The sequence below is a fragment of the Cupriavidus sp. USMAHM13 genome (genome assembly GCF_001854285.1).
Taxonomy (GTDB): domain Bacteria; phylum Pseudomonadota; class Gammaproteobacteria; order Burkholderiales; family Burkholderiaceae; genus Cupriavidus; species Cupriavidus malaysiensis.
On sequence record NZ_CP017751.1, the window covers coordinates 624,944 to 735,972 of the forward strand.

General features: G+C 70.0%; 105 protein-coding genes and 1 pseudogene (1 of these 106 cut by a window edge). 70 read left to right on the forward strand and 36 right to left on the reverse strand.

The genetic code is table 11. The annotated features are described in order from the left end of the window. Window positions 1-506: 506 nt before the first annotated feature. The 3 genes from hydA to BKK81_RS02765 all read right to left on the reverse strand — a co-directional run bounded on the left by hydA (window position 507) and on the right by BKK81_RS02765 (window position 4,114). A complete protein-coding gene (gene hydA / locus BKK81_RS02755) occupies window positions 507-1,928 on the reverse strand; it encodes a dihydropyrimidinase (protein ID WP_071010654.1) in 1,422 nt (473 codons plus the stop codon). Between the two features lie 44 nt (window positions 1,929-1,972). Then, complete coding sequence (locus BKK81_RS02760) at window positions 1,973-2,701, reverse strand: maleate cis-trans isomerase family protein (RefSeq protein WP_071010655.1); 729 nt, start codon at window positions 2,699-2,701, stop codon at window positions 1,973-1,975. Between the two features lie 114 nt (window positions 2,702-2,815). After that, entirely contained in the window at window positions 2,816-4,114 is a 1,299-nt protein-coding gene (locus BKK81_RS02765) for an MFS transporter (RefSeq protein WP_071010656.1), read from the reverse strand. 197 nt (window positions 4,115-4,311) lie between these two features. Here BKK81_RS02765 and BKK81_RS02770 point away from each other — a divergent pair, with 197 nt between their 5' ends. From BKK81_RS02770 to BKK81_RS02780, 3 genes are all read left to right on the forward strand, one after another. After that, a complete protein-coding gene (locus BKK81_RS02770) occupies window positions 4,312-5,040 on the forward strand; it encodes a GntR family transcriptional regulator (RefSeq protein WP_071010657.1) in 729 nt (242 codons plus the stop codon). Further along, entirely contained in the window at window positions 5,037-5,885 is an 849-nt protein-coding gene (locus BKK81_RS02775) for a fumarylacetoacetate hydrolase family protein (RefSeq protein WP_071010658.1), read from the forward strand. The genes BKK81_RS02770 and BKK81_RS02775 overlap by 4 nt, the downstream gene beginning before the upstream one ends. A 223-nt stretch (window positions 5,886-6,108) precedes the next feature. Then, entirely contained in the window at window positions 6,109-7,395 is a 1,287-nt protein-coding gene (locus BKK81_RS02780) for a M20 aminoacylase family protein (protein ID WP_071010659.1), read from the forward strand. A 956-nt stretch (window positions 7,396-8,351) separates the two neighbouring features. Here BKK81_RS02780 and BKK81_RS02785 read toward each other — a convergent pair. Beyond that, window positions 8,352-9,191, reverse strand: a complete 840-nt coding sequence (locus tag BKK81_RS02785; protein ID WP_071010660.1) for an AraC family transcriptional regulator — start codon at window positions 9,189-9,191, stop codon at window positions 8,352-8,354. 106 nt (window positions 9,192-9,297) lie between these two features. Between BKK81_RS02785 and BKK81_RS02790 the strand changes: the two genes are divergently transcribed. Then, a complete protein-coding gene (locus BKK81_RS02790; protein WP_071010661.1) occupies window positions 9,298-10,575 on the forward strand; it encodes an MFS transporter in 1,278 nt (425 codons plus the stop codon). Window positions 10,576-10,670: 95 nt separating this feature from the next. Here BKK81_RS02790 and BKK81_RS02795 read toward each other — a convergent pair whose 3' ends face one another. Then, a complete protein-coding gene (locus tag BKK81_RS02795) occupies window positions 10,671-11,981 on the reverse strand; it encodes a M20/M25/M40 family metallo-hydrolase (protein ID WP_071010662.1) in 1,311 nt (436 codons plus the stop codon). Window positions 11,982-12,088: 107 nt separating this feature from the next. Then, window positions 12,089-12,727, reverse strand: coding sequence for a MarR family winged helix-turn-helix transcriptional regulator (locus BKK81_RS02800; RefSeq protein ID WP_269466458.1), 639 nt, complete (start codon window positions 12,725-12,727; stop codon window positions 12,089-12,091). 112 nt (window positions 12,728-12,839) lie between these two features. Here BKK81_RS02800 and BKK81_RS02805 point away from each other — a divergent pair, with 112 nt between their 5' ends. After that, entirely contained in the window at window positions 12,840-13,763 is a 924-nt protein-coding gene (locus BKK81_RS02805) for an EamA family transporter (protein ID WP_071015969.1), read from the forward strand. Here BKK81_RS02805 and BKK81_RS02810 read toward each other — a convergent pair. After that, window positions 13,746-14,483, reverse strand: coding sequence for an NAD(P)H-binding protein (locus BKK81_RS02810; protein ID WP_071010663.1), 738 nt, complete (start codon window positions 14,481-14,483; stop codon window positions 13,746-13,748). The two genes, BKK81_RS02805 and BKK81_RS02810, sit on opposite strands and share 18 nt — an antisense overlap. Window positions 14,484-14,681: 198 nt before the next feature. Here BKK81_RS02810 and BKK81_RS02815 point away from each other — a divergent pair, with 198 nt between their 5' ends. Together BKK81_RS02815 and BKK81_RS02820 are read left to right on the forward strand one after the other, a co-directional pair. Next, window positions 14,682-14,951 (forward strand): hypothetical protein, encoded by a 270-nt coding sequence (locus BKK81_RS02815; RefSeq protein ID WP_071010664.1) that lies wholly within the window; start codon window positions 14,682-14,684, stop codon window positions 14,949-14,951. A 173-nt stretch (window positions 14,952-15,124) separates the two neighbouring features. Continuing rightward, window positions 15,125-16,105, forward strand: coding sequence for a Bug family tripartite tricarboxylate transporter substrate binding protein (locus tag BKK81_RS02820; protein WP_071010665.1), 981 nt, complete (start codon window positions 15,125-15,127; stop codon window positions 16,103-16,105). On the opposite strand, the gene BKK81_RS02825 is transcribed toward BKK81_RS02820, so the two are convergent. Then, the gene (locus tag BKK81_RS02825) at window positions 16,092-16,814 is read right to left on the reverse strand and encodes a response regulator transcription factor (RefSeq protein ID WP_071010666.1); all 723 of its coding nucleotides are present in this window, start codon (window positions 16,812-16,814) and stop codon (window positions 16,092-16,094) included. The two genes, BKK81_RS02820 and BKK81_RS02825, sit on opposite strands and share 14 nt — an antisense overlap. Window positions 16,815-17,083: 269 nt before the next feature. Here BKK81_RS02825 and BKK81_RS02830 point away from each other — a divergent pair, with 269 nt between their 5' ends. Beyond that, entirely contained in the window at window positions 17,084-17,818 is a 735-nt protein-coding gene (locus BKK81_RS02830) for a response regulator transcription factor (RefSeq protein ID WP_071010667.1), read from the forward strand. Between the two features lie 92 nt (window positions 17,819-17,910). Here the strand turns inward: BKK81_RS02830 and BKK81_RS02835 are convergent, their stop codons facing one another. The 4 genes from BKK81_RS02835 to minC all read right to left on the reverse strand — a co-directional run bounded on the left by BKK81_RS02835 (window position 17,911) and on the right by minC (window position 21,361). Beyond that, entirely contained in the window at window positions 17,911-18,996 is a 1,086-nt protein-coding gene (locus BKK81_RS02835) for a porin (RefSeq protein WP_071010668.1), read from the reverse strand. Between the two features lie 445 nt (window positions 18,997-19,441). Next, entirely contained in the window at window positions 19,442-19,696 is a 255-nt protein-coding gene (minE, locus tag BKK81_RS02840; RefSeq protein ID WP_071010669.1) for a cell division topological specificity factor MinE, read from the reverse strand. A gap of 19 nt (window positions 19,697-19,715) precedes the next feature. Next, window positions 19,716-20,531 (reverse strand): septum site-determining protein MinD, encoded by an 816-nt coding sequence (minD, locus tag BKK81_RS02845; protein ID WP_071010670.1) that lies wholly within the window; start codon window positions 20,529-20,531, stop codon window positions 19,716-19,718. 56 nt (window positions 20,532-20,587) lie between these two features. After that, complete coding sequence (gene minC, locus BKK81_RS02850) at window positions 20,588-21,361, reverse strand: septum site-determining protein MinC (RefSeq protein WP_071010671.1); 774 nt, start codon at window positions 21,359-21,361, stop codon at window positions 20,588-20,590. Window positions 21,362-21,715: 354 nt separating this feature from the next. Between minC and BKK81_RS35945 the strand changes: the two genes are divergently transcribed. The 7 genes from BKK81_RS35945 (at window position 21,716) to kdpE (ending at window position 30,642) form a co-directional block, all read left to right on the forward strand. Next, window positions 21,716-21,886, forward strand: coding sequence for a hypothetical protein (locus tag BKK81_RS35945; protein WP_167366666.1), 171 nt, complete (start codon window positions 21,716-21,718; stop codon window positions 21,884-21,886). Continuing rightward, window positions 21,886-21,975 (forward strand): K(+)-transporting ATPase subunit F, encoded by a 90-nt coding sequence (kdpF, locus tag BKK81_RS02860; RefSeq protein ID WP_071010673.1) that lies wholly within the window; start codon window positions 21,886-21,888, stop codon window positions 21,973-21,975. The genes BKK81_RS35945 and kdpF overlap by 1 nt, the downstream gene beginning before the upstream one ends. Further along, entirely contained in the window at window positions 21,975-23,792 is a 1,818-nt protein-coding gene (gene kdpA / locus BKK81_RS02865; RefSeq protein WP_071010674.1) for a potassium-transporting ATPase subunit KdpA, read from the forward strand. Before kdpF ends, kdpA begins: the two co-directional genes overlap by 1 nt. A 142-nt stretch (window positions 23,793-23,934) precedes the next feature. Continuing rightward, window positions 23,935-26,196, forward strand: coding sequence for a potassium-transporting ATPase subunit KdpB (gene kdpB / locus BKK81_RS02870; protein ID WP_071015971.1), 2,262 nt, complete (start codon window positions 23,935-23,937; stop codon window positions 26,194-26,196). A 55-nt stretch (window positions 26,197-26,251) separates the two neighbouring features. Then, entirely contained in the window at window positions 26,252-26,905 is a 654-nt protein-coding gene (kdpC, locus tag BKK81_RS02875) for a potassium-transporting ATPase subunit KdpC (protein ID WP_083383908.1), read from the forward strand. A 104-nt stretch (window positions 26,906-27,009) separates the two neighbouring features. Next, window positions 27,010-29,910: a sensor histidine kinase gene (locus BKK81_RS02880; protein WP_071010675.1), complete on the forward strand. Its 2,901-nt coding sequence runs from the start codon at window positions 27,010-27,012 to the stop codon at window positions 29,908-29,910. Window positions 29,911-29,946: 36 nt separating this feature from the next. Next, window positions 29,947-30,642: a two-component system response regulator KdpE gene (gene kdpE, locus BKK81_RS02885; RefSeq protein WP_071010676.1), complete on the forward strand. Its 696-nt coding sequence runs from the start codon at window positions 29,947-29,949 to the stop codon at window positions 30,640-30,642. A 2,122-nt stretch (window positions 30,643-32,764) separates the two neighbouring features. On the opposite strand, the gene BKK81_RS02890 is transcribed toward kdpE, so the two are convergent. Beyond that, window positions 32,765-34,330, reverse strand: a complete 1,566-nt coding sequence (locus BKK81_RS02890; protein WP_071010677.1) for a sulfatase-like hydrolase/transferase — start codon at window positions 34,328-34,330, stop codon at window positions 32,765-32,767. A 64-nt stretch (window positions 34,331-34,394) separates the two neighbouring features. Continuing rightward, the gene (locus BKK81_RS02895; protein ID WP_083383909.1) at window positions 34,395-35,441 is read right to left on the reverse strand and encodes a Bug family tripartite tricarboxylate transporter substrate binding protein; all 1,047 of its coding nucleotides are present in this window, start codon (window positions 35,439-35,441) and stop codon (window positions 34,395-34,397) included. 231 nt (window positions 35,442-35,672) lie between these two features. On the opposite strand from BKK81_RS02895, the pseudogene BKK81_RS02900 reads away from it, so the two are divergent. After that, a pseudogene (locus tag BKK81_RS02900) lies at window positions 35,673-36,286 on the forward strand (MarR family winged helix-turn-helix transcriptional regulator). A 148-nt stretch (window positions 36,287-36,434) separates the two neighbouring features. Continuing rightward, on the forward strand, window positions 36,435-37,259 hold the full coding sequence (locus BKK81_RS02905; protein ID WP_231907967.1) for a tetratricopeptide repeat protein: 825 nt from the start codon (window positions 36,435-36,437) through the stop codon (window positions 37,257-37,259). A 12-nt stretch (window positions 37,260-37,271) separates the two neighbouring features. On the opposite strand, the gene rodA is transcribed toward BKK81_RS02905, so the two are convergent. The 5 genes from rodA to BKK81_RS02930 all read right to left on the reverse strand — a co-directional run bounded on the left by rodA (window position 37,272) and on the right by BKK81_RS02930 (window position 43,611). Further along, window positions 37,272-38,414, reverse strand: coding sequence for a rod shape-determining protein RodA (gene rodA / locus BKK81_RS02910; protein WP_071010678.1), 1,143 nt, complete (start codon window positions 38,412-38,414; stop codon window positions 37,272-37,274). Between the two features lie 11 nt (window positions 38,415-38,425). Beyond that, entirely contained in the window at window positions 38,426-40,789 is a 2,364-nt protein-coding gene (mrdA, locus tag BKK81_RS02915) for a penicillin-binding protein 2 (RefSeq protein ID WP_071010679.1), read from the reverse strand. Between the two features lie 75 nt (window positions 40,790-40,864). Then, a complete protein-coding gene (gene mreD, locus BKK81_RS02920; protein WP_071010680.1) occupies window positions 40,865-41,377 on the reverse strand; it encodes a rod shape-determining protein MreD in 513 nt (170 codons plus the stop codon). After that, complete coding sequence (mreC, locus tag BKK81_RS02925; RefSeq protein WP_071010681.1) at window positions 41,374-42,429, reverse strand: rod shape-determining protein MreC; 1,056 nt, start codon at window positions 42,427-42,429, stop codon at window positions 41,374-41,376. The genes mreD and mreC overlap by 4 nt, the downstream gene beginning before the upstream one ends. A 138-nt stretch (window positions 42,430-42,567) precedes the next feature. Continuing rightward, complete coding sequence (locus BKK81_RS02930; protein WP_071010682.1) at window positions 42,568-43,611, reverse strand: rod shape-determining protein; 1,044 nt, start codon at window positions 43,609-43,611, stop codon at window positions 42,568-42,570. 577 nt (window positions 43,612-44,188) lie between these two features. Here BKK81_RS02930 and gatC point away from each other — a divergent pair. From gatC to BKK81_RS02965, 7 genes are all read left to right on the forward strand, one after another. Then, the gene (gatC, locus tag BKK81_RS02935) at window positions 44,189-44,488 is read left to right on the forward strand and encodes an Asp-tRNA(Asn)/Glu-tRNA(Gln) amidotransferase subunit GatC (RefSeq protein ID WP_071010683.1); all 300 of its coding nucleotides are present in this window, start codon (window positions 44,189-44,191) and stop codon (window positions 44,486-44,488) included. A gap of 117 nt (window positions 44,489-44,605) precedes the next feature. Next, window positions 44,606-46,111: an Asp-tRNA(Asn)/Glu-tRNA(Gln) amidotransferase subunit GatA gene (gene gatA, locus BKK81_RS02940; protein WP_071010684.1), complete on the forward strand. Its 1,506-nt coding sequence runs from the start codon at window positions 44,606-44,608 to the stop codon at window positions 46,109-46,111. Then, entirely contained in the window at window positions 46,111-46,584 is a 474-nt protein-coding gene (locus BKK81_RS02945) for a hypothetical protein (protein WP_071015979.1), read from the forward strand. Before gatA ends, BKK81_RS02945 begins: the two co-directional genes overlap by 1 nt. Before the next feature lie 5 nt (window positions 46,585-46,589). Beyond that, window positions 46,590-47,558 carry a dienelactone hydrolase family protein gene (locus BKK81_RS02950; protein ID WP_071010685.1) on the forward strand — a complete coding sequence of 323 codons (969 nt, stop codon included), beginning with the start codon at window positions 46,590-46,592 and terminating at the stop codon, window positions 47,556-47,558. 107 nt (window positions 47,559-47,665) lie between these two features. Continuing rightward, complete coding sequence (gene gatB / locus BKK81_RS02955; RefSeq protein ID WP_071010686.1) at window positions 47,666-49,123, forward strand: Asp-tRNA(Asn)/Glu-tRNA(Gln) amidotransferase subunit GatB; 1,458 nt, start codon at window positions 47,666-47,668, stop codon at window positions 49,121-49,123. A 78-nt stretch (window positions 49,124-49,201) separates the two neighbouring features. After that, complete coding sequence (locus BKK81_RS02960) at window positions 49,202-49,867, forward strand: DUF484 family protein (protein WP_071010687.1); 666 nt, start codon at window positions 49,202-49,204, stop codon at window positions 49,865-49,867. A gap of 66 nt (window positions 49,868-49,933) precedes the next feature. Then, entirely contained in the window at window positions 49,934-50,989 is a 1,056-nt protein-coding gene (locus tag BKK81_RS02965) for a tyrosine recombinase XerC (protein WP_071010688.1), read from the forward strand. A 1,368-nt stretch (window positions 50,990-52,357) separates the two neighbouring features. Here the strand turns inward: BKK81_RS02965 and BKK81_RS02970 are convergent. Then, entirely contained in the window at window positions 52,358-53,317 is a 960-nt protein-coding gene (locus BKK81_RS02970; protein ID WP_071010689.1) for a transcriptional regulator GcvA, read from the reverse strand. Window positions 53,318-53,501: 184 nt separating this feature from the next. Between BKK81_RS02970 and BKK81_RS02975 the strand changes: the two genes are divergently transcribed. The 9 genes from BKK81_RS02975 to pcp all read left to right on the forward strand — a co-directional run bounded on the left by BKK81_RS02975 (window position 53,502) and on the right by pcp (window position 61,605). Next, window positions 53,502-53,870: a DUF2917 domain-containing protein gene (locus BKK81_RS02975; protein WP_071010690.1), complete on the forward strand. Its 369-nt coding sequence runs from the start codon at window positions 53,502-53,504 to the stop codon at window positions 53,868-53,870. Window positions 53,871-54,001: 131 nt separating this feature from the next. Continuing rightward, the gene (gene lipB, locus BKK81_RS02980; protein WP_071010691.1) at window positions 54,002-54,718 is read left to right on the forward strand and encodes a lipoyl(octanoyl) transferase LipB; all 717 of its coding nucleotides are present in this window, start codon (window positions 54,002-54,004) and stop codon (window positions 54,716-54,718) included. A gap of 99 nt (window positions 54,719-54,817) precedes the next feature. Continuing rightward, complete coding sequence (lipA, locus tag BKK81_RS02985; RefSeq protein WP_071015981.1) at window positions 54,818-55,834, forward strand: lipoyl synthase; 1,017 nt, start codon at window positions 54,818-54,820, stop codon at window positions 55,832-55,834. A 611-nt stretch (window positions 55,835-56,445) separates the two neighbouring features. Then, window positions 56,446-57,096: a 5-oxoprolinase subunit PxpB gene (pxpB, locus tag BKK81_RS02990; RefSeq protein ID WP_071010692.1), complete on the forward strand. Its 651-nt coding sequence runs from the start codon at window positions 56,446-56,448 to the stop codon at window positions 57,094-57,096. Further along, window positions 57,093-58,109 (forward strand): biotin-dependent carboxyltransferase family protein, encoded by a 1,017-nt coding sequence (locus tag BKK81_RS02995; protein ID WP_071010693.1) that lies wholly within the window; start codon window positions 57,093-57,095, stop codon window positions 58,107-58,109. The genes pxpB and BKK81_RS02995 overlap by 4 nt, the downstream gene beginning before the upstream one ends. 74 nt (window positions 58,110-58,183) lie before the next feature. Further along, complete coding sequence (pxpA, locus tag BKK81_RS03000; RefSeq protein ID WP_071010694.1) at window positions 58,184-58,924, forward strand: 5-oxoprolinase subunit PxpA; 741 nt, start codon at window positions 58,184-58,186, stop codon at window positions 58,922-58,924. Between the two features lie 128 nt (window positions 58,925-59,052). Beyond that, window positions 59,053-59,820, forward strand: a complete 768-nt coding sequence (locus tag BKK81_RS03005) for a DUF969 domain-containing protein (protein ID WP_071010695.1) — start codon at window positions 59,053-59,055, stop codon at window positions 59,818-59,820. Between the two features lie 6 nt (window positions 59,821-59,826). Beyond that, window positions 59,827-60,777, forward strand: a complete 951-nt coding sequence (locus BKK81_RS03010; RefSeq protein WP_071010696.1) for a DUF979 domain-containing protein — start codon at window positions 59,827-59,829, stop codon at window positions 60,775-60,777. 144 nt (window positions 60,778-60,921) lie between these two features. Beyond that, complete coding sequence (gene pcp / locus BKK81_RS03015; protein WP_071010697.1) at window positions 60,922-61,605, forward strand: pyroglutamyl-peptidase I; 684 nt, start codon at window positions 60,922-60,924, stop codon at window positions 61,603-61,605. Here pcp and BKK81_RS03020 read toward each other — a convergent pair. The 5 genes from BKK81_RS03020 to BKK81_RS03040 are packed head-to-tail and all read right to left on the reverse strand — an operon-like array spanning window position 61,599 to window position 66,575. Continuing rightward, the gene (locus tag BKK81_RS03020) at window positions 61,599-62,912 is read right to left on the reverse strand and encodes a VanZ family protein (protein ID WP_071010698.1); all 1,314 of its coding nucleotides are present in this window, start codon (window positions 62,910-62,912) and stop codon (window positions 61,599-61,601) included. The two genes, pcp and BKK81_RS03020, sit on opposite strands and share 7 nt — an antisense overlap. Before the next feature lie 28 nt (window positions 62,913-62,940). After that, window positions 62,941-63,585, reverse strand: a complete 645-nt coding sequence (locus BKK81_RS03025) for an ABC-type transport auxiliary lipoprotein family protein (protein ID WP_071010699.1) — start codon at window positions 63,583-63,585, stop codon at window positions 62,941-62,943. Window positions 63,586-63,640: 55 nt separating this feature from the next. Further along, the gene (locus BKK81_RS03030; RefSeq protein ID WP_071010700.1) at window positions 63,641-64,585 is read right to left on the reverse strand and encodes an MlaD family protein; all 945 of its coding nucleotides are present in this window, start codon (window positions 64,583-64,585) and stop codon (window positions 63,641-63,643) included. Further along, the gene (locus BKK81_RS03035) at window positions 64,582-65,433 is read right to left on the reverse strand and encodes an ABC transporter ATP-binding protein (RefSeq protein ID WP_071010701.1); all 852 of its coding nucleotides are present in this window, start codon (window positions 65,431-65,433) and stop codon (window positions 64,582-64,584) included. Before BKK81_RS03035 ends, BKK81_RS03030 begins: the two co-directional genes overlap by 4 nt. Beyond that, window positions 65,430-66,575, reverse strand: a complete 1,146-nt coding sequence (locus BKK81_RS03040) for an MlaE family ABC transporter permease (protein ID WP_083383911.1) — start codon at window positions 66,573-66,575, stop codon at window positions 65,430-65,432. Before BKK81_RS03040 ends, BKK81_RS03035 begins: the two co-directional genes overlap by 4 nt. Before the next feature lie 232 nt (window positions 66,576-66,807). On the opposite strand from BKK81_RS03040, the gene BKK81_RS03045 reads away from it, so the two are divergent. From BKK81_RS03045 to BKK81_RS03055, 3 genes are read left to right on the forward strand one after another with little or no spacing between them, the layout of a single operon-like run. Then, window positions 66,808-67,713 (forward strand): biotin--[acetyl-CoA-carboxylase] ligase, encoded by a 906-nt coding sequence (locus BKK81_RS03045; RefSeq protein ID WP_071010702.1) that lies wholly within the window; start codon window positions 66,808-66,810, stop codon window positions 67,711-67,713. Further along, the gene (locus tag BKK81_RS03050; RefSeq protein WP_071010703.1) at window positions 67,710-68,582 is read left to right on the forward strand and encodes a type III pantothenate kinase; all 873 of its coding nucleotides are present in this window, start codon (window positions 67,710-67,712) and stop codon (window positions 68,580-68,582) included. Before BKK81_RS03045 ends, BKK81_RS03050 begins: the two co-directional genes overlap by 4 nt. 48 nt (window positions 68,583-68,630) lie before the next feature. Next, window positions 68,631-69,458: a hypothetical protein gene (locus BKK81_RS03055; RefSeq protein WP_071010704.1), complete on the forward strand. Its 828-nt coding sequence runs from the start codon at window positions 68,631-68,633 to the stop codon at window positions 69,456-69,458. Window positions 69,459-69,480: 22 nt separating this feature from the next. Here the strand turns inward: BKK81_RS03055 and rfaE2 are convergent, their stop codons facing one another. The 7 genes from rfaE2 to BKK81_RS03090 form a co-directional block, all read right to left on the reverse strand. Then, a complete protein-coding gene (rfaE2, locus tag BKK81_RS03060) occupies window positions 69,481-69,975 on the reverse strand; it encodes a D-glycero-beta-D-manno-heptose 1-phosphate adenylyltransferase (RefSeq protein WP_071015985.1) in 495 nt (164 codons plus the stop codon). A 90-nt stretch (window positions 69,976-70,065) separates the two neighbouring features. Next, window positions 70,066-70,911 carry a ferritin gene (locus BKK81_RS03065; RefSeq protein ID WP_071010705.1) on the reverse strand — a complete coding sequence of 282 codons (846 nt, stop codon included), beginning with the start codon at window positions 70,909-70,911 and terminating at the stop codon, window positions 70,066-70,068. A gap of 189 nt (window positions 70,912-71,100) precedes the next feature. After that, window positions 71,101-72,345: a patatin-like phospholipase family protein gene (locus BKK81_RS03070; RefSeq protein WP_071010706.1), complete on the reverse strand. Its 1,245-nt coding sequence runs from the start codon at window positions 72,343-72,345 to the stop codon at window positions 71,101-71,103. Window positions 72,346-72,350: 5 nt separating this feature from the next. Beyond that, window positions 72,351-73,157 (reverse strand): PhaM family polyhydroxyalkanoate granule multifunctional regulatory protein, encoded by an 807-nt coding sequence (locus BKK81_RS03075; protein WP_071010707.1) that lies wholly within the window; start codon window positions 73,155-73,157, stop codon window positions 72,351-72,353. A gap of 69 nt (window positions 73,158-73,226) precedes the next feature. Beyond that, a complete protein-coding gene (locus BKK81_RS03080; RefSeq protein WP_071010708.1) occupies window positions 73,227-74,066 on the reverse strand; it encodes an enoyl-CoA hydratase/isomerase family protein in 840 nt (279 codons plus the stop codon). Between the two features lie 168 nt (window positions 74,067-74,234). Then, complete coding sequence (locus tag BKK81_RS03085; RefSeq protein WP_071010709.1) at window positions 74,235-75,215, reverse strand: fumarylacetoacetate hydrolase family protein; 981 nt, start codon at window positions 75,213-75,215, stop codon at window positions 74,235-74,237. 55 nt (window positions 75,216-75,270) lie between these two features. Further along, window positions 75,271-76,329, reverse strand: a complete 1,059-nt coding sequence (locus BKK81_RS03090) for a Bug family tripartite tricarboxylate transporter substrate binding protein (RefSeq protein WP_083383912.1) — start codon at window positions 76,327-76,329, stop codon at window positions 75,271-75,273. 247 nt (window positions 76,330-76,576) lie between these two features. Between BKK81_RS03090 and BKK81_RS03095 the strand changes: the two genes are divergently transcribed. The 4 genes from BKK81_RS03095 to BKK81_RS03110 all read left to right on the forward strand — a co-directional run bounded on the left by BKK81_RS03095 (window position 76,577) and on the right by BKK81_RS03110 (window position 79,862). Beyond that, window positions 76,577-77,410, forward strand: a complete 834-nt coding sequence (locus tag BKK81_RS03095) for an IclR family transcriptional regulator (RefSeq protein WP_071010710.1) — start codon at window positions 76,577-76,579, stop codon at window positions 77,408-77,410. Continuing rightward, window positions 77,370-78,479, forward strand: a complete 1,110-nt coding sequence (locus BKK81_RS03100; RefSeq protein ID WP_335582870.1) for a DUF3108 domain-containing protein — start codon at window positions 77,370-77,372, stop codon at window positions 78,477-78,479. The genes BKK81_RS03095 and BKK81_RS03100 overlap by 41 nt, the downstream gene beginning before the upstream one ends. A gap of 64 nt (window positions 78,480-78,543) precedes the next feature. Then, a complete protein-coding gene (locus tag BKK81_RS03105) occupies window positions 78,544-79,386 on the forward strand; it encodes an alpha/beta fold hydrolase (protein ID WP_071010712.1) in 843 nt (280 codons plus the stop codon). A gap of 218 nt (window positions 79,387-79,604) precedes the next feature. Continuing rightward, complete coding sequence (locus tag BKK81_RS03110) at window positions 79,605-79,862, forward strand: BTH_I0359 family protein (protein ID WP_071010713.1); 258 nt, start codon at window positions 79,605-79,607, stop codon at window positions 79,860-79,862. A gap of 132 nt (window positions 79,863-79,994) precedes the next feature. On the opposite strand, the gene BKK81_RS03115 is transcribed toward BKK81_RS03110, so the two are convergent. Next, the gene (locus BKK81_RS03115) at window positions 79,995-80,387 is read right to left on the reverse strand and encodes a rhodanese-like domain-containing protein (RefSeq protein ID WP_071010714.1); all 393 of its coding nucleotides are present in this window, start codon (window positions 80,385-80,387) and stop codon (window positions 79,995-79,997) included. Window positions 80,388-80,536: 149 nt separating this feature from the next. On the opposite strand from BKK81_RS03115, the gene BKK81_RS03120 reads away from it, so the two are divergent. From BKK81_RS03120 to BKK81_RS03145, 6 genes are all read left to right on the forward strand, one after another. Continuing rightward, window positions 80,537-81,634, forward strand: coding sequence for a homocysteine S-methyltransferase family protein (locus tag BKK81_RS03120; protein ID WP_071010715.1), 1,098 nt, complete (start codon window positions 80,537-80,539; stop codon window positions 81,632-81,634). Between the two features lie 76 nt (window positions 81,635-81,710). After that, window positions 81,711-84,458: a methionine synthase gene (gene metH, locus BKK81_RS03125; protein ID WP_083383913.1), complete on the forward strand. Its 2,748-nt coding sequence runs from the start codon at window positions 81,711-81,713 to the stop codon at window positions 84,456-84,458. 227 nt (window positions 84,459-84,685) lie between these two features. Then, complete coding sequence (locus BKK81_RS03130) at window positions 84,686-84,994, forward strand: hypothetical protein (RefSeq protein ID WP_071010716.1); 309 nt, start codon at window positions 84,686-84,688, stop codon at window positions 84,992-84,994. Window positions 84,995-85,260: 266 nt separating this feature from the next. Continuing rightward, on the forward strand, window positions 85,261-85,893 hold the full coding sequence (locus tag BKK81_RS03135; RefSeq protein ID WP_071010717.1) for a response regulator: 633 nt from the start codon (window positions 85,261-85,263) through the stop codon (window positions 85,891-85,893). A gap of 84 nt (window positions 85,894-85,977) precedes the next feature. Then, window positions 85,978-86,400, forward strand: a complete 423-nt coding sequence (locus BKK81_RS03140; RefSeq protein WP_071010718.1) for a response regulator — start codon at window positions 85,978-85,980, stop codon at window positions 86,398-86,400. Window positions 86,401-86,475: 75 nt separating this feature from the next. Beyond that, the gene (locus BKK81_RS03145; protein WP_071010719.1) at window positions 86,476-86,619 is read left to right on the forward strand and encodes an entericidin A/B family lipoprotein; all 144 of its coding nucleotides are present in this window, start codon (window positions 86,476-86,478) and stop codon (window positions 86,617-86,619) included. 76 nt (window positions 86,620-86,695) lie between these two features. Here BKK81_RS03145 and BKK81_RS03150 read toward each other — a convergent pair whose 3' ends face one another. Beyond that, window positions 86,696-88,165: a CHASE3 domain-containing protein gene (locus tag BKK81_RS03150; RefSeq protein WP_083383914.1), complete on the reverse strand. Its 1,470-nt coding sequence runs from the start codon at window positions 88,163-88,165 to the stop codon at window positions 86,696-86,698. A gap of 301 nt (window positions 88,166-88,466) precedes the next feature. Between BKK81_RS03150 and BKK81_RS03155 the strand changes: the two genes are divergently transcribed. The 3 genes from BKK81_RS03155 to BKK81_RS03165 are packed head-to-tail and all read left to right on the forward strand — an operon-like array spanning window position 88,467 to window position 89,363. Beyond that, complete coding sequence (locus BKK81_RS03155; RefSeq protein WP_418235877.1) at window positions 88,467-88,685, forward strand: DUF1328 family protein; 219 nt, start codon at window positions 88,467-88,469, stop codon at window positions 88,683-88,685. Window positions 88,686-88,730: 45 nt separating this feature from the next. Then, window positions 88,731-88,892 (forward strand): DUF1328 domain-containing protein, encoded by a 162-nt coding sequence (locus tag BKK81_RS03160; protein WP_071010720.1) that lies wholly within the window; start codon window positions 88,731-88,733, stop codon window positions 88,890-88,892. A 54-nt stretch (window positions 88,893-88,946) separates the two neighbouring features. After that, on the forward strand, window positions 88,947-89,363 hold the full coding sequence (locus tag BKK81_RS03165; protein ID WP_071010721.1) for a hypothetical protein: 417 nt from the start codon (window positions 88,947-88,949) through the stop codon (window positions 89,361-89,363). Window positions 89,364-89,385: 22 nt separating this feature from the next. On the opposite strand, the gene BKK81_RS03170 is transcribed toward BKK81_RS03165, so the two are convergent. Continuing rightward, a complete protein-coding gene (locus BKK81_RS03170; RefSeq protein ID WP_071010722.1) occupies window positions 89,386-89,703 on the reverse strand; it encodes a DUF1840 domain-containing protein in 318 nt (105 codons plus the stop codon). Window positions 89,704-89,874: 171 nt separating this feature from the next. On the opposite strand from BKK81_RS03170, the gene argS reads away from it, so the two are divergent. From argS to BKK81_RS03195, 5 genes are all read left to right on the forward strand, one after another. Then, a complete protein-coding gene (gene argS, locus BKK81_RS03175) occupies window positions 89,875-91,671 on the forward strand; it encodes an arginine--tRNA ligase (protein WP_071010723.1) in 1,797 nt (598 codons plus the stop codon). 98 nt (window positions 91,672-91,769) lie between these two features. After that, on the forward strand, window positions 91,770-92,591 hold the full coding sequence (locus BKK81_RS03180; RefSeq protein WP_071015991.1) for an SPOR domain-containing protein: 822 nt from the start codon (window positions 91,770-91,772) through the stop codon (window positions 92,589-92,591). An 85-nt stretch (window positions 92,592-92,676) separates the two neighbouring features. Further along, window positions 92,677-93,312, forward strand: coding sequence for a thiol:disulfide interchange protein DsbA/DsbL (locus BKK81_RS03185; protein WP_071010724.1), 636 nt, complete (start codon window positions 92,677-92,679; stop codon window positions 93,310-93,312). 92 nt (window positions 93,313-93,404) lie between these two features. Continuing rightward, entirely contained in the window at window positions 93,405-94,229 is an 825-nt protein-coding gene (locus tag BKK81_RS03190; RefSeq protein ID WP_071010725.1) for an SDR family oxidoreductase, read from the forward strand. Continuing rightward, entirely contained in the window at window positions 94,229-95,071 is an 843-nt protein-coding gene (locus BKK81_RS03195) for a helical backbone metal receptor (RefSeq protein ID WP_071010726.1), read from the forward strand. The genes BKK81_RS03190 and BKK81_RS03195 overlap by 1 nt, the downstream gene beginning before the upstream one ends. Window positions 95,072-95,115: 44 nt before the next feature. Here BKK81_RS03195 and BKK81_RS03200 read toward each other — a convergent pair whose 3' ends face one another. After that, complete coding sequence (locus tag BKK81_RS03200) at window positions 95,116-96,192, reverse strand: MBL fold metallo-hydrolase (RefSeq protein ID WP_071010727.1); 1,077 nt, start codon at window positions 96,190-96,192, stop codon at window positions 95,116-95,118. A gap of 231 nt (window positions 96,193-96,423) precedes the next feature. On the opposite strand from BKK81_RS03200, the gene BKK81_RS03205 reads away from it, so the two are divergent. The 16 genes from BKK81_RS03205 to BKK81_RS03280 all read left to right on the forward strand — a co-directional run. Continuing rightward, complete coding sequence (locus BKK81_RS03205; RefSeq protein WP_071010728.1) at window positions 96,424-96,846, forward strand: MerR family transcriptional regulator; 423 nt, start codon at window positions 96,424-96,426, stop codon at window positions 96,844-96,846. A 156-nt stretch (window positions 96,847-97,002) separates the two neighbouring features. Then, window positions 97,003-97,479: a PaaI family thioesterase gene (locus tag BKK81_RS03210; RefSeq protein WP_071010729.1), complete on the forward strand. Its 477-nt coding sequence runs from the start codon at window positions 97,003-97,005 to the stop codon at window positions 97,477-97,479. Window positions 97,480-97,606: 127 nt separating this feature from the next. Next, window positions 97,607-99,433: a bifunctional isocitrate dehydrogenase kinase/phosphatase gene (gene aceK, locus BKK81_RS03215; protein WP_071010730.1), complete on the forward strand. Its 1,827-nt coding sequence runs from the start codon at window positions 97,607-97,609 to the stop codon at window positions 99,431-99,433. Then, window positions 99,430-100,101 (forward strand): carbonate dehydratase, encoded by a 672-nt coding sequence (gene can / locus BKK81_RS03220; RefSeq protein ID WP_071010731.1) that lies wholly within the window; start codon window positions 99,430-99,432, stop codon window positions 100,099-100,101. Before aceK ends, can begins: the two co-directional genes overlap by 4 nt. A 67-nt stretch (window positions 100,102-100,168) precedes the next feature. After that, on the forward strand, window positions 100,169-101,350 hold the full coding sequence (locus BKK81_RS03225; RefSeq protein WP_071010732.1) for an acetyl-CoA C-acetyltransferase: 1,182 nt from the start codon (window positions 100,169-100,171) through the stop codon (window positions 101,348-101,350). 107 nt (window positions 101,351-101,457) lie between these two features. After that, the gene (locus BKK81_RS03230; RefSeq protein ID WP_071010733.1) at window positions 101,458-102,138 is read left to right on the forward strand and encodes an SDR family oxidoreductase; all 681 of its coding nucleotides are present in this window, start codon (window positions 101,458-101,460) and stop codon (window positions 102,136-102,138) included. Between the two features lie 92 nt (window positions 102,139-102,230). After that, window positions 102,231-103,361 (forward strand): acyl-CoA dehydrogenase family protein, encoded by a 1,131-nt coding sequence (locus tag BKK81_RS03235; RefSeq protein WP_071010734.1) that lies wholly within the window; start codon window positions 102,231-102,233, stop codon window positions 103,359-103,361. Window positions 103,362-103,414: 53 nt separating this feature from the next. Then, window positions 103,415-104,074 carry a 2-hydroxychromene-2-carboxylate isomerase gene (locus BKK81_RS03240; RefSeq protein WP_071010735.1) on the forward strand — a complete coding sequence of 220 codons (660 nt, stop codon included), beginning with the start codon at window positions 103,415-103,417 and terminating at the stop codon, window positions 104,072-104,074. Beyond that, window positions 104,071-104,757: an HAD family hydrolase gene (locus tag BKK81_RS03245; RefSeq protein ID WP_071010736.1), complete on the forward strand. Its 687-nt coding sequence runs from the start codon at window positions 104,071-104,073 to the stop codon at window positions 104,755-104,757. The genes BKK81_RS03240 and BKK81_RS03245 overlap by 4 nt, the downstream gene beginning before the upstream one ends. Before the next feature lie 8 nt (window positions 104,758-104,765). Next, window positions 104,766-105,194: a YchJ family metal-binding protein gene (locus BKK81_RS03250; RefSeq protein WP_071010737.1), complete on the forward strand. Its 429-nt coding sequence runs from the start codon at window positions 104,766-104,768 to the stop codon at window positions 105,192-105,194. A 57-nt stretch (window positions 105,195-105,251) separates the two neighbouring features. Further along, window positions 105,252-106,121, forward strand: coding sequence for a dienelactone hydrolase family protein (locus tag BKK81_RS03255; RefSeq protein ID WP_083383915.1), 870 nt, complete (start codon window positions 105,252-105,254; stop codon window positions 106,119-106,121). A 216-nt stretch (window positions 106,122-106,337) separates the two neighbouring features. After that, a complete protein-coding gene (bioA, locus tag BKK81_RS03260) occupies window positions 106,338-107,813 on the forward strand; it encodes an adenosylmethionine--8-amino-7-oxononanoate transaminase (protein ID WP_083383916.1) in 1,476 nt (491 codons plus the stop codon). After that, window positions 107,803-109,068 (forward strand): 8-amino-7-oxononanoate synthase, encoded by a 1,266-nt coding sequence (gene bioF, locus BKK81_RS03265; protein ID WP_071010738.1) that lies wholly within the window; start codon window positions 107,803-107,805, stop codon window positions 109,066-109,068. Before bioA ends, bioF begins: the two co-directional genes overlap by 11 nt. Beyond that, window positions 109,065-109,838, forward strand: coding sequence for a dethiobiotin synthase (gene bioD, locus BKK81_RS03270; protein ID WP_071010739.1), 774 nt, complete (start codon window positions 109,065-109,067; stop codon window positions 109,836-109,838). Before bioF ends, bioD begins: the two co-directional genes overlap by 4 nt. A 70-nt stretch (window positions 109,839-109,908) precedes the next feature. Further along, window positions 109,909-110,943, forward strand: coding sequence for a biotin synthase BioB (gene bioB, locus BKK81_RS03275; RefSeq protein WP_071010740.1), 1,035 nt, complete (start codon window positions 109,909-109,911; stop codon window positions 110,941-110,943). A gap of 84 nt (window positions 110,944-111,027) precedes the next feature. After that, a protein-coding gene (locus BKK81_RS03280) for an acetyl/propionyl/methylcrotonyl-CoA carboxylase subunit alpha (protein WP_071010741.1) crosses the window boundary here: on the forward strand, window positions 111,028-111,029 show a 2-nt sliver of it. The gene runs 2,035 nt beyond the window's last position; just 2 of its 2,037 coding nucleotides fall inside the window; only part of the start codon is in view: it crosses the right edge, with 2 bases visible at window positions 111,028-111,029; the stop codon falls past the right edge of the window.

Sequence of the window (111,029 nt, forward strand, 5' to 3'; positions counted from 1 at the left end):
CCTCTAATCCGCTCTTTGCCCCAGCCCGCGAGGCGCCGCACACGGCAGGGAAAAGATGCCACGCCTCGCTTCGCTTCGGGTGGGCTGTGTTCGGCCAGCTGCTGGCCGAACACAAAGGCTTAGCAAACCTGGCCGTTATGCAAAAGTGAGCCCGCTCGCATACCAACGGTTGGCCTTTCCCTCCCGTGTGCGGCGCCTCGCGAATTGGCCCCGGCCGCCGATGAAGCCCGTCCGCTGTCTGAGCGGCCGCAGGCCGCGAGTTCGGACGGGCGCGGCGGCCGGGGCCAATTCGCGAGGGGGTTTCGCCGCACCCGGGTCGCCTTTCTTTGCTTACTTTCTTTGGCGAGACAAAGAAAGTGAGTCGGCTCCCCGCAGGGGAGTCGAAACAGGCCGTTGCCTCGCATACCAACACCGCCCAAACCCACACGACAAGCACCAAGTCACGAGAACCGAAACAGGCCGTTGCCCCGCAAACCGACACCGCTCGAACCAAGCATCGAACCCCCTCAATCCATCACCGGCACCCCCGCCGCCAAAAACCTCCCCCGCCCCGCCAGGGGCTCCAGATACCTCCCCCCCTCCACCAGCATCTCGCCCCGCGAGAAACAGTGCACCGGCCACCCGGTCACCTCGATCCCCTCATAAGGCGTGTAGTCCACCGCATGATGCAGCTCCGCATTGGCGATGCGCACCTTGCGCGCCGGGTCCCACAGCACGATGTCGGCATCGGCGCCGACCGCGATGGTGCCCTTGCGCGGGTACAGGCCGTACAGCCGCGCCGGCCGGTAGGAGGTCAGGGCGACGAACTGGTGCAGTGTCAGCTTGCCGCGCGCGATGCCGTCGAACAGCAGAGGCAGCCGCGTCTCGATGCCGGGCACGCCGTTGGGGATATGGTCGAAGGACGGGCGTTCGCCGCCAGGCTGCTTGCCGGCCGGGTCGTCGTAGTTGAAGGGCGCGTGGTCGGAGGAGAACACGCTGAACACGCCGCCGGCCAGCGCGCGCCAGACCGCGGCCTGGTTCTCGAAGTCGCGCGGCGGCGGGCTGCACACGCACTTGGCACCTTCATAGCCATGGTCGCCGGACAGGCCCATGTCATCTGCGGTCAGGTAGAGGTATTGCGGGCAGGTCTCGGCGAGGATGCGCAGGCCGCGGCCCTGGGCCCAGCGGATCTGTTCGATGGCTTCCTGGCCGGAGACGTGCACGATCAGGATGGGCACGTCGACCAGTTCGGCGAAGGTGATGGCGCGGTGGGTGGCTTCGCGCTCGACCGCGGCCGGGCGGGCCAGGCCGTGGAAGCGCGGGGCGATGCGTCCTTCGCCGATCAGCTTGTCGGTGAGCCAGGAGATGCAGTCGGCGTTTTCCGCGTGCACCATCACCAGCGCGCCGTTCTCCTTGGCCACCTCGAGCACCGACAGCATCTCGCGGTCGGACAGCTTGAGGTCGTCGTAGGTCATGTAGACCTTGAACGAGGTGTAGCCGCGGCGGATCAGCGCGGGCAGTTCCTCGCGCAGCACCTTCGGCGTGGGGTCGGCGACGATCAGGTGGAAGCCGTAGTCGGCCACGGCGCGTCCTTCGGCGCGGCGGTGGTAGTCGTCCACCGCGGCCTGCAGCGAGCCGCCTTTCTCCTGCGCGGCGAAGGGGATCACGGTGGTGGTGCCGCCGCACACGGCGGCGCGCGTGCCGGTGAAGAAATCGTCGGCCATGCGCAGGCCGTCGGGCATCGGCTGGTCGAGGTGGCAGTGGCCGTCGACGCCGCCGGGCAGCGCGAGCAGGCCGGTGGCATCCACTTCGCGCGCGCCGCGCGGCAGGTCGTGGCCGAGCACCGCGATGCGGCCGTCGCGTACGCCGATGTCGCACTGGAAGCGGTCCGATGCGGTCACCACGTCGGCGTTGCGGATGACGAGATCGAGGGTGTCGTGGGCGGGCATGGTCTGGTCTCCTGTTGCTGTCGTTGCCTGTCTGCGGCGCGGGCCTATTCGACTTCGCGGAAGAGCCGGCCCCAGCCGGCCAGCGCGCGCGTGTCCACGCCGGCCAGGCGCAGCGATTTCCACACCACGGTGGCGATGGTGTCGTACACCGGGATGCCGGTCTCCGCCTCGAGCGCTTCCACCAGGTGGGCCGCGCGCAGGTTGGTGCAGAAGGTGGTGATGGCCTGCGGGCGCGTCTGCGCCAGCTCGCGCACCATGCGCGCGATGGTGGCTTCCTCGACCTCGGCGAAGCTGTAGTTGACGTGCAGGTCGAGGTGGCGCTCGGCCACGCAGTCGAAGCCGCTGCGCGCGTAGTTGGCGACGATGCGCTGCTGCACGTCGGCCAGGTAGGGCGTGGCCAGGCCGAAGCGGCGTGCCCCGGTCTTGTCGAGGATCTCGTTGAGCGCCAGCACCGAGGTGGTGGCGGGGATGCCGGTGGCCTCGGTGATCTGGCGGCACAGCGCTTCGTCGCGCTCGAAGCCGAGCCAGCCGGACGAGGTGCCGTTCCAGCCGATCACGTCGACGCGCGCATCGGCCAGCAGTTGCGCCGCGCCCAGGATCTTGTCGAGGTCGAACTGTCCCAGGGCCTGGTCGCGCAGCGAGATCTCGGTGACGGTGAAGCGCGAGAAATGCGCGCTGACACCCGGCAGGCCGCTCACCATGGCGCTGGTGATCGGTTCCAGCGCGGTGTTGGAGGACGGCGTCAGCATGCCGAGGCGGATGGGTTTGCTCATGGTTCTGCTCTCAGGAGGTGGCGCGCGGTCGCGGCCGGGAGGGCCGCGCCGCCGCGTTTGTCGTTGTCTCTGTCGTGGAGGTGCCGGGGGGCGCCGGCCGTGGCCGTCGCGGCGTCACACCGGCAGCTTCTTCTCGTAGTCGATGGCGGTCGAGGCGATCAGCAGGCCCACGCCGGCGGCGGCGAAGAACATCAGCGCCAGGAAGTAGGAGCCGGTGTACTGCACGATCATGCCGACGATGATGGGCACCGAGATGCCGCCGATATTGCCGCCCAGGTTCATCACGCCGCCGAGGAAGCCCACCTTGTCGCGGGTGCCGAGGATGGACGGGATGCACCAGAACAGGCCGCACCAGCGCAGGAAGAACAGCGTGGACGACAACAGCGCCACCACCACCACCGCGTCCTTGACATAGGCGACCGAGAAGATCGACACGGTGGCCACCACCGCGGCGATGCCGAACAGGGTGCGCATCACGCGGTTGGGCGAGCCGCCGGCGGCCTTCCACTTGTCGGCGATCCAGCCGCCGATCAGTTCGCCGACGAAGCCGGAGAAGAAGATGATGAAGCTGGCGCCGCCCATGGCCTTGATGTCGAAGCCGTGCACCTTGTTCAGGTAGTTCGGCATCCAGGTCAGCAGGCCGTAGAACACGGTGTTGAAGCACATCCAGCCGAGCGCCATGCACCACACCGAGCGGTACTTGAAGAAGTCGAGCGAGCGGCCCGACAGGTTGGCGGGTTCGGCGCGGTGCTCGCTGGCCTGGGCCTCCTCGATGTACTTCGCCTCGATCTCGTTGACGCCCTTGTGTTCGCGCGGATGGTTGCGGATGTAGTACCAGGCCCACATCCCGGCCAGCACCGTGCCGCCGCCGGCCACCACGAAGGACAGCCGCCACGAGCCCAGCGCGGTGATCAGCCAGGTGATGAGGATGGCGCCCAGCGCCGCGCCCAGCGGCGCGCCGCCGTCGAGCAGGGTGGCGCCGCGGCCGCGCTCGTTCTGCGTCATCCAGATCGCGTTGAGCTTGCCGCCGGCCGGGTAGATCGGCGCTTCCGCCGCGCCCAGTCCCAGGCGCGTCAGCAGCAGCGCGGTGGAACTGGTGCAGACCGCGGCCAGGGCCTGGAAGGCACCCCAGAACACGGTGGCGGTGGCGATCACGATGCGCGGCTTGTACTTGTCGGCCAGCATGCCGCCGGGCACCTGCATCAGGGCATAGGTCCAGAAGAAGGCGCTGAGGATCAGGCCCTGCATGGTCGGGCTGAGGTCGAATTCCTTGGCGATCAGCGGCATCGCCACCGAGAGCGAGGCCCGGTCGATGTAGTTGATCGCGATGAGGAACAGCATCATCAGGAAGATCTTCCAGCGCACGGAGCTCCTGGTCTCCGCGAGCGCGCCGGCCCGGCTGGTGGTTTGCATGACGTTTGTCTCCTAGGTTCCTGGGGTGGAAGGGGGCTGTTATGGAATGGGTGTCGCGCAACAGGCCGGAGTATAGGATACGTAATCTGTAATTACAATCTATGTAAGTTACTGATTTTATTATGATGCAAGCGCACATTTTTGGTGTGTGATAGCCTTGCGCTGGTGCATTCGCCCCGTCTGTCCCCCTTTTGGTGATGTCTGTGACACAAACGCTTGCTTCCACCCCGCGCCTGCGCACGCTCGGCATGTCGGCCGAAATCGCCGCCCGGCTGCGGACCATGATCGAGGAGGGCGAGCTGCCGCCTGGTGCCCGCGTCGACGAGCGCGCCTTCTGCGAACTGTTCGATGTGTCGAAGACGCCGCTGCGCGAGGCACTCAAGGTGCTGGTCGCGGAGGGGCTGGTGCTGCACCGGCAGTACATCGGCTATCGCGTCGCGCCGCTCGACCTGGACGAACTGCGCGCCACCTTCGAGACCCTGCACGGGCTGGAGGCGCTGGCCGGCGAGCTGGCGGCCGCGCGGCTGTCCGAGGCCGCGCTGGCCAAGCTGGAGCGGCGCCACCATGCCATGGTCGAAGCCCACGCCGCCGGGCGGCGCACCGAATACTTCCGCATCAACCAGGAGATCCACCAGGTCATCATCGACGGTGCCGCCAACCCGGTGCTGGCCGGCATCTATGCCGCGCTGATGAGCAAGGTGCACCGCGCGCGCGGCGCCGCCAACGCGGACACCCTGCGCTGGCAGGAATCGCATGAGGAACACGAAGCCATCATGGCCGCGCTGCGCGAGCCCGGCCGCCCGCGGCTGGCCGCGGTGCTGCGCCACCATTCCGAGAACACCGCAAGAGAAGTGCTGAGCGTGGTCGAGCGCAGCTTGTCCGAGCCCGCCCGACGCCTGGCCAACGACAACCGAGGACAACGATGAAACTAGTACGAGTGGGCAAGCCCGGCGCCGAGCGCCCAGGCCTGATCGACGCCGAGGGCCGCGTGCGCGACCTGTCGGGCGTGACCGGCGGGATCGGCGCGGCCGACCTGTCGCCGGCCGGGCTGGCCCGGCTGGCGCAGGTGGACGTGGGCGCGCTGCCGGTGGTGGAGGGCGAGCGCTTCGGCGTGCCCTGGAGCGGCATCGGCAAGATCGTGGCGATCGGCCTGAACTATGCCGACCACGCCGCCGAGGCGGGCATGCCGCTGCCGGCCGAGCCCATCGTGTTCCTCAAGGCCAACAGCTCGCTGAACGGTCCGGACGACGCTGTGATGCTGCCCTTCGGCTCGGTCAAGAGCGACTGGGAGGTCGAGCTCGGCGTGGTGATCGGCACCACCGCGCGCAACGTGGCGCGCGAGTCGGCGCTGCAGCATGTGGCCGGCTACTGCGTGGTCAACGACGTCTCCGAGCGCGAGTTCCAGATCGAGCGCGGCGGCACCTGGGACAAGGGCAAGGGCTGCGACACCTTCTGCCCGGTCGGCCCCTGGCTGGTCACCCGCGACGAAGTGGCCGACCCGCAGGCGCTTGGCCTGTGGCTGGAGGTCAACGGCGAGCGTGTGCAGCAGGGCAGCACCGCCACCATGGTGTTCGACGTGGCCACGCTGGTCAGCTACGTCAGCCGCTTCATGACGCTGCACCCCGGCGACCTGATCTGCACCGGCACGCCGCCGGGCGTGGGCATGGGCTTCAAGCCGCCGCGCTTCCTCAAGGCCGGCGACACCATGCGCCTGGGCATCGACGGCCTGGGCGAGCAGCGCCAGGGCGTGGTCGCCTACGGCGAACTCTGAGGCCGCGGCCGGCCGGGTTTCCCACCCGGCCGCCGGGCCCGGGCAAGTTCCGCAGCGAAACGTTTTCACACAAAGCCTGAGGTTTCCACACAAAGCGTGCCGCGGCCGCAACAGTCGCGGCATCGGATGCGCCCCAATCGGATAGAAAGCGGGCCGCGGCATTCCCCTGGCGATTTCAGCGTGAAATACTGTGTTCACAAGTCTCGTCAGAAAGAGCATCGCCATGTCGGAACACGCCCCCGAGCTCGAGACGCTTCTCGAGCGCAATACTCGCAACACCCCCGCCCCCGCCACCGATACCCCTGACGGTCCCCCGCTGCAGCAGGCCCTGGCGCGCCACCGCCGCTACTGCGAGCTGGGCGACACGCTCGACAGCCGCGACGAGCTGCAGGCCATCCGCCACCGCATCCACCAGAACCCGGAGCTGGCTTTCCAGGAACTGCAGACCGCCGAACTGGTGGCCAGCCGCCTGGAAGCCTGGGGCTACGAGGTGACACGCGGCGTCGGCGGCACCGGCGTGGTCGGCACCCTGCGCAGCGGCGAGGGCGGGCGCAGCATCGGCATCCGCGCCGACATGGATGCCCTGCCGATCCAGGAACTCACCGGGCTGCCCTACGCCAGCGCCAACGCGGGCCGCATGCACGCCTGCGGCCACGACGGCCACACCACCGTACTGCTGGGCGCGGCGCGCCAGCTGGCCCGCACGCGCCGCTTCCGCGGCACCGTGCACCTGATCTTCCAGCCCGCCGAGGAAATCGGCGCCGGCGGCGGCGCCGAACGGATGCTGGCCGACGGCCTGTTCGAGCGTTTTCCCTGCGATGCCATCTTCGGCCTGCACAACCATCCGGGGGTCGAGACCGGCACCTTCATGTTCCGCACCGGCCCGCTGATGGCCGCCTGCGACACCGTGGTCATCACCATCCGCGGCAAGGGCGGCCATGCCGCCCGCCCGCACCAGTCGGTCGACCCGATCCTGGTGGCCGGCAGCCTGGTGATGGCGCTGCAGTCCGTGGTGGCCCGCAATATCGATCCCAACGAAACCGCCGTGGTCACCATCGGCACGCTGCACGCCGGCCATGCCGCCAATGTGATTCCCGACAGCGCGCGCATGGAACTGAGCGTGCGCTCCTTCTCGCCCGAAGTGCGCGCCGCGCTCGAGAGCCGCATCCGCCAGATCGTCACGGCCCAGGCCGAAAGCTACGGCGCCAGCGCCGAGATCGACTACCAGCGTGGTTATCCGGTGCTGGTCAACAGCGAGGCCGAGACCGAATTCGCGCGCCAGGTGGCGGAGGAACTGGTCGGGCCGGACAAGGTGGTCGCGCCCTGCGCGCGCGTGGCCGGCAGTGAGGACTTTGCTTACTTCCTGCAGCAGCGGCCGGGGTGTTTCGTGCGGTTGGGGAATGGGGTGGGCAAGCCTTTGCTGCACAACGCGGGTTATGACTTCAATGATGCGTTGTTGACGGTGGGGGCGGCGTATTGGACGAGGTTGGTGGAGCGGTATCTGGAGTGAGGGTGGGGTTTGTTGTTTCGCAGTGCGCGGCTTTGTGCTTGGGTTCAGGCGGTGTCGGTGTGCGGGGCAACGGCTTGTTTTGGCTCTCGTGACTTGACGCTTGTCGTGTGGGTTCGGGCGGTGTTGGTCTGCGAGACAACGGCCTGTTTCGACTCCCCCTGCGGGGGAGCCGACCTACTTTCTTGGTCTCGCCCAAGAAAGTAGGCAAAGAAGGCGACCCGGGTGCGGCGACCCCCCCTCGCGAATTAGCCCCGGCCGCCGCGCCCGTCCGAACTCGCGGCCTGCGGCCGCTCAGACAGCGGACGGGCTTCATCGGCGGCCGGGGCTAATTCGCGAGGCGCCGCACACGGGAGGGAAAGGCCAAACCGTTGGTATGCGAGCGGGCTTGCTCTTGCATGCTGGCTTGGCTGGTTGAGCCTTCGTGTTCGGCCAACTCGCTGGCCGAACATCTATCTCCGAAGCGCTGGACAGAGTGCAAAAGCGAAAGCCAAGCCATCGGTCTGCCAACGAGTTCGATATAGCGTGAAGGCTTGGTCTGCTGAGCTTTCGTGTTCGGCCAGCGAGCTGGCCGAACACCCGTCACCCGAAGCGAAGCGAGGCGTGGCATCTGTTCCCTGCCGTGTGCGGCGCCTCGCGTGCTGGGGCAAAGAGCGGAAAAGAGGGCCCCCTGTCTGAGGATCGCCTTAAGGCGATCCGAGTTGGGGCCCGGCCGCTCTTTGCCCCAGCACGCGAGGGGGTGTTGAGCCGCACCCGGCGCGCCTTCTTTGCCTGCTTTCTTGGCAAGACAAGAAAGTAGGTCGGCTCCCCGCAGGGGAGTCGAAACAGGCCGTTGCCTCGCACGCCGACATCGCCCGAATCAAAGCACCAAGTCACGAGAACCGAAACAGGCCGTTGCCCCGCAAACCGACAACGCCCGAATCGAAGCCCCAAGTCCCAAGCCCCAATCCCATTCCCCCTCACCGAAAAAACCCACTAGGCGGCACCCCGAACTGCCTCCTGAACATCGTAGAAAAAGCACTCGGACTCTCATAACCCAGATCCAACGCCACATCCACCACCTTGACCCCGGCCGCCAGCCGCTCCAGCGCCGCCAGCAGCCGCGCCTGCTGGCGCCACTGCCCGAAGGTCATGCCGGTCTCGCGCGCAAAGCGCCGCTGGATGGTCTTGGGATCGACGCCGAGCCGCCCGCCCCACTGCGCCAGCGTGAGCGCGGTGTCGGGCGTGGCGGTGATGGCTTCGCAGATCTGCCGCAGGCCGGCATCGGCGGGGCGCGGCAGGTGCAGCGGCAGGGTCGGCACCAGCATCACTTCGTCGAGCAGCAGCCGCATCAGGCGCCCGTCGCGCGAGTCCGGCGCGTAGGTGGCGGGGATGTCGATGGCGGCCAGGATCAGTTCGCGCAGCAGGGCGGAGATGCCCAGCACGGTGCAGCCCTGCGGCAGGCCGGCCGCGGCATCGGGGCGCACGTAGGCGGTGCGCATCTGCACGCGGCCGACCATGCGGATCCAGTGCACCGTGCCGCCCGGCATCCACATGCCGCGCGTGGGCGGCACGATCCACTGGCCTTCGCCGGTGGAGACCACCATCACGCCGTGCACGGCGTGGATCAGCTGGGCATGGGGGTGCTGGTGCGGCTTGGTCACATGGCCGGGCAGGTAGTCGGCCGCCATGGCGGTGACCGGCATCGGGCCGCGGTCGTAGCGGACGTAGGCGGGGGTTTCGGCGTAGGTGTCGGCGCGGGCCAGGGCGGCCGGGTCGGGGGCGGGGGCGGGCGGCAGGCGGCGGGTGGGACGGGTCATGTCCGTTTCTCCAATGTTCCGGACCTATTCTCGCAGGACAGGCGCCGCAGCGGCAATTAGCATGGCCGACACGATTCCCTTGAAGCGACCTCAGAGAGCGCCCCCAATGTCCACGCCTGCCCAATCCGCGCCGCCGGGTGCGGCCCAGCCAGCCCAATCGGCCCAATCGGCCCATCGTGCCGCCGATGCGGCCCATCGTGCCGCCGACGCCGAGCGTACCGGTTTCCGCGTCCTGTCGGCGATCAGCTTCGCCCACTTCCTCAACGACATGATCCAGTCGCTGATCCTGGCGATCTATCCCATGTTGAAGGGGGGCTTCAACCTGAGCTTCGCCCAGATCGGCCTGCTGACGCTGACCTACCAGATCACCGCCTCGCTGCTGCAGCCGGTGGTGGGCCTGTACACCGACCGCCATCCCAAGCCTTTCTCGCTGGCGGTGGGCATGGGCTTCACGCTGTGCGGCCTGCTGCTGCTGTCGGTGGCACCGACCTACGGCGTCCTGCTGGTGGCGGCCGCCCTGGTCGGGACCGGTTCTTCGATCTTCCATCCGGAGTCGTCGCGCGTGGCGCGCATGGCGTCGGGCGGGCAGCACGGGCTGGCGCAGTCGATCTTCCAGGTGGGCGGCAACGGTGGCAGCGCGACCGGGCCGCTGCTGGCGGCGTGGATCGTGCACCAGCAGTCGAACCTGGCCTGGTTCTCGCTGGCGGCGCTGCTGGCCATCGCGGTGCTGTGGCAGATCGGCGGCTGGTATGCGCGCCAGCTCGAGCACGGCGCGCGCAAGCGCAAGGCCGGCGCCGGCACGCTGGCGCCGCTGCCCACCGCCACGGTGGTGCGGGCGATGGTCGTGCTGATGCTGCTGATCTTCTCCAAGTACTTCTACATGGCGAGCCTGAACACCTACTACACCTTCTACCTGATGGAGAAGTTCGGGCTGGCGCGCGAGAGCGCGCAGCTCTACCTGTTCGTGTTCCTGTTCGCGGTGGCCGCCGGCACCATCCTGGGCGGCCCGATCGGCGACCGCATCGGCCGCAAGCGCGTGATCTGGGGCTCGATCCTGGGCGTGGCGCCGTTCACGCTGATGCTGCCGCATGCCAACCTGTTCTGGACCGGCGTGCTGTCCTTCATCATCGGCTTCATCCTGGCCTCGGCCTTCTCGGCCATCCTGGTGTTCGCGCAGGAGCTGATCCCGGGCAAGGTGGGCATGGTGTCCGGCCTGTTCTTCGGCTTCGCCTTCGGCATGGGCGGCATCGGCGCCGCGGTGCTGGGCCGGCTGGCCGATGCGCAGGGCATCGAGTCGGTCTACCAGCTGTGCGCCTTCCTGCCGCTGCTGGGACTGCTGGCGGTGTTCCTGCCCGACCTGCGGCATCGGCAGGGCAAGGCCTGACGCCGCTGCGGCGGTCAACGGATCACAGATAACGGAAAACGGGGGCGCCTGCCCCCGTTTTTCTATGCCGGTGCCGGTACCGCGCGGCGCGTGGCTCAGCGCCCGGTCTTGTCCTGCGACACGTCCATGATCATGCGCGTCAGCAGGTAGAGGCGCGGCGCCACCGAGTTGAGGTCGACGTACTCGGCATCGTTCGAGTGCGCGCCGAAGCCGCGCAGGCCGAAGCGCTCGATCACCGGCGCCTTGGTGGCGGCGGCGGCGAAGGCCGCGTCGGTGCCGCCGCCCTCGGCGGTGTCGAACACCGCCAGCTTCTCGCCGATCTCGGCATAGACCGTCTGTGCGTGCGCGGCCAGTGCGCGCGAGGCCGGCGTGGCTTCCAGCGGCGGGCGGCGGCGCTCGAACCTGACCTCGACCTTGGTGTCGGGGATCAGCTGGTTCTTGATGCGTTCCTGCAGCTTGCGCTCGAGCGCGTCGTAGTCGGCCGTGCGCAGCACGCGCACGTCGGCCTGGGCGCTGGCGATGGCGGGGATCACGTTGCGGTTGGTGCCGGCCGAGGCGATGGTCCAGTTGACCTTCAGCCCGCTCGCCGGGTCGGACAGGTCGCGCATCTGCAGCACCTGGTGCGACAGCTCGTAGAGCGCGTTGCGGCCCTGCTCCGGCGCGCCGCCGGCGTGCGAAGCCTTGCCCGTCACCTTGAGCTGGACGGCGCCGATGCCGCTGGTGGCCAGCGACAGGCGGTCGCCGTTGACGCGCGTGGCCTCGCACGAGAACACCGCGTCCTGCTCGGCGCCGAGCCGGCTCAGCATGGCGCGCGCGCCGGGCGAGCTGATCTCCTCGTCGCCGTTGACCAGCACGGTCAGCGTGCCGTAGTCCTGGAAGTTCATCTTCTTCAGCACCGCCAGGGTGTGCAGGATCACCGCCACGCCGTTCTTGTCGTCGGCGATGCCCAGCCCGTAGGCGCGCTCGCCGTCGATGCGGAAGGGTTGCTGCGCCAGCATGCCGCGCAGGTAGACCGTATCCATGTGGGCGATCAGCATGATCTTGCGCGTGCCCTTGCCGTGGAACTGCGCCAGCACCATCTTGCCGACCTTCTGCGGCGTGTCTTCCATGCGGTAGACCTCGCCCGGCTCGACCAGCCTGGCGTCGCCGCCGAGCGCCGCCAGGCGGTCGCGGATCAAGGTGGCGATGCGATCCAGGCCTTCGAGGTCCTTGCTGCCCGACTCGATCGAGACCAGGTCCTTGAGCGTATCGAGCAGGGCCGGCTTCTCCTGCTGCGACAGCTGCCAGGCCGGTTCCACCGGCGCGGCGTAGGCGCCGGCCGCGAGGCTGGCGCACAGCGCGGCGCAGGCGGCCAGCGCGGCGGGGCGCAGGGCGTGGATCAGGCGGGGGGAAGACGAGGGGCGCATGCGTGGGACTCCGTGGGCAGGGTGGAAGGACAGCGGTAAGCAAGAAGCGCGCGCACCCGGCCGCCGCCGCAGCAGCGGCGGCGCGGTCGGCGCGCCGGGGCGCGGCTTCAGGCCGGCGGTTCGAAGGACAGCAGCAGGCGCCGCAGCAAGCCGGCCAGCTGCTCGCGCTCGGCCGGCGCCAGGCCGGCCAGCAGGCGGTGCTCGTTGGCCACGTGGATCTCCAGCGCGCGGTCCACCCGCTCGAAGCCGGCCGGCGTCAGTTCGATGCGCAGGCCGCGGCGGTCGTCCGGGTTGGGGCTGCGGCGCACCAGGCCGGCGCGTTCCAGGTGGTCGAGCCGGTTGGTCATGGTGCCCGAGGTGATCATCAGCGATTCCATCAGCGCGCCCGGCGACAAGGCGTAAGGGGCGCCGCTGCGGCGCAGCGTGGCGAGCACGTCGAACTCCCAGCCGTTCAGGCCCGCGGTGGCCAGCGCGGCTTCGACGGCGCGGTCGGTATGGCGGTCGAGGCGCCACAGGCGGCCGATCACGCCCATCGGCGAGGCATCGAGGTCGGGCCGTTCGCGCGCCCATTGCGCCAGGATGCGGTCGACGCGGTCGGCCGGGTCGGGCTGGTGGGGGGCAGGTGCGCCGCCGTCGCGGCGCGCGGCGGCGCGGCGTGCGGGGCCGGCGGGGGAGGGTTTGCTGGAGCGTGTGGCCATCGCGGTGGTGGGCCAAAGGTCGTGGCGACGATATGGGAATCTTGACATCGAGATATTCGCTTCGTAAAGTGGTTTTTATCTTGATGTCGAGATTCTTGATATGAATGAAGATCAACTGACACGCGCCCCGCATTCCGCCGGTTCCGCCGGATCGCAAGACATGGCTGGCACGGACGGGCCGGCACCGCCGCGCCGCCATGGCCTGGATACGCTGCTGACTGCCCTTGCGCCGGCGATCTGGGGCAGCACCTACCTGGTCACCAGCCAATGGCTGCCGCCGGGCCAGCCCTTGCTGTCGGGGGTGATCCGCGCGCTGCCGGCCGGCCTGGTGCTGCTGCTGCTGGGGCGGCGCCTGCCGCGCGGCAACTGGTGGTGGAAGGCGGCGCTGCTGGGCGTGCTCAATATCGGTTTCTTCCAGGCCATGCTCTTCATGGCCGCCTACCGCCTGCCGGGCGGGGTGGCGGCGACGGTGGGCGCGATCCAGCCGCTGCTGGTGGTGGCCCTGGCCTGGACGCTGCTCGGCACGCGCCCGGGCGCGCTGGCCTGGGCGGCCGGCGCCGGCGGCCTGCTGGGCGTGGCCCTGCTGGTGCTGGGGCCGGCGGCGCGCCTGGACGCGGTCGGGCTGGCGGCCGCGGCGGCCGGGGCCGTGTCGATGGCGGTGGGAACCGTGCTGACGCGCCGCTGGCGGCCGCCGGTGGCACCGCTGGTGCTGACCGGCTGGCAGTTGTGCAGCGGCGGCCTGTTCCTGCTGCCCTTCGCGCTGGCGCTGGAACCCCTGCCGGCCAGGCTCGGCGCGGTCCAGCTCGCCGCCTATGCCTGGCTCGTCGTGGCCGGCGCGGGGGTGAGCTACGCGCTGTGGTTCCGCGGCATCGCGCGCCTGCCGATACCGGCGGTGTCGGCGCTGGGCCTGCTGAGCCCGGTGGTGGCGACCTTGCTGGGCTATGCCGTGCTCGGCCAGGCATTGACGCCGCTGCAGATGGCCGGCGCGCTGCTGGTGCTGGCCAGCGTCTGGCTCGGCCAGCAAGGCGCCGCCGCGCGCGGTCCCGCGGCCGCGCCGGCGGCGCGCTCAGCCGCGGCGCCGTGAGACCAGCGGCGCGGCGCGCACGAAGCGGCAGGCCGCCGCCTCGTCCAGCATCCAGCGGGCCATGGCCGCATAGGAGACCGGCAGCCAGGAATTGCCGGCGTCGGTCCAGCCGGTGCCGGCGGCCGGTGCCTCGTCGCGTCCGCGCGCATTGACGGCGGCGCGCACCAGGGTCCAGCGCAGCGAGGACAGGGCGCCGGCGCCCAGGCCATCGACCACCGCCTGCAATTCCGCGGCGCCGCGGCCCATGCGTCCGGGCAGCCGGGCGAAGGCGCGCATCAGCCGGCTGGCCGGCTGGCCGGGCGGTGCGCTCAGCAGGGTGTTGACCAGCAGGATGCGATCCACGCCGGCCGCCTGCATCGCGCTTTCGAGTGTGGCCAGGTGCCGCGACAGCAAGGCCGACGGGTCCTGGCTGGTTGCGGTCACACCGACCGCGCTCAGCACGGCGCCGGCGCCCGCGAAAGCGCGCGCCAGGGCGTCGCCGTCGGCCAGCGCCGGCACCACCGCGATACGGGAACCGGTGGGCACCGCGCCGATGCGCTCGGGGCGCGAGCGCACGATGGCGGTGAAGCCAAGGCCCAGGGCGCGGCACCTGGCCAGGATGCCCTGGCCGAGGCCTCCGGCGGCACCGAGGACGGCCACGTGCGCGGGACGCAGCGCACAGGGCGCGACGGCAGGCTTGGCAGGCAGGGCAGGCGGGGTGTCGCGGGTGGCTGTCGTCATCGGTCGGAGGGTGTTGCGCGCGGGCGTGGAGCGCGCATTGTGGCATCACTGTGGCGCACGTGGCACTTCCCCGGCGGCCGATCGGGCGCCAACGGCGGGCAACTGCGGCCAATTTCCCGTGCGGGCGCGCTATCGGCCACGGCCCGGGCCGTGGCCGCGTGGATGTTGCGGCGCCGCGTTTTGCGGCATCATGCGGACATGAAGTCAGATGCCCCCCCCACCCCGCCGGCCGCGACCGTGCCCGCCTGCGCCCGCTGCCGCGCGCTGGCGGCCGATGCGCGCCGGCGCGAGCCGCATGCCGGCCTGGCCCTGCAGCACACGGCCCCGGTCACGGAGCAATGCGAGGCCGGCGTGGCCTACAGCAAGCTGACCTTCGTCTGCCGTGACTGCGGCACCGAGTGGCGGCTCTATGACCGTGCCGGCGAACCCTTCGTGGCGTGGGCGCCGGCGCGTCCGCTGACCACGTAGGCGAGCGTGCGCGGCGCGGTACGCCCTGCGCGGAGCGCATGATCCCGATCGGCTAAGATAGCGTCCTTGCGCACCGCCGCGCGCGCTGGCCGAGCGCCGCCTGTCACCTATCGCCCAGCGCCCATCGCCGCGCGTCGGCCCCGTCTCCTTCATTCTTGGCAGCATCCTCACCCATGGCTCTTTCCTCCCGCCTCCGCTCGCTGGCCGCCCTGTCGCTCGCGGCCTGCGCGGGCACGGCCCTTGCCGCGCCCGACAATTTCCCCAGCCGCCCGATCCGCCTGATCGTGGCCTATCCGAGCGGCGGCATCAGTGACACGGTGGCGCGCGCACTGGGCGAAAAGCTGTCGGCGCAGCTGGGCACCTCGGTGGTGGTCGAGAACCGCGGCGGCGCGGGCGGCAGCATCGGCATCGATGCCGTGGCCAAGGCACCGGCCGACGGCTACACGCTGGGCTTCTCCTCGACCAGCCCGCTGACGCTGACGCCGCATGTGTCCCACGTCAACTACGATCCGAAGCACGATATCGCGCCGGTGATGAGCGTGATGTATTCCCCGGTGCTGGTGGTGGCGACCCACAGCTTCCAGGGCAAGACCTTCCAGGACCTGCTGGCGCAGGCCAAGGCCAAACCGGGCTCGGTGCGCTGGGCCACCTCCGGACAGGGCACCATCGGCCACGTGATGCTGGAGCAGATCAAGGCCAAGACCAGGACCGACCTGATCATGGTGCCCTACAAGGGTGCGGGCCAGCAGCTCAATGACGCGCTCGGCGGCCAGTTCGAGGTGATGAGCACCAATGCCAGCCCGATGCTGACCCAGCACATGCAGGCCGGCCGCCTGCGGCCGCTGGCGGTGGGCGCGCCCAAGCGCCTGGAATCGCTGCCCGCGGTGCCGACCTTCGCCGAGCTGGGCATTCCCAGGGCCAACCTGACCTCGACCTTCGGCATCTTCGCCCCGGCCAAGACGCCGCCCGCCATCCTCGCCAGGCTCAACACCGAGCTGAACAAGGCGCTGGCCGAGCCGGACGTGCGCGACCGCCTGCTCAAGGGCGGCGTGGTGCCGACCGGTGGCAGCGCAGCCCAGTTCGCCGCGGCCATCCGCGGCGAATACGAGGACAACGCGCGCATCGTGCGCGAGGCGGGTATCAAGGAGGACTGAGTCCGCGCAGCTCCGCCAGGCTGCGCGGCTCGAGCAGGTTGAGGCGGCAGCCGACCGCGCAGATGGCGCTGAGCCGCACGCCGTTGTGCGGCCACAGGCCCAGCTTGGTGCGCACGCGCGACAGGTGGCTGTCGATGGTGCGCGAGGTCTGCGGCACGGCGCGCCGCCACACGCGCTCGCACAGGATCTGGCGCAGCACCAGCTGGCCGGCATGGCGGAACAGCAGCACGGCCAGGTCGAACTCCTTGGGTGCCAGCGGCACGCAGCGGTTGCGCACGTAGGCGCGCCGCTCGGCCAGGGCGAAGCGGAACACGCCCACCACCAGGTCGCCGCAGCCGGCCGCCGGCGCGGTGCGCCGCGCCAGCGCCTGCACGCGCGCGGCCAGCTCGCCATGGCGCAGCGGCTTGGCGACGAAGGCATCGGCCCCGTCGGCGAAGCAGTTGGCGATATGGGCCTCGTCGTCGCGCTCGCTCAGCAGCATGACGGGCAGCGCGGCGCCGAGCGCGCGCCGGATCCACAGCAGCACGTCGCGGCCGGCGATGCCGCGTACTTCCCAGTCGAGCAGCAGCATGTCGAACGACTCCCGGCGCAGCGCCTGCATCAGCGCCTGGCCGCCGCGGAAGCGCACGCAGCTGTGCCCGTTCAGCAGCAGGGTCTGCTCCAGCAGCAGGGCCTGCGTCGGATCGTCCTGCAAGGCAGCGACCTTCATCGAAATCCCTCCTGGCACGCTCGGATCGGTCCGCCATGTTAGACGCGGTCCCGGTGGCGGCCAAAGTCAAAATTTGTCTCCGCAGCCGCGCCACCGGCCTGCCCGGTTCCCCGCAACACAATCGCTGTTCGATTTGAGATTTGTCTCAGTGTGTTTGCCTGGGGCAAGCGCTTGAATGGTGCTGCCCTGCGCCGCCTGCCGTCCGGCGCGCGGCGATGCCGGCGCGGGGCCGGCGCACACGAGGCGGCTGGCAGATGGAGGCAAATCCGATGGAAACGAGAATCGCATCGCTCGAAGACGACCCGGCGCAGGCCGCATGGATCCAGCATGTGCTGCGCAATGCCGGCCTGCACTGCGTCAGCTTCGAAGCCGGGCGCGAGCTGATGCTGAGCCTGCGCGAGCACAGCTTCGATGTCCTGCTGCTCGACTGGCAGCTGCCCGACATGAGCGGCAAGGACCTGCTGTGCTGGGTCCGCGCCAACGTGGACCGGCGCGTGCCCGCCATGTTCCTGAGCTGCCGCGACGCGGAGGAAGACATCGTCGGCGGGCTGCATGCCGGCGCCGACGACTACATGGTCAAGCCGATCCGGCCGGCCGAGCTGGTGGCGCGCCTGCAGGCCCTGCTGCGCCGCGCCGCCGCCGGCCCGCGCCCGGGCAACTCGCCCATCGAGCTGGGCGGCTACACGCTCGACTGCGCGGCCCGCTCGGCCGCGCGGCACGGCCGGCCGCTCAAGCTGACGCCGAAGGAGTTCGACCTGGCCGTGCTGCTGTTCCGCAACGAAGGCCGCATCGTCTCGCGCGACCACATCGTGGCGGCCGTGTGGGGGCGCGAGATCTCGCCGCTGTCGCGCACCATCGATACCCATATGTCACGCGTGCGCGGCAAGCTCGGCCTGCATCCGTGCAACGGCATGCAATTGGTGCCGGTGTACACGCACGGCTACCGGCTGGAGTTGCTGGAGCGCGGCGGGTCCGACGGCGCCGAGGCGATGGCCGCGGCCTGAGCGCGCCCGCGCGGGCGCATCCACCATGAAGAAAGGCACCCGCAGGTGCCTTTCTTCGTGGCTTCCGTGCCGCTGGCAGTGCCAGCCGGGCATCAGAAGATGTGGCGGATACCCGTTGCCACGCCGAGCTGGTTGTTGCGGCCCGGCAGTTCGGTGACGGCGCCGCCGGTCACCTTGTTGTAGTCCACGGTGCCGTACAGCTGGGTGCGCTTGGACAGCGAGTACTCGGCCAGCAGCACGCCGGTGTAGCGGTTGCCGGCGTTGTTCGACACACCGTTCACATTGGTGATGTGGTCGGCGTAGAACACGCCCGTCAGCGCCAGGGCCGGGGTGGCCTGGTAGGTCACGCCGAGGAAGCCGGCGGTGTCCTTGCGCGGGTTGTTCTGGAAGTTGCCGCCGGCCGGGACCCGGTTGCCGCTGATCGACGCGTCGGCGTTCATGAAGCCGTTGTCGATGATGCCGGTGCGGTCCTTGCCACCGATGTAGCCCAGGAACAGCTTGGCAGGGCCGATGCCGTACTTGCCGGAGGCGCCCCACATCTGCTGCTTGTTGCCGTTGATGTCGCGGATTTCCTGGTAGACGCCACCGACGGCGAACGGTCCCATGCTGTAGGACGCGCGGGTACCCCAGTACTGGTTGGTGGTGATGCTGCCGGGCTGCTCGCCGAAGCCGTAGCTGGCGCCGACGTTCAGGCCGCCGAACGCGCCGGAGTAGCTGATGACGTTGTCGCGGCGGAACTGGGTCAGGAAGAACGGCCAGGCGTTGGCGGTGTAGTTGCCGATGGTCAGCGGATCGAAGTCGCCGAAGAAGTTGAAGCCTTCGGTGTACTGGCGGCCCAGCTTGACGGTGCCGAAGTCGCCGGCCAGGCCGACGTAGGCCTGACGATTGAACAGGCGCGAGGAGTCGTTCTTGGCGCCCGTGTCGATGCTGTAGCCGTTTTCCAGCTGGAAGATCGCCTTCAGGTTGTTACCCAGGTCTTCCGCGCCCTTCAGGCCCCAGCGGCTTTGCGTCACGGCGCCGTCGGTCATCTGGAACTGGCCGTCGTTCTTGGCGTTCGAGTTGGTCGTGTAGCGGACGCTGACGTCAGCGATGCCGTACAGGGTGACCGAGGAGGACTGGGCGTAGGCGCTGCTGGCCAGCAGGGCGCCCGCTGCGAGGGTCAGGGCTGATTTCTTCATGGTGCTCCTTTTCTGTCGTTCTGATTGCGTGGCACCGGATCGCGGCGGCACACATGGTTACGTCTTGTCATAACGCCGCCAAAATTTATCAAAACGACGGGAACTTAGGAGCAAACCGGACAATTGAGCGTACATTTCCCGGCCAAAACGTTGTCAGGCCGCGACACCAGGCCGCAGGTGTCCCCGCTGGAACGGGTGGGATATGCCCCAAAGGGGGGATAAGAAGGCACGCCGTGGCGCTGGACACGCCGCAGGCGCCACGACGTGCCGCCGCCGCCACAGCCGCCGGCGGGCGCGCGGGGGAGGGGGAAGCGGGATGGAAGCGGGATGGAAGCGGGATGGAGGCGGGAGGGGCGCGGGAGGGGCGCGGGAGGGGCGCGGGAGCGGCGCGCGCGGCGGCGCGGGGAAGGCAAAGGGCCGGCCGGGGCCGGCCCGGCCGCCGCGATCAGCCCTGCGGGATCTCGATCTTGACCTCGAGCACTTCGAGGTTGTCCTGGCGCTCCAGGCTCACGCGCAGGTCCTCGTCGCTGATCTTGACGTACTTGGAGATCACCGCCACCAGCTCGCGCTGCAGTGCCGGCAGGTAGTCGGCCGGGGCCGAGTGGCCGGTGCGCTCGTGCGCCAGGATGATCTGCAGGCGCTCCTTGGCCACCGACGCGGACTTTTTCTTCTCCCCCAGCAGGAAGGACAGAATCGACATGGGTACGGTCCTCCTTGGGTTACTTGCTGCCGAAGATGCGGGACAGCAGGCCGGGCTTCTGGTAGTCGGTGAAGCGCATCGGCTTGTCCTTGCCGAGGAAGCGGTCGACCACGTCGGCGTAGGCATCGGCCACGTCGGTGCCTTCCAGGTGGATGGCCGGCGTGCCCTGGTTGGAGGCATGCAGCACCGCCTCGGATTCCGGCACCACGCCGATCAGCTTGATGCGCAGGATTTCCTGGATGTCGGTCAGCGACAGCATCTCGCCGCCATGCACGCGCTTGGCGTTGTAGCGGGTGATCAGCAGGTGTTCCTTGATCGGCTCGCCGCCCTCGGTGGCGCGCTTGGTCTTGGAAGCCAGGATGCCCAGGATGCGGTCGGAGTCGCGCACCGAGGATACTTCGGGGTTGGTGACCACCAGCGCTTCGTCGGCGAAGTACATGGCCATCAGCGCGCCGCTCTCGATACCGGCCGGCGAATCGCAGACGATGTACTCGAAGCCCATGTCGGTCAGGCCGTTGATGACCCGCTCGACGCCGTCACGGGTCAGCGCGTCCTTGTCGCGCGTCTGCGAGGCCGGCAGGATGAACAGGTTCTCGCACTTCTTGTCCTTGATCAGGGCCTGGTTCAGGTTGGCCTCGTTCTGCACCACGTTGATCAGGTCGTAGACCACCCGGCGCTCGCAGCCCATGATCAGGTCGAGGTTGCGCAGGCCGACGTCGAAGTCGATGACGGCCGTCTTGTGGCCGCGCAGGGCCAGGCCCGCCGCAAAGCTGGCGCTGGTGGTGGTCTTGCCGACGCCTCCCTTGCCGGAGGTCACAACGATGATTTTTGCCATGGCTCTTGGTCCAGTAATAGGGTTGCTTGCTTGAGTTCAGGTTCGGCCGGCGGCGCTCACTTCATGCGCAGCGGCTCGAGGATCAGTTTTTCTTGGGCCAGGCGTACCTGGGCGGACTTGCCCAGTACCTCCGCCGGCAGCGTCTGCTCGGCGGTGCGATAGATGCCGGCGATGGAGATCAGTTCGGGCTCCAGGCAGGTGCAGAAGATGCGCGCGTCCGGATTGCCCTTGACACCCGCCAGCGCGCGGCCGCGCAGCGGGGCATAGATATGGATGTTGCCCTCGGCGATGACTTCGGCGCCGTAGCTGACCAGGTCGAGGATGACCACGTCGCCCTGGGCGTAGATCTGCTGGCCCGAGCGCAGCGGCCGGTCGATCACCAGGGTCGGCACCGCCTGCCGCACCGGTTCGGGCGCGGGGGCCGGCGCCGGCGCGGCGGTCTCGGCGGCGGCCGGTGCTGCCTCGTCGGCGTCCTGCGCCGCCCGGGCCGGCTGGCCCGCCCTGGCGCCGCGCCGGCTCTGGCTGTCGAGCAGCGGCAGGCCGAAGGCGCCGGCCCAGCCGCGCTGGTCGGGACGCGCCACCACGCCGATGGCGCGGGCCTTGAGGGTGGACAGCGTATCGATCACCTGTTCCAGCGCGACCGGCGCCTCGTCGGGCAGGCGGCGCAGGTCCAGCGCGACGACGTCGTCGGAGAAGAAATCCGGCGTGGCTTCGAAGCGGGACAGCAGATCGTCCCGGAGCGCGGGCACGTCAGCGGTCTCGAGGGAGAGAAGGAGGGCGTCGACGTTGCCACTGCGCAGCTCGAAGCGTGGCGATTTCTTCTGGGACATGGAGCCGGTGACCGTGGAAATGCCACATTCTAACGTCGTCTGCCGCACGAACTGTAACAATTCCGCCGTGCACGCGGGGCAGTGCCGCAAGCGGCGCGCTGCCGTGCGCTGGCGCAAGGCGCACAACGGGCACAACGGGCACAACGTGCGCAACGTGCGCAAGGCGGGCAGGACCTGACGGCGGCCACGGCCGGCATGTGCGCTGCGGGCGGCGGGCGGCGCACGCCCGGGCCGCCTGACGCGGCACGCGCCGTCTTTATATCTTCTTTACACCCCCCTCCCGCCTCTCTATCCCGTTTTTACCGTTCCGTCCCTAATCTGCGAGGCGTCAACCACGCACGCTTCATATCTGCCATGGACGGGATCTATTTCATCGTGCTGCTGCTGTTCGGCGCGCTGACCGGCGCGCTGCTCATCCTGTGCGCCGCGCTCGGCGCCAGGACGCCGCCGGGCGGCGATCGACAGGGGGGCGGCGACTCCGGCGCGCCGTCGGGAAAACACAGTGCACAGGACAGGGGGCTGTGATGGACTGGGCTGATCTGCTGGGCGGCGCGCTCGCCGTCGTCGTCTTCGTCTACCTCCTCATCGCGCTGTTCCGGCCGGAGAAATTCTGATGTCCACCGAATTCCTGGGCCTGCTGGCCCTCTACCTGGCCATCCTGCTGGCCGCCGCGCCTTTTCTCGGCCGCTATATCCGCCGCGCGATGGAGGATGGAAGCTACGGCCTGACCGCCTGGGGCCGTCCGCTCGAGCGCGTGCTGTACCGCCTGGGCGGCGTGCGCCCGGGCGCCGAGATGGGCTGGAAGCAGTACGCGGTGGCCGTGATCGCCTTCAACCTGCTGGGCGTGGTGGCGGTCTACGCGCTGCAGCGCGTGCAGGGACTGCTGCCGCTGAACCCGCAAGGCTTCGGCGCGGTCTCGCCGGATTCCGCCTTCAATACCGCGGTCAGCTTCGTCACCAACACGAACTGGCAGGGCTACGCGGGCGAGTCCACCATGAGCTACCTGACGCAGATGCTGGCGCTGACGGTGCAGAACTTTGTCTCGGCGGCCACCGGCATTGCCGTGGTGTTCGCGCTGATCCGCGGCTTCGCGCGCCAGAACGCGTCCACCATCGGCAACTTCTGGGTCGACATGACGCGCTCCACGCTGTACGTGCTGCTGCCGCTGTCGGTGGTGATGGCGCTGGCGCTGGTCAGCCAGGGCGTGATCCAGAACTTCGACGCCTACCGGGATGTCGGCCTGGTGCAGGCGGTCGAATACAGCCAGCCCAAGGTCGACGCGGCCGGCCAGCCGGTGCTCGACGCCAAGAGCCAGCCGGTCACCGAGCCGGCCCGCACCGACAAGCAGACGCTGGCGATGGGCCCGGTGGCCTCGCAGGAAGCCATCAAGATGCTGGGCACCAACGGCGGCGGCTTCTTCAATGCCAACTCGGCCCACCCCTTCGAGAACCCGACCGAGCTGAGCAACCTGATCGAGATGCTGGCCATCTTCCTGATCCCGGCGGCGCTGTGCTTCAGCTTCGGCGAGATGGTGCGCGACCGGCGCCAGGGGGTGGCGGTGCTGGCCGCGATGACGGTGATCTTCGTCGCCATGGCGTGCGCGGCGGCACTCTCCGAGCAGCAGGCCAATGCCGCGCTGGCCGGCCTGCCGGTCGACCATGCCGCCTCGCTGCTGCAGGCCGGCGGCAATATGGAAGGCAAGGAATCGCGCTTCGGCATCGCCGCCACCGCGCTGTTCGCCACCATCACCACGGCGGCTTCGTGCGGCGCGGTCAATGCCATGCACGACTCCTTCACCGCCATCGGCGGCGCCGTGCCGATGCTGCTGATGCAGCTCGGCGAGGTGGTGTTCGGCGGCGTCGGCTCCGGCCTGTACGGCATGCTGGTCTACGCGGTGCTGGCGGTCTTCATCGCCGGCCTGATGATCGGGCGCACGCCGGAATACCTGGGCAAGAAGATCGAGGCCTACGAGATGAAGATGACCGCGGTGGCCATCCTCGTCACGCCGCTGCTGGTGCTGCTCGGCACCTCGGTGGCGGTGATGAGCGAGGCCGGGCGCGCCGGCGTGTTCAACCCGGGCACGCACGGCTTCTCGGAGATCCTCTACGCGCTGTCCTCGGCGTCCAACAACAACGGCAGCGCCTTCGCCGGGCTGTCGGCCAACACGCCCTTCTACAACGTGCTGCTGGCCGCGGCGATGTGGTTCGGCCGCTTCTGGATCATCGTGCCCATCCTGGCCATGGCCGGCTCGCTGGCGGCCAAGAAGCGGCTGCCGGCGACGGGCGGCAGCATGCCCACGCACGGCCCGCTGTTCGTGGTGCTGCTGGTCGGCTCGGTGCTGATGGTGGGCGCGCTGACCTATATCCCCGCGCTGGCCCTCGGTCCGGTGGCGGAGCAGCTGCAGGGACCCGTGGCCGCCGCCGCGCCGTGAGCGTCGCCGCTCGCGGCGCAACGAGCCAAGCGGAAAGCGCAAAGCGGAAGAACGGAAACAAGACACAACAGGCAGGAATCCGGCTGCCGGCGGGGTGCCCAGGGCGCGCGCCGGCAGCTACCAGGTGATTGCGGAGAAACGCATGCAACAAGACTCCATGACCGCGCAAGCCAAGGCCGGCGGCGCGGCTTCCGCCGATACGGCACAGGCCACCGGCGCGCCCACCCACGGCAGGGCGGGCGGCGGCCACCACCGGCCCGGCCCGCGCGGCATGTTCGCGCCCGAGCTGGTCAAGCCGGCGCTGCTGGAATCCTTCAAGAAGCTGTCGCCGCGCGACCAGCTGCGCAACCCGGTGATGTTCGTCGTCTACGTCGGCAGCATCCTCACCACGGTGCTGTACTTGCGCGCGCTGTTCGCGCCGGCGGCGGCGGGCGGGGAGAGCGCCGCCTTCATCCTGGCGGTGACGGTGTGGCTGTGGTTCACGCTGCTGTTCGCCAACTTCGCCGAGGCGCTGGCCGAGGGCCGCAGCAAGCAGCAGGCCGAGGCGCTGCGCGGGCTGAAGACGACGGTGACGGCCAAGCTGCTCAAGAGCGGCACCAGGCAGGGGCCGGGCGCCGCCACCGAGCCGCGCGCGGCGACCGCGCTGCGCCGCGGCGACGTGGTGCTGGTCGAGGCGGGCGACATGATCCCCGGCGACGGCGAGGTGATCGAGGGCGTGGCCTCGGTCGACGAGAGCGCCATCACCGGCGAATCGGCGCCCGTGATCCGCGAGTCCGGCGGCGACTTCTCCTCGGTCACCGGCGGCACGCGCGTGCTGTCCGACTGGATCGTGGTGCGCATCACCACCAACCCGGGCGAAAGCTTCATCGACCGCATGATCACCATGGTCGAGGGCGCCAAGCGCCAGAAGACGCCCAACGAACTGGCGCTGACCATCCTGCTGGTGGGCCTGACCATCGTGCTGCTGCTGGCCACCGCCACGCTGCAGCCGTTCTCGGTCTACAGCGTGCTGGTGACCAAGGCCGGCCTGCCGGTCACCATCACCGTGCTGGTGGCGCTGCTGGTGTGCCTGATCCCGACCACCATCGGCGGCCTGCTGTCGGCCATCGGCGTGGCCGGCATGAGCCGCATGATGGAAGCCAATGTGATCGCCACCTCGGGCCGCGCGGTCGAGGCCGCCGGCGACGTCGACGTGCTGCTGCTGGACAAGACCGGCACCATCACGCACGGCAACCGCCAGGCCTCGCGCTTCATCCCGGCGCCCGGCGTCACGCCGCAGCAGCTGGCCGAGGCGGCCTGGCTGTCGTCGCTGGCCGACGAGACGCCGGAAGGGCGCAGCATCGTCATGCTGGCCCGCCAGCAGTCGGGCACGGCGCTGCCGGACGGCGTGGACCCGGCCGGGCACGTGTTCGTGCCGTTCACCGCGCAGACCCGCATGAGCGGCGTCGATGTCGGCGCCGGGGCCGTGGGTGGCGCGGCGCAGCGCAGCGTGCGCAAGGGGGCCGCCGACGCGGTGCGCAAGTACGTCACCGAGCGCGCCGGCAAGTTTCCCGACGCCGTGCTGCAGGCGGTGGATGACGTGGCGCGCGTCGGCAGCACGCCGCTAGTGGTGGCCGAAGCCGCGGCGGGCCCGTCCGGGCGCACCGACGCGCCCGACGCCATCGTGCGCGTGCTCGGCGTGGTGGAGCTGAAGGACATCGTCAAGGCGGGCATCCGCGAGCGCTTCGGCGAGCTGCGCCGCATGGGCATCAAGACCGTCATGATCACCGGCGACAACCGCCTGACCGCGGCCTCGATCGCCGCCGAGGCGGGCGTCGACGACTTCCTCGCCGAAGCCACGCCCGAGGCCAAGCTCAAGCTGATCCGCCAGTACCAGGCCGAAGGCCGGCTGGTGGCGATGACCGGCGACGGCACCAACGACGCTCCCGCGCTGGCCCAGGCCGACGTGGCGGTGGCGATGAACAGCGGCACGCAGGCCGCCAAGGAGGCCGGCAATATGGTCGACCTCGACAGCAACCCGACCAAGCTGATCGAGATCGTCGAGATCGGCAAGCAGATGCTGATGACGCGCGGCTCGCTGACCACCTTCAGCGTGGCCAACGACGTGGCCAAGTACTTCGCCATCATCCCGGCGGCCTTCGCCACCACCTATCCGCAGCTCAACCAGCTCAACGTGATGGGACTGGCGACGCCGGGCTCGGCCATCCTGTCGGCGGTGATCTTCAACGCGCTGATCATCGTGGTGCTGATCCCGCTGGCGCTCAAGGGCGTGGTGTACCGGCCGCTCGGCGCCGCCACGCTGCTGCGCCGCAACCTGCTGATCTACGGCCTGGGCGGCATCGTCGTGCCCTTCGCCGGCATCAAGGTGATCGACATGATCCTCGCCGCGTGCGGCTGGGCCTGAGCGACGTCCGCCGTCCGCGACCGCCTGGTCCGATCCCACCTATCCGGAGTCTCTTATGCATACGCAAGTCCAAGCCAGTCCCGCCGCCGCCGCGCCCGATGCACCCGACGCGCCCGAAGCGCCCGAAGCGCAACGCGGGCTGCTGCGCCCGCTGCTGACGGTGTTCGTCGCGCTGTCGGTGGTCACCGGCCTGCTCTATCCGGGCGCCGTCACCGGCATCGCCAAGGCGCTGTTCCCGTCGCAGGCCGCCGGCTCGCTGATCGTCAAGGACGGCAAGGCCATCGGCTCCGAGCTGATCGGCCAGCCATTCTCCGACCCGCGCTACTTCTGGGGCCGGCTCTCGGCCACCGCGCCGATGCCCTACAACGCGAGCGCCTCCAGCGGCTCGAACCTGGGCCCGCGCAATGCCGCGCTGACCGACGCCGCGCACGCGCGCATCGAGGCGCTGCGCGCGGCCGATCCGGGCAATGCCGCGCCGGTGCCGGTCGACCTGGTGACCGCCTCCGGCAGCGGCCTGGATCCGCATATCAGTCCGGCCGCGGCCGACTACCAGGCGGCCCGCGTGGCGCGCCTGCGCGGCCTGCCGCTGGCGCGCGTGCAGGCGCTGGTCATCGCCAATACCGACGCGCCGCTGCTGGCGGTGCTGGGTGACCCGGTGGTCAATGTGCTCAAGCTCAACCTGGCGCTGGATGCCGAGCCGCGGCGCTGAGGCGGCTCGGCGGCGGTGCGGCGGCGGCATGGTGCCGCCGCGCGCGTGCGCCGCCGTGGCACAATCGACGGCATCCTCCCCGCTGCCGGGCGATGGGGCCATCCATGTCTGATTCCTCGCTGCGCGACCCCTCCGAACGACCCGATCCCGATGCGCTGCTGCAGCGCGTGCAGGCCGAGGGCGCGCGCGCCGCGCGCGGCAAGCTGCGCGTCTATTTCGGCGCCTCGGCCGGCGTGGGCAAGACCTACGCCATGCTCAGCGCGGCGCGTGCGCTGCACGGCGACGGGGTCGACGTGCTGGTCGGCGTGGTCGAGACCCATGGCCGTGCCGAGACCGAGGCGCTGCTGGCCGGGCTCGAACGCCTGCCGCCGAAGGTGGTGCCCTACCGCGAGCGCGAGCTGACGGAGTTCGACCTCGACGGCGCGCTGGCGCGGCGGCCCGCGCTGGTCCTGGTCGACGAGCTGGCGCACTCGAACGCGCCGGGCAGCCGCCATCCCAAGCGCTGGCAGGATATCCAGGAACTGCAGGCGGCCGGCATCGATGTCTGGACCACGGTCAACGTCCAGCACCTGGACAGCCTGAACCAGGCGGTGGGCGGCATCACCGGCATCCGCGTATGGGAAACCGTGCCCGACGCGGTGTTCGACGATGCCGACGAGGTGATCCTGGTCGACCTGCCGGCCGATGAACTGCTGCGCCGCCTGCAGGAGGGCAAGGTCTACCTGCCAGAGCAGGCGCGGCACGCCGCACGCAACTTCTTCCGCAAGGGCAACCTGATCGCGCTGCGCGAGCTGGCGCTGCGGCGCACCGCCGATCGCGTCGACGACGACGTGCGCGCCTACCGCCATGCCGAGGCGATCCAGCCGGTGTGGCGCACGCGCGAGGCGGTGCTGGCCTGCATCGGCGCCGGCGACGATGCCGAGCAGGTGGTCCGGAGCGTGCGGCGCATGGCCGGCCAGCTCGACTGCGAGTGGCATGTGGTGACCATCGCCACGCCGCGCCTGGCGCCACTGTCCGAGGCGGCGCGCCTGCGCATGCAGGAAGCCATGCGCCTGGCCGAGGAGATGGGCGCGCGCACCGAGACGCTGGCCGGCAATGACATGGTGCGCGCGGTGGTCGGCTATGTGCGCCGCCACAACCTGACCAAGGTGGTGCTGGGACGCGCGCCGGCCGACTGGCGGCGCGGCGGCGGCACCGTGCTCGAGCGCGCGCGCGCCGTGCTGGCGACCTCGCTGTCGCCCTTCCTGGGCGCGCGCGCCTGGCTGTTCGGGCGGCGCAGCTTCGCCGATGCGCTGGCGGCGGCCTGTCCCGAGATCGACGTGATCCGTGTCGCCGCCGACACCACGCGCGACGACCTGCGCGGGCGCAACCCGCCACCCGGCACGCGCCCGGCGCTCGCCGATGACGAGGCGCAGGCCGAGGCGCAGGCCGAGGTGGCGCTGGCGCATCGCAAGGACTACCTGTGGGCGCTGGTCTGGTGCGGGGCGGCGACCGCGCTCTCGGCGCTGACGCGGCCGTGGTTCGATCTCGTCAACATCGCCATGCTGTTCCTGGCCGCGGTGGTGGCGGTGGCGCTGCGCCACGGGCGCGGTCCGGCGGCGCTGGCCTCGGTGGTGTCGGTGGCGGCCTTCGACTTCTTCTTCGTGCCGCCGCGCATGTCCTTCGCTGTCAGCGACGTGCAGTACCTGCTGACCTTCGCCGTGCTGCTGACGGTGGGGCTGGTGATCGGCCAGCTCACCGCCGGCCTGCGCGAGCAGGCCGAGGTGTCGGTGCAGCGCGAGACCGACGCGCGCACCCTGTACGAGCTGGCGCGCGAGCTGTCGGCGGCGCTGATGACCGAGCAGATCGTCTCCATCGGCAGCCGCTTCCTGCATGCCGCCTTCCAGGCCAACTGCGCTTTCTTCCTGGTCTCGGCGCAGGGCCGCTTGCTGCCGCCGCTGGTGGACCCCGCCCATCGCGACGGCAGCCGCGGCGGTATCGACCCGGTGCTGGCGCAGTGGGTGTTCGACCACGGCCAGCCGGCCGGCACCGGCACCCATACCTTGCCGGGCAGCACGGTGCTCTACCTGCCGTTGAAGGCCCCCATGCAGGTGCGCGGCGTGCTCGCCGTGGAGCCGCAGGCCTGGCGCGCCTTCACCGAGCCCGGCCTGCGCCGCCAGGTGGACGTGTTCGCCACGCTGATCGCCATCGCCATCGAGCGCCTGCACTATGTCGAGGTGGCGCAGCAGGCCCTGGTCTCGATGGAGTCGGAGCGGCTGCGCAGCTCGCTGCTGGCCGCCGTGTCGCACGACCTGCGCACGCCGCTGACGGGGTTGATCGGCATGGCCGAGACCCTGCTGCGCGGGGTCCCGGCGCTGGCGCCGCCGGTGGCCGAGACGGTGGACGCCATGCGCGGCCAGGCGCTGCGCATGCGCACCATGGTGGTCAACCTGCTCGACATGGCGCGCCTGCAGAGCTGCGACGTGCAGATGCAGCAGGAGTGGCAGTCGCTGGAGGAACTGGTGGGCGCGGCGCTGGCGGCGATGCGCGACGCGCTGCGCCAGCACCGCATCACGGTGGCCGACCTGTCGGCGCTGCCGCTGGTGGAGTGCGATGCCGTGCTGATGGAGCGCGTGCTGTGCAATCTGCTGGAGAACGCCGCCAAGTACACGCCGCCGGGCAGCACCGTGGCCATCGCCGGCGAAGTGGCCGGCGAAGAGGTGAGGCTGGCGGTCGAGGACGACGGGCCCGGCGTGCCGGCCGGCAAGGAGCGGCTGATCTTCGAGAAATTCACCCGCGGCGAGCGCGAGTCGGCCACCACCGGGGTCGGGCTCGGGCTGGCGGTATGCGAGGCCATCGTGCAGGCGCATGGCGGCCGCATCTGGGTGGAGGGGCGCGGCGATGGCGGCAGCGGGGCGCGCTTCGTGATCGCCATGCCGCGCGGCAACCCGCCCGCGATCGAGCCGGAGGCGCCCGTCGCCGCGCCGCAGGAGGCGCGGGAACACGCGCCGCACGACAAGAGCTAGCTGACTGAGGCTACACAGGAAAGGATCCGGACCGCGATGCCATTCGATTTTTCCCCCACCGTGCTGGTGGTCGAGGACGAACCTCATATCCGCCGCTTCGTGCGCGAGTCGCTGGAAGGCGAGGGCTGCAGCGTGCACGAGGCCGAGACGCTCAAGCGCGGGCTGATCGACGCGGGCACGCGCCAGCCCGACGTGGTCATCCTCGATCTCGGGCTGCCCGACGGCGACGGCATGACGCTGATCCGCGAAATGCGCACCTGGACCGAGGTGCCGGTGCTGGTGCTGTCCGCCCGCACCGGCGAGAACGACAAGATCGCCGCGCTCGACGCCGGCGCCGACGACTACCTGACCAAGCCCTTCGGCGTGGGCGAACTGATCGCGCGCGTACGCGTGCTGCTGCGCCGCCATGCCCGGCTCAATCCGCAGGGCAGCGCCCAGGTGAGCTTCGGCGAGGTCCAGGTCGATCTCGCCAACCGCCTGGTCACGCGTGGCGGGGAAGCGGTCCACCTGACGCCGATCGAGTACCGCCTGCTGGCCGTGCTGATCGCCAACCGCGGCAAGGTGCTGACGCATCGCGAGCTGCTGCGGCAGGTGTGGGGGCCTTCGCATTCGGAGAGCAGCCATTACCTGCGGGTCTATATGGGGCATCTGCGGCAGAAGCTGGAGGGGGATCCGGCGCAGCCGGTGCATCTGTTGACGGAGGTGGGGGTGGGGTATCGGTTTGTGGGGTAGGGGGTTTTGGGGGGCTTGGGGTATCGCGGTTTGTTGAGCGGGGTTGGTGGTTGCAGCCAACGGCCGGCCGCTCTCGGATTGCTTGAGGTATCGGGTTTTGCTGGGCGGTGTTGGTGGTTGCACCCAACGGCCAGCCGCTTTCGGACTGCTTGAGGTATCGCGGTTTGTTGGGCGGCGTGGGCGGTTGTACCCAACGACCGTACGACATCCCCCTGCGGGGGCTGCCGGTCACTTTTCTTTGCGTTCTGCAAAGAAAAGTAACCCAAAGAAAGCAGACCCTGCCGGGGGCAGAGCAATCAGGCTCGCCGGCTTAGTCGCCGGCTATGGTGGGCGTGGCGGCTCTGCTGGTCGCTGCCGCGCCCGGTGCGGACGTGGTCGGCGCTGCCGATGTCGCGAGCAGGGATGGTGGGCCCCTGATGGCGGGCGGCGGGAGTGGTTCGGCCATCTGCCGTTACCGGGGCGGATGGTCGCTCTCTACTGAATGGCGCTGGTCTTATTGCCGGGAAGTGGCCCCCGGTTTGGCGTGAGGGGCGCTGTTGCGGTCCCTCGCGATAGGAACGCAAAGTGGTCGACGTGGAGTGTCACTCCTCATGCGTGGGCGCCGCGGGTGTTCCTTCGTCAAAATCTCCCGTATCGGACTGCTTGAGGTCTCGCGTTTTGTTGGGCGGCGTGGGCGGTTGTACCCAACGACCGTACGACATCCCCCTGCGGGGGCTGCCGGTCACTTTTCTTTGCGTTCTGCAAAGAAAAGTAACCCAAAGAAAGCAGACCCTGCCGGGGGCAGAGCAATCAGGCTCGCCGGCTTAGTCGCCGGCTATGGTGGGCGTGGCGGCTCTGCTGGTCGCTGCCGCGCCCGGTGCGGACGTGGTCGGCGCTGCCGATGTCGCGAGCAGGGATGGTGGCCCCCTGATGGCGGGCGGCGGGAGTGGTTCGGCCATCTGCCGTTACCGGGGCGGATGGCCGCGCGCTACTGAGCGGCGCTGGTTTCATTGCCGGGAAGTGGCTCCCCGTTTGGCGTGAGGGGCGCTGTTGCGGTCCCTCGCGATTGGAACGCAAAGTGGTCGACGTGGAGTGTCACTCCTCATGCGTGGGCGCCGCGGGTGTTTGTTCCTTCGTCAAAATCTCCCGTATCGGACTGCTTGAGGTATCGCGTTTTGTTGGGCGGCGTGGGCGGTTGTACCCAACGACCATACGACATCCCCCTGCGGGGGCTGCCGGTCACTTTTCTTTGCGTTCTGCAAAGAAAAGTAACCCAAAGAAAGCAGACCCTGCCGGGGGCAGAGCAATCAGGCTCGCCGGCTTAGTCGCCAGCTGTGGTGGGCGTGTCGGCTCTGCTTGTCTCTGCCGTTCGCGTGGCGGGCCATCACGACACTACGGCCTTCCTGAGTTCTATTGCTTTGCCCCTGATGGCGAGCGGCGGGGGGAGTTCGTCCATCTGCCGTTACCGGGGAGGAGCGCCACTTCCTTGGCGGCGTGCCTGGTTGCATTGCAGGCATGGGGCTCCCGTGCAAGCCGGGCAGCAAGCGCGATTGCCAGCAGGATTTCTACGAAGGAACGCCCAAGGGGTGGTCCGCTCGGGCCCACTGATGAGGAGTGACATTCCACGTCGACCACTTTTCGTTCCAATCGCGAGGGACCACAACAGCGCCCCTCACGCCAAACCGGGGACCACTTCCCGGCAATAAGACCAGCGCCATTCAGTAGAGAGCGACCATCCGCCCTGGTAACGGCAGATGGACGAACCACCCCTGCCGCCCGCCATCAGGGGCCCACCATCCCTGCTCGCGACATCGGCAGCGCCGACCACGTCCGCACCGGGCGCGGCAGCGACCAGCAGAGCCGATGCGCCCACCACAGCCGGCGACCCAGGCAGCGAGCCTGATTGCTCTGCCCCCGGCAGGGTCTGCTTTCTTTGGGTTACTTTTCTTTGCAGAACGCAAAGAAAAGTGACCGGCAGCCCCCGCAGGGGGATGTCGTACGGTCGTTGGGTGCAATCGCCCACGCCGCCCAACAAACCGCGAGACCTCAAGCAATCCGATAGCGGCCGGCCATTGGGTGCAACGGCCAGCGCCGCTCGATAAAACGCGATGCCACGCGCAGGCCCAATCTCCACCAACCAACCTCACCACATCCCAAAAAACACCCCCGCCTGCTTATAGACATTCGTCTTAGCCGCCACCTCCTCATGACTCACCGTCACGCGCGGCTTGAGCGCAAGGAACCACTCCAGCAGCTTCTGCCGCATGGCCGCGCGCACCGGCTCGTGCCCGGCATCGGTCCCCAGGTCGAAGAACTCGTCGGGGTCGTTGGCGAGGTCGAACAGCTGCGGGCGGAAGCCCTGCCAGTGGACATACTTCCAGCGCGCGTCGCGCACCATCCAGGCACGGCATTCGCCAGGGTGGCGGCCCAGCGCCAGGCGTGCGCCGCGATAGGCGTAGTCGAGCTCGGAGACGACGAAGTCGCGCCAGGCGCCGTCCTGCGCGCCGCGGGCCTGGGTGATGTGCAGCAGCGAGCGGCCTTCGATACGGTGGTCGGCCGGCGGCAGCGAGAGGGCGTCCAGCACGGTGGGCACCACGTCGACGGCGGAGACCATGGCCTCGCTGGCGCTGCCGCGCGTGGCGTCGGCCTGCGGCGAGGGGTCGTAGACGATCAGCGGGATGTTCTGCACGGTGTCGTAGAACTGCTCCTTCTCGCCCAGCCAGTGGTCGCCGAGGAAGTCGCCGTGGTCGGCGGTGAAGACGATCAGGGTGTCCTGCCAGCGTCCCAGGCGCTCCAGCTGTTCCCACAGTTCGCCGAGGCGGTCGTCGATCTGCTGGATCAGGCCCTGATAGGCCGGGCGCACCGTGTCGGAGACTTCGCTGCGCATGAAGTTCGCGCATTCTTCCTGGGTGCGGTAGGCCGACAGCACGGGGTGCGGGTCTTCCAGCTCGGCCGGGTCGCGCTTGAGCGGCAGGCAGTCGTCGAGCGCATAGGCGGCGTGGTAGGGCGCGGGGGCCAGGTAGGGCCAGTGCGGCTTGACCAGCGACAGGTGCAGGACCCAGGGGTCGTCGCCGCGCGTGGCGATGTACTGCATGGCCTGGCCGACGGTGTAGGCGGTCTCCGAATGCGGCTCGGCCACGCGCGCGGGCAGGCCGGCATTGCGCATGTGCCAGCCGGAGACGATCTCGCCCTGGGCGGTCTCGGCGCTGATGACATAGTCGGTCCACGGGTCGGCGCTGTCGTAGCCCTGCGCGCGCAGCCAGTCGGCGTAGGCGCTGCGCGGCTCGGCGTGGTGGCCGTCGTGGCGGTCGACTTCGACGAAGTGGCCGCTGCGCAGCAGCTGTTCCAGTTCGCTGCCGCCGTCCAGGTGCAGGCGCTTGAGGCCGGCGTGGTCGGGCATCACATGGGTCTTGCCGGCCAGCGCCAGCGCGCGGCCGCTGTCTTTCAGGTATTCGCCCAGTGTGACCTCGCCCACCGAGAGCGGCACGCGGTTCCAGGTGGCGCCGTGGCTGCTGACGTAGCGGCCGGTATAGAAGCTCATCCGGCTCGGGCCGCACACGCCCGAGGTGACGAAGGCGCGCTCGAAGCGCACGCCGCGGCGCGCGAGCGCGTCGATGTTGCGGGTGCGCAGGGCGGGGTGGCCATAGCAGCCGAGATGGTCCCGGCGCAGCTGGTCGCACATGATGAAGAGGACGTTGCGTGTCGTCATGGCATTCGATGGAGGAGCGCGCGCCGGCGGGCCCGGGCCTGCCGGCGCTGGTTCGGCGGGGGCTTCAGTCGCCGGTGTAGCCCGAGGCCTTGACGATGGGGCCCCACTTGGCGCGGTCGTCGGCCAGCAGGCGGGCGAACTGCTCCGGCGTGCCGCTCTGCGGGTCCAGTCCCATCTTGACGAAGCGCTCGCGCAGGTCGGGGGCCTGCAGCGCCTTGACGATGGCGGCGTTCAGGCGCGCCACCACCGGCGCGGGCGTGCCCGCCGGCACGAAGATGCCGTTGCGGCCCAGGCCTTCGATGTCCTTGTGGCCGAGTTCGCCGAAGGTCGGCACCTCGGGCAGCGCGGCCGAGCGTTGGGTGCCCGAGCTGGCCAGCACGCGGATCTTGCCGCTGCGGTGCATCTCGGCGAGGTCGCCCAGGGTGTCGATGGCGGCGGGCACCTGGCCGCCGACCAGCGCCGTGATCTCGGGGGTGGAGCCGTTGAAGGGCACGTGCAGCATGGTCACGCCCAGCTGCTTGCCGAACAGCAGGCCGAAGAAGTGGGGCAGGCTGCCCAGCGCGGGCGAGGCGAAGGAGTTGTTCTGCGGGCTGGCGCGCAGCCAGCTGACGTACTCCTGCAGGGTCTTGGCCGGCACGCCCGGGCCGACCGCGAGCGCGAGCTGGAAGTTGGCGGTCTGGGCCACCGGGGTGAAGTCGCGCACGGCGTCGTAGTGCAGCTTGCTGTACACCAGCGGTGCGATGGTCATCACGGCGCTGTTGGCCAGTACCAGGGTGGTGCCGTCGGCCGGCTGGGTGCGCGCATAGTCCATCGCCAGGCGGCCGCCGGCGCCGGGCTTGTTCTCCACCACCACGGTCTGCTTGAGCGACTCGCGCAGCTTGTCGGCGATCAGGCGGGCGGTCAGGTCCGAGGTGCCGCCGCCGGGATAGCCGACCACGATGCGGATCGGCTTGTCGCTGGCCTGGGCACGGGCGCCGGGCGCGGCGAAGGCGGCGATGGCCGTCACCGTGGCGGCGGTCGCGGCGGAAGCCAGCGCGGTGGAGACGGAGGAGGCGGCAGGGCGGGGCAGCAGGGCGCGCAGCGCGCGCGGTATCAGCGTGGCGGGGGTCATGGTTCCTCTGCGGGTCGGGTCCGGACGGGGCCGGCCAATCTATCGAACGCACCCGATGGCGCCAACGAAGCCTTGTGCAGATCGATCTGCGCAAATCTCATGTCGGCGTCCCGGCCCGGCGGCGCGCGCCGGGCGGGTGCGCCGCTCCCGCTGTCTCCTCGGGTGGCGGCGCCTGCCACGCTAACACCGGCCCATATAATCCACCTAGTCAACTAATTGTGCGGGTGCGGCATGGATCAAGCGCGGCAGGGGCAGGGCGGCGGCGGACCGGCGGACACGCTCCGGCAGCCGGCCACGCTGCGCCAGTTCCTCAACTACCGGCTCTACCACCTGACGCGCGCGGCGCTGGGGGCGAGCGCGCTGCACCTGCGCGCCGCGGCCGGCGTCAGCCGGCGCGAGTGGCGCATGATTTCCTTCCTGGGGGAATGCCCGGGCACGCGCTTGACCGAACTGGCCGCCAGCGCCGGACTGGACAAGGTGCTGGCGAGCCGCGCCATGCAGGCCCTGATGGCGCGCGGCCTGGTGCGGCGCGAGGTCGGCGCCGGCGACCGCCGCGCGGGGCGTCCTTCGCCCTGACCGAGGCCGGACAGGCGGTCTACCGCAGCGCCTTCGCCCGCGCGCTCGACTTCAATACGCAGTTGGCGTCCTGCCTGGACGAGGAGGAGGCCGCGCTGCTGTCGCGCTGCCTGGACAAGCTGCAGGCGCACGCCGCGCAACTGCTGGCCGAGGCGCAGTCGCTGCCGCACGCGGCGCCCGCGCCGGCCGGGCCGGCCGATGCCGCGGCGGATCCGCTGCGGCTCTGGCGCGGGCAGGCTCCGACCGATTTCAGGGATTCGGTGGACTAGTCCATTGGGTCAGAGAAAGCGCACCCGGGAGGCGCTGCCGATCGGGGGTGCCTTTCGAATGACGCAGTGGACTATCTCCGGCCTCCTACACTGGAAGCGGAGGGCGCCGCCGGCGGCCTTCGCCGCCCACGCCCCCGGGGAGCCCGTCATGCGTCACATGTTCCGCCGCCACGCTGTTCCCGCTGCAGGGTGCCCGCCGCGGCACGGCACCAGCCATGCATGGCTGCCATGGTGGCGCCTGCTGGCCCTGCTCGTCCTGATCCTGTTGCTGGTCCTGCTGGCGGCGCCGTCGGCCGGCGCCGCGGCCGGCCCGGCCGTGCCGGCGGCCGCGCGCGTGGTGACCGAGCAGGCGCTGGCGGCCTACCAGGCCGGCCGCTTCGAGCAGGCGCTGGCCGGCTTCGGCCGCGCCGCCCGGGAGGGCGACCGCCTGGCCCAGTACGACTACGCGATGATGCTGCTGCGCGGCGAAGGCACGCCGGTGCGTGCCGACGAGGCCATGGTCTGGCTGAAGAAGGCGGCCGACAACGACATGACCCATGCCCAGTACACCTGGGGCGAGATGTACGAGCATGGCGACCTGCTGCCGCGCTCGCTGGAGCAGGCCAACGTCTGGTATGAACGGGCCGCGCGTGGCGGCCATGTGGCGGCGCAGATGGCGCTGGCCACCAACTACTTCACCGGGCGCGGCGTGGCGCGCGACTACGGCAAGGCGTTCCAGTGGTACCGGCGTGCCGCCGACGCGGGCAACGGGGATGCCCAGTACATCGTGGCCAGCTACTACGAGCGCGGCGAGCCCGGCGTGGTCGGCCAGGACGCCGGCCAGGCGCGCATCTGGTACGCGCGCTCGGCCGCGCACGGCGATCCCGCCGCGCTGGCCAAGCTGCGTTCGATGATCGAGCAGGACGTGCGCGAGCGCCAGGCGCGCCAGGACCAGCTCGACCACCGCGGGGAGCGCGCCGGGGCCGGACCCTAGCCGGGCTCCGGGTCAGCTCTGGATCAGCCGCTTCTGGCGCGAGATGCTCATCAGGATGCCGATGCCCATGCCCAGCGTCACCAGGGCGGTGCCGCCATAGCTCATCAGCGGCAGCGGCACGCCCACCACCGGCAGGATGCCGCTCACCATGCCCATGTTGACGAAGGCATAGGTGAAGAAGATCAGCGTCACGGCGCCGGCCAGCAGCCGCGAGAACAGCGTCGGCGCGTTGGCGGCGATATACAGGCCGCGGAAGATCAGCATCAGGTAGAGCACCAGCAGCATGGCGTTGCCGACCAGGCCGAATTCCTCCGAGTAGACCGCGAAGATGAAGTCGGTGTGCTTCTCGGGAATGAACTCCAGGTGCGTCTGCGTGCCCTTGAGCCAGCCCTTGCCGGTGACCCCGCCCGAGCCGATGGCGATGATCGACTGGATGGTGTGGAAGCCCTTGCCGAGCGGGTCGGTGGTGGGATCGAGCAGCGTACAGATGCGGTGCTGCTGGTAGTCGTGCAGGATCGGCCAGTTGACGCCCGGCGCGCAGATCTTGCTCTCGAAGCTGACCAGCAGGGTGATGGCCACCACCACCACGCCCAGCAGCGGCAGGATGATCTTCCAGCTCAGGCCGGCGAAGTAGATCACGTAGAGGCCGGCGGCCATCACCAGCAGCGCGGTGCCGAGGTCGGGCTGCTTGGCGATCAGGCCGACCGGCACGAGCAGCAGCAGCAGCGCGACCAGGAAGTCGAACCACCGGATCACGCCCTCCCGCTTCTGGAAGTACCAGGCCAGCATCAGCGGCATGGCGATCTTCATGATCTCGGAGGGCTGGATCACCATGCCCACGTTGAGCCAGCGGCGCGCGCCCTTGCGGATCAGGCCGAACATGGCCACCGCCACCAGCAGGGCCACGCCGACCGTGTAGAGCGGTACCGCCACCCGCATCAGCGTCTGCGTCGGCAGGTAGGCGATGACCAGCATCACCGCGTACGACAGCAGGATGTTGCGCAACTGGTCCTCGACCCGGCCCGGCATGTCGATGGCGGCCGAGTAGAGCGCGACGATGCCGGTGGCGAAGATCAGGAAGACGATCAGCGCCAGCGGCTTGTCGAAGCCGGTGAGCGCCGATTTGACGAGCGATATGACGCGGCGGCGATCCATGCGCGTCTCCTTCAACGTGCAGCCTCGGGCGCGGCGGCCTTGGCGCGGGGTTTGACGGCGGGGCGGGGCGCGACGTGGGCGGCCGCCGTGGGCGCCGGCGCCGAAGCGGGCTTGGGCTTGCTGTGCCCCAGGGCCTGCTGCATGCGCTGTTCCAGGGTTTCCTCGGCGTCGGCCGGGGCGATGGCGGCGGGATCGAGCGCCGCGGCCATGCCCGCGCTCGCGCGCTCGGGCACGGCCGGGGCTGACGCCGAGGCCGCCGCGGCAGAAGCGCCGGCCGAAGCGGTGGCGGGGGCCGACGCGCCCGCCACCGCGGGCGTGCCGGCCGGGCCGGAGGCGGCCGCCGCCGAAGCGCCGGCATTGGCCATCACGGTGGCGGTGGCGGCGCTGGCGGTGAGGCCGGTGGTGAACACGCTGGGCGTGTCCACCGGCGGCTGGCCGCCCGCGCGCTCGCTGGCCGGCGGGGCGATGTCGGCCAGCTCGGCCGGCCATTTGCCCTGCAGGTAGTAGTCCATCATCTTGCGCGCGATCGGCGCGGCCTCGGCCGCACCCCAGCCGGCGTTCTCCACGATCAGCGCGATGGCGATCCTGGGATGGTCGACCGGCGCGAAGGCCGTGTACAGCGCGTGATCGCGCTTGTGTTCATCCAGCGCGTGATGGTTGTACTTCTCGTTCTTGCCGAGCGAGAAGGTCTGTGCCGTGCCGGTCTTGCCGGCCGACTCGTAGGCGGCGCCGGCGAAGGCGCGCGCCGCCGTGCCCGCGTGCGTGACGCCCACCATGGCACGCTTGATCACGTCGATGTCGGCCTGCTTGAGCGGGATGCGGTAGCTTTCCTTGGGCACCGTCAGCGCGCGGGCGCGCGAGATCGAGTCTTCCACCGCCTTGACCAGGTGAGGCTTCATGGCGACGCCGTTGTTGGCCAGGATGGCGGTGGCGTTGGCCAGCTGCAGGATGGTGAAGTTGTTGTAGCCCTGGCCGATGCCCAGCGAGATGGTCTCGCCGTCATACCACTTCTGCTGCTCGGGACGGCGGTAGGCGCGCCGCTTCCAGTCGGTCGAGGGCAGGATGCCGCGCGCCTCGCCCTCGATGTCGATGCCGGTCAGCTGGCCGAAGCCGAGCGGCTTCATGAAGTCGTGGATGCCGTTGACGCCCATGTCGCGCGCCAGCATGTAGTAGTAGGTGTCGCACGACTGCACGATGGACTGGTACATGTCCACCCAGCCGTGGCCGCCCGGCTTGTCGTCGCGGAAGGTGTGGTTGCCGAGCGTGAACGAGCCGGGATCGTGGAAGCCCCAGGCCGCGGTGCGCTTGCCGGTGGCCAGCGCCGCCAGCGCCATGAAGGGCTTGTAGGTCGAGCCGGGCGGGTAGGTGCCGCGCAGCGGGCGGTTCAGCAGCGGCTTGTCGGGCGAGTTGTTGAGCTCGTTCCAGGTATTGGTGTCGATCCCCTCGACGAACAGGTTGGGGTCGAAGGTCGGCTTGGAGACGAAGGCGAGGATGTCGCCGGTCTCCGGCTCGATCGCCACCAGCGCGCCGCGGCGGTTGCCGAACAGGGCCTCGCCGAGCTGCTGCAGGCGGATGTCGAGCGACAGGATCAGGTTGTTGCCGGGCGTGGCGGGGGAGGTCGACAGCGTCCGCACCGGGCGGCCGCCGGCGGTCACTTCGACCTCCTCGAAGCCGGTCAGCCCGTGCAGCTCGGTCTCGTAGCTCTGCTCGATGCCGATCTTGCCGATGTAGTTGGTGCCCTTGTAGTTGTCCGCATCCTTGCGCGGGTCGTACTTGGCGCCCTCGGCGTCATTGGCCTCGTCCATCGCCTCGATGCGCTCCTGGTCGCGCTGCGAGATGCGGCCCAGGTAGCCGATCACGTGGGAGGCCGCCTCGCCCAGCGGGTACTGGCGGAACAGGCGCGCGCGCACGTCCACGCCGGGGAAGCGGAAGCGCTGGGCGGAGAAGCGCGCCACTTCCTCGTCGGTGAGCTGGCTGCGGATCGGCAGGCTCTCGAAGCTGCGCGATTCCTCCAGCAGCCGCTTGAAGCGGCGCCGGTCGCGCGGCTGGATGTCGATCACCCTGGACAGCGCGTCGATGGTGTCGTCGAGCGATTCGGTCAGCTTGGACGGCGTGATCTCCAGCGTGTAGGCGGAGTAGTTGCGCGCCAGCACGAGGCCGTTGCGGTCCATGATGATGCCGCGGTTGGGCTCGATCGGCGCCACCGAGATGCGGTTGTCCTCGGCCTTGGCCGAGTACTGGTCGTGCTTGTACCACTGCAGCCAGAGGAAGCGCGAAAGCAGCAGGCCGAAGCAGATCACGGCGAAGAAAGCCGCGGCCGCCACGCGGATGCGGAAGCGGCCGATTTCCTGTTCGACGTTGCGGATTTCGGTCATGGTACTGCGACGGTTGCCTGGGCAGGTTGGCGTGGAGGGCGGGACACGGCGGCGGGCCGGACGCGGGCGGGGGCGCTACAGCGGCCGCGTCTCGTCGACATCGCTCGGCCTGCGCTGCGGCGCCAGCAGCAGCGCGGTGGCCATCGGCCACAGCAGCGCCTCGATGCCCGGCGCCAGCAGCACCGTCCAGTCGGGCAGCGGCGCGCCCATGATCAGCCGGATCAGCACCGGCACCGCGTGCGCGATGAACAGCAGCGGCAGTATGTGCAGCGCCTGCGTGTAGACGGTGAACCACAGCACGCGGCGGTGGATGGTGATGGCGAAATAGGCCAGCAGCGTATAGGCCATGGCGTGCTCGCCGAGCAGGCGGGCATCGTGCACGTCCATCAGCAGGCCGAGCAGGAAGGCCACGCCCATGCCGACCTTGCGCGGCTGGTGGATGTTCCAGAACACCAGCACCAGCGCCACCATGTCGGGGATCCACAGCGTGGTGCCCCACGGCAGCAGGTTGAACAGGAAGGCCAGCACGAAGCTCAGCGCGATGAAGATGGGGTTGACCGGCCGCAGCAGGTATTGGGGATTGGTCAACGCTTGGACTCCTTGTCTGCGGCCTTCTCTGCCTTTTCCGCCTTCTCGGCGGCACGCTCGACCGGGGTGCGGGGCTCGGCGCGCGGGCCGCCGCGCTGGCCGGCCTTGGGTTCGCCGCCGCGCGCGTCCGACTTGGCCTGCGCCGCGGCCTTGATCCCGGCGCGCGAACCCTTGGCGTCGGCGGCGGTGCCGTCGTCCTTGGCCTCCAGGTCGCGCACGCCGGACTCGTAGCGCAGCACCAGCAGCTGGCGGTGCGCGCGCACGCCGGCCACCGGCTCGCAGTAGACGCGCGAGAAGGCGGTGTCGGCCTTGCGTTCGATCTTGACGATCTTGGCCACCGGCAGGCCGGCCGGATAGACACCGTCGAGGCCGGAGGTGACCAGCAGGTCGCCCTGCTGCAGGTCGGCCGAGGCCGCCATGAAGCGCAGGTCGAGCAGGCCCGCGCGGGCGCCGCCGAAGGCGACGCTGCGCAGGCCGTTGCGCACCACCTGCACCGGGATGGCCTGGTCCTTGTCGGTCAGCAGCGTGACCTCGGACTGGAAGGGCGAGACGCGCGTGACCTGGCCGACCACGCCGCGCTCGTCGATGACCGGGTAGCCGGGGCGAAGGCCCTGCTGGCTGCCGCGGTCGATCACGATGCGCTGGCTGTAGGGGTCGCGGGCCTCGTAGAGGATCTCGGCGGCGGTCACCGGCGTGGCGGACTGCTGCTGCAGGTCGAGCAGCTTGCGCAGTTGCTGGTTCTCCGCTTCGAGCTGGGCCTGCCGCACCGCGGTCTCGGCCTCCAGCACCGCGCGCTGGCGCAGTTCGCGGTTTTCCGTGGCCAGCGCGGCGGAGGACTGCGCGTAATCCAGCATGGCGCGGATCGCGTCGCGCGGTACCAGGACCAGGCGCTCGACCGGCATCAGCACGGTGGCGGCGACCTGCCGCGCCACGTTCATCGCATTGAAGCGGGCGTCGACCACCAGCAGCACGAGCGAGATCAGCACGTACAGGACGAGGCGCGCGACAGCCGAGGTGCCCTGCTTGAAGAGCGGCGGAGGGGTGTAATCCATTTACCCGTGCACAGGCGTGGACGCCCCGGCCGCCGGTGTCGACGCGGCGGGCGGGGATCGGTGGGCGGCGCGGCGGGGCACGGCGGGGCCCGGGGTGTCAGGCTGGCCGCGTTCCGCCATCGGTGGCTCCTGGGGGGCTTATTCGTACGAGAAGATGCTGCCGAGCTTGTCCATGCGCTCGAGCGCCATGCCCGAGCCGCGCACCACGCAGGTCAGCGGGTCTTCGGCCACCAGCACCGGCAGGCCGGTCTCTTCCGCCAGCAGGCGGTCGAGGTCGCGCAGCAGGGCGCCGCCGCCGGTCAGCATCATGCCGCGCTCGGCGATGTCCGCGCCCAGTTCCGGCGGGGTCTGTTCCAGCGCGATCTTGACCGCCGACACGATCTGGTTGAGGGGGTCGGTCAGGGCTTCCAGGATCTCGTTGGAGGAGACCGTGAAGGCGCGCGGGATGCCCTCGGACAGGTTGCGGCCCTTGACTTCCATCTCGCGCACCTCGGAGCCCGGGAAGGCCGAGCCGATTTCCTTCTTGATGGCCTCGGCGGTCTGCTCGCCGATCAGCATGCCGTAGTTGCGGCGGATGTAGTTGACGATGGCCTCGTCGAACTTGTCGCCGCCGACGCGCACCGAGCCCTTGTAGACCATGCCGCCCAGCGAGATGATGCCCACCTCGGTGGTGCCGCCGCCGATATCGACGACCATCGAGCCGGACGGCTCGGAGACCGGCAGGCCGGCGCCGATCGCGGCGGCCATCGGTTCCTCGATCAGGTAGACCTGGCTGGCGCCGGCGCCCAGCGCCGATTCGCGGATGGCGCGGCGCTCGACCTGGGTCGAGCCGCACGGCACGCAGATGATGATGCGCGGGCTCGGGCGCAGCAGCTTCGAGTCGTGCACCATCTTGATGAACTGCTTGAGCATCTGCTCGGTGACGGTGAAGTCGGCGATCACGCCGTCCTTCATCGGGCGGATGGCCTCGATGTTGCCGGGGACCTTGCCCAGCATCTGCTTGGCTTCCTTGCCGACCGCCGTGATGGTCTTCTTGGCGTTGGGGCCGCCTTCCTGGCGGATGGCGACGACCGAGGGCTCGTCCAGCACGATGCCACGGTCGCGCATGTAGATCAGGGTGTTGGCGGTACCCAGGTCGATCGCCAGGTCGTTGGAGAAGTAGCTGCGGAGAAATCCGAACATCAGGAATCCTGTCTTGTGTTGGTTCGCGGGTATGCGAAACGGCCGGCGCCGATGGCGGTGCCGGCCGCTATGTGTGCGTGTACGGGGTTTGGCGCAAGGCTGCCTGCCGGTTCGGCCGCATTCCGCCATGCATTCCAGGGCCGCGGCAGGCGGCCCCGGTGCCGGAAGGCCGTCCGGTGCCCGCGCGACCACGCGCGCGAGGCGTTCTGGAACCTTTGATTAAACGCCGCGCAAAAGTTCTTCAGAAGTTTCACGCGGCATGGCACGACATTGCGCGGCTCGATGCCGCGCCCGCCCGCCGGGCCTAATCAGAGGATCCGTGTGCGCGCCGACGGCGGCTCGGGCGGCACGGCCGGATGGTGACTTGGGCGTCACTGCCAGCGGTGCCTGCCAGCTCGTGTGGCGCAGGCGTTGCCGAAGATCGGCAACAGGTAATGATACCTTATAATTCCCCCTGTTTCGGGGGCATTGGCCTCGAAAAAACCTGTAACTTTGTCCAACCGGGGCGCACTGCCCGGCACCTCCGTGGTGCCGGCCGGCTGTCCGCGCCGCGGTCGGTCCCGCACTCTAGCACGCCATGGCCCTCGACCTTTCCGACGTCAAGCGTATCGCCCACCTGGCCCGCATCGAGATCAGCGATGAGGAGGCCGGACAGACGCTGACGCAGCTCAACAATTTCTTCTCCCTGGTCGAACAGATGCAGGCAGTCGACACCGCCGGCCTGGAGCCGCTGGCCCACCCGCTGTCGGCGGTGCGGGAGATGTCCCAGCGCCTGCGCGACGACGCGGTGACCGAGGCCGACCGGCGCGACGACTACCAGCGCCCGGCGCCGGCGGTCGAGCGCGGGCTCTACCTCGTGCCCAAGGTCATCGAGTAAGCCAGGCCGGCGCCCGCGCCGGGGCCGACCGGCCCGCCGCATTGCGCCGCCACCCGACCCGGCACGCCCCGGACCCGACCGGGCCGCCAGGCCACACCAGACGCCATCCCGATTGTCATGTCCCTTTCCGTCGATACCGTGACTTCCCTGCGCCAGCTCTCCGATGCCCTGGCGGCACGCACCGTTTCCGCCGAGGAGCTCGCGCGCGAGTACCTGGCCCGCATCGAGCGCGCCGGCGCGCTGAACGCCTTCGTCGATGTGAATCCCGAGCTGACGCTGGCCCAGGCCCGCGCCGCCGACGAGCGCCGCGCGCGCGGCGAGGCCGGCGCCCTGACCGGCGTGCCCATCGCGCACAAGGACGTCTTCGTCACGCGTGGCTGGCGCGCCACGGCGGGCTCGCGCATGCTGGCCGACTACGAAAGCCCCTTCGATGCCACCGTGGTCGAACGCCTGGCCGCGGCTGGCATGGTGACGCTGGGCAAGACCAATATGGACGAGTTCGCCATGGGCTCGTCCAACGAGAATTCCTACTTCGGCGCCGTGCGCAATCCCTGGGACGCGGCGCGCGTGCCCGGCGGCTCCTCGGGCGGCTCGGCCGCCGCGGTGGCCGCCGGCCTGGCGCCGGCCGCCACCGGCACCGACACCGGCGGCTCGATCCGCCAGCCGGCGTCGTTCTCCGGCATCACGGGCATCAAGCCCACCTATGGCCGCGTCTCGCGCTACGGCATGATCGCCTTCGCCTCCTCGCTCGACCAGGGCGGCCCGATGGCCCGCAGCGCCGAGGACTGCGCGCTGCTGCTGTCGGCGATGGCGGGTTTCGACACGCGCGATTCGACCAGCCTGGCGCCCGAGCAGGGGGGCGTGGACGAGGACTTCACGCGGCTGCTGGGCCGGCCCTGGGCCAGTGCCGACGCCGCCAGGCCGCTGGCCGGCCTGCGCATCGGCCTGCCCAGGGAATACTTCGGCGCCGGCTTGTCGGCCGACGTCGAGCAGGCGGTGCGCGCCGCGCTGGCCGAGTACGAGAAGCTGGGCGCCACGCTGGTCGAGGTGTCGCTGCCCAAGACCGAGCTGTCGATCCCCGTCTACTACGTGATCGCGCCGGCCGAGGCTTCGTCCAACCTGTCGCGCTTCGACGGCGTGCGCTACGGCCACCGCGCCGCCGAGTACCGCGACCTGCTCGACATGTACAAGAAGACCCGCGCCGAAGGCTTCGGCGCCGAGGTCAAGCGCCGCATCCTGGTGGGCGCCTACGTGCTGTCGCACGGCTACTACGACGCCTACTACCTGCAGGCGCAGAAGATCCGCCGCATCATCGCCGACGATTTCCAGCGCGCCTTCGCCCAGTGCGACGTGATCATGGGCCCGGTGGCGCCCACGGTGGCATGGAAGCTGGGCGAGAAGAGCGCCGATCCGGTGCAGATGTACCTGGCCGACATCTTTACGCTGTCGACCAGCCTGGCCGGCCTGCCCGGCATGAGCGTGCCGTGCGGCTTCGGCGAGGCCGGCATGCCGGTCGGCCTGCAGCTGATCGGCAATTACTTCGACGAGGCGCGGCTGCTGCAGGCGGCGCACGCCTTCCAGCAGGCGACCGACTGGCATCTGCGCCAGCCGGCCGAGGCATGATGAAAGCGGGGCGCTGGCCGAGCCGAACGGCGCTGGCGGCGCTGCTGGCGCTGCTCGCCGCGCTGCTGGGCGGCTGCATCCCGCTGCCGCGCATCGGCGGGCCGACCCCGATCGCCTACCGCACCATCGACCTGGCCGGCGATTGCCGCCGTACCGAGGAAGACGGCTTCCGCGAGGATGCGCAGCTGCGCGTGGTCAACAACAATGTGCAGCAGCTCTCGTGGAAGCTGTGGGTGGGCAAGCGCGGTTCCTGCAGCTTCAACCTGGCCGACTTCCACCAGGTCAAGTCGCGGCCGAGCATCGCGCTGCGGGCCAATGACGGCAGCGCCTGCGAACTGATGATCTGGCAGGACCCGCGCCGCGTCACGCTGGCGCACGCCAACTGCCAGCAGCGCTGTACTCCGGGCATCTACGAGGAAGCCTGGCCGGTGCTGTTCGAGCCGGGTGGCGGCGGCTGCGCACAGACGAGGTGACAACGATGGGTGCCCGCCGATCCTGCTTCGCCGCCACGCCGTGGCGCCGCCTGCTCCGCCTGGGCGGGAGCGTCGCCGCGCTGCTGGGCGCGCTGGTGTGGTGGCAGGAGCCGGCGGCGGCCCACGCGCACGCCCATGCCGGCGCGCCGGGGCCGGCCGTGCAGGCGCTGCAGCTGCCCGGCGCGCCCGGCGAGCCGGACCTGCCCGCCTACTGGTTCCGCCCGTCGGAGCCCGAAGGCGTGCATGCGCCGCCGCAGCCGGTGGTGGTCGCGCTGCACGGCTGCGCGGGCCTGTACCGGCGCAGCGAGATGTCGGCGTCGGCGCTGGACGCGCGCTACCGCGACTACGCCCGCTGGCTGACCGCGCGCGGCTACGCCGTGCTGATGCCGGACAGCTTCGGCGCGCGCGGCAAGCCGCGCGGCATCTGCAGCGAGCGCTTCGACAGCCGCGCCATCGACGCCGCCACGCGCCGCGCCGATGTGCTGGCCGCGCTGCGCTGGGTGGCGCAGCAGCCCGGCGTCGACGCCGGGCACATCGTGCTGCTGGGCTGGTCGAACGGCGCGCAGGCGGTGCTGGCCACGCTCGACGGCAGCCGCGGCTGGCCTGTCGGCACGCCGTCGGTGGAGCGCGCGGTGGCGTTCTACCCGGGCTGCAACCAGGCGCTGCAGCAGCGCGACTTCCGGCTGCGCTCGCCGCTGCTGCTGATGATCGGCGGCGCCGACGACTGGACGCCCGCCACCCGCTGCGTCATGCTGCGCGACGCGGTGAAGGCGCGCCAGCCGGATGTGCGCTTCCAGCTGCAGATCTTTCCCGGCGCCTATCACGGCTTCGATGGCAGCGATGCCCTGCACCTGCGCCGAGACGTCCCTGGCGGCGCCCGGCCCGGCAAGGGCGTCACGGTGGGCGGCGATCCGGCCGCGCGCGATGCGGCGCTGCTGCAGCTCGATGCCTGGCTGGCGGCCGAGGAGCCCTGAGCGCCGGCGGCGACGCGCACGAAGACACGAATGAAGACGCCGCGCGGGCGGATGGCCCGGGCGGAACGAACGATAGTCAAGATCAAGATACGAACAGGAATACCGCCATGCAATGGGAAGTGGTGATCGGCCTCGAGACGCACACGCAGCTGTCGACGGCCTCCAAGATTTTCTCCGGCGCCTCCACCGCCTTCGGCGCGGCGCCCAACACCCAGGCTTCGCCGGTTGACCTGGCGCTGCCGGGCGTGCTGCCGGTGCTCAACCGCGGCGCGGTCGAGCGCGCCATCGAGTTCGGCCTGGCGATCGGCGCCACCATCGCGCCGCGCAGCGTCTTCGCGCGCAAGAATTACTTCTACCCTGACCTGCCCAAGGGCTACCAGATCAGCCAGTACGAGATCCCGGTGGTGCAGGGCGGCGCCATCACGGTCCAGGTCGAGGGCAAGAAGGGCGAGTTCTACGAGAAGACCATCCAGCTGACGCGGGCCCACCTGGAGGAGGATGCGGGCAAGTCGCTGCACGAGGACTTCGCCGGCATGACCGGCATCGACCTGAACCGCGCCGGCACGCCGCTGCTGGAGATCGTCACCGAGCCCGACATGCGCAGCGCGGCCGAGGCGGTCGCCTATGCCAAGGCGCTGCACTCGCTGGTGGTGTGGCTGGGCATCTGCGATGGCAATATGCAGGAAGGCAGCTTCCGCTGCGACGCCAACGTCTCCGTGCGTCCGCTGGGCCAGAAGGAATTCGGCACGCGCCGCGAGATCAAGAACCTGAACTCGTTCCGCTTCCTGCAGCAGGCCATCGAGTACGAAGTGCAGTGGCAGATCGCCGAGATCGAGGACGGCCGCAAGATCCAGCAGGCCACCGTGCTGTTTGATCCGGACACCGGCGAGACGCGCGCGATGCGCACCAAGGAAGACGCGCACGACTACCGCTACTTCCCCGATCCCGACCTGCTGCCGCTGGAGATCGGCGCCGACTGGATCGAACGTGTCAGGAGCGGGCTGCCCGAGCTGCCCGCTGCGATGCAGCAGCGCTTCACCGGCGACTATGGCCTGCCCGCCTATGACGCCAGCATCCTGACCGCCTCGCGCGGCATGGCCGACTACTTCGAGGCGGTGGTGGCGGAGGCCGGCGCGGCCAATGCCAAGCCGGCGGCCAACTGGCTGATGGGCGACGTGGCCTCCCAGCTCAACCGCGAAGGCATCGCGCTGGAAGCCGCGCCGGTCAAGCCGGCGCAGCTGGCCCGGCTGCTGCAGCGCATCGCCGACGGCACGGTGTCGAACAACACGGCCAAGAAGGACGTGTTCCCGGCCATGTGGGCGGGCGAGGCGGGCGGCGATGCCGACGCCATCATCGCCGCCAAGGGCCTCAAGCAGATGTCCGACTCGGGCGAGCTGGAGAAGATCATCGACGAGGTGCTGGCTGCCAACGCCAAGTCGGTCGAGGAATTCCGCGCCGGCAAGGAAAAGGCCTTCAACGCACTGGTGGGCCAGGCCATGAAGGCGACCAAGGGCAAGGCCAACCCGGCCCAGGTCAACGCGCTGCTCAAGCAGAAGCTGGGCTGACGGCAACCGGCGCGGCGGCCAGCGCCGCGCGCCGGCACGATATTGCTAAACTCCTGCGAGACCACCAGCCAGAACGCCATGAACGCCCAAGACGTCGCCGCCTACCTGCAAGCCAATCCGCAGTTCTTCGAGGAGCATGCCGAGCTGCTCGCGACCGTGCAGCTGACCAGCCCGCACAGCCATCGGGCGGTCTCGCTGCAGGAGCGCCAGATGGAGATCCTGCGCGAGAAGAACAAGGGCCTGGAGCTGCGCCTGGCGGACCTGGTCCGGCACGGGCACGACAACGACCGCACCCAGCAGCGCCTGCACGGGTGGCAGTTGCGCCTGCTGGCGGAGGTCGACTCGCATGCGCTGCCGTATGCGGTGCAGGATGGCCTGCAGCAGGCCTTCGACGTGCCGGCGGTGGCGCTGCGGCTGTGGGGCCTGGCCGAGCCCTACCAGCACATGGAGGTGGCGCAGGGCATCCACGACGATGTGCGCCTGTTCGCCGACGGCCTGCGCGCGCCGTACTGCGGTCCCAACAGCGGCTTCGAAGCGGCCGCGTGGCTGGAGCGCGACGACATCGCTTCGCTGGCCATGGTGACGCTGCGCGCCCCGGCGCGCGAGGCCGCCGCCGGCCCGGCCTTCGGCCTGCTGGTGCTGGGCTCGCCCGACGCGCGCCGTTTCCACGAAGGCATGGGCACGGCCTACCTGACCCGCATCGGCGAAGTCGCCGGCGCCGCGCTGGCACGCCTGCGCGACTGAGGCGGAGCGGGACGGGCCGCGCCGGCACCGTCCCCGCCCCCATCCCCGCCACCACGCGCTCCCGGCATGGCCACCCGCAAGCCCACCACCCGCGCCAAGGTCCAGGCAGCACCCGAGACCGCGGCGCCCCCCGCCTCCCCTCCCGCCCCGCTGGTGCTCGCCTACCTCGACTGGCTGGCCACCGGCCGCAAGCTGGCGGCCCACACCCTGTCCAACTACGCGCGCGACCTCTCCGTGCTGCAGGCCCAGGCGGCCCGCCACGCGCCGGGGGTGGCGCTGACGGCCCTGCAGACCCGCCACATCCGCGCCATGGCCGCGCGCCTGCACGGCCGCGGCCTGGCCGGCAGCAGCATTGCGCGCACGCTGTCGGCCTGGCGCGGCTTCTTCCATTGGGCGGCGCTGCATGGCCACGGCGTCGAGGCCAATCCGGTCGACGGCGTGCGCGCGCCCAAGATGGGCAAGCCGCTGCCCAAGGCGCTGGCGGTGGACCAGGTGGTGGCCCTGGTCGAGCACCCGGCCGGCGACGGCGCCGAAGGCCGGCGCGACCAGGCGGTGTTCGAGCTGTTCTATTCGAGCGGGCTGCGGCTGTCCGAACTGGTCCAGCTCGACCTGCGCTATACGGAAGACGGCGACTACCGCTCGGCCGGCTGGCTGGACCTGGCCGGCGCCGAGGTCACCGTGATCGGCAAGGGCTCGCGCCGGCGCACGGTGCCGGTCGGCAGCAAGGCGATGGCAGCCCTGCGCGCCTGGCTGGCCGTGCGCGACACGCTGCTGTCACCCGCCGCATCGCCAGCCGACGCCGCCGCCCTGTTCCTCAGCGCGCGCGGCCGGCGCCTGCCGGCGCGCACCGTGCAACTGCGTCTCAAGCAGCATGCCCTGCGGGCCGGGGTGCCGGCCGATGTGCATCCGCACATGCTGCGGCACTCCTTCGCTACCCATGTGCTGCAATCCTCCGGCGACCTGCGCGCGGTGCAGGAGATGCTGGGGCACGCCAGCGTGGCGACCACGCAGATCTATACGGCGTTGGATTTCCAGCATCTGGCCAAGGTCTATGATCGGGCCCATCCGCGGGCGAAGAGGGAGGGGCCGGCTGCGGCGGTGGGGCAGGAGGATGAGGATTGAGTGGGTTGGGGGGCTTGTTTCGGCTCTCGTAACTTGACGCTTGTCGTGTGGGTTCGGGCGGTGTCGGTTTGCGAGGCAACAGCCTGTTTCGACTCCCCTGCGGGGAGCCGACCTACTTTCTTGTCTTGCCAAGAAAGTAGGCAAAGAAGGCGCGCCGGGTGCGGCTCAAAGACTCCTCGCGTGCTGAGGCAAAGAGCGGCCGGGCCCCAACTCGGATCGCCTTAAGGCGATCCTCAGACAGGGGGCCCTCTTTTCCGCTCTTTGCCCCAGCCCGCGAGGCGCCGCACACGGCAGGGAACAGACGCCACGCCTCGCTTCGCTTCGGGTGGGGGGTGTGCGGCCAGCTTGCTGGCCGCACACCAATGCACTCGTGACTTGATGCCTTGTCGCTTGTCTTCGGGCGGTGTTGGTTTGCGAGGCAACGGCCTGTTTCGACTCCCCCTGCGGGGGAGCCGACCTACTTTCTTGGTCTTGCCCAAGAAAGTAGGCAAAGAAGGCGCGCCGGGTGCGGCTCAACCCCCCCTCGCGTGGTGGGGCAAAGAGCGGCCGGGCCCCAACTCGGATCGCCTTAAGGCGATCCTCAGACAGGGGGCCCTCTTTTCCGCTCTTTGCCCCAGCACGCGAGGCGCCGCACACGGCAGGGAACAGACGCCACGCCTCGCTTCGCTTCGGGTGGGGGTGTTCGGCCAGCAGCTGGCCGAACACAAAGGCTCAGCAAACCTGGCCGCTATGCAAAAGTGAGCCCGCTCGCAGACCAACGGTTGGCCTTTCCCTCCCGTGTGCGGCGCCTCGCGAATTGGCCCCGGCCGCCGATGAAGCCCGTCCGCTGTCTGAGCGGCCGCAGGCCGCGAGTTCGGACGGGCGCGGCGGCCGGGGCCAATTCGCGAGGGGGTTTCGCCGCACCCGGGTCGCCTTCTTTGCTTACTTTCTTGGGCGAGACCAAGAAAGTAAGTCGGCTCCCCGCAGGGGAGTCGAAACAGGCTGTTGCCACGCATACCAACACCACCCGAAGACAAGCACAGAGTCACGAGAGCCGAAACAGGCTGTTGCCACGCATACCAACACCGCCCGAAGACAAGCACAGAGTCACGAGAGCCGAAACAGGCTGTTGCCACGCATACCAACACCGCCCGAAGACAAGCACAGAGTCACGAGAGCCGAAACAGGCTGTTGCCTCGCAAACCAACACCGCCCGAAGACAAGCACAGAGTCACGAGAGCCGAAACAGGCTGTTGCCACGCATACCAACACCACCCGAAGACAAGCACAGAGTCACGAGAGCCGAAACAGGCCGTTGCCTCGCAAACCGACACCGCTCGAACCCACACGACAAGCCCTAAATCACCGGCGCCCAAACACCCCCGAAACTCACCCCTCCCACCGCTTCAACACCTCCCGAAACGCCGCCATCTCCGGCAACAGCCACTCCCGGAACGCCTTCACCTTAGGCAGTTCCAGCGTGCCCGGCGCACAGACGAAATACAGCAGCCAAGGGCAGGGAATGCTGACGTCGAACAGCCGTACCACCCGCCCGGACAGCAGGTCGTTATAGGCCAGCGAGGAGCGGATCAGGGCGATGCCCTGGCCTTCGGCGGCGGCCTGCAGCAGCAGCGAGGAGTCTTCCAGCAGCAGGCCCTTGCGCGGTTCGGGCAGGTCCAGGCCGGCGGCCTCGAACCAGGGCCGCCATGGATCGCCTTCGCCGCGCAGCAGGGGCATCCCGGCCATCTCGCGCGGCGTCCGCGGCAGCTTGCCGCTGTTGAATTGCGGGCTGCACACCGGGAAGAACACGTCGTCCAGCAGCTTTTCCACATAGAGGCCCGGATAGTCGCCGCTGCCCATGCGCAGCGCCAGGTCGACCTCTTCGCGTGCGAAGTCGACCAGGCTGTTGGAGGACAGCAGTTCGACGTCGAGTTCGGGATGGCGCTCGATGAAGCTGCCGATGCGCGGCGTCAGCCAGCGCGCGGCGAAGGAGGGCATGGTGCTGATGGTCAGGCGCTTGTCGCGCTTGCCGGCCTGCAGCACGCGGGTGGCGTCGGCGATCTGCAGCAGGGCGTCGCGCACGCGCTCGGCGTAGACGCGCCCGCCGGGCGTCAGGCTGACGCGCTTGCCGTGGCGTTCGAACAGGGGCTGGCCCAGTTCGGCTTCGAGCGCGCGGATCTGGTGGCTGATGGCGCCATGGGTGACGAACAGCTCGGTGGCGGCCCGCGAGAAGCTCTCATGGCGGGCGGCCGCCTCGAAGGCGCGCAGCGCGCCCAGCGCCGGCAGGCGGGGCAGTTCACGATGCCAGCCGCGCGGCAGGTCCTTTTCCGAAGCGCTCTTCCAGGCCATGGCGGTCCCTCTTTTTATGTGAGGATATTTAGCAAGTAGACGGAAAATATATCGTTTTGAGGGTGCGCCGGCAATCACTAGAATCCAATGCACCGATAGCGAAAATGCCTGGAAAAACTGATCAGGCAAATGGACCAGGCCAGTTTCGGCGCGCTATGCCGGTGCCTGCCGTGCGGAGAACATCATGGAAGCCCTGCTCACAACGACCCAGTTCACACTCGCCCCCGGTGAAGTCGCGTCGCTGTCGATCCACGCCGCCCAGCGGCTGCATGTGGAGGACGCGGCGGGTACCGACCTGTGGCTGACCCGCGAGAACGATTCGGAAGACTATTGGCTGCGCTGCGGCGGCAGCCTGCAACTGGCGCACGGCGACCAGGTCGTCCTCAGCGTCGATCCGCGCGCGGCGCACGCCGTGCGCCTGGCGCTGGCGGCCGAGGCGCGCCAGCCGGCCGCCACCCTGGCGGACGTCGCGCATGCCCTGTACCGCATCGTGCGGCGCCTAGTGCGCGGCACCGAATGGACGCCTTCCCAGGACGATCCGAAGGTCGCCTGAGCCCCGTCTGAGCCTCATGAGCCCCACCTGAGACGCCTGGGCCACACCCCCCGGGCCGTCCCGGCCACCTCGCGCGGTGGCCGGCGGGGCCTGGGCCGGCGCGCCCACGCCCTTTTCGCTACACTGGCGGCATGCACGAAATCCAAGTCATCGAGCGGGGCCGCGAGGACTACCAGCCCTGCTTCGACGCGATGCGCGCCTTCACCGACGCGCGCAATGCCGATACTCCCGACCAGATCTGGCTGGTCGAGCATCCACCGGTCTACACCCTCGGCCAGGCGGGCGATCCTTCGCACCTGCTGGCGCCGGACCCGTCGATTCCGCTGGTGCGGATCGATCGCGGCGGCCAGATCACTTACCACGGCCCGGGCCAGGTGGTGGCCTACCTGCTGCTCGACCTGCGCCGCCGCAAGCTGATGGTGCGCGAGATGGTCCACGCGATCGAGCAGGCCGTGCTCGATACGCTGGCGGCGTATAATCTGGCCGCCGAACGCAAGTCCGGCGCCCCCGGTATCTACCTGTCCGACGGGCCGCACCGCGGCGCCAAGATCGCCGCGCTGGGCCTGAAGATCCGCAACGGCTGCAGCTATCACGGCGTCAGCCTGAACGTGCAGATGGACCTGGCGCCGTTCCTGCGCATCAATCCTTGCGGCTACGCCGGCCTGGAAACGGTCGACATGGCCAGTGCCGGCGCGACCGTCGCGCTGCCGGACGGGCAGGGCGGCGTGCTGCGCCAGCCTGTCGGGGCGGCGCGGCAGGGCGAGGTGGCGCAGCGCCTGGCCACGGCACTGTGCGAGGTGCTGGCAGCGGCGCAGGCCGTGCCGGCTGCACAGGCGGCCGAGGCCTGAGCCGGATCCCGGCCCCGTGTCACCGACCCGAACCCTGAACCGGCCACAGCGGCCGCAGACCGAACAGAACTGGCACGCCGAATGCGTGCGGAGAACATCATGAGCGACGCCCTGAGCGCCCCTTCCAGCCAGGCCCCGCAAGGCCAGGCGGCCCCCCAGCCCGAAGCCCAGATCCAGTACGATCCCACCCGCAAGCAGAAGTCGGCGGACAAGACTGCGCGCATCCCCATCAAGATCGTGCCGGCCGAGAAGCTGAAGAAGCCGGAGTGGATCCGCGTCAAGGCGGCCACCGGCAATTCGCGCTTCTACGAGATCAAGGACATCCTGCGCGCCAACAACCTGGTCACGGTGTGCGAGGAGGCGAGCTGCCCCAATATCGGCGAGTGCTTCGGCAAGGGCACCGCCACCTTCATGATCATGGGCGACAAGTGCACGCGCCGCTGCCCCTTCTGCGACGTGGGCCATGGCCGCCCGGACCCGCTCGATACCAATGAGCCGGGCAACCTGGCGCGCACCATCGCCCAGCTCAAGCTGAACTACGTGGTCATCACCAGCGTCGACCGCGACGACCTGCGCGACGGCGGCGCCCAGCACTTCGCCGACTGCATCGGCCAGACCCGCGAACTGTCGCCGGTGACCCGCATCGAGGTGCTGGTGCCCGACTTCCGCGGCCGCCTGGACAAGGCGCTGGACATCCTGCAGGCCTGCCCGCCGGACGTGATGAACCACAACCTGGAAACGGTGCCCCGCCTGTACAAGCAGGCGCGCCCGGGTGCCGACTATGCGCACTCGCTGACGCTGCTGAAGGAGTTCAAGCAGCGCTGCCCGGATGTGGCGACCAAGTCCGGCCTGATGGTGGGCCTGGGCGAGACCGACGAGGAAATCCTCGAAGTGATGCGCGACATGCGCGCGCATGACATCGACATGCTGACCATCGGCCAATACCTCGCCCCGTCGAACCACCACCTGCCGGTGCTGCGCTACGTCCATCCGGACACCTTCAAGATGTTCGAGGAAGAGGCCTACAAGATGGGCTTCACCCATGCCGCCGTCGGCGCCATGGTGCGCAGCTCGTACCACGCCGACCAGCAGGCCCACCAGGCCGGCTTCGCCTGATCCCCCGCGCCCCGGCGCGCCGTGTGCGCCGGGGCCTGCCGCCTCGCCGGGCCTGCCCGGTCTCTCTCCCCGTTTCTCGCCGTGCCGGCTGGCACTGTCCGCCGACAGCCGCGATGCCGTGATGCCGCGATGCCGTGATGCACGGTGTCCCTGATCGCACCCCTCATCAGGCACCCCGCCAGATCCCACTCCGCCTTCGGCTGTTGCATTGACGCAACGTCCGCGGCAACGTTTTCCGATCGATCCATCCAGCGCCGTGATCCGGGCCGACTGCCCGGGACATGGGCGCTTGCACCATCCGGGTGCCGTGCGCGCCTGCGCGGGCCCGGGTGGCGAGTCGTGCCCGCGCGCCGCGCACCAGCCCGGTTCGCCCTCCAAGCCCCCTGCACCCACGGCGTGCGCCGTGCCGAAGCGCTGCCCGGACGGCAGGGCCGGGGGCTAGGGTCAATCCCTAGCCCCACCTTGTCATCATTTCGTTATGATTAATTTATCGATAAATTGTCAATTAAACGGATGTGATTCGCTTGGCATGCCGGTCGGGAAGGTGTCCTGCCTGACGACTGCTGTGCTGCCGCCTAGACTGCAGGCAGGCCCTTCACCGCGATGTGCCCATGACCCGATGTTCCGTTCACCGCCTGGCCGAACAGGCGCTGCTGTGCAGCGTGCCGCCGCCGGCTTCCCTCGACGTCCAGCGCCGCATCTGGGCGATGGCGCAGCGGGCGGTCGGCTGGCGCGGCGTGGTGGACGTGGTGCCGGGCATGAACAACCTGATGCTGGTGTTCGATGCCGAGGCCGATGCCGAGGCGCTGGAGCGCAACCTGAAGCTGGCCTGGGCCTCCGGCGAGTCGCGCGAGGCGGTGGGCAGGCTGGTGGAGATCCCGGTGCGCTACGGCGGCGAGGACGGCCCCGACCTCGCCGAGGTGGCCGCCCATACGGGGCTGGCGCCCGAGGAAGTGGTGCGCCGCCACACCGCCGGCGAGTACGTGGTCTATTTCCTCGGCTTCCAGCCCGGCTTCGCCTACCTGGGCGGGCTCGACCCCGCGCTGGCCACGCCGCGCCGGCGCGAGCCGCGCCTGGCGGTGCCGGCCGGTTCGGTCGGCATCGGCGGTGAGCAGACCGGTATCTACCCGGCCAGCGCGCCGGGCGGCTGGCAGCTGATCGGTCGCACCGACAGCGCGCTGTTCGACGCGCGCCGCGATCCGCCTTCGCTGTTCGCGCCCGGCGATACCGTGCGCTTCATCGCCGAGCGGGTGGCCGCGTGATCGAGATCCTGCGCCCCGGTGCGCTCGCCTCGGTCCAGGACCTGGGCCGCAGCGGCTTCCGCCATGTCGGCGTGGGCTTGTCGGGTGCGCTCGACCGCATGGCGCTCGCCACCGGCAACCTGCTGCTGGGCAATCCCCGCGGGGCGGCCGCCATCGAGTTCACGCTGGGCCGCGCGGCGCTGCGTTTCCATGCCGACCTGCGCGTGGCCCTGGCCGGCGCCGACTGCGCTGCCCACCTCGACGGCGAGCCGGTCTGGTCCTGGCATGCCTTCGATGTGCGCCGCGGCGCCACCCTGGTGCTGGCGGCGGCGCAGGGCGGCACGCGCAGTTATCTGTGCGTGGCCGGCGGCATCGACGTGCCGCTCGTGATGGGTTCGCGCAGCACCGACCTGAAGGCGGGCTTCGGCGGTTTCGCCGGGCGCGCGCTGCGCGAAGGCGACCGCCTGGCGGCGGCCGGCCCGGGCCAGCCGGCGGCTGCCGCGCGCGGCGTGGCCGCGCCGGCCTGGGCGATGCCGCGCGCACGCCTGGAGCGGGCCTGGCCGATCCGCCTGCTGCCGGGGCCGGAATACGAGGCGTTCGACGAGGCCGCGCGCGACGCGCTGTGGCAGTCGGCCTGGACCGTCACGCCCAACAGCAACCGCCAGGGCATGCGCCTGCAGGGTCCGGCGCTGGCGCGCACCCCCGGCCGCGACGCCGACCTGCTGTCGCACGGCGTGCTGCCGGGCGTGGTCCAGGTGCCGCCGGCCGGCCAGCCCATCGTGCTGATGGCCGACGCGCAGACCACCGGCGGCTACCCCAAGATCGGCGTGGTGATCGGCGCCGACCTGTGGCGCCTGGCGCAGGTGCCGCTCGGGGCGTCGCTGCGCTTCGTGCCGGCGACGCTGGCGGAGGCTGCCGTGGCGCAGGCGGAACTGGAGCGCTACCTGCAGCAGGTGGCGCAGTCATTGCGCTGGCAGGAGGGCGGCATGGACATTGCAGCGCGCCGCCGCGCGCAGACACGTGCCGCGGCCTGAACGGGGCGCGGCGGATACGGACTGGACGGCGTCGAAGGACGACCGCGGACGACAAAGTACGAAGGAGCAAGGCAATGCAGATCGATTTGAACGCCGACCTGGGCGAAGGCTGCGATAACGACGAGGCGCTGCTCGGCCTGATCAGCTCGGCCAACGTGGCCTGCGGCTGGCACGCGGGCGACGCCGCCACCATGCTGCAGACGGTGCGCTGGGCGATCGAGCGCGGCGTGGCCATCGGCGCCCACCCGAGCTATCCCGACCGCGAGAATTTCGGCCGCACCGAGATGCAGCGCGCCCCCGAGCTGGTGTACGCCGAAGTGCTGTACCAGATTGGCGCGCTGGCCGCGATGGTGCGCGCGCAGGGCGGCGAGCTGGCCCACGTGAAGCCGCACGGCGCGCTCTACAACCAGGCCGCGCGCGATCCGGCGCTGGCCGAGGCGATCGTGCGCGCGGTACGCGATTTCGACTCCGACCTGGTCTTCTTCGGCCTGGCCGGCAGCGCCATGGTCAAGGTCGCGCGCGAGGCCGGCCTGCGCGTCAAGGAGGAAGTGTTCGCCGACCGTGGCTACAACCCCGACGGCTCGCTCGTCAAGCGCGGCACGCCCGGCGCGCTGCACGAGGACGAGGCCGTCGCGCTCGACCAGACGCTGACCATGGTGCGCGAGCAGCGCGTGCGCGCCATCGACGGCAGCTGGGTACCGATCCGCGCCGAGACCGTGTGCCTGCACGGCGACGGCGCGCACGCGCTGGCCTTTGCGCGCCGCATCCGGGAACGGCTCGGCGCCGAGGGCATCGCGATCCGCGCCGGCAACTGAGGCAGGGGGCGCGCCAGCGCCTCCCGCCCCGGCTGCCGGGCTCCCCCCGCGGCGCGCACCCCTGCCGGCCCGCTTTGCAGGCCGGGCGGGCGCTGCGCCTGCTTCCTCCCTCCTTACTGGTGTCTCACATGGAACACGCAGTCAATCTTTGGCCCCTGCTCGGGGTCGGCGTCATCATCCTGGGCTTCGTGCTGCGCTTCAACCCGATGATGGTGGTGGCGATCGCCGCGATCGTCACCGGGCTGGCCGCCTCGATGCCGGTCGTGCAGATCCTCAGCGCGATCGGCACTGCCTTCGTCAAGGCGCGCAACCTGCCGCTGATCATCCTGCTGCCGCTGGCGGTGATCGGCCTGCTGGAACGGCACGGCCTGCGCGAGCACGCGCAGGCGTGGATCTCGCGCATCGCCTCGGCCACGGTGGGCCGGCTGCTGATCGTCTACCTCGGCGTGCGCGAACTGACCGCGGCGGTGGGCCTGACCAGCCTGGGCGGCCACCCGCAGATGGTGCGCCCGCTGCTGGCGCCGATGGCGGAGGGCGCGGCGGAGAACCGCTTCGGCGCCTTGCCCGAACCGGTGCGCCAGCGCGTGCTGGCTTTCTGCGCCGCCACCGACAACGTCGGCCTGTTCTTCGGCGAGGACATCTTCGTGGCCTTCGGTGCCATCGCGCTGATGCACACCTTCTTGCTGTCGTCGAACATCGACGTGGAACCGCTGCACATCGCTGTGTGGGGCATCCCGACCGCGGTGTGCGCCTTCCTGATCCACTCGGTGCGGCTCAGGCGCCTGGACGGCTGGCTCGAGCGTGAACTGGGCGGCCAGCGCGCCGCCGCCGCCGCCGCCGCTGGCGGTAACGGTAACGGCAGCGCTGCCAAGCACACGGCCAAGAGCGGGGAGTAAGCCATCATGATCATTTCCATCGACTACCTCTACTGGCTGGCCGGACTGGTGCTGGCCATCACCGCGCTGCTGACCTTCGCCGACCGCACGCATCCGCGCCGCTTCACCACCGGCCTGTTCTGGCTGCTGTATGCGGCCGTCTTCCTGGTCGGCGACAAGCTGCCGCCGGCGGTGGTCGGCGCCGGTGCCGTGCTGATGGCGCTGATCGCCGGTTTCGGCGGCGTGGGCCTGGGCAAGCACGACACGCTGCCCGAGGCCGAGCGCCGCGCCAGCGCCAAGCGCCTGGGCAACAAGCTGTTCGTTCCCGCGCTGCTGATCCCGGTGGTCACGGTGCTGGGCACGGTGCTGTTCAAGGACGTCAAGATCGCCGGCCTGGCGCTGCTCGATCCGAAGAACGTGACCTTCGTCTCGCTTGGCATCGGCTGCCTGGTCTCGCTGGCCGTGGTGTGCTGGCTGACACGCGACAGCGTGGTCCAGGGCGTGCGCGAATCGCGCCGGCTGACCGAGTCGCTGGGCTGGGCGCTGGTGCTGCCGCAGATGCTGGCCATGCTGGGCCTGGTGTTCGCCGACGCCGGCGTGGGCAAGGCGGTCGCGCACCTGACCACGGCCTACATCAACATGGACTACAAGCTGGTGGCGGTGGCGGTCTACTGCGTCGGCATGGCCCTGTTCACGGTGATCATGGGCAACGGCTTCGCCGCCTTCCCGGTGATGACCGGCGGCGTCGGCGTGCCCATCCTGGTCGGCACCTTCAACGGCAATCCGGCGGTGATGGCGGCCATCGGCATGTTCTCGGGCTACTGCGGCACGCTGATGACGCCGATGGCGGCCAACTTCAACATCGTGCCGGCCGCGCTGCTGGAACTGCAGGACAAGAACGCGGTGATCCGGGCGCAGGTGCCGACCGCGCTGGCGATCCTGGTGGCCAACATCGCGCTGCTCTACTTCCTGATGTGATGCGATGTGAGCTGATGTGACGCGAGGCGATGCGGCGGGCGGGTCCCGCCGCATCGCCTCCGTCGCCCCACCCGACATCAGCAGACATCAGCAGACACCGGCCGACATCCCCTGAGACCACCCGACTGCCCAGCGAGGTCCATCATGCCTACCGTCCTGCTCACCGGCTTCGAACCCTTCGAGGGCGAGCCGATCAATCCATCCTGGGAGGCGGTGCGCGCGCTGGACGGCGAGCGCTTCGGCGATGCCGCCATCGCGGTACGCCAGATGCCCTGCGTATTCGGTGCCGCCATCGACGCCATGGCGCAGGCCATCGACGCGCTCGATCCCGTGCTGGTGATCGCGGTGGGGCAGGCGGGCGGGCGCAGCGAGATGTCGGTGGAGCGCGTCGCGATCAATGTCGACGACGCGCGCATCGCCGACAACGCGGGTGCCCGTCCCATCGACGAGCCCGTCGTGGCGGGCGGGCCGGCGGCCTATTTCGCCACGCTGCCGATCAAGGCCATGGTGCGCGACCTGCGCGCGGCCGGTATCCCCGCCGCGGTGTCGCAGACCGCCGGCACCTTTGTCTGCAACCATATCTTCTACGGCCTGATGCACCTGCTCGCCACGCGCGCGTCAGGCGCGTCAGGCGCGCCAGGCATGTCAGGCGCGCCGCGGGCGCGCGGCGGCTTCGTCCACATTCCCTATCTGCCCGAACAGGCCGCCCAGCATCCGGGCCAGCCCAGCATGGCGCTGCCGCTCCTGGTGGCGGGCCTGCGCCGCATGGTGCAGACGGCGCTGGCGACCGAGGTCGACGTGCGCGAGCAGGGCGGCCAGACTCACTGAGCGTCGCGCGGCGGACGGTTCGGCTCGCCAGGCTCGCCAGGCTCGCCCGGGGTGTCCGGGGTGCCGGGTGCCGCCGCCGCCGCCGCGGCCGCGGCCGCGGCCTTGCGCCTGGCCTGGCGCCTGGCGCGGCGCAGCGCGTGGCGGTCCAGGTTGAACTGCTCGAAGCGCCAGACTAGGTAGCTGGCCGCCGCGAAGGGCCAGACCCAGCCCAGCCACTGGGCCAGGCTGTTGAAATGGATCAGGCGGCCCATGCGCCAGCCCTGCTCCGAGATCCAGGCATAGGGATTGGGCGGCAGCAGGTTGGTCAGCAGCACTAGGCCGATCAGCGCCAGCAGGGCCAGCAGGCCGCGCAGCCAGCGCGGCAGCTGCAGCAGCAGCGCCAGCACCAGCGAACCCGTCAGCAGCGCGAAGCGGCCGCCTTCGGACAGCCAGTTGAAGGGCGTGTCGTCGGGGAACTGCAATTCCGCCACGGCTGCCTTGAGCAGCAGCGCGCCGGCCAGCAAGGCGGTCAGGATGCGCAGCATCGGCGCATGGCGGCGCATCGCCACCGAGGCGAACAGCCCGGTGCCCACCCAGCTCAGCGCGGTGACCAGCGATTCCAGCAACTGGCGGTTCTGCATGTCGTCGGGGCCCAGGCCGATGTCGGCCTGCCAGTCGGCCAGCGCCGGCACCACCGACTGCAGCACCTGCATCGGCCACGAGTCGGGGTCGGTGAGCCACTCGCGCACGATCGCGCCCATGCCGAACAAGTGTTCCTGCGGGAAGATCTGTGCGAACGGCCACAGCAGGACCAGGATGATGGCGAAGCTGGCATAGGGCTCGAACCAGGCCAGGCGCAGCCGGCGCAGGTTGCTGCGGTCGATCAGCGCGGCGCAGAAGGGGGCGGTCAGCGCCGCGCCCAGCAGCGCGCCCATCGCATTGGTGGCGAGGTCGATATTGGACGGGATGCGCGTCGGCAGCCAGGTCTGCAGTCCCTCCATCACCGCCGACAGCGCCGTGCCTGCCGCCAGCGCGGCCAGCACCGCCGGCACGCCGCGCACGCGCGGGTACAGCGCCAGCACCGCCAGCGCGCCGAAGGGGCTGTAGCCCATCACATTGGTCAGCAGGTCGAAGCTGGTGATGTAGCGCGGCTTGGGTGCGGTCAGGTAGGCCCATGGCGCGATGCCGTTGCCGGTCCAGCCGCTGAACGGGTACAGGCTGGCGTAGATCACCAGCAAGGTGAAGCACAGCAGGCCGACGCGTGCCAGCGGAGAGTGCCGGGGCACCGCGTCGTCGCCGCGCGGCGCGGGCGGCGGGACGGTTTCCATCACGGCATCCTCGGCATCCCGGCCGTCCTCAGTTCAGCGGCAGGGTGGCGACCCAGTCGAGCATGGCCCCGACCAGCGCGTCGGACCCCGCGGCCAGCGCCTTGACCCCGCCGGCGCCGTCCGGCGTCGGCGCGGGCTGCTCCACCACGAAGGTCTTCTGCCCGATCATGCGCTCGCGGTACACGGTGGCGCGCGCGCGGATCAGGCCGTGGCTGGCACTCTCGCCGTCGAAGACCTGCTCGAAGGTGATCAGGTCGACGTGCAGCGCGGGCGCGCCGGTGTTGCCCTGCCAGGCCAGCGTGCCGCGCGCGGCGACCGCCTCGCGCAGGCGTTCGTCGAGCAGGCGCGCCGGCGACATGACCCAGCGCTGCGTCGCATAGGGCTGCAGGCGTTCGACCTGGGCATAGCGCAGCCGGTAGAAGATGGAGTTGCTGTCGAGCCAGGCGGGGCTGTCGGTCTGGGTCACGCGCAGCGGTGGCAGCGCATGCGCGGCAGGGGCCGTGCCTGCCGTCGCGGCCGAAGGCGGCGCGCCCGCGGCAGGTCCGAGATCGTAGCTGATGGTGGGGCGGCCGGGCGTCAGCGCGCAGCCGCCGAGCAGGGCCAGCGCGGCAAGGGCTGCGGCGCCGGTGGCCGGGCGCAGGCTGCCGGCGGGGAAGGGGAGGATGCGCATCATGTCGGGCCTCGGGTCGGTGGCTGGCGGCGGTTGGCAGGCGGCGGTTGGCGGCGGATCAGGGCGCCCGGAAGCCGGGCTCGCCCGGGCCCGGCGCCGGTGCCGGTGCGCCGAACAGCACGCTGCCCGGGCTGTCGTTGAACTGGCTGGCGGCGCGATCGATGCTGCGCACCGCCTGGCGCGCGTCGCGCGCCAGGCCGCCGACCTGCGGCAGCGTGTTCTGCGAGACGTCGCCGGCGGCGGACTGCAGCGATTCGCTGACCGCCTGCACATCGTGCCCGACCTTGTCGACCGTGCGCAGCAGCTGGCCGTTGGGGCTGGCGAGCTGCTCGGCCAGGTGGCGGGTCGCCGCCAGGGTGGCGTTGAGGTTCTCCGCCACCTGCGGCAGTTGCTGCGCGGCGGGCTCCATGGTGCGGGCCAGGTGCGAGTAACTCTCGGCGGCGCTGTGCACCGAGCGGATCGCATCCATCAGTTCGCGGCGGTTGTCGGCCTGGAACATGCTGTTGACCGAGCCCATCACGGAGTCGAGCTGGCTCAGCAGCGAGTCGCCGCGCCGCTCCAGCTCCTCGAAGAAGCCGGGCCGCATGGGGATGCGCGCCACCGCCTTGGCCGAGGTGGCCAGGCGTCCGGCCTGCGGGCCGGCGCCGGTGCGCGCGGCGGTGTCGTCCAGTTGCACGTAGGCGACGCCGGTCACGCCCTGCAGCCCCAGCGTGGCGTAGGTCGTGCCGGTGATCGGCGTGTCGTGGTCGACACTGATGCGCACGATGATCTGGCCCGACACTTCGGGATCGAACTTGATCGACACCACCTTGCCCACGTCCAGGCCGCGGTACTTGACGTCGGCCTGCGGGCCGAGGCCGTTGACGGTCGAGCGCGTGACCAGGTCGTACGGCACGCGCACGGTGTGGTCGCTGCTGAACCAGAAGATGGCGAACACCACCAGGATGGCCAGGCCCAGCGTGAAAACGCCGGCCAGGAAGGCATTCGACTTGTTTTCCATCATGCTTCTCCAGAGGGCGCGTGGGGCGGCGGCAGGGCCGTCAGGGCGCGCCGGGCCCGTTCACCGAGGAAGTACTCGCGGATGAACGGGTGGTCGATGTGCAGCAGCTCCGGGATCGGTGCGGCCGCCAGCACCTTGCGGTCGGCCAGCACGGCCACGCGGTCCGACAGCGCCACCAGCGTGTCGAGGTCGTGCGTGACCATCACCACGGTCAGGCCGAGCTCCTCGCGCAGCTCGCGGATCAGTGCCACGTAGTCGTCGGCGCCCATCGGGTCCAGTCCGGCGGTGGGCTCGTCGAGGAAGACCAGCTCCGGCTCCAGCGCGAGCGCGCGCGCCAGCGCCACGCGCTTGACCATGCCGCCGGACAGGTCGGCCGGCATCTTGTCCGCATCGCGCGCCGACAGTCCGACCAGCTGCAGCTTGAGCAGTGCCGACTGGCAGATCAGATTGTCGGGCAGGGTGCGAAGTTCACGCAGCGGCAGCGCGATATTGTCGATCACCGACAGTGCGGAGAACAGCGCGCCGCGCTGGAACTGCAGGCCCCAGCGGTTGCGCAGCGCCTGCATGCGCGCCGGCGGCAAGGTCATCACGTCCTCGCCGAACACGCGGATGGTGCCCGAGGTCGGGCGCTCCAGGCCGACGATCTGGCGCAGCAGCACGGTCTTGCCGGTGCCGGAGCCGCCGACGATGGACAGCAGCTCGCCGCGGTAGACCTCCAGCTCGAGCCCGTCGTGCACGACGTGGTCGCCGAAGCGCTTGACCAGCTTGTGTACCTCGATGATGGCCTGGCGCCGGGCGGGCGCCGCGCCGGTGCCCGGGACCAGGCCGGCCGGGGCGGGGGCGGTGCTCATAGGCCGATGTCCTTGAACAGGATGGCGAGGACGGCGTCGGCCAGGATCACGGCCGTGATCGACGTCACCACCGAGGCCGTGGTGCCGGTGCCCAGGCTGGTCGTATTGGGTTTGATGCGCAGGCCGAAATGGCAGGCGACCAGGGCGATCAGCATGCCGAACACCACGCCTTTGCCGAGGCCGAACCAGAGATTGGCCACCGGTACCGCGTCGGGCAGCGTGCGCAGGAAGAAGGCGGCGCTGATGCCTAGCTGGGAGTGTGCCGCCAGCATGCCGCCGGCCAGCGCCATCAGGTCGGTCCAGGCCACCAGCAGCGGCATCGAGACCGCCAGCGCCAGCACGCGCGGCATGATCAGCCGGAAGCCGTGCGAGATGCCCATCACGCGCATGGCGTCGAGTTCCTCGGTCACCCGCATCACGCCGATCTGCGCCGTGATGGCCGAGCCCGAGCGGCCGGCGATCAGGATGGCGGCCAGCACCGGGCCGAGCTCGCGGATCACCGCCATGCCGAGGATGTTGACGATGAACAGGCTGGCGCCGAAGGTGCGCAACTGGTTGGCCGACAGGTAGGACAGCACGATGCCGATCAGGAAGCCCACCAGCGCGGTGATGCCCAGTGCCTTGTAGCCGATGCTGTAGATATTGGCCGAGATCTCGCGCCAGGGGCCGAGGTGCGGCGCGCGCGCGAAGCGCAGCAGGTCGAAGGTGAACTGGCCCACCATGGTGACGCCGCTGACCAGCTGGGCCAGCAGCGACAGCGTCGAGCCGCCCAGCAGCGTGACCGGGTTGAAGCGCTCCACCACGTGCTTCTTCCAGCCATCGGGGCGCAGCGACATGATGCGGCCGAACACGCGCCGCTGTTCGGCGCTGACCTCGATGCCGAGCGGCAGCTTGCCGTCCCAGGCCTGCCACATCAGCTGGGCGCCGATATGATCGAGGCGGCCGACGCCGGCCAGCGACCAGCGCGTGGCGCCGTGCGCGCCGGCGCCGTCGAGGCCGCGCATGGCTTCGCGCAGTTCGCCGGCGCGTCCGCATTCGGCCAGCGCGAGCGCCGTCCAGTCGCCGCGCAGTTCCACGCTGGCGGCGCCATCCTGTCGCGTGATGTGGAGGGCAGGCGTGATCAGACTGTCCAAGGCAGGCATGATGTGATGGGACAGTCCCGATTCTAATCCATGCCGCCGGCCAGGCTGCCGCGCTGCAGCAGGGCTACAATGCGGGCTGGATGGCGCCCGCCAGGCCCGCCAGGCCGCGAGCGGGCGCCGCGTCTGTCCGGTGGACCGTCGCGCCCGTCCGCGGCGCACGCTACCGGACCGCCCGACTGCCCGACTGCTCGACCGCCCGACCCCCCTGATCGCCCGACCGCACCTCCATCCCATGACAGCCCCCAGCCCGAACGATGCCGCGCCGCCCGCCAAGACAGCCACCGAGGCCGCCACGCTTGCCGCCTCCGGCGCCTGGCGCATCGATGCCGCCGCCCTGCGCGCCGCGCTCGATGCCGGCGCCGCGCGCGGCTGGGCCGTGGCGCTGGTCGAGGAGACCGGCTCGACCAACGCCGACCTGACCCAGGCCTGCCGCCAGGCGGCCTGGTCGGACACCGCGATGGTGCGCCTGGCCTATCGCCAGACCGCGGGTCGCGGCCGCCAGGGACGTCCGTGGCAGGGGCAGGCCGGCATGACTTTCTCGGTGGCGCTGCCCTTGCCGCTGGCGCCGGCCCGGTTGAGCGGGCTCAGCCTGGGCGTCGGCCTGGCGGTGGCCGAAGCGCTGGCGGACTGCGATGCCGGCCTGGGCGCCGCGGTCGGCCTCAAGTGGCCGAACGACCTGCAGATCGACGGCCGCAAGCTGGCCGGCATCCTGATCGAATCGGTGCCGTCGGGTCCGCAGCAACTGTGGGCGGTGATCGGCATCGGCCTCAACCTGGTGCGCGATGCCGCCATGGAGGCCGCGCTCGGGCGCCAGCTGTCGGGCGTCAGCGAGCGCATGGCGGCCTTCGATCCCGCGCGCGACCCGACCCGCCTGCTGGCTGCCATCCTCGGCCGGCTGGCGGAGATGCGCCAGGCCTTCGTCGCCCATGGCTTCGCGCCGCTGGCGCCGCGCTGGTCGGCGCGCGATGCCTACCGTGACCAGCCGGTGCGCCTGCTGCACGACGGCCGCGTGCTGTGCGAGGGCATCGCGCGCGGTGTCGACGGCGAAGGTCAGCTGCTGCTGGAGACCGCCACGGGGCTGGAACGCATCAACAGCGGCGAGCTGTCGCTGCGGCCGGCCGGAGGCGCGCAAGGATGAGCGTGCGGTCGTCCAACGCCACGGCGGCCGCGGGCCGGCCGCCGCGCCTGCTGATCGATGTCGGCAACACCCGCCTCAAGTGGGCCTGGAGTGTCGCCGGCGCCGGCACCTTGCCCACGCCCTGGCAGCAGGACGGCGCGGTCGCGCATGGCGAGACGGCGGCGCTGGCCGAGCTTGCCGGGCGCTGGCGCACGCTGGCCGGCGCCGGGCCGGCGCCGGAGGTATGGGCCAGCAATGTGGCCGGCCCGGCCATCGCCGGTGAGGTCGACGCCCTGGTGGATGCGGCTTTCGGGGCCGCGGCGAGTGTGCGCTGGGTGCGCGCCGAACCCCGCCACGACGGCCTGGTCAACGGCTACCGCGAGCCGGCGCGGCTCGGCGTCGACCGCTGGGTCGGCTGTATCGGTGCGCGCTGCTGGCAGCCCGATGGCACGCTGCTGATCGTGACCGCTGGCACCGCCACCACGCTCGACGTGGTCAGCGCCGCGCCGGCCAGCGTCGGCGCGGCGGCGCAGGCGGTGCGCGGGCGCTTCGAGGGCGGGCTGATCCTGCCGGGGCTGGAACTGATGTTGTCGTCGCTGGCGCGCAATACCGCGCAGCTGCCGGCGCTGGAGGTGAGCGAGGCCGAGTCGGCGCCGCCCTGGGCCGACAACACGCACGATGCCATCGCGGCGGGTTGCCTGGCCGCGCAGGCCGGCGCGGTCGAACGCACCTGGCGCGTGCTGCAGGCGCGCGGGCCCACGCGCTGCCTGCTGTCCGGCGGCGCGCGGCACGTGCTGGCGCGCGCGCTGTCGATGCCGTTCGAGATGCACGATAATCTGGTGCTGCTCGGCCTGCACACGATGGCGGGGCATCGTCCCGCGGCCCGCTGAGGCGCGCCGCGCCTGTCCGTCTTGTTCCACCGGGACCCCGATCGCGCCATGCCCTTCCGAGGCTTGCTCCCGACGCTGCTGATCCTGCTGTGCCTGCTCAACGCGCTGCTGCTGGCGGCGGCGCTCGGTGCCTTCGGCCGCGAGCCGCTGGCCGGCCGGCTGGAGAGCCCGCGCGAGCCGCAGCGGCTCGGCCAGCAGGTCCGCGCCGAGCGTTTCCTGCCGGCGGCATCCGAAGCGGTATCCGAAGCGGCATCGGCCGCGGCCGGCGAACCGGCGAGCGCGCCCGCGACCGCGCCGGCAGGCGCTTCAGGTCCGGTCGCGCCGGCGGCGGCCAACCCGGCTGCCCGGCCGGCCGCAGCGGCGCCCTTGGCCGCCTCTGCGATCCAGGCGGTGGCCGCACCGGCCCAGCCGCTTGCGGCGGGGCGTCCGCTGCCGTGCGTGGAGATCGGCGGCTTGAGCGGCGATGCCGCGCGCGAGCTGTCGCAGGCGCTGGCCGGTGCCGGCCGTGTCGAGGCCTTCGAGCGGCAGGAGCAGGTGCGCTGGTGGGTCCACCTGCCGTCGCAACCGAGCCGCGAGCAGGTGCAGCGCAAGCTGGGCGAACTGCGCCGGCGCAACGTTACCGATGTGTCGGTGGTGGCGGCGGGAACGCCGCAAACCTTCACGGTGTCGCTCGGGCTGTTCCGCGAGCGGGAACGCGCCGAGCATTATCTGGAAATCCTGCGTGGCCTCGGCGTACGGACGGCGGTGCTCAGCGACACGCCGCACCAGCTGACCCGGCAGTGGCTGCGCGTACGCGACGTGCATGCGGCGCAGCGCATGCGCCTGGAGGCGATCCGGCGCCGTTTCGGCGCCGCCGACCTGCAGGCCTGCGCCTGAGCGGGCGGCCCGGCGCGGCGGCTTACTGGCCCTGGCGGACCTTGGCCACCAGCTTGGTGGTGGAGCGGTCGTGCAGGAAGGGGATGGCAACCGCATGGCCGCCCCAGCTGCGTACCAGGCGGGTCTCTTCCAGCGTGTCGATGTCGTAGTCACCGCCCTTGACGTAGACGTCGGGGCGCACCAGGCGGATCAGTTCCACCGGCGTACGCTCGCGGAACATCGCCACCAGGTCGACCGAGGCCAGCGCGGCCAGCAGCGCCATGCGGTCGGATTCCTGGTTGAGCGGCCGGTCGTCGCCCTTGCCCAGCATGCGCACCGAGGCGTCGCTGTTGACGCCCACCACCAGGCTGGCGCCCAGTTCGCGGGCCTGCGCCAGATAGGTCGCGTGGCCGCGGTGCAGGATGTCGAAGACGCCATTGGTGAACACCAGCGGACGCGGCAGCGCGGCGATGGCCGCGGCCAGTGCCTGGGTGTCATCGGCGGGGACGAGTTTGGATTCGAAACGGGGTGCGGACATGGCGGAAGGCGGGAAGGCGTTGGCCCGGTGGAAGCCGGGCAAAACAAAGCCCCATCGCGGGATGGGGCTTGTCTGGCTGCCGGCGCGGGCTCAGGCCTGCGCGGGCTGCAGGCGCGCGTTCAGTTCCTTGCGGTAGCGGTTCAGGTCCTGCACGCTTTCGAAGGTGCGCTCCATCAGCAGCGACATATTGTGCAGGATGCGCTCGATCACCTTCTTCTCCCAGCCTTCGTCGAAGCGGATCTGCTCGTCGAGCCAGCGTTCGAGCCAGTCCGGGTCCGGCAGGCGCGACTGGATGGTGTCGTGCGGGAACAGGGACTTGTTGACGTGCAGGTTGGTCGGGTGCAGCGGCTTTTCCGTGCGGCGGGCCGAGGCCATCAGCACGCCGATCTTGGCGAAGGCCGAGCGCGCGCTGTCGCCGAACTGCGTCAGGTACTTCTTCATGTAGCGCAGGTAGGCGCCGCCGTGGCGGGCTTCGTCCTGCGACAGCGTGCGGTAGATATGCTTGATGACCGGCTCGGTGTGCCACTCGGCGGCACGGCGGTACCAGTGGTTCAGGCGGATCTCGCCGCAGAAGTGCAGCATCAGCGTTTCCAGCGGCGGGGCCGGATCGAACTCGAAGCGCACCGCGTGCAGCTCTTCCTCGGTCGGCACGAGATCGGGGCGGAAGCGGCGCAGGTATTCCATCAGTACCAGCGAGTGCTTCTGTTCCTCGAAGAACCAGATGCTCATGAATGCCGAAAAGTCCGAATCGTGCCGGTTGTCGCGCAGGAACATCTCCGTGGCCGGGAGGGCGGACCACTCCGTGATGGCGTTCATGCGGATGGTCTTGGCCTGGTCTTCGGTCAACAGGCTGGCGTCGAAACTATCCCAGGGGATGTCCTTGTCCATGTGCCAACGCACCGATTCAAGCGATTTGAACAGTTCGGGGTAGAGCATGTTAAGCCTTTGAAATTACGGGCAGATTCTACCAGATGCGAATTATTCTCTATTCCCTTTTTTAGGTGGAAAGCGAGTGAATGCAACCGTTTTGATGGTTTTCTGCGAATTTTCCTGGCAATTGGGTCGACCCCGCCGCTTGCGGCGGGCAGCAGATGCCCAATCGGCGCCTGCCTTGGCGCTGGTGTCTCAGGCGAGCGCGGGCGCCGGCGGCTCCCGGTCCAGCTCGGCCTGCGGCCGGTGCGGCGTCGGGATCACGCCATACAGGAAGGCGGCCAGCTCGTCCTCTTGCGCCGCCGCATCACGCTCGCCCAGGGCCAGCAGCGCCTGAGTGAACTCGGGCTCGAACAGCAGGTAGCTGGCGAAGGCGGCGCCACGCGCCTCGGTGCCGCCGAGCGGTGTCAGCAGCGCACGCACCGTGCGCGGCAACCGCTCCACATGCTCGGCGGCGATGGCCTCGATCGGTTCGCTCGGCGAGACGGTCATCACTTCCACGGGGCGCCAGCCCTCGCTGTCGCTGGCCAGCTCCGGCATGCGCGCCAGCAGGCTGTTGATGTGCTGGAGCCGCTCCAGGTCGGCCGACAGGCCGTCGAGGAAGATGCTCGCCAGCGCCTGTCCGCCGACCTGCGCGAGCGAGGGATAGCCGCCGGCCGGCACGGTGTCGAACCAGCCCGGCCGCTGCCGCGAAGCCGCGCCGATGGCGAGGACGCGCGAGGCGCCCAGGTGGATGGCCGGCGACAGCGGCGACATCTGCCGCATGGTGCCGTCGCCGAACCACTCGTGGTGCCCTTCCAGCTCCAGCGGCATGGCCGGGAACAGGAAGGGGATGGAGGACGAGGCCAGCAGGTGGTCGACGCCGATGCGCGCCTCGACCGCCATGCGCTGGCTGCGCCGCCAGGGATGGATGCGGTGGTGCGACTGGTAGAAGGTGACGTGGCGGCCGGTGGTATAGGACAGCGCGGTCACGGCGAAGGCCTGCAGCGACCCGGCGTCGAGGCTGGCCTGGACCCGCTCGGTGTCGAACAGCTCGCCCAGCATGGCGCCCAGTGGCGCGTTGTCGAACAGGGCGCGCGGGGCGCGCTGCACGGCCCAGCCCAGCGCCAGCGCGGACAGCCAGCGGGCGCCCGACACGCCCACGCGCAGCACGTCGGTGCGGTAGACGTCATCGGCATGGATGCCATGCCACAGGGCGGCCAGCCGTTCGGCGGCCGCCTGGAAGTCGTGGGCATGGATGGCGAGCCCGGCACCGTTGATGGCGCCTGCCGAGGTGCCGCAGATGATCTCGAAAGGAATGCGCACATGGTCGAGCCCGTGGCGCCGGGCGATGCGCGCCAGTCCCCGCAGCACGCCGGCCTGGTAGGCGGCGCGCGCGCCGCCGCCCATCATCACCAGGGCCGTGAGGCGCGGCGCACCGTTGCGGCGGGGGCTGGCCATGCGTGTCAGGCCTTGCCTCCGGCCTTGCCGCCGGCAGGCTTGGCGGCGCTTTTCCTGGCGGCCGGGCGCTTGGCCGCCGGCTTGCGCGCGGCGGTGCCGCCGGTGGCCTTGGCGGCGGGCTTGGCCTTGCCGGTGTCGCCGGCGGCCTTGCCGGCCCCATCGTCCCCCTTGCCCGCCTCGCCCGCGCCGGATGCCGGCGCGGTCCCGAAGGCCGCCAGGTTGCCGAACGGCGCCAGGCTGGCGGCCGCGGCGCTGCTGGCGATCTGGTTGAACTGGTGCTGCAGCATGTCCCACCAGATGCCGGCGTTGGGCGGCGCCTCGCCGTGGGCGGCGCCGTTGCCCTGATGGGCGCCGGCCGTGCCGGGACGGGCGCCGGCTTCGCTGTCAGGCGCCGGGGCGTCGGGCTCGGGAGCGGGCTCCGGCCGGCTTGCGCTGCGGAAGACGGGCGCCTCGTCCCGGCTGGCGTGCTCGGGCGGTGCGGCGCTCGGCGCAGTGGCCGCGCGCGCTACGTTTTCCATGGCGTTCTGCATGGCTTCGGGCGACAGCGCGCTGCCGAAGGTCTGCAGCGCGACCAGTGTCGCGCGTTGCACTTCGAGGCCCTGGATGGTGGTGCGCAGCAGGTTGGTGTTGAGCTGCAGCCAGCTTTCCACGGCCTTCAGGTCATGGATGCGTTTGTCGAGCTCGTCGAGGTCCATCGGCGGCGTCATGGCCTGCAGGCCGGGCATCAGGCCGCCGGGCAGGCCGCTGGCGTTGCCCCAGAGCTTGCGCAGGAACTCGAAGCCGTTGGTGAAATCGGGAATCTGTCCGAACATGCGCTAACCCTCCTGGTGGGGCGCGCAGCCCGCGCCGGGCTGCGGCCATCGTAGTGTCTCGTGTACCGCTTACCTGAAGCCGGGCGGCCGCTTTTCGCGCAGGCTCGCCATGCCTTCGTGCACATCCGGGCCGGCGAAGCCCATGAATTCCAGGGCCAGCGAGGTATCGAAGGCGGGGCCGGCCATGCGCAGCCAGTTGTTGAGCGCGTACTTGGTCCAGCGGATCGCGCTCTGCGATCCCGCCGCGAGCCGCCGCGCCACCTCGAAGGCGCGCTCGACCAGCTCCGACTCGTCCACCGCCAGCGATACCAGGCCGATCCGCTCGGCTTCCTCGCCGCTGACCGACTCGCACAGCATCAGATAGTACTTGGCCTTGGCCATTCCGCACAGCAGGGGCCACACGATGGCCGCATGGTCGCCCGCGGCCACGCCCAGGCGGGTGTGCCCGTCGACGATGCGCGCGTCCCTGGCCGCGATCGAGATGTCGGCCAGCAGGCCGGCCACCAGGCCGGCGCCGACGGCGGGGCCGTGCATGGCCGAGACCACCGGCTTGTCGCAGTTGATGACGTTGTAGACCAGGTCGCGCGCCTCGTGCCAGACGCGGGTGCGGGTATCGAAGTCGTTGGCCATGTCCTCGACCAGCGACAGGTCGCCGCCCGCCGAGAAGCCTTTGCCCTCGCCGCGGATCAGCGCGACGCGGATGTCCGGGTCGGCCGACACGTCGCGCCAGATCTCGGCCAGCTCGCGGTGCATATTGGCGTCGGCGGTGGCGAGCTTGCGGTTGGCCGATTGCGCCGCGCCCATCACGATCTCGAGGATGGGGCCGTGGCGGCGCAGGGTCAGCGCCTGGTAGCGGTCATAGCGGGGCGACAGCTGGCTGTCGGCGGAAGACGGGGCGGAAGCGGTCATGTCAGCGGGCCTGTGGTCGGGCTTGCGGAAAGCGTGAGGGGAGCCGGGCGGGGCCCGGGGCGTGGCGGTCGCGCACCCCTGGCGGGATTCGTCGACCGAACGGTCGGTGAATTATAGGCAATCCCGCCATGTCGTGTCCCGCCCCGACCGGGGCCGCGCTGCCGGCACTCAGCCCTGCGCCACCGCCTGGTCGATCGCGCCGAAGATGGAAGCGCCCTCGGCATCGAACATCTCGATCTTGACCGCGTCGCCGAACTTCATGAAGTCGGTGACCGGCTTGCCGCCGTCGATGATCTCGAGCATGCGCTTTTCGGCGATGCAGCAATAGCCCTTGCTGCGGTCGACGTTGGAGATGGTGCCGGAACCGACGATGCTGCCGGCGCGCACATTGCGCGTCTTGCAGATATGTGCGATCAGCTGGCCGAAATCGAACACCATATCGGTGCCGCAGTCCGGCGCGCCCACCTTCTTGCTGTTCCACCACACCGTCATGGGCCGGTGCACCTTGCGCTCGCGCCAGGCCCCGCCCAGTTCGTCGGGCGTCACTGCCACCGGCGAGAAGGCGGTGGCGGGCTTGCTCTGGAAGAAGCCGAAGCCCTTGCCCAGTTCCGCGGGGATCAGGTTGCGCAGCGAAACGTCGTTGGCCAGCACCAGCAGGCGGATCGATTCGGCAGCCTGCTCGGGCGTGGCGCCCATGCGCACGTCGCCGGTGATGACCGCGACCTCGGCCTCGAAGTCGATGCCCCAGGCCTCGCTCGCACAGACGATGTCGTCCTCGGGGCCGAGGAAATCGTCGGAGCCGCCCTGGTACATCAGCGGGTCGGTCCAGAACTCGGGCGGCATCTCCGCGCCGCGCGCCTTGCGCACCAGCTCCACGTGGTTGACGTAGGCGGAGCCGTCGGCCCACTGGTAGGCGCGCGGCAGCGGCGCCATGCAGTGGGCCGGCTCGAAGGGGAAGGGATGGCGCGCGCGGCCGGCATTGAGGGCGTCGTACAGGTCCTGCAGCTGCGGCGCGTAGAACTGCCAGTCGTCGAGCGCGGTCTGCAGGCGGCTGGCGATGTCGGTGGCGTAGTGGGCAGTCTTCAGGTCGCGCGAGACGACGGCCAGCTGGCCGTCGCGGGACCCGTCCTTGAGGGTGGCAAGTTTCATGAGTGCAAGGCGAGGAGGATCGGATGGCGCCGGGACCGCGGTCCCGGCGCCTGGACTAGTCTACCGTGATGCCCTTGGCCTTGATCAGCTTGCCCCAGCGCTCGGCCTCGCTGCGCGCGTACTGGGCGAATTCCTCCGGCGTGCTCGACACCGGCTCCACGCCGATGCCCTCGAAGCGCTTCTGCACCTCGGGGCTCTTCAGCGCCTTGACCAGCTCGGCATTGAGCCGCGCCACCACCGGGCGCGGCGTGCCAGCCGGCACCACTACGCCCTGCCAGGCGTAGGCCTGGAAGTCGGCCGTGCCGGCCACGCCGCTTTCGGCGACGGTCGGCACATTGGGCAGCACGCCCAGGCGGCGCGGCGTGGCCACCGCCACCGGACGCAGCTTGCCGGCCAGCACGTTCTGCTGCCCCGAGGCGAGGTCGACGAACATCAGGTCGACCTGGCCGGCCATCAGGTCCTGCACCGCCGGGGCGGCGCCCTTGTACGGCACGTGGGTCATCTTCGTATGGGTCTGGTCCATGAACAGCTCCATGGCCAGGTGGTGCGGCGAGCCCGCACCGGGCGAGGCGAAGTTGACCTTGCCGGGATGCTGCTGCGCATAGGCCACGATGTCCTTGAGCGTGTGCGCGGGGAAGCCGGGCGAGGTCACCAGCACCAGCGGGAAGCGCGCCACCAGGCTGACGTGGGCGAAGTCCTTGTCGGCGCTGTAGGGCAGCTTTTTGTACAGCGACGGGTTGGCGGCCAGGGTGCCGGTGTCGGCGGTCAGCAGCGTGTAGCCGTCGGGCTTGCTGTGGGCGACGGCATCGGCGCCGACGATGGTGGCCGCGCCCGGGCGGTTGTCGACCACCACCGGCTGGCCCAGCGCCGGGCTGATGGCCTGGCCCAGCGCGCGTGCCACCACGTCGGTGCCGCCGCCGGCGGGGTAGGGCACGATCCAGCGCAGCGGCTGGCCGGGCCAGTTGTCGCCGGCGGCGCTGGCCGCGCCCGGCAGGCCCAGCGCGAGCGCGCCCAAGGCCAGCGCGGCCGGTGCGGCCAGGCGCCGCGACAGCAACGGAAGGGACAGCAAGGGAAGGAAAGCGGACAAAGGCCAGGGGTGGCGCGTGCGCGTCATCGGTTGTCTCCAGGGAGGGTTGGGGCATCGTCCGGTGCCGCCGCGTGGCGCGGCAGCCGGGAGCCGTTCTTGTGGTGGGAAAGTCTACCGGCGACTTAAAAATTGGTAAATCGGTTTCGCTATAGTAAATTCGATGTGGATGCCAAGCCGCTCTGCTCTGACGACCCGCCCCGGCCGGCCGGCGACCTGGCGCCGGCCGCACCCCGATGCGGCCGGCTCCTCTTCCTCTTCTGCTACTCTCGCGCGCATGAGTGAAATCGAAGACGACGACTCCAAGCTGCGTTCCGGCATCCAGTCCATCGAGGTCGGGTTCAAGCTGCTGCAGGCCCTGGCCTTGTCGCCGCGCGCCATGATGCTGCGCGACCTCGCCGCCGCCGCCGACATGAACCCCGCCAAGGCCCACCGCTACCTGGTCAGTTTCCAGCGCCTCGGCCTGGTGGCGCAGGATCCGGTCAGCGGGCGCTACGACCTCGGGCCCTTCGCCCTGCAGCTGGGGCTGGCCGGGCTGAACCGGCTCGACCCGGTCAAGAAGGCGCGCCCCATCCTGTCCCAGCTGCGCGATGACACCGACCTGACCGTCGGCATCGCGGTCTGGGGCAATCACGGGCCGACCATCGTGCACTGGGAGGAGTCCAGCCATCCGGTCACGGTCAGCCTGCGCCTGGGCGATGTGATGCCCATGCTCAACTCGGCCACCGGGCGCCTGTTCGGCGCCTTCCTGCCGAAACAACAGACGCTGCCGCTGGTCGAACGGGAACTGGCCGCGCGCGGGCAGGACGATATCCCCGACATGCCGCGCACGATGGCTGCCTACGAGGCGATCTGCAGCGAGGTGCGCGAGCACGGCGCGGCGCTGACCCGCGGTGGCGTGCTGCCGGGCATCAATGCCTTTTCGATGCCGGTGTTCGACGCCAACGGCCATGTCGCCATGGCCCTGATCGCGCTGGGCGCGCAAAGCGTGTTCGACGCCGACTGGGGCGGGGCGGTCGATCGCCGCGTGCGCGCGATCGCCAGCCAGCTTTCCTCGGAACTTGGCTACCTTGGCGCAGACGCCCGGGCCGGGCAAGACGGCCACTCCTGACGGTTTCCCCCGGCGCCGGCTGCGCTGGGTGGCGGTGCTCGTGCTGGTGCTGGCCGCGCACGCGCTGGTGCTGCTCGGCCTGGTCCACATACCAGGGCCGCTGGTTCCATTGCCCGCGACCGACGTGCCGGCACTCGAGGCCATCCTGCTGCCGCCGCCCGCGCCGCCGCAGCCGCCGCAGCCCCAGCAGCAGCCCGCGCGGCCTGCCCCCCGGCCCGCGCCCAGGCCGGCGCCGCGTCCGGCACCGGTGCCGCGCCAGGCGCCCGAGGCGGCGCCCGCGCCGCCCGTGGCCACGGTGCCCGCGGGTGAGACCGAGACGGCCAGCGCCGGGGGCACCAGCGGCACCGCGCCGGCCGCTACCGAGGCCGCCGAGCCCACCCCCCCGGCACCGCCGGCGCCAGCGCCGGCCCCTGCGGTGCACTACGTCGTGCCGCCCCCGGTCACGCTGCACTACGCCAGCTATGTCAATGGCGTGCGCAACCCGGACGGCCTGATCCGCTGGCAGCAGGACGGCGGCCGCTACCAGCTCGCGGTGGAGACGCGCGTGCTGTGGTTCCGTTTCGCTTTCCACAGCGCCGGGGCGCTGGGGCCGGCCGGACTGGTGCCGCAGCGCTACGAGGAGAGCCGGCGCGGCCGTGTGGAAACCGCGCAGTTCGACCCCGCCGCCGGCACCGTGACCTTCATCCCCGGCAATCGGCAGGTGCCGCTGCCGGCCGGTGCGCAGGACCGCTTCAGCGTGTTCCTGCAGATGGTCGGCCTGGTGCGAGGCAATCCCCGGCGCTATGCCGTGCCGGGCGTCACCGAGCGCTTCCAGGTGGCGGATACCCGCGACATCGAGCCGATGCAGGTACAGTATGTGGGCGAGGAGGAAGTCGAAACCGGCCAGGGTTTCCTGCGCGCCAAGCACTTCGTGCGCCTGCCGCGCCGGGCCGACGACCGCCGCCGCGTCGAGATCTGGCTGGCCGAGCCGCTCGGCTGGATGCCGGTCCAGCTGCGCCAGACCGAGCCGGACGGCACACAGATCGACCTGATCTACCGCGGCAGCGAGGCTGCCGCCGGCGGCGCCTGAGTCCGCAGCGCGTTTTCCGGCGCCGCCCGTCCGCCGTGATTCATCGATGCCAAGGAGGTTTGCCATGAGCGCCGAATCCACTGTCCAGCCGCTGCGCCGCGTGCCGGTCGACGACATCGAGTTGCAGGTCCGCGTCGATGGCAGCGACGGTCCCTGGGTCGTGATGGTCCATGCCCTGGGCGCCAACCATACCTTGTGGGACGCTGCCGCCCGCCACCTGGCGCCGCGTTATCGCGTGGCGCGCCTCGACCTGCGCGGCCACGGCGGCAGCAGCGCGCCGATCGGCGCCTATTCGATGCTGCGTCTTGCCGATGATGTCGCCGCCGCGATGGATGCCCTCCAGATCCCGCAGGCGCACTACGTCGGCATTTCCCTGGGCGGCATGATCGGCCAGGTGATGGGGGTGCGCCATCCGGAGCGCCTGCTCTCGCTGACGCTGGCCGACACGGTCGACCGCACGCCGCTGGAGGCACACCCGATGTGGCACGAGCGCATCGGCCAGGCCGAGGCGCATGGCATGGCGGGCCTGGTCGAGGCGACGCTGGCGCGCTGGCTGACGCCGGAGTTCCGCGCCGCGCAGCCCGAGGAGAGCGAGCGCATCCGGGCCATGATCCTGGACACGCCGGTGCACGGCTACGTCGGCGCCGCGCTGGCCATCCTGGCCTTCGACATGGCGAGCGCCATCCATCGCATCCAATGTCCGGCGCTGGTGGTGGTGGGTGACCAGGATGCCGGTTCGCCGCTGCCTGGCGCGCGGGCCATGGCCGCGGCGATTCCCGGCGCCCGGCTCGAAGTGCTGCCGCAGGCCGCGCACTTGGCGCCGATCGAGCGCGCCGAGCGCTTTCATGCGCTGCTGGACGCATTTCTCGGCCATTCCGCCTGCGGCGCGCAATGCGACATTCCGTGACCCGGCGCGCGTTTCGAGGCGGCATTCAAGAACTTGCACGCGGCGCCGTTGCCCAATGCATGAGGGATGCGATGGAACGATCGCGAGGGCGCCGGCCCCCTGGACTTGAATTGCCGGCGGGCATCCCCAGTTAGGAGAAGAAATCGCGGAAGGTAGCCAGGCTCGCGCTGGCGGCAGCAGTGAACCCCTTCCGCCCACAAGACGCCAGGAGGTATGCCATGCAAATGATCTACAACAGCGACAACTATTGTGTTGTCGAGTTTGGTGCGGACGTCGAGCATGCGCCTCTCGCCTCGGGCGGCTACGAGATCGTCGACAAGAACCTGAAACGCGAGATCTTTCTCGGCGGCTCTCTGGCCGAGCATTTCCGCGCCGACGTGAAACGTCTGATCGAGAGCGAGCCGTCGGTGGAAGAGGTGGACGATTTTCTCGCCAAGTTCGATACCGTGATGACCCATCCGCTGGTCATGCACTGATCCGGCATCGCGCAGCCGGGGACGCGGCCGCTGCCTGTCCCCGGGGAAGCAAAAAGCCCGCGGCCTGCCGCGGGCTTTTTGCTGGGCGACGATGGCCCGGCTGTCTCGCCCCGCGCTGCCGGGGCATGCTGCTCAGTACTGTTCCCAGGGCAGGCCGTCGTGGCGCCAGCCGTTGATCGTGTTGCGGTGGCGCTGGGTGTCGAGGTCGCCCTCGAAGCCGTGCAGCACGTTATAGACGCTGGCGAAGCCGGCGCCCTCCAGCGCGCGCGCCGCGGCCGTCGAGCGGTTGCCGCTGCGGCAGATCAGCAGCACCGGGCGGGCCGACACGTGGCCGGCCAGTTTCTTCACCGCCTGCACGAAATGCGGGTTGACCTCCCAGTCCGGGCCGTCGTTCCAGGGCACGTTGTGGGCGCCCGTGGGGTGGCCCACGAACAGGTATTCCATCTCGCTGCGGCAGTCGATGAACAGGGCGTCGGGGTTGCCCGCCAGCAGGGACTGGGCGTCCGCGGGGCTGAGGTGTTGCATGGTTTCCGGAATGATGTGCGCGACACATTGCAGTGTAGGCCCGCGACGCCCGCGCCGGCAACCGGCGCACCCGCGGCGGCGGCCCGCAAGGCCTTGACGGGACTGATAAAATCGACTCTTTCCGTCAGTCTTCCCGCCACGAGTCCCGCATGAGCGCCCCCTCTCCTTCCGCCGCCCGTCCCGCCGACCGTGCCGCCAGCACGCGCGCCTATACCCGGGCCGCCGACCTGCCCCGCCTGCTGCGCGAGCGCATCCTGATCCTGGACGGCGCCATGGGCACCATGATCCAGCGCTACAAGCTGGGCGAGGCCGAGTACCGCGGCGAGCGCTTCGCCGACCATGCGGTCGACGTCAAGGGCAACAACGAACTGCTGCTGCTGACGCGCCCGCAGGTGATCAGCGAGATCCACGAGCAATACCTGGCGGCGGGCGCCGACCTGATCGAGACCAATACCTTCGGCGCGACCCGGGTGGCGCAGGAAGACTACAAGATGGCCGAGCTGGCCTACGAGATGAACGTCGAGGCGGCACGCCTGGCGCGCGCGGCCTGCGACAAGTACAGCACGCCGGACAAGCCGCGCTTTGTCGCCGGTGCCTTCGGCCCGACGCCCAAGACCGCCAGCATCTCGCCCGACGTCAATGATCCGGGTGCGCGCAATGTCACTTTCGAGGAGCTGCGCGCGTCCTACTACGAACAGGGCAAGGCCCTGCTGGAGGGCGGCGCCGACGTGTTCCTGGTCGAGACCATTTTCGACACCCTGAACGCCAAGGCGGCGTTGTTCGCCATCGACCAGCTGTTCGAGGACAGCGGCGAGCGCGTGCCGGTGATGATCTCCGGCACGGTGACCGATGCCTCCGGCCGCATCCTGTCCGGCCAGACCGTGGAGGCATTCTGGAACAGCCTGCGCCACGCGCGGCCGATCACCTTCGGGCTGAACTGCGCGCTCGGCGCCACGCTGATGCGTCCCTATATCGCCGAGCTGGCCAAGGTGTGCGATACGGCCGTCTCGTGCTACCCGAACGCCGGCCTGCCCAACCCGATGAGCGACACCGGCTTCGACGAGACGCCCGACGTCACTTCGGCCCTGGTCGACGAGTTCGCCGCGTCCGGCCTGGTCAACCTGGTGGGCGGCTGCTGCGGCACCACGCCCGAGCACATCGCCGCCATCGCGCAGCGCGTGGCCGGCAGGGCGCCGCGCGCCTGGCCCGGCCAGTACCGCGACGCCGACCAGCGCGACGCTGCCTGAGCGTCGCTGCGACGCCCGTCCCGCGCATCCCGAATCCACCAGGCCGCCCGCGCCTCCCGCATTCCAAGACAACGCTATGACCACCGCCAAGCTGCCGCCGCGCCCGATGCGCCTCTCGGGCCTCGAGCCCTTCACGATCGACGAGGGCACGCTGTTCGTCAACGTCGGCGAACGCACCAACGTGACCGGTTCCAAGGCCTTCGCCCGCATGATCCTGAACGGCCAGTTCGACGAGGCGCTGGCCGTGGCCCGCCAGCAGGTCGAGAACGGCGCCCAGGTCATCGACATCAACATGGACGAGGCCATGCTCGACTCCAAGGCGGCGATGGTGCGCTTCCTGAACCTGATCGCCTCCGAGCCCGATATCGCGCGCGTGCCCATCATGATCGACTCCTCCAAGTGGGAGGTGATCGAAGCCGGGCTGCAGTGCGTGCAGGGCAAGGCGGTGGTGAACTCGATTTCGCTGAAGGAGGGCGAGGAGCAGTTCCGCCACCATGCGGCGCTGATCCGCCGCTATGGCGCCGCCTCGGTGGTGATGGCCTTCGACGAGCAGGGCCAGGCCGACACCTTCGCGCGCAAGACCGAGATCTGCAAGCGCAGCTACGACATCCTGGTCAACGAGGTCGGCTTCCCGCCCGAGGACATCATCTTCGACCCGAACATCTTCGCGGTCGCCACCGGCATCGAGGAACACAACAACTACGCGGTGGACTTCATCGAGGCCACGCGCTGGATCAAGCAGAACCTGCCCTACGCGAAGGTCAGCGGCGGCGTGTCCAACGTGTCGTTCTCCTTCCGCGGCAACGACGCCGTGCGCGAAGCGATCCACACGGTCTTCCTCTACCACGCCATCGCCGCCGGCATGGACATGGGCATCGTCAACGCCGGCCAGCTCGGCGTCTATGACCAGCTCGATGCCGAGCTGCGCGAGCGTGTGGAAGATGTGGTGCTGAACCGCCGCGAGGACGCCACCGACCGCCTGCTGGAGATCGCCGACCGCTTCAAGGGCGGCGGCGCCCGCAAGGAAGAGAACCTGGCCTGGCGCGGCACGCCGGAAGCGCCGGTGGCCGTGGCCGAGCGTCTCGCGCACGCGCTGGTGCACGGCATCACCACCTTCATCGTCGAGGACACCGAGGAAGCGCGCCAGCAGATCGCCGCGCGCGGCGGCCGCCCGATCGAGGTGATCGAGGGCCCGCTGATGGACGGCATGAACGTCGTCGGCGACCTGTTCGGCGCCGGCAAGATGTTCCTGCCGCAGGTGGTCAAGAGCGCGCGCGTGATGAAGCAGGCGGTGGCTCACCTGCTGCCCTTCATCGAGGAAGAGAAGCGCCTGCTGGCCGAGGCCGGCGGCGACGTCAGGGCACGCGGCAAGATCGTCATCGCCACCGTCAAGGGCGACGTGCACGACATCGGCAAGAACATCGTGTCGGTGGTGCTCCAGTGCAACAACTTCGAAGTGGTCAACATGGGCGTGATGGTCCCGTGCAACGAGATCCTGGCCAAGGCCAAGGCCGAGGGCGCGGACATCGTCGGCCTGTCGGGCCTGATCACGCCCTCGCTGGAGGAGATGGCCTATGTTGCCGCGGAGATGCAGCGCGACGACTACTTCCGCCTGAAGAAGATCCCGCTGCTGATCGGCGGCGCCACCACCTCGCGCGTGCACACCGCGGTCAAGATCGCGCCCAACTACGAAGGGCCGGTGGTCTACGTGCCGGATGCCTCGCGCTCGGTCAGCGTGGCCTCCAGCCTGCTGTCCGACGAGGGGGCTGCCAGGTACCTCGACGAGCTGAAGTCCGACTACGACCGCATCCGCGCCCAGCACGCCAACAAGAAGGCCACGCCGATGGTGACGCTGGCCGAGGCGCGCGCCAACAAGACTCCGCTCGACTGGAGCGCCTACGTGCCGCCCAAGCCCAAGTTCGTGGGCCGGCGCGTGTTCCGCAACTACGACCTGGCCGAGCTGGCCAACTATATCGACTGGGGCCCCTTCTTCCAGACCTGGGACCTGGCCGGCCGTTTCCCCGATATCCTCAACGACGAGATCGTCGGCGAGTCGGCGCGGCGCGTGTACTCGGACGGCAAGGCCATGCTGGCGCGCCTGATCCAGGGCCGCTGGCTGAGCGCCAACGGCGTGATCGCGCTGCTGCCGGCCAACACGGTCAACGACGACGATATCGAGATCTATACCGACGAGAGCCGCAGCCAGGTCGCGCTGACCTGGCACAACCTGCGCCAGCAGAGCGAGCGTCCGGTGGTGGACGGCGTGCGCCGCCCCAACCGCTGCCTGGCCGACTTCGTCGCGCCCAAGTCCAGCGGCATCGCCGACTACATCGGCCTGTTCGCCGTCACCGCCGGCATCGGCGTGGACAAGAAGGAGGCGCAGTTCGAGGCCGACCACGACGACTACAGCGCCATCATGCTCAAGGCACTGGCCGACCGCTTCGCCGAAGCCTTCGCCGAATGCCTGCACGAGCGCGTGCGCCGCGACCTGTGGGGCTATGCCGCGCAGGAAACCTTGAGCAACGAGCAGTTGATCGCCGAGTCCTACCGCGGCATCCGTCCGGCTCCGGGCTATCCGGCCTGCCCGGAGCACACCGTCAAGGGCCCGATGTTCTCGCTGCTCGATGCCGGCGACATCGGCATGGGCCTGACCGAGGCGCTGGCGATGACGCCGGCGGCGTCGGTCAGCGGCTTCTACCTCGCGCATCCGGAGTCGACCTACTTCTCAGTGGGCAAGATCGGCCAGGACCAGCTCGACGACATGGTGGCGCGGCGCGGCGAGGAACGCGCTGTGCTCGAGCGCGCGCTCGCGCCCAACCTGTAACCGCATGCAAGGGGCCGTGCGGCGCCGTCGGCACGCGCAGCCCCTTGAATGCGCGGGGAAAACGCGCGAAGCGGCGGGTGCGCCATGCGCACGGGCCCCTCACCACTCCTTACACAGCATTACAACTGCTCACAGACCGCCGCCCGGCGCGTCCCTAGACTGAGGGCTCGTTTCCAAGCAAGCCGCGGCGAATCTCTCCCGCGGTGTAGACCGAAAGGAGTCTTCCGATGAAAAAGCTGCTGCTCTCCCTGTCCGCCCTGTCGATCGCTGCCGCCACCTCGCTGGCCATGGCCCAGGGCGCCGGCGCCCAGGCCGAGGCCGGCCTGAACGCGGCGGCCAAGCCCGCCGTGGCCGCCGCCGCCGACCAGCAGGGCCAGGCCGCGCAGGCGCCCGAGGCTGCTCAGGCGAAGCCGGCCGCCAAGGCCAAGCATGCGAAGACGCACAAGGCACACGAAGCGAAGGCCGGTGCCAAGGCCGAGGCCAAGAGCGAAGCCCTGGGCGACGCCAAGGTCGATGCCGGCACCAAGCTGCAGTAAGCCGGCGGGCGCGCGCCGCCCGTGTATCGTGCCGGCGCCGGCAGGCGCCGCGCGCGAGGTGGGAGAAAAAAGGGACGGCAGCGCCGTCCCTTTTTTCTTGCTGGCGGACCTGCCGCGCGGCGGGCACGCCTCGTGTCAGCCTGACACCGACAGAGCCGCGCCGGCAGCCGCACTACAATGCAGTTTGCCCCCGGGCGAGGGCCGAGTCGCTTCGCCGTCGCGCCGCCTCGCGGGCCAGGGGGCAACCACATCAGACGGAGGCAACCATGATCCGCGTCCTGATCGCCGACGATCACGAGATCGTGCGCGCCGGGCTGCGCCAGTTCATTGCCGATGAGCCCGACATCCAGGTGACCGGCGAGGCCGGCAGCGGCGATGAAGTGATGGCCCTGCTGCGCAATGCCGAGTTCGATGTCGTCGTGCTCGACATCTCCATGCCGCAGCGCAACGGCATCGACGTGCTCAAGCTGCTGCGCCAGCGTTTTGCCGACCTGCCGGTGCTGATCCTGTCGACCTACCCGGAAGACCAGTACGCGATCAACCTGATCCGCGTCGGCGCCTCCGGCTACCTGACCAAGGAGAGCGCCGCGGACGAACTGGTCAAGGCCATCCGCACCGTGGTACAGGGCCGGCGCTACGTCAGTGCCGCAGTGGCCGAGCTGCTGATCGGCGGCCTCGGCAAGCCGACCGAGCAGTCGATGCACCAGTCGCTGTCCGAGCGCGAGTTCCAGATCTTCTGCAAGCTGTCGCGCGGGCAGACCGTGTCGGTGATCGCCGACGAGCTGTTCCTGAGCGTGAAGACGGTCAGCACTTATCGCTCGCGCATCCTCGAGAAGATGGGCATGAAGACCAATGCCGACCTGACCTACTACGCGATCAAGAACGGCCTGGTGGAGTAGCCGGCGCGGCCCCCGGCACGCCTCGTCCGCCATGTAGGACGCGCGCCGATAGTGACCCGCCGCATCCCTGCCTATCATCCAACCATGCCTGATCGAGCCACAGTTCCCGCCTTCCCGCCGCTGCGCGTCCTGCTGATCGAGGACTCGGCGATGATCAGGGAGATGTTGCTCGAATATCTGCAGGCGATGCCCTATGTCGAACGGGTGGACTGGGCCGACACGGAACATCTCGGCATCAGCATGTTCGCCGCCGGCGGCTATCAGGTGGCGATCATCGACCTGCAGCTGCGCCAGGGCAACGGTGTCAATGTGCTGCGCGCCATGCAGCGCGCGCGCGCGCCTGGCATCCGCATCGTCTACACCAACCACGCGCAGGTGCCGGCCTACCGGCGCCAGTGTGCCGACGCGGGCGCGGACTATTTCTTCGACAAATCGCTCGAAATGGAAGAAGTGTTTCGCGTCATCGAGGAATACGCCGGCAGCCGGGCTGCCGGCGACCCATCCTGACCGGCCGCGGCGCCGCATCGGGCAGTCGTATCCAGGACGGCGGCAGGAGCCGCCGCATCACAGCAAGGAGGGACCATGAGAAAAGTACTGGCTTGGTTTGCCCTGGCGGGCGTGGTCGTGCTGACCGGCTGCAACACCATGGCGGGAGCGGGCAAGGATATCCAGCGCGGCGGCGAGAAGATGGAGGATGCCGCCCACGATGTGAAGCAGAAGATGTGATGCCTTGATGTCTTGATGCCTTGATGCCACCGGGTGCGTCGGTGCGGGCCCGCATGCCGGTACGCGTCGGCGCCCGTCACGGCGCTCCGGTGTTCCGGCCGGCGTTGCCCGCGGTGCCGACATCGCCCTGCCCCTCGCGTTGGCCCTCGTCTTCGCTTTCCCCGGCCTCCTCGGTCTCGGGGGGAGCCACGACGGCATCGGTCAGCGGCACCTCCAGCCGGACGCAGACCCCGGCACCCGGCGGCGACTCCACGCGCAGGTTGCCGCCCAGTGCCGCCACGCGCTGTTCCATGCCGAGCATGCCATGGTGGCCGGCGGTGCGGCGCGCTTCGAAGTCTTCCGGCAGGCCGCGCCCATCGTCGCGCACGACCAGTGTCAGCAGTTCGCCGTGCCGGTGCATGGCGATTTCCACGTGGCGGGCGTGCGCATACTTACTGGCATTGGTCAATGATTCCTGCACGATGCGGAACAGCGCGATGGCGGCCTCTTCGCGCAGCGCCGGCAGGTCGTCGGGAATATCCACCCGGGTCTGCCATTGGTTGCGCGTGCCGACTTCCTCGGCCAGTTGTCCGATGGCCTCCTTCAATCCCAGGTTGAGCAGGATGGTGGGCCGCAGGTCCTCGATCAGGCGACGCTTGATCTGGATGCCCTGGTCCACGTGCAGCATCACGCGCCCGAGCTTTTCCTGGACTTCCGGCACCGCCTCGCGGGTGCGCTGGCGCACCCAGTGCAGGTCGAGCTTGATGGCGGTGAGGATGGCGCCGAGTTCATCGTGCAATTCGCGCGCCAGGCGCGTCTTTTCGTCTTCGGTCACGCGCTGAAGGTGGGTCGCCAGCGCCGAGAGCTGTCGCGTGCGCGCGCGCACCATGTGCTCCAGGCGCGCGCTTTCCACTTCCAGCTCGCTGCGCTCGGCCTCGGCCGCCGCCAGCCGGCGCGCATGACGCAAGCCCAATACCACCAGCAGCACGATATTGGTGGCGGTCAGCAGGCCGACGCCCAGGCGCGCCATGCCGAGGTCGCGGTCCGCGCCCTCGAGGCTGTGCGAGACCGAGGCGGCCTCGCGCGCCAGCAGCTTCTCCAGCCCGCGCCGCGCATTGTCCATGGTCTGCTTGCCGAAGTCGGTGCGGATCAGGTCCAGCGCCACGCTGACGTCACGCTTGCCATAGACCAGGGTGAGGTCCATCTCGTTGAGCTTGCGGCCGATCAGTTGCGAGGTCTCGCCGAACTGCTTGAGCGCCTCGGGGTCGTCGGCATAGTGAGCGCGGATCTGCGCCATCAGCTGGGTGATGTGCGGCAGGGCGCGATAGTAGGGGTCGAGATAGCCTTCCTTGCCGGTCAGCAGGTAGCCGCGCTGGCCCGCCTCGGCATTGACCAGTTCACCGAGCAGCGTGCTGATGTCGCGCTGCACCTGCTGCGAGCGGATCACCTGGGTATAGCCGTCGCGCAGCCGCTGGTTGCCGGTTTCGGAAGTGATCAGCACGATCACCGTCAGCAGGATGCCTCCGGCCAGCAGCAGGGTGGAGCGCAGCGATGAGGACTTGAACATGATGGCTTCCCGTTGGCTGGCGCCGCGGCGCGGACGTGCCGCCCGCCGCCGCGCCTGGTTGGCGGCCGCCGGCCTTGCCAGGCGCCCCGGCGTCTGCGCGCAGCGGGGATGGCCAGGGCCCGGTTGCGTCGATGGGATCACATTGACGGTAGATGGTCAATTCGTGATCGTTTGCCCGCATCTTGCCGCAAGGCTTGCTTGGTGCAGGGCTCCTTTGACGGCGTAGGACTCCACTGACGCGCGAATCGGTGCCGGGGCGCTGCCGGCGGCCGGCCGCTCTCTCTACAGTAGCCTCATACGCGTGGCCATCCCGGCGGCGCGCTTCATCCTGGCACAGGAGGCGACGATGCGGAAGCGGGCGCTCGTCTTTGCGCTGGCTTCGCTGCTGGCAGGCCTGCTCGGCAGCAGCGGCATCGCGGCCGGCGCGGCGGGCATTGCCAAGTTGCTCTGCCTCATCTTCCTGGTGCTGTTCGCGGTGTGCCAGCTGCTCGGGGTCACGGTCTTCAGGGCGCTGAAATAGCGCGGGCCGCGCAGGCGTCCACGCTCAACTGCAGGGAGTCCAACCATGCTGCACTACGCCGTCGTCTTCTTCGTCATCGCCCTGGTCGCGGCCCTGTTCGGCTTCGGCGGCATCGCCGCGGGCGCCGTCGAGATCGCCAAGATCCTGTTCTTCGTGTTCCTGGTGGTCGCGGCCGTCACCCTCGTGCTCGGCCTGGTGAGCCACTGAGGACGGCGGCGCGCTTCGCCTGCCTTTTTCTTCCTGCCACCAAACGAGGTCGACATGCTGAACCGACACCCAGAGCTCCGCAAGGAAGTCCGACACCTGGCCGACAGCGCGCAGGACACCGCGCGCGAGGTGCGCCGGGCGGCGCGCGAGGCCCGCGCCGCCGCGCAGCCGGTCTCCGAACAGGCCCGCGATCTGCTGGCCCAGCTCGAGCGCACGATCGCCGTGATGGCCAGCGAGGGCTCGGCCGAGGCCGCGCAGAGCCGCGCGCGGCTGCAGGCGCGCGCGAGCGCACTGGCCGGGCAGCTGGGCGGCCAGGTGCGCGAAGGCGCGCGGCTGGCCGGCGCGCGGGTGAATGATTCGATCGCCGGGGTGGAGCAGCGGGTCGCCACCGCGCCGTGGACGGCGCTGGGGGTGGCTGCGCTGGCAGGGGCCTGCGCGATGCTGCTGCTGTGGTCAGGCCGGCGCGACTGAGCCACGCGCGCCGGCGCCGGCGCTAGACGCCCCACATGACATCCGCGCCTTCGCGCTGGGAGGCGCGCAGCATGTCGAGGAAGGGGAAGGCGCGCTGGCCCAGGTGCAGGGGTTCGTCCTGATCCTCTTCCTGCCCGGGATGGACGGCCGACTCCGCCGGATGCGCGCGCTTGGCGTCGCTGACGGCGGCTTCCAGCTTCTGGATGGCGCGCGGCATCTCTTCGCTGGTGATCACCCCGCGTTCCCCGAGCTGTTTGCCGATGATGCCCAGCAGGGTGATGGCCAGGTCCTTCATCATGATCAGGTCCTGTGCCGCGTGGGATTTGAAGGTGATCAGCATGATGTTTCCTTTCCTGGGGGAGGCGCCCCGGAAGTGCGGCCGGGATGGCTGCGACGGCCGGAGCATGGTGTCAGCATAGCACCTGATAAAATTCCGCGTTCCGCAATTCGAAACCTGCCACGCGACGCGGCGTCCACTTGCCGAGTGGTGCCGCCCAGGGCCAAGACACCCATGCTGCCTGTTCAGACCTCCACTCTCGCCGCCGCGTTCACCGATGCCGTGCGCGCGCTCGCGCCGGCCGACACCGTCCTGCCGGCCGTCGCCTTCGAACGGCCCAAGGCGGCCGCGCATGGCGACCTGGCCTGCAACCTCGCCATGCAGGTGGCGCGCACGCTGAAGACCAACCCGCGCGAGCTGGCCCAGCGCCTGGTCGAGGCCGTGCAGGCCGACCCGCGCGCGGCCGGCCTGGTCGCGGCGATGGAGATCGCCGGCCCCGGCTTCATCAACCTGCGCCTGGCGCCCGCCGCCAAGGCCGCGGTGCTGCGCGCGGTGCTGGACGAGGGCGACCACTACGGCGCGCAGATGCGTGGCGTCAACGGCCAGGTGCTGGTCGAGTTCGTCTCGGCCAACCCGACCGGGCCGCTGCACGTGGGCCACGGCCGCCAGGCGGCACTCGGCGACGCGCTGGCCAACCTGCTGGCATGGCAGGGCTATGCCGTGCACCGCGAGTTCTACTATAACGACGCCGGCGTGCAGATCCAGAACCTGGCCGTGTCGGTGCAGGCGCGCGCGCGTGGCCACAAGCCGGGCGACGCAGCCTGGCCCGAGGCCGCTTACAACGGCGACTACATCGCCGACATCGCCGCCGATTTCCTGGCCGGCAGGACCGTCAGCGCCTCGGATGGCGAGCCGGTCACCGCCTCGGGCAACGTCGAGGACATGGAGTCGATCCGCCGCTTCGCCGTCACCTACCTGCGCAACGAGCAGGACATCGATCTGCAGGCCTTCGGCGTGCGCTTCGACCGCTACTACCTCGAGTCGTCGCTGTACAGCGACGGCCGCGTCGAGGCCGCGGTGCAGTCGCTGGTGGCCAAGGGCAAGACCTACGAGAGCGAAGGCGCGCTGTGGCTGCGTACCACGGACGACGGTGATGACAAGGACCGCGTGATGAAGAAGAGCGACGGTACCTACACCTATTTCGTGCCCGACGTGGCCTACCACACCACCAAGTGGGAGCGTGGCTTCACCAAGGTCATCAACGTGCAGGGCAGTGACCACCACGGCACCATCGCCCGCGTGCGCGCCGGCCTGCAGGGGCTGGACATCGGCATCCCCAAGGGCTACCCCGACTACGTGCTGCACAAGATGGTCACCGTGATGAAGGACGGCCAGGAGGTCAAGATCTCCAAGCGTGCCGGCTCCTACGTGACCGTGCGCGACCTGATCGAGTGGAGCAACGGCGGCGACGAGACCATCCGCGGCTGCCTGGACGCCGGCGTGGCGGAGTGGCCGGCCCACTTCGCGCGCGGGCGCGACGCGGTGCGCTTCTTCCTGCTGTCGCGCAAGGCCGATACCGAGTTCGTCTTCGACATCGACCTGGCGCTCAAGCAGAACGACGAGAACCCGGTGTACTACGTGCAGTACGCACATGCCCGCATCTGCTCGATCTTCGAGTCGTGGGCCGGTGCCGACTGGGAGGCGCGCCTGGTCGAGCTGGCGCGCCTGAGCGACGACGAACTGGCCGCCGTGACCGGCGCCGACGCCGGTCCGCAGGCGCTCGCGCTGGGCCGGCGCCTGGCCGAGTTCCCCGACATGCTGGCCACCGCCGCCGGCGAGCTGGCGCCGCATGCGGTCGCCTTCTACCTGCGCGACCTGGCCGGCGACTTCCACGCCTTCTACAACGCCGACCGCGTGCTGGTCGACGACGAAGCGGTCAAGCGTGCCCGCCTGGCCCTGCTGGCGGCCACCCGCCAGGTGCTGCGCAACGGCCTGGCGGTGATCGGCGTCTCCGCCCCGCGCCGCATGTAAGGCGCCGCGCCGCGCGGGGCAGCGCGGCCGGTAACGATCTGTCATGATGCCTGCTGCCGGAGTGGCTCTATAATCCCGGCAACATGCAAGAGGACTTCATGCAACAGCAACGCAAGCGCGCCACGCGCCAAGGCCGCCGCGATTCGCAGCGCGGCGGTACGTTCCTGGGCCTGGTGCTCGGCCTGATCATCGGTCTGGCCATCGCGGTGGTGGTGGCCCTGTACATCACCAAGTCGCCCGCGCCCTTCCAGCAGAAGGGGGCGCCGGCGCCCAAGCCCAGCGAGCCGGGCAACGTCGTCAGTACGCTGCCGAGCCCGGCGCAGGCCCCGCAGCAGGCGCCGTCGGACCCGAACACGCCGCTCTGGAGCAAGACGCCGCCCAAGCCGGTCGGCCCTGCCGAGCAGGAGCCGCAGGCCGACCAGGGCAGCACGCCCGGCGCCGGCACCGCTGTGGCGCCGGTGCCCGAGCGGCATGCGCAGCTGACGCCGGCGCGGCCCGCCGACAGGCCTGCCGAGAAGCCTGCCGACAAGCCCGCCGAAAGGCCTGCCGACAGGCCGGTGGAGAAGCCCGCGGAAAAGCCGGCGGAGAAGCCGGCCGACACCCGTCAGGCAGCCCGTCCCGCCGAGAAGCCCGTGGCCGACCCGATCGCCGAGATCGCCATGGCCGATGCCAATCGCTCTTCGGCCGGCTACCTGCTGCAGGTCGGCGCCTTCCGCTCGCCCGACGACGCCGACCGCCAGAAGGCCAACCTCGCCATGCAGGGCTTCGAGGCCAAGGTCACCGACCGCGATGTCAACGGCGTCAAGATGTACCGCGTCCGGCTCGGGCCGTTCAACAAGATCGAGGACATGAACCGCGTGCGCGACCGCCTGCAGGCGGCCGGCTTCGAGGCTTCTGTCATCCGTTTCACCCGGCAGTAGCGTTAGGGGTTTGACGGCGGGGCGCTGAACCGCGGCGCCCCGCCGCTGTCATAGGCTCATCGTCCCAACTCGAGATCCGCGCAACATGAAGAAATTCGCCGCCCTGTTTGCCATGCTTGCCGCTGTCAGCGGCCTGCTGATGTCCGCACCCGCCCAGGCCGTGCCCGTCGAAGGCAAGGACTACCAGGTGCTGAAGAACCCGCAAGCCGCGCCGGCCGGCAAGGTCGAGGTGATCGAGTTCTTCTGGTACGGTTGCCCGCACTGCTTCGACTTCGAGCCCGAACTCGAGGCGTGGGTCAAGCGCCAGGGCAAGGACGTGGTGTTCAAGCGCGTGCCGGTGGCATTCCGCGACGACCTGCTGCCGCACACCAAGATCTTCTATGCGCTGGAGGCGCTCGGCAAGCTCGACGCCATGCACGCCAAGGTCTTCAATGCCATCCACGTCGACCGCAAGCGCATGGTCGATCCCAACGAGATCGCCGACCTGATGGCCAAGAACGGCATCGACCGCAAGGCCTTCCTCGACGCCTACAACTCGTTCTCGGTCAATACCAATTCGCAGCGTGCCAACAAGATTGCCGATGCCTACAAGATCGACGGCGTGCCGACCGTGGTGATCCAGGGCAAGTACGAGACCTCGCCGTCCATCGCAGGCAGCAAGGCCGCGGCCATCCAGGCCATGGACTTCCTGGTCACCGGCGTGCGCGACAAGAAGATGTGATGCGGCGCGGGCCGCGCGACGCGGCCCGCTTTGCCGGTCCGGATTCCGGGATCGCCCCGATCCCCCCGGATCCTCCGGAGTACCCGATCCCGATGCGAGCCCAGAAGGTCTTCCTCACCGGTGCTTCCAGCGGCCTGGGCCAGGCGCTCGCCAGGGAATACGCCGCCCGCGGCGCCATTCTCGGGCTGGTCGGCCGCCGCGAGGCGGCCTTGCGGGAACTCGCCGCGAGCCTGCCCAACCCCAACGCGGCGCGCGTCTACGCCGCCGACGTCCGCGATGCCGACGCGATGGCAGCGGCCGCGCAGGATTTTCTCGACCATTTCGGCTGTCCCGACATCGTCGTCGCCAATGCCGGCGTTTCCGTCGGCACCGTGGCCGGCGAGCGAGAGGACCTGGCTGCCTTCCGCCTGGTGATGGACACCAACTGGTTCGGCGTGCTCACCACCTTCCAGCCGTTCCTGCAGCCGATGCGCGCCGCCGAACGCGGCGCCGGTGGCTGGCGCGGCACGCTGGTCGGCATCGCCAGCGTGGCCGGCGTGCGCGGGCTGCCGGGCGCCGGCGCCTACAGTGCCTCCAAGTCGGCGGTGATCAAGCTGCTGGAAAGCCTGCGGCTGGAAGAGCGCGCCAACGGTATCCGCGTGGTCACCATCGCGCCCGGCTACATCCGCACGCCGATGACGGCGCACAACCCCTACCGCATGCCCTTCCTGATGGATGCGGACGTGTTCGCCCGCAAGGCCGTGCGGGCCATCGCGGCGGGGCGGCGCTTCGCCGTCGTTCCCTGGCAGATGGGCGTGGTGGCGGGCATCCTGCACGTGCTGCCGCGCTGGCTCTACGATGCCCTGGCCGCCCGCGCGCCGCGCAAGCCGCGCAAGCCGGACCCGGGCAGCGCGCCGCCACCCGGCGCTTCCGCCTGATGTGGCGCGACGCCGCCGGCCAGGCGCACGGGCGCGCCGGCGCGGGCGCCCGCATCGCCTCGCTGGTACCGTCCATCACCGAACTGCTGTGGGCGCTCGGCCTGGGGCCGCAACTGGTGGCGCGCACGGGCTTCTGCGTCCATCCGGCGCCGCAGGTGCGCGCGGTCCCGAAGGTCGGCGGCACCAAGGACGTGCAGCTGGAGCGCCTGCGCGCGCTGGCGCCGACCCATGTGGTGGTCAATGTCGATGAGAACCGGCGCGAGACGGTGGAGGCCATCCGTGCCTTCGTGCCGCACGTGATCGTCACCCATCCCTGTGCGCCGGAAGATAACCTGACACTGTACCGGCTGCTCGGCGGCATCTTTGCGCGCGAGCGCGAAGTCGAGGCCCTGTGCGGCCGGCTGGAGGCGGCGCTGGCCGCGGTGCGGGCGCAGTCCTGGCCGGCCCGGCGCGTGCTCTACGCGATCTGGCAGGATCCCTGGATGACGGTGTCGCGCGACACCTATATCAGCCGCATGCTGTCCCTGGTCGGCTGGCAGACCTGGCCGCCGGCGGAGCTGGCGGCGGCAGCGGGGGAGGCCTGCGCCGGCGGCGACTGTGCCCGCCCCAATGCGCCCGGCGCGCGCTATCCCAGCTTCCGCTGGAGCGAGGCGCTGGTGCGCCAGCTCGACCTGGTGCTGCTGGCGAGCGAGCCCTACCGCTTCACCGAAGACCACGCCGATGCGCTCGAGCGCCAGCTCGGCATGCCGGTGCTGCCGATCGATGGCGAGATGGTTTCCTGGTACGGCAGCCGCGCCATCGACGGCATCGCTTACCTGGCGGCCTTCGCGCGCCAGGCCTGAGGGCGGCGGCCCTGAGGGCGCCGGGACCGGCCCGGCGCCGGCGCTCACGCCGCGCTGAAGCGGATCACGCCGTCGGCATCGAGCCGGCGCACCACGCGGCCCTCGTGCCATAACAGATGCAGGTGGGCCAGTGCCTCGCCCATGGCGAAGGTCATCTGGTGGATGTCGAACTGGCGGCGGAACATCACGCCGACGATGTCGTGCGCGCTGCACGGCTTGGCGGCACAGGCTTCCAGGGTCTCGGCCAGCCGCTCGACGTGGTGCTCGCGCAACTGCAGGATGCGCGTGTGCAGGTTGCGGAAGGGGCGGCCGTGCGACGGCAGGATCAGCACCTCCGCGGGCAGTCCCTCGTACTTGCCGAGCGAGTCGAGGTAGAGCTTGAGCGGATTGCCCTCCGGCTCCATGTCGAACACGCTGACATTGGTGGAAATGCGCGGCAGCACCATGTCGCCGGAGATCAGCACCCCGGTGGCGTCGTTGTACAGCGCCACGTGCTCGGGCGCGTGGCCGTAGCCGGTGATCACGCGCCAGCCGGCGCTGGCCGGGTCGGCGCCGATCGCCACGGTGTCGCCATCCATCAGGCGGCGGTATTGGGTGGGCAGGTCAGGCACCAGCGAGGGGTAGTAGCTCTTGCGCGCGCGCAGCTTCTCCAGGCTGTCGGGGTCGTTCAGGCCGTGGCGGGCGAAGTGGCTGGCGGCAAAGTCGCCGCCGGCATTGGAGCCGGCACCATTGCCGCCGCCCATGACGCGCGCGCTCATGTAGTCGCCCAGGCTCATCCACAGGCGCACGTCCCAGCGCTTGCACAGCCAGGCCGCCAGGCCGACGTGGTCGGGGTGGCAGTGCGTGACCAGCACGCGCAGCACCGGCAGGCCCTCCAGTTCGTTCGCGAACACTTTCTCCCAGTTGGCCTGGATGGTGTCGTTGCTGATGCCGCAGTCGACGATGGTCCAGCCGTCGCGCCCGTCGAGGCGGTCGCGCAGCAGCCACAGGTTGATGTGGTCGAGCGCGAACGGCAGCGGCATGCGCAGCCAGTACACGCCGGGGGCCACCTGCTGCCGCGTGCCGGGCTCGGGCATGGTGTCGCCGAACGGGTATTGGAGTTGGTGTTCGAGTGCGTTCATGGGGAGTCTCGCTGGTCTTGAGCCCTGCGCTTGCTGGGCCGGCGCTTGCCGGCGGGCGGGCTTCTCGTGGTGCTTGCTGTCGTGGCCGCGGCCGATCCGGGTGGGTTGTCTCCCGCGGTTGCCAGCCGCCGGGCTTGACGCTAACGTTAACGTCAATCCGAACGGCGCGTCGTCCATCTTAAGCGAAAACTTCATTACATATCGAACGACCGTTCATTTTTTCGAAGCCTCATGTCATCCAGCCAGACCACGACCTACACCATCACCGAGCTCTCGCGCGAGTTCGAGGTGACGCCGCGCGCCATCCGTTTCTACGAGGACCAAGGTCTGCTGGCACCGGAGCGGACCGGCTCCGGCGGCCGCACGCGGGTCTACAGCGCGCGTGAGCGGACCCGCCTGAAGTTGACGCTGCGTGGAAAAAGGTTGGGACTCACTCTCAATGAGATCCGCGAGATACTGGATCTGTATGAGTCGCCTGGCGATACGGTGCCGCAGCTCGAGCGTTTCCTGCATGCGTTGGCGGACCATCGCGGCGCGCTCCAGCGGCAGCTGGAAGACCTGCAGGCCCAACTGGCCGAGATCGACCAGCACGAGCGCCATTGCCGTGACCTGCTGCAGGAGCAGCTGCGGGGGCAGCGGCCGGCACGAGCCTGATCCGGCTCTTATCGCCCGGCGCAGAGGTTCTCACGCGCTCTCACGCGGATGCCGGAGGATCGCTCCAGGCCGGCTGCGGCAATCAAGTTGACGTTTACGTAAACGTCAATAAAATAGAGCGGCTTCCACGGATGCCGGACGAACCAGGATTTCCCTATGACCGCCTTGCCCGACGCTTCCATCCCGCCCGAACCCCAGACCCTCGGCGCGCAGCGCGCCGACGCGATCGCCACCAGCTTCGCGCGCCAGGGCCTGATGACCACCTTCGGCGCCACTCTGACACGGGTCGCGCACGGTGAGGTCGAGATCGCGATGCCCTGGTCCGAGCGCGTCACCCAGCAGCACGGTTTCTTCCATGGCGGCGCGGTCGGCGCGCTGGCGGACAGCGCCTGTGGCTATGCGGCGCTGTCGGTGGTGGGCGAGGGCGAGGCCGGGTTGACCGCCGAGTACAAGATCAACCTGCTGTCGCCGGCCCAGGGTGAGCGCCTGGTGGCGGTGGGCCGGGTGGTCAAGCCGGGGCGGACGCTGATCGTGGCCCAGGGCGACGTTTTCACCGAGAGCGGCGGGCGGCGCAAGGCTGTGGCGACCATGTTGATGACCTTGTGCGTGGTGCGCACACTGGATCACGTCTGAGGCAACGCGGCGGACGAGGCGCCGCCGCCGCGCGGGCCGCCGGCCCGGCCCGCACGGCGCGCGCCGGCGCGAAGCCGCGAACGAACCCCATTACAATTCCCGTACCGCCGCCGTTTCCGCGCCCGCCATGTCCCACTTTCCCAAGCTGCTCTCGTCGCAGATCGCCTTCGATGTGGCGCGGACCATGCTCGACGGCTTCGACAAGCATTACCGGCTGTTCCGCGAGGCCGGGCAGCAGGCCAAGGCAAGGTTCGAGGCCGGCGACTGGCAGGGCCTGCAGCAGATCCAGCGTGATCGCATCGACTTCTACAATGAGCGCGTGCGCGAGACCAGCCTGATCCTGGAGGATGAGTACGACGCCGAGCGCATCGAGAACGGTATCTGGCAGCAGATCAAGCTGCACTACATCGGGCTGCTGACCAACCACCACCAGCCCGAACTGGCCGAGACCTTCTTCAACTCGGTGTGCACGCGCCTGCTGCACCGTTCCTATTTCAACAACGACTTCATCTTCGTGCGCCCGGCCATCTCGACCGAGTACATCGAGAACGAGGAGTCGCCGACGCGGCCGACCTACCGCGCCTACTATCCCGGCAGCCGCGAAGGCATGGCCGCCTGCTTCGAGCGCATCGTCCACAATTTCCAGCTCGAGCGGCCGTTCGAAGACCTGCCGCGCGACATCGGCTACGTGGTGCGCGCGATCGGCGAACAGTTCGGCGAGTTCCGCATCGCGCCCAATTTCCAGGTGCATGTGCTGTCCTCGCTGTTCTTCCGCCACAAGACTGCCTTCATCATCGGGCGCGTGCTCAACGGCGACCGCAGCTACCCGCTGGTGATCCCCATCGTGCATGGCCCCTCGGGCGGGCTGGCGCTGGACGCCGTGCTGCTGGACAAGGAGCAGGTGCTGATCCTGTTCTCCTTCTCGCACTCCTACTTCCTGGTCGACATGGAGATCCCGTCGGCCTACGTCACTTTCCTGCGTGACCTGATGCCGCGCAAGCCGCGCGCGGAGATCTACACCTCGCTGGGGCTGCAGAAGCAGGGCAAGAATCTCTTCTATCGCGATTTCCTCCATCACCTGCAGCATTCCTCGGACAAGTTCATTGTCGCGCCGGGCATCAAGGGCCTGGTGATGCTGGTGTTCACGCTGCCGTCGTTTCCCTATGTGTTCAAGGTGATCAAGGACTTCTACCCGGCACCCAAGGAAACCACCCGCGAGCAGGTCAAGTCCAAGTACCAGCTCGTCAAGCAGCACGACCGGGTCGGACGCATGGCCGACACGCTCGAGTATTCCGGCGTGGCGTTCCCGCTGTCGCGCTTCGACGAGGCGCTGGTGCGCGAACTGGAGCGGCATGCGCCGTCGATGGTCGAGTACCAGCGCGCCAAGGACGGCGGCGAGGAAATCGTGGTGCGCCACCTGTACATCGAGCGCCGCATGACCCCGCTGAACCTCTGGCTGCAGGAGGGCAGCGACGCGCAGGTGGAGCACGGCATCATCGAGTACGGCAACGCCGTCAAGGAACTGATCGCCGCCAACATCTTCCCGGGCGACATGTTGTACAAGAACTTCGGCGTCACGCGCCACGGGCGCGTGGTGTTCTACGACTATGACGAGATCGAGTACCTGACCGACTGCAACGTGCGCCATGTGCCGCAGCCCCGCAACGAAGAGGAGGAAATGTCCGGCGAGATCTGGTACACCGTGCGGCCGCACGACATCTTTCCGGAAACGTACCGTACCTTCCTGCTCGGCGACCCGCGCGTGCGCGCCGCCTTCCTGCGGCACCACGAGGACTTCTTCGACCCTGCCATGTGGCAGGCGCAAAAGGACCGGCTGCTGGCCGGCCATCTTCATGATTTCTATGCCTACCAGACATCGGAACGCTTCATCAACCGCTATGGCAGCCCGGCGCCCCGCGCCGGCGGCGAGCCGCAGGCAAGGAGGGCAGCATGAGTGAGGCCATCGCCCAGTTGTTCCGCAACAACCGCGAGTGGGTGGACCGCGTCAATGCCGAAGACCCCGCCTTCTTCACGCGCCTGGCCAACCAGCAGGCGCCGGAGTACCTGTGGATCGGCTGCTCCGACTCGCGCGTGCCCGCCAACCAGATCCTCGGCCTGGCGCCGGGCGAGGTCTTCGTCCACCGCAACATCGCCAATGTGATCGCCCACAGCGACCTGAACGCGCTGGCGGTGATCCAGTTCGCGGTCGATGTGCTCAAGGTGCGCCACATCACCGTGGTCGGCCACTATGGCTGCAGCGGCGTCAAGGTCGCGCTCAAGCGCGAGCGCATCGGCCTGGCCGACAACTGGCTGCGCCATGTGCGCGACGTGGCCGACAAGCACGAGGCCTACCTGGGCACCATCCTGCGTGAGGAGGATGCCCATACGCGGCTGTGCGAGCTCAACGTGATAGAGCAGGTCGGCAATATCTGCCACACCACCGTGCTGCAGGATGCCTGGGCGCGCGGCCAGGAAGTGACGGTGTACGGCTGGATCTACGGCGTATCCGACGGCCTGCTGCGCGACCTCGGCATGGCCGCCAGCAGCAACGAGGAACTGCTGGCGCAGACGCAGGCGGCCTACCGCCAGTTCGGCGAGCCGCCGCAGGCGTCGATCCGCTGAAGGCGCTGCCGGCCGCCCGGTCGCCCCCATCCCCCATCCCCCATTCCCCATCCCAAGGAGACAGAAGATGCAAGACCCTATCGTCATCGTATCGGCCGTGCGCACGCCCATGGCCGCTTTCCAGGGCGAGTTCGCCTCGCTCACGGCCCCGCAGCTCGGCGCCGCCGCCATCCGCGCCGCGGTGGAGCGCGCCGGCCTCAAGCCGGAGCAGGTCGAGGAAGTGGTGTTCGGCTGCGTGCTGCCGGCCGGCCAGGGCCAGGCGCCGGCGCGCCAGGCTGCGCTTGGCGCGGGCCTGCCGCTGTCGGTGGGCTGCACCACGGTCAACAAGATGTGCGGCTCCGGCATGCGTGCGGCCATGAACGTGTTCGACGGCCTGCTGGCCGGCTCCTTCGAGATCGCGGTGGCCGGCGGCATGGAAAGCATGACCAATGCGCCCTACCTGATTCCCAAGGGCCGCGGCGGCTACCGCATCGGCCACGGCATGATCTATGACCACATGATGCTGGACGGCCTCGAGGATGCCTACGACAAGGGCCGCGCCATGGGAACCTTCGGCGAGGACTGCGCGGCCAAGTACGGCTTCACGCGCGAGCAGCAGGACACCTTCGCCATCGAGAGCGTGCGCCGCGCCCAGCAGGCCACCGAGGCTGGCGACTTCCGCTGGGAGATCACGCCGGTGACCGTGTCCGGCAAGGGCGGCGACACGGTGATCGACACCGACGAAGGCCCGCGCCGCATCAAGCTCGACAAGATCCCGTCGCTCAAGCCGGCCTTCGCCAAGGACGGCACCATCACCGCCGCTTCGTCCTCGTCGATCAATGACGGCGCCTCGGCGCTGGTGATGATGCGCGAATCCACCGCGGCCCGCCTCGGCCTGGTGCCGCTGGCACGCATGCTCGGCCACACCACCCATGCGCAGGCGCCCGGCTGGTTCACCACCGCGCCGGTCGAGGCGATCGCCAAGCTGTACCGCAAGCTCGACTGGAACACCGGCAGCGTCGACCTGTTCGAGATCAACGAGGCCTTCGCGGTGGTGCCGATGGCGGCCATGCACGACCTGGAGATCCCGCGCGACAAGGTCAATATCCACGGCGGCGCCTGCGCGCTGGGCCATCCGATCGGTGCCTCGGGGGCGCGTATCATGACCACGCTGATCGGCGCGCTGCGCAAGACCGGCGGCAAGCGCGGCGTGGCCAGCCTGTGCATCGGCGGTGGCGAAGCCACCGCGGTCGGCATCGAGCTGGTCTGAGCCAGGTGCGGCGCCGGCCTCAGCGGGCCGGCGCCGTGCGGATCTTTTCGGCGGGCCGGCGTGCCGCCGGCCCCGTGCAACCCCTTCCCTGATCTAGGAGCCCATCCGTGTCCACAGTCCTCATTCTCGGCGCCTCGCGCGGCATCGGCCTGGAGTTCGTGCGCCAGTACCGCGCCGACGGCCATCGCGTGATCGCCACCGCGCGCAGCGAGGCCGGCATCGAGGCCTTGCAGGCGCTCGGCGCCGAAGCGCACCGCGTCGACCTGACGGATCCGGCCGCGGTGGCCGGCCTGGGCTGGAAGCTCGACGGCGAAGCCGTCGACGTGGCCATCTACAACGCCGGCGTGATCGGCCCGCGCAGCGAGGGCGCACAGCCCGTGCAGCAGCAGGACTTCGACGAGGTCATGCACGTCAACGTGCTCGGGCCGATGATGGCGCTGCCGCTGCTGCTGCCCCTGGTCGAGGCCGGCCGCGGCGGCCAGGGCGGCGTGCTGGCGGTGCTGTCGTCGCGCATGGGCAGCATCGGCGCCATGGACAGCAACCGCAGCTGGCTTTACCGCACCAGCAAGGCCGCGGTCAATGCCGTGCTCAAGTGCGTGTCGCTGGATGCGCGCCAGGCCACCTGTGTCGCGCTGCACCCGGGCTGGGTGCGCACCGACATGGGCGGGAGCGGGGCCGACCTCGCGGTGGAAGACAGCGTGGGCGGCATGCGGCGCGTGCTGGCCGGCGCGAGCCGGGCCGACAACGGCAGCTTCCACGCCTACGACGGCGCCGAGCTGCCCTGGTGAGCCCGGCACGGCGGGGCCGTGACGGTCCCGCCTGCCAGCCGCTCTATTTGACGGACAGCGACCCCAAGCGACCCAAAGCGACCGAGAGCAACATGCTGCTGACCCCCGAACAGGAAATGATCCGCGATGCCGTGCGCCAGTTCGCGCAACAGGAGATCGCGCCACGCGCCGCGCAGTGGGACCGCGACGGCACCTTTCCCAAGGACGTGCACCGCCAGTTGGCCGCGCTCGGCGCCTATGGCGTGGCGGTGCCGGAAGCCTATGGCGGCGCCGGGCTCGACTACCTGTCGCTGGCGCTGATCCTGGAAGAGATCGCCGCCGGCGACGGCGGCACCTCCACCGTCATCAGCGTCAACAACTGCCCGGTGTGCAGCATGCTGATGGCCTTCGCCAGCGAAGCGCAGAAGCAGCAGTGGCTGGTGCCGCTGGCGCGCGGCGAGATGCTGGGCGCCTTCTGCCTGACCGAGCCCCATGTGGGCTCCGATGCCTCCGCGCTGCGCACCACGGCGCGCCGCGACGGCGACCACTACGTGCTCGACGGCGTCAAGCAGTTCATCACCAGCGGCAAGCATGCCGACGTGGCCATCGTGCTGGCGGTGACCGACAAGACCGCCGGCAAGCGCGGCATCAGTGCCTTCCTGGTGCCGACCGGCACGCCCGGCTACGTGGTGGCGCGGCTGGAGGACAAGCTCGGCCAGCATTCGTCGGACACCGCCCAGATCGTCTTCGAGAACTGCCGCATCCCGGCGGCCAACCTGCTGGGCGAGGAGGGCGGCGGCTACAAGATGGCGCTGTCCGGCCTGGAGGGCGGGCGCATCGGCATCGCTTCGCAGAGCGTCGGCATGGCGCGCGCGGCACTGGAGGCGGCGCTGGCCTACGCCAAGGAGCGCGAGAGCTTCGGCCAGCCGCTGTTCCAGCACCAGGCGGTGCAGTTCCGCCTGGCCGAGATGGCCACGCGCATCGAGGTGGCGCGGCAGATGGTCTGGCATGCCGCTTCCCTGCGCGACGCCGGCCGGCCGTGCCTGAAGGAGGCGGCCATGGCCAAGCTGTTCGCCAGCGAGATGGCCGAGCGCGTCTGCTCGGATGCCATCCAGGTGTTCGGCGGCTATGGCTATGTCAGCGATTTCCCGGTCGAGCGCATCTACCGGGACGTGCGCGTCTGCCAGATCTACGAAGGCACCAGCGACATCCAGAAGATCCTGATCGCACGCGCGCTGGCCTGAGGCCGGCGCCGGCATCGCCGTTTTCACAAGCCCCCGCATGCGGAGCCCCTGACATGACAGCTGCCATCGACTTCTACTTCGACTTCTCCTCCCCCTACGGCTACTTCGCCAGCACGCGCATCGACGAGCTGGCACAGAAGTACGGCCGCATCGTTTCCTGGCACCCCATCCTGCTGGGTGTGGTGTTCAAGACCACGGGCAGCGCGCCGCTGCCGCAGCTGCCGCTCAAGGGCGACTACGCCTGGCGCGACTTCGAGCGCACCGCGCGCTTCCACGGCATCGAGTACCACCGTCCGACGCACTTTCCGCTGCCGACCACGCAGGCCGCGCGGGCCGTGCTGTGGCTGCAGAATCACCATGGCGAAGATCTGGCCGCAGCCTTCGCCAAGGCGGTCTATCATGCGTTCTTCGTCGAGGACGTGAACATCGCCGAGCCGGCCGAGCTGGTCAAGCTTGCCGATGCGCTCGGCATCGATGGCCGCGCCATGGATGCCGGCGCCAGCAGCCCGCAGATCAAGGAACAGCTCAAGGCCGAGATCGAGGTGGCGATGGCCAAGGGCGTGTTCGGCTCGCCCTTCGTCATCATCGACGGCGAGCCCTTCTGGGGCTTCGACCGCTTCGACCAGATCGAGGCCCATCTCAAGAGCGGCCGCCCGACCGCGCTGCGCGCGGTGGCGCCGCCCGATACCAGCAAGGAAAAGAAACCGGCATGAATGCAGTAACTCCCCGGCACGCGCGCAAGTTCGATTGCGTGATCTTCGATTGCGACGGCGTGCTCGTCGACAGCGAGCCCATCGTCAACCGCGTGCTGAACCAGATGCTCAATGAACTGGGCATCGGCATCTCGCTGGAGGAATCCACGCGGATGTTCCTGGGCCGCGCTGTGCGCGAGGAACTGGACACCATTGCACGCCTGCGCGGCGCGCCGCTGCCGGACAACTGGCTGTCGACCTGGCTGGCGCGGCGCAACGCCGTGCTGGAGGCCGAGGTCGAGGCCATCGAGCACGTGCGCGACGCGGTCGCGGCCATTGCCGCCACCGGCATGCCGGTGTGCGTGGCGTCGGGTGCCGACCGCGTCAAGGTCAAGCTGCAGCTCGGCCGCACCGGCCTGCTCGAACTGTTCCAGCAGGATGCGCGCGAGCATGTCTTCTCCGCCACCGAGGTCAAGCGCAGCAAGCCCGCGCCCGACGTCTACCTGCTGGCGGCCGAGACCATGGGCGTGGTGCCGGCGCGCTGTGCCGTGGTCGAGGACAGCCCGGCCGGTGCCACCGCCGGTGTCGCGGCGGGCATGACCGTGTTCGGCTACGCGGCGCGCAATGACGCTGTGCAGTTGCGCGATGCCGGCGCCAGCGCGATCTTCGCCGACATGCGCGAGCTGCCCGCGCTGGTGCTGTGAGCGCGGCGATGGCGGGCAAGCACGCGCGCCCGGCCGCGGCGCCGCAGCCCTGTCCCTGCGGCGGTGCGGACTACGCCAGCTGCTGCGGGCGTTTCCATCGCGGGGAGGCCTTGCCCGGCGATGCGCAGACGCTGATGCGCTCGCGCTACAGTGCCTACGTGCTCGGCGAGGTCGAGTGGCTGCGGCAGACCTGGCATCCCTCCACCTGTCCGGCCGATCTCGCCGCCGATCCGGCCACGCGCTGGCTCGGCCTGGCGGTCAAGTCGCACGCCCAGGCGGACGCCGACCACGCCGAAGTGGAGTTCGTCGCCCGCTACAAGGTCGGCGGACGCGCCTGGCGCCTGCATGAACGCAGCCGCTTCGTGCGCGCCGCGCGCGCGCCCGGCGAAGCGCCGCGCTGGCTCTATGTCGACGGCGACATGCTGGGGGAGGGCTGATGGCAGCGCCCGCGGGCCTGCGCCGCGCCTGACCATGTGCCGGAAGCTGGCGATTCCATGACGAGGCGGCGCCGCACCTGTCTTGCACTCTTTGCCTGCGCGGTCCTGGGCTGGGCGGCGGCGGGCGGCGTTGCGCGTGCACAGCCGCCGCGCATCGAGGAGGACGTGGTCAAGGTGCCCAAGCCGGCCGGCCCCTTCATCATCGAACTGGAGGCCACCATCTTCAAGCCGGCGGGCGACGGCCCGTTCCCGCTGGTGGTGATCAACCACGGCAAGACGCACGGCCGGCCGGCCTTCCAGGCGCGCGCGCGCTATGCGGCGCAGAGCGCGGAATTCGTCAAGCGCGGCTACGTCGTGATCCTGCCCATGCGGCAAGGCTTCGCCAAGTCCGGCGGCCCGTATATCGGCGGCGGCTGCAACGTGGCGCGCAACGGCCTGGCGCAGGCCGAAGATGTGATCGCCACGCTCGACTACATGCGTACCCGGCCCTACGTGGACATGAGCCGCATCGTCGTCATCGGGCAGTCGCATGGCGGCCTCACCACGATGGCCTTCGGTACCTTGAGCTACCCGGGCGTGCGCGGCGTCATCAATTTCTCCGGTGGCCTGCGCGACGACGCCTGCCCGGGCTGGCAGGCCGACCTGGTCGAAGCCTTCGCCGGCTATGGCCGCCTGGCGCGCTATCCCTCGCTCTGGTTCTACGGCGACAACGACAGCTTCTGGCCGGCGCCGCTGCCCGCGCGCATGTTCCATGCCTATCGCGCCGAGGCGGAGGGCGCTGGCGCCGATGCGCGCCTGGTCGACTACGGCAATTTCGACGGCGACGCGCACCGGCTGTTCGGCAGCCGCGCCGGCATGGCAGTGTGGCTGCCCGAGGTGGCGCGCTTCTTCCGCGAGCTGGGGCTGCCTTTCGATCCGCTTCCCTGAAAAAAGCTGCCGTGCACGTTGTGCGCAGAAGGCGACGTGTCGCGTCGGCGAAGCATCAACTGCCGATCTTCTTCGCGTAAATCCGAATAAAACGCGTTCAAATCCGCTTTTGGCGAAGGTTTGCCAAGCGCCTGCCGATCTTCCTAACATGGCCCTCCGCAAGCCGTGCGGCGCCGTTCCGGCCGCTGTGCGCGCGCTCAACGAAGGAGGGTCCCCTTGGCACATCCGACAATTCCATCTCCCGCCGCCGCCCCCGGCAGCGACGGCCTGGCGCCGCGCCCGACGCTGGGCCAGCGCAGCCTGCAGGCGGTCTGGCATCCCTGCACGCGCCTGCGCCCGGCGCCCGCGGCCGGCGAGCCGCCGCTGGCCATCGCGCGCGGCGAGGGCCCATGGCTGTTCGATGCGCAGGGGCAGCGCTATTTCGATGCCACGAGTTCCTGGTGGGTCAACCTGTTCGGTCACGCGAATCCCGCCATCAACGCCGCGCTGCGCGAGCAGCTCGACACCATCGAGCACGTCATGCTGGCCGGCTGCACCCATGCGCCGGCGGTGGAGCTGGCGGAGCGCCTGCGCGCATTGACCGGTGGCGCGCTCGGCAACGCGTTCTACGCCTCGGACGGTGCTTCGGCGGTGGAGATCGCGCTCAAGATGAGCTTTCACTTCTGGCGCAATACCGGGCTGCCGGCCAAGCGCGAGTTCGTCTGCCTGCGCCACAGCTACCACGGCGAGACCATTGGCGCGCTCGGCGTGACCGACGTGGCGGTCTTCCGCGATGCCTATGCGCCGCTGCTGACGCAGGCCCATGTGGTGATGTCGCCCGATGCACGCCAGGCCGCGCCGGGCGAGAGCGCCGCCGGCGTGGCCGCGCGCGCGCTGGCCGAACTGGAGGCGCTGCTGCGTGAGCGCGGCGGTCAGATCGCGGCGCTGATTATCGAGCCGCTGGTGCAATGCGCCACCGGCATGGCCATGTACGACCCCTCCTACCTGGACGGCGCGCGCGCGCTGTGCGACCGCTACCGCGTGCACCTGATCGCCGACGAGATCGCGGTGGGCTGCGGGCGCACCGGCACCTTCTTCGCCTGGGAGCAGGCGCGCGGCGATGCCGGGCCCGGCGCCGCGCCGCTGGCCGCGCACCTGTGGCCGGATTTCCTGTGCCTGTCCAAGGGCATCAGCGGCGGCTACCTGCCGCTCTCGCTGGTGCTGTCGCGTGACGCCATCCAGCAGGCCTTCGTCGCCGACGACGTGGCGCGCAGCTTCCTGCATTCGCATTCCTATACCGGCAACCCGCTCGCCTGCCGCGCCGCGCTGGCCACGCTCGACCTGTTCGCGCAGCAGGACGTGCTGGTCCGCAACCGCGAGCGCGCGCGCTGGCTGGCCGAAGCGATGGCAGGCCTGGCCGCCGACGCGCGCCTTACGCACGTGCGCCAGCGCGGCCTGATCTGGGCCGCCGACGTGCGCGCCGAACTGGCCGGCGCCGATTTCGCCGCGCGTTTCCACCAGGCCGGCCTGGCGCGCGAGCTGCTGATCCGGCCCCTGGGCCGCACGCTCTACGTGCTGCCACCCTATGTCTTCGATGCCGCGCAGGCCCGTTGGCTGGCCGGGCGGCTGCAATCCACGCTGGACGCCGTGCTGGCGCCCGCTGCCGCCGGCACCGCCCGGCGCGAGCAGAAGGAGAGTCTCGATGCTGCTTGAACACCTGAAACAGGCCGCCCAGGCGCGTGCGGCCAGTGCCCTGACGCGCCGTCGCCGCACCGCGCACAGCGCCTGCGCCCCCTGGCAGGACATCGCCGCTGCCGCCGATGCTGCCGATGCCTCGAACGCATCGGTGGCCGGCCCGGCCCGGCGCCTGCTTACCTTCTGCAGCAACGATTACCTCGGGCTGGCCAACCATGCCGCGGTGGCCGAGGGCTTCATCGACGGCGTGCGCCGCTATGGCGCGGGCAGCGGTGCCTCGCACCTGGTCAGCGGCCACTCGCTGGCGCATGCGCAACTCGAGGCGGAGCTGGCGCGCTGGCTGGCGCCGCACATTCCCGCCGCGCGCGCGCTCTACTTCTGCACCGGCTACATGGCCAATCTCGCCGTGCTGACGGCGCTCGGGAGCGCCGAGGCGACCTTGTTCAGCGAGGCCCTCAACCATGCCTCGCTGATCGACGGCACCCGGCTGGCGCGCGCCGCTGTGCAGCGCTACCCGCATGGCGACCTGGCGGCGCTCGACGCACTGCTGGGCGCGTGTACCAGTCCGCTCAAGCTGATCGTCACCGACAGCGTGTTCAGCATGGACGGCGACATCGCCCCGCTGCCCGGCCTGCTGGCGCTGGCCGAACGGCATGATGCCTGGCTCATCGTCGACGACGCGCACGGCTTCGGCGCGCTGGGCGCGCAGGGCCGCGGCGTGCTCGCCCACCTGGGCCTGGCCTCGGAGCGATTCGTCTACATCGGCACCCTGGGCAAGGCGGCCGGCGTGGCCGGCGCCTTCGTGGCGGCGCACCCGCTGGTGATCGAGCACCTGGTCAATGCCGCGCGTCCCTATATCTATACCACCGCCGCGCCGCCCGCCGTGGCGCACGCGCTGCTGGCCAGCCTGGACCTGATCGCCGGCGCCGAGGGCGATGCCCGGCGCGCCGCGCTGGCCGAGCGCATCGCCGAGCTGCGTGCCGGCCTGGCGCCGCTGGCAGCCGCCGCCGGCTGGCAGCTGCCGCCCAGCGACACGGCGATCCAGCCGCTGATCATCGGCGACAACGACGAGGCGCTGGCGCTGTCCGCCGCGCTGGAGGCCGACGGTATCCGCGTCGGCGCGATCCGGCCGCCTACCGTGGCAGCCGGCACCGCGCGCCTGCGCATCACCTTGTCGGCCGCGCACAGCGCGCAGGACGTGGCTACCCTGCTGGCGGCGCTCGGCCGCCATGCGCGCGCCGCCGGCGCGGTACCGGCACGGGAGGCCGCATGAACGCCAGCCTGCCCGCCGCGCTCCGTCCGGCCTCGCTGGCCTGCTTCGTGACCGGCACCGACACCGGCGTCGGCAAGACCCACGCGAGCGCCACCCTGCTGCACGCGCTGCGCGCCGCCGGCTACCGCGCCGCCGGCATGAAGCCGGTCGCCAGCGGCAGCGAATGGCGCGACGGCGCCTGGCACAACGACGACGTGGCCCGGTTGCGCGCCGCCGGCTCGGTCGAGGTCGAGCTGCACGAGACCTGCCCCTTCCTGCTGCGCACGCCGTGCTCGCCCCACCTGGCCGCGGCCGCGGAAGGCGCGCGCATCGCGCCCGGTCCCATCCGGACCGCCTTCGCCGCCTTGCGCCGCCAGGCCGAAGCGGTGGTGGTGGAAGGGGTCGGCGGCTTCCAGGTGCCGCTGCACCTGCCGGACGGCGGCGACCCGGATGGCGCCAGCGCGGGCTGGGACACCGCCGACCTCGCCGCCATGCTGGGCCTGCCCGTGGTGCTGGTGGTCGGCGTGCGCCTGGGCTGCCTGAACCACGCCATGCTGAGCGCCGCCGCCGTGCGCGCGCGCGGCCTGACCCTGGCCGGCTGGATCGCCAACCGGGTCGACCCGGACATGCTGCTGGCCGAGCAGAACATCGACACGCTGCACCGCACGCTGGGCGCGCCTTGCCTGGGCGAACTGCCCTGGCAGGTGGCACCCGCCGACGCCGCGGCCCGGCTCGACCTGGCGCCGCTGCTGGCGGCCTGGGTGCAGGCCGGCGCGGCGCCACGGCCCTGAGCAAGACATTGCCCCAGGCGCGCGCGCCTGGATCGAAAACCGAACGAGAAAGAGAAAGAAGAGGACCCCGATGAACCCGATCGAGAACACCACCGTCGCCACCATTTCCGCCGACGCGCTGCGCCAGAGCGCGCGCCAGCGCCAGGCCCAGCTGCCGGCCGATGCGCGCTGGAGCGTGGCCGATATCGCCGCGCTGTTCGCGCTGCCCTTCAACGACCTGCTGTTCCGTGCCCAGCAGGTCCACCGCGAGCACTTCGACGCCAATACCGTGCAGCTCTCCACGCTGCTGTCGATCAAGACCGGCGGCTGCGAAGAGGACTGCGGCTACTGCTCGCAGAGCGCTCACCACGACACCGGCCTCAAGGCCAGCAAGCTGATGGCGCTGGACGAGGTGCTGCAGGCCGCGCGCGAGGCCAAGGCCAGCGGCGCCACCCGCTTCTGCATGGGCGCGGCCTGGCGCAGCCCCAAGGAACGCCACCTGGAGCCGGTGATGGACATGGTGCGCGAGGTCAAGGCAATGGGCCTGGAGACCTGCGTCACGCTGGGCATGCTCGAGCCCGGACAGGCCCAGCAGCTCAAGGAGGCGGGGCTGGACTACTACAACCACAACCTGGACACCTCGCCCGAGTACTACGGCAAGATCGTCAGCACCCGCACCTACCAGGACCGGCTCGATACCATCGGCCACGTGCGCGACGCCGGCATCCATGTCTGCAGCGGCGGCATCGTCGGCATGGGCGAGACGCGCGAGGCGCGCGCCGGCCTGATCGCCCAGCTGGCCAACCTGGATCCCTATCCCGAGTCGGTGCCCATCAACAACCTGATGCCGGTGGACGGCACGCCGCTGGCCGGCGCGGACCGGATCGATCCTTTCGAGTTCGTGCGCACCATCGCCGTGGCGCGCATCACCATGCCCAAATCGATGGTGCGTCTTTCGGCCGGACGCGAGACAATGGACGAAGCCTTGCAGGCCCTGTGCTTCATGGCCGGCGCCAACTCCATCTTCTACGGCGACCGGCTGCTGACCACGGGCAACCCGCAGGCCGAGCGCGACCGCGCGCTGCTGGCTCGGCTGGACATCCGCACCGAAGGCTGGGCCGGATGATGCGCTGAGGCGGGCGGCGGGCGGCCTGGCCGGCGTCCGCCGCAGCTTGGCGGTGGCGCCGGGAGACCGGAGGATGGAGGAAACAT

What these genes read in the sequence shown, in the direction of transcription:
- BKK81_RS03130 (WP_071010716.1), top strand. Translation starts at nt 84,686, where the DNA reads ATGAAAAAGCTGCTGCTCTCCCTGTCCGCCCTGTCGATCGCTGCCGCC.
- BKK81_RS02795 (WP_071010662.1), bottom strand. Translation starts at nt 11,981, where the DNA reads ATGCGCCCCTCGTCTTCCCCCCGCCTGATCCACGCCCTGCGCCCCGCC.
- BKK81_RS03195 (WP_071010726.1), top strand. Translation starts at nt 94,229, where the DNA reads ATGTGGCGCGACGCCGCCGGCCAGGCGCACGGGCGCGCCGGCGCGGGC.
- BKK81_RS03160 (WP_071010720.1), top strand. Translation starts at nt 88,731, where the DNA reads ATGCTGCACTACGCCGTCGTCTTCTTCGTCATCGCCCTGGTCGCGGCC.
- BKK81_RS03080 (WP_071010708.1), bottom strand. Translation starts at nt 74,066, where the DNA reads ATGACCGCTTCCGCCCCGTCTTCCGCCGACAGCCAGCTGTCGCCCCGC.
- rfaE2 (WP_071015985.1), bottom strand. Translation starts at nt 69,975, where the DNA reads ATGTCCGCACCCCGTTTCGAATCCAAACTCGTCCCCGCCGATGACACC.
- pxpA (WP_071010694.1), top strand. Translation starts at nt 58,184, where the DNA reads ATGCAGATCGATTTGAACGCCGACCTGGGCGAAGGCTGCGATAACGAC.
- BKK81_RS03140 (WP_071010718.1), top strand. Translation starts at nt 85,978, where the DNA reads ATGCCTGATCGAGCCACAGTTCCCGCCTTCCCGCCGCTGCGCGTCCTG.
- BKK81_RS03135 (WP_071010717.1), top strand. Translation starts at nt 85,261, where the DNA reads ATGATCCGCGTCCTGATCGCCGACGATCACGAGATCGTGCGCGCCGGG.
- BKK81_RS03190 (WP_071010725.1), top strand. Translation starts at nt 93,405, where the DNA reads ATGCGAGCCCAGAAGGTCTTCCTCACCGGTGCTTCCAGCGGCCTGGGC.
- BKK81_RS03095 (WP_071010710.1), top strand. Translation starts at nt 76,577, where the DNA reads ATGAGTGAAATCGAAGACGACGACTCCAAGCTGCGTTCCGGCATCCAG.
- BKK81_RS02895 (WP_083383909.1), bottom strand. Translation starts at nt 35,441, where the DNA reads ATGACCCCCGCCACGCTGATACCGCGCGCGCTGCGCGCCCTGCTGCCC.
- BKK81_RS03085 (WP_071010709.1), bottom strand. Translation starts at nt 75,215, where the DNA reads ATGAAACTTGCCACCCTCAAGGACGGGTCCCGCGACGGCCAGCTGGCC.
- pcp (WP_071010697.1), top strand. Translation starts at nt 60,922, where the DNA reads ATGCCTACCGTCCTGCTCACCGGCTTCGAACCCTTCGAGGGCGAGCCG.
- BKK81_RS02830 (WP_071010667.1), top strand. Translation starts at nt 17,084, where the DNA reads ATGGAAACGAGAATCGCATCGCTCGAAGACGACCCGGCGCAGGCCGCA.
- BKK81_RS02950 (WP_071010685.1), top strand. Translation starts at nt 46,590, where the DNA reads ATGGGTGCCCGCCGATCCTGCTTCGCCGCCACGCCGTGGCGCCGCCTG.
- BKK81_RS02825 (WP_071010666.1), bottom strand. Translation starts at nt 16,814, where the DNA reads ATGAAGGTCGCTGCCTTGCAGGACGATCCGACGCAGGCCCTGCTGCTG.
- mreC (WP_071010681.1), bottom strand. Translation starts at nt 42,429, where the DNA reads ATGGATTACACCCCTCCGCCGCTCTTCAAGCAGGGCACCTCGGCTGTC.
- rodA (WP_071010678.1), bottom strand. Translation starts at nt 38,414, where the DNA reads ATGGATCGCCGCCGCGTCATATCGCTCGTCAAATCGGCGCTCACCGGC.
- BKK81_RS03075 (WP_071010707.1), bottom strand. Translation starts at nt 73,157, where the DNA reads ATGTTCGGACAGATTCCCGATTTCACCAACGGCTTCGAGTTCCTGCGC.
- BKK81_RS03185 (WP_071010724.1), top strand. Translation starts at nt 92,677, where the DNA reads ATGAAGAAATTCGCCGCCCTGTTTGCCATGCTTGCCGCTGTCAGCGGC.
- BKK81_RS02930 (WP_071010682.1), bottom strand. Translation starts at nt 43,611, where the DNA reads ATGTTCGGATTTCTCCGCAGCTACTTCTCCAACGACCTGGCGATCGAC.
- pxpB (WP_071010692.1), top strand. Translation starts at nt 56,446, where the DNA reads ATGACCCGATGTTCCGTTCACCGCCTGGCCGAACAGGCGCTGCTGTGC.
- BKK81_RS03150 (WP_083383914.1), bottom strand. Translation starts at nt 88,165, where the DNA reads ATGTTCAAGTCCTCATCGCTGCGCTCCACCCTGCTGCTGGCCGGAGGC.
- BKK81_RS02810 (WP_071010663.1), bottom strand. Translation starts at nt 14,483, where the DNA reads ATGACGACAGCCACCCGCGACACCCCGCCTGCCCTGCCTGCCAAGCCT.
- BKK81_RS03045 (WP_071010702.1), top strand. Translation starts at nt 66,808, where the DNA reads ATGACAGCCCCCAGCCCGAACGATGCCGCGCCGCCCGCCAAGACAGCC.
- BKK81_RS03200 (WP_071010727.1), bottom strand. Translation starts at nt 96,192, where the DNA reads ATGAACGCACTCGAACACCAACTCCAATACCCGTTCGGCGACACCATG.
- BKK81_RS03110 (WP_071010713.1), top strand. Translation starts at nt 79,605, where the DNA reads ATGCAAATGATCTACAACAGCGACAACTATTGTGTTGTCGAGTTTGGT.
- BKK81_RS02945 (WP_071015979.1), top strand. Translation starts at nt 46,111, where the DNA reads ATGAAAGCGGGGCGCTGGCCGAGCCGAACGGCGCTGGCGGCGCTGCTG.
- BKK81_RS02805 (WP_071015969.1), top strand. Translation starts at nt 12,840, where the DNA reads ATGGCTGGCACGGACGGGCCGGCACCGCCGCGCCGCCATGGCCTGGAT.
- BKK81_RS02780 (WP_071010659.1), top strand. Translation starts at nt 6,109, where the DNA reads ATGTCGGAACACGCCCCCGAGCTCGAGACGCTTCTCGAGCGCAATACT.
- BKK81_RS02905 (WP_231907967.1), top strand. Translation starts at nt 36,435, where the DNA reads ATGCGTCACATGTTCCGCCGCCACGCTGTTCCCGCTGCAGGGTGCCCG.
- lipB (WP_071010691.1), top strand. Translation starts at nt 54,002, where the DNA reads ATGCACGAAATCCAAGTCATCGAGCGGGGCCGCGAGGACTACCAGCCC.
- BKK81_RS03145 (WP_071010719.1), top strand. Translation starts at nt 86,476, where the DNA reads ATGAGAAAAGTACTGGCTTGGTTTGCCCTGGCGGGCGTGGTCGTGCTG.
- BKK81_RS03225 (WP_071010732.1), top strand. Translation starts at nt 100,169, where the DNA reads ATGCAAGACCCTATCGTCATCGTATCGGCCGTGCGCACGCCCATGGCC.
- BKK81_RS02800 (WP_269466458.1), bottom strand. Translation starts at nt 12,727, where the DNA reads ATGTCAAGATTCCCATATCGTCGCCACGACCTTTGGCCCACCACCGCG.
- BKK81_RS02835 (WP_071010668.1), bottom strand. Translation starts at nt 18,996, where the DNA reads ATGAAGAAATCAGCCCTGACCCTCGCAGCGGGCGCCCTGCTGGCCAGC.
- BKK81_RS03050 (WP_071010703.1), top strand. Translation starts at nt 67,710, where the DNA reads ATGAGCGTGCGGTCGTCCAACGCCACGGCGGCCGCGGGCCGGCCGCCG.
- kdpE (WP_071010676.1), top strand. Translation starts at nt 29,947, where the DNA reads ATGCCATTCGATTTTTCCCCCACCGTGCTGGTGGTCGAGGACGAACCT.
- BKK81_RS03065 (WP_071010705.1), bottom strand. Translation starts at nt 70,911, where the DNA reads ATGCTCTACCCCGAACTGTTCAAATCGCTTGAATCGGTGCGTTGGCAC.
- BKK81_RS03255 (WP_083383915.1), top strand. Translation starts at nt 105,252, where the DNA reads ATGACGAGGCGGCGCCGCACCTGTCTTGCACTCTTTGCCTGCGCGGTC.
- bioB (WP_071010740.1), top strand. Translation starts at nt 109,909, where the DNA reads ATGAACCCGATCGAGAACACCACCGTCGCCACCATTTCCGCCGACGCG.
- BKK81_RS03035 (WP_071010701.1), bottom strand. Translation starts at nt 65,433, where the DNA reads ATGAGCACCGCCCCCGCCCCGGCCGGCCTGGTCCCGGGCACCGGCGCG.
- BKK81_RS03165 (WP_071010721.1), top strand. Translation starts at nt 88,947, where the DNA reads ATGCTGAACCGACACCCAGAGCTCCGCAAGGAAGTCCGACACCTGGCC.
- BKK81_RS03235 (WP_071010734.1), top strand. Translation starts at nt 102,231, where the DNA reads ATGCTGCTGACCCCCGAACAGGAAATGATCCGCGATGCCGTGCGCCAG.
- BKK81_RS03240 (WP_071010735.1), top strand. Translation starts at nt 103,415, where the DNA reads ATGACAGCTGCCATCGACTTCTACTTCGACTTCTCCTCCCCCTACGGC.
- minC (WP_071010671.1), bottom strand. Translation starts at nt 21,361, where the DNA reads ATGTCCCAGAAGAAATCGCCACGCTTCGAGCTGCGCAGTGGCAACGTC.
- BKK81_RS35945 (WP_167366666.1), top strand. Translation starts at nt 21,716, where the DNA reads ATGGACGGGATCTATTTCATCGTGCTGCTGCTGTTCGGCGCGCTGACC.
- BKK81_RS03170 (WP_071010722.1), bottom strand. Translation starts at nt 89,703, where the DNA reads ATGCTGATCACCTTCAAATCCCACGCGGCACAGGACCTGATCATGATG.
- hydA (WP_071010654.1), bottom strand. Translation starts at nt 1,928, where the DNA reads ATGCCCGCCCACGACACCCTCGATCTCGTCATCCGCAACGCCGACGTG.
- lipA (WP_071015981.1), top strand. Translation starts at nt 54,818, where the DNA reads ATGAGCGACGCCCTGAGCGCCCCTTCCAGCCAGGCCCCGCAAGGCCAG.
- BKK81_RS02880 (WP_071010675.1), top strand. Translation starts at nt 27,010, where the DNA reads ATGTCTGATTCCTCGCTGCGCGACCCCTCCGAACGACCCGATCCCGAT.
- BKK81_RS02890 (WP_071010677.1), bottom strand. Translation starts at nt 34,330, where the DNA reads ATGACGACACGCAACGTCCTCTTCATCATGTGCGACCAGCTGCGCCGG.
- kdpC (WP_083383908.1), top strand. Translation starts at nt 26,252, where the DNA reads ATGCATACGCAAGTCCAAGCCAGTCCCGCCGCCGCCGCGCCCGATGCA.
- BKK81_RS03105 (WP_071010712.1), top strand. Translation starts at nt 78,544, where the DNA reads ATGAGCGCCGAATCCACTGTCCAGCCGCTGCGCCGCGTGCCGGTCGAC.
- BKK81_RS03180 (WP_071015991.1), top strand. Translation starts at nt 91,770, where the DNA reads ATGCAACAGCAACGCAAGCGCGCCACGCGCCAAGGCCGCCGCGATTCG.
- BKK81_RS03020 (WP_071010698.1), bottom strand. Translation starts at nt 62,912, where the DNA reads ATGGAAACCGTCCCGCCGCCCGCGCCGCGCGGCGACGACGCGGTGCCC.
- minE (WP_071010669.1), bottom strand. Translation starts at nt 19,696, where the DNA reads ATGTCGATTCTGTCCTTCCTGCTGGGGGAGAAGAAAAAGTCCGCGTCG.
- BKK81_RS02970 (WP_071010689.1), bottom strand. Translation starts at nt 53,317, where the DNA reads ATGGCCTGGAAGAGCGCTTCGGAAAAGGACCTGCCGCGCGGCTGGCAT.
- BKK81_RS03245 (WP_071010736.1), top strand. Translation starts at nt 104,071, where the DNA reads ATGAATGCAGTAACTCCCCGGCACGCGCGCAAGTTCGATTGCGTGATC.
- BKK81_RS02775 (WP_071010658.1), top strand. Translation starts at nt 5,037, where the DNA reads ATGAAACTAGTACGAGTGGGCAAGCCCGGCGCCGAGCGCCCAGGCCTG.
- bioF (WP_071010738.1), top strand. Translation starts at nt 107,803, where the DNA reads ATGCTGCTTGAACACCTGAAACAGGCCGCCCAGGCGCGTGCGGCCAGT.
- BKK81_RS03205 (WP_071010728.1), top strand. Translation starts at nt 96,424, where the DNA reads ATGTCATCCAGCCAGACCACGACCTACACCATCACCGAGCTCTCGCGC.
- kdpA (WP_071010674.1), top strand. Translation starts at nt 21,975, where the DNA reads ATGTCCACCGAATTCCTGGGCCTGCTGGCCCTCTACCTGGCCATCCTG.
- BKK81_RS03250 (WP_071010737.1), top strand. Translation starts at nt 104,766, where the DNA reads ATGGCGGGCAAGCACGCGCGCCCGGCCGCGGCGCCGCAGCCCTGTCCC.
- minD (WP_071010670.1), bottom strand. Translation starts at nt 20,531, where the DNA reads ATGGCAAAAATCATCGTTGTGACCTCCGGCAAGGGAGGCGTCGGCAAG.
- BKK81_RS03070 (WP_071010706.1), bottom strand. Translation starts at nt 72,345, where the DNA reads ATGGCCAGCCCCCGCCGCAACGGTGCGCCGCGCCTCACGGCCCTGGTG.
- BKK81_RS02770 (WP_071010657.1), top strand. Translation starts at nt 4,312, where the DNA reads ATGTCTGTGACACAAACGCTTGCTTCCACCCCGCGCCTGCGCACGCTC.
- argS (WP_071010723.1), top strand. Translation starts at nt 89,875, where the DNA reads ATGCTGCCTGTTCAGACCTCCACTCTCGCCGCCGCGTTCACCGATGCC.
- BKK81_RS02960 (WP_071010687.1), top strand. Translation starts at nt 49,202, where the DNA reads ATGAACGCCCAAGACGTCGCCGCCTACCTGCAAGCCAATCCGCAGTTC.
- BKK81_RS02820 (WP_071010665.1), top strand. Translation starts at nt 15,125, where the DNA reads ATGGCTCTTTCCTCCCGCCTCCGCTCGCTGGCCGCCCTGTCGCTCGCG.
- BKK81_RS03115 (WP_071010714.1), bottom strand. Translation starts at nt 80,387, where the DNA reads ATGCAACACCTCAGCCCCGCGGACGCCCAGTCCCTGCTGGCGGGCAAC.
- BKK81_RS02765 (WP_071010656.1), bottom strand. Translation starts at nt 4,114, where the DNA reads ATGCAAACCACCAGCCGGGCCGGCGCGCTCGCGGAGACCAGGAGCTCC.
- kdpF (WP_071010673.1), top strand. Translation starts at nt 21,886, where the DNA reads ATGGACTGGGCTGATCTGCTGGGCGGCGCGCTCGCCGTCGTCGTCTTC.
- BKK81_RS03010 (WP_071010696.1), top strand. Translation starts at nt 59,827, where the DNA reads ATGATCATTTCCATCGACTACCTCTACTGGCTGGCCGGACTGGTGCTG.
- BKK81_RS02760 (WP_071010655.1), bottom strand. Translation starts at nt 2,701, where the DNA reads ATGAGCAAACCCATCCGCCTCGGCATGCTGACGCCGTCCTCCAACACC.
- mrdA (WP_071010679.1), bottom strand. Translation starts at nt 40,789, where the DNA reads ATGACCGAAATCCGCAACGTCGAACAGGAAATCGGCCGCTTCCGCATC.
- BKK81_RS03005 (WP_071010695.1), top strand. Translation starts at nt 59,053, where the DNA reads ATGGAACACGCAGTCAATCTTTGGCCCCTGCTCGGGGTCGGCGTCATC.
- can (WP_071010731.1), top strand. Translation starts at nt 99,430, where the DNA reads ATGAGTGAGGCCATCGCCCAGTTGTTCCGCAACAACCGCGAGTGGGTG.
- kdpB (WP_071015971.1), top strand. Translation starts at nt 23,935, where the DNA reads ATGCAACAAGACTCCATGACCGCGCAAGCCAAGGCCGGCGGCGCGGCT.
- BKK81_RS03120 (WP_071010715.1), top strand. Translation starts at nt 80,537, where the DNA reads ATGAGCGCCCCCTCTCCTTCCGCCGCCCGTCCCGCCGACCGTGCCGCC.
- BKK81_RS03040 (WP_083383911.1), bottom strand. Translation starts at nt 66,575, where the DNA reads ATGCCTGCCTTGGACAGTCTGATCACGCCTGCCCTCCACATCACGCGA.
- bioD (WP_071010739.1), top strand. Translation starts at nt 109,065, where the DNA reads ATGAACGCCAGCCTGCCCGCCGCGCTCCGTCCGGCCTCGCTGGCCTGC.
- BKK81_RS03055 (WP_071010704.1), top strand. Translation starts at nt 68,631, where the DNA reads ATGCCCTTCCGAGGCTTGCTCCCGACGCTGCTGATCCTGCTGTGCCTG.
- BKK81_RS02790 (WP_071010661.1), top strand. Translation starts at nt 9,298, where the DNA reads ATGTCCACGCCTGCCCAATCCGCGCCGCCGGGTGCGGCCCAGCCAGCC.
- BKK81_RS03090 (WP_083383912.1), bottom strand. Translation starts at nt 76,329, where the DNA reads ATGACGCGCACGCGCCACCCCTGGCCTTTGTCCGCTTTCCTTCCCTTG.
- BKK81_RS03030 (WP_071010700.1), bottom strand. Translation starts at nt 64,585, where the DNA reads ATGATGGAAAACAAGTCGAATGCCTTCCTGGCCGGCGTTTTCACGCTG.
- BKK81_RS03210 (WP_071010729.1), top strand. Translation starts at nt 97,003, where the DNA reads ATGACCGCCTTGCCCGACGCTTCCATCCCGCCCGAACCCCAGACCCTC.
- aceK (WP_071010730.1), top strand. Translation starts at nt 97,607, where the DNA reads ATGTCCCACTTTCCCAAGCTGCTCTCGTCGCAGATCGCCTTCGATGTG.
- gatA (WP_071010684.1), top strand. Translation starts at nt 44,606, where the DNA reads ATGTCCCTTTCCGTCGATACCGTGACTTCCCTGCGCCAGCTCTCCGAT.
- BKK81_RS02815 (WP_071010664.1), top strand. Translation starts at nt 14,682, where the DNA reads ATGAAGTCAGATGCCCCCCCCACCCCGCCGGCCGCGACCGTGCCCGCC.
- BKK81_RS02965 (WP_071010688.1), top strand. Translation starts at nt 49,934, where the DNA reads ATGGCCACCCGCAAGCCCACCACCCGCGCCAAGGTCCAGGCAGCACCC.
- gatC (WP_071010683.1), top strand. Translation starts at nt 44,189, where the DNA reads ATGGCCCTCGACCTTTCCGACGTCAAGCGTATCGCCCACCTGGCCCGC.
- BKK81_RS02975 (WP_071010690.1), top strand. Translation starts at nt 53,502, where the DNA reads ATGGAAGCCCTGCTCACAACGACCCAGTTCACACTCGCCCCCGGTGAA.
- metH (WP_083383913.1), top strand. Translation starts at nt 81,711, where the DNA reads ATGACCACCGCCAAGCTGCCGCCGCGCCCGATGCGCCTCTCGGGCCTC.
- gatB (WP_071010686.1), top strand. Translation starts at nt 47,666, where the DNA reads ATGCAATGGGAAGTGGTGATCGGCCTCGAGACGCACACGCAGCTGTCG.
- BKK81_RS02785 (WP_071010660.1), bottom strand. Translation starts at nt 9,191, where the DNA reads ATGACCCGTCCCACCCGCCGCCTGCCGCCCGCCCCCGCCCCCGACCCG.
- BKK81_RS03025 (WP_071010699.1), bottom strand. Translation starts at nt 63,585, where the DNA reads ATGATGCGCATCCTCCCCTTCCCCGCCGGCAGCCTGCGCCCGGCCACC.